The sequence below is a fragment of the Singulisphaera sp. GP187 genome (assembly GCF_900129635.1).
In the GTDB taxonomy this organism is placed as follows: Bacteria; Planctomycetota; Planctomycetia; order Isosphaerales; family Isosphaeraceae; genus Singulisphaera.
The window spans coordinates 1,462,184-1,577,526 of the sequence record NZ_FSRB01000001.1 but is presented as its reverse complement, the minus strand read 5'-3'; the positions used below and the strand labels follow the sequence as shown (position 1 = coordinate 1,577,526).

The following is a 115,343-nucleotide window of genomic DNA, read 5'->3' as shown; positions in this document are numbered from 1 at the left end:
GATCGACACGGTCGTCAGCCGCACCGGTTATACGGGTGAGGACGGCTTCGAGCTGATCGTGCCGGCCAGTGACGCCGAGGCGGTCTGGACAGCCTTGATGGAGGCTGGAAAATCTTTTGACATCAAGCCTTGTGGCCTGGGCGCTCGCGATACGCTCCGGTTTGAGGCGGGCATGCCCCTCTATGGGCACGAGTTGTCCGACGTGACCAACGCTTACGCGTCGGGGGTCGGCTGGGCCGTGAAGCTGGACAAGGGCGAGTTCGTCGGCCGCGATGCCCTTCGCGGCTTCAAAGCGAAACCAGGGCTGGCTCGCGTCGGGCTCCGACTCGACGGAAAACGGATCGCCCGTCAAGGGAGCCTGGTCCGCCACGAAGGCGGCGATCTCGGGGTCGTTACGTCCGGTACGTTCGCCCCAACTCTCGAACAGAGCCTGGCAATGGCCCTGATCGACCAAGCCGCCGCCGCAATCGGGACTCGGCTCATCGTCGACATCCGCGGGCGCGACGAAGCGGCCGAGGTCATCAAGCTCCCCTTCTACAAACGACCGGAGGCCGTTCCGGCCCCCAAGTGAACCGGTCGATCCCCTGCCCTTTTTTTTGAGGACTTCGCCGCCATGGATCCAAAAAGTCTGCGCTATTCTCCCAGCCATGAATGGGTGAGTCTCGACGGTGAGATCGCGACGATCGGGATCTCGCGCTTCGCCGTCGATCAGTTGACCGACCTGATCGTCATCGAGCTGCCCGCGGTCGGTACCAAGCTGACGGCCGGCAAAAGCTTCGGCGAAGTGGAAAGCGTGAAGGCGGTGAGCGACCTGTATGCGCCCGTCAGCGGCGAAGTCGTCGAGGTCAATTCCCCCGTCGTCAGCGACGTCCAGCTCCTCGCCCAAGACCCGTATACGGTCGGCTGGCTGATCAAGGTTCGCGTCGACGACCCAACCGCCGTCGCGAGCCTCATGGACCATGCGGCCTACGAGAAAAAAGTGGCCGAAGACGTCCACTGACGTCATTGTCGCTCCCTTGAGACGCGACGGCACTGGAAGTGGTCGATCGACGAGTGACGATCTCGTCGAAACAGAAAATATCAATTCGTTGCGGTCCTACCGATCGAACCTGGGGTGACGGTCTCGCTCTCGTCCCCCTCTTTTTTTTATTCTTTTTTTTTGCGGATCCTCCCGGGCCAATCACTGGGAGCTATTGGATTGAAACGGGAGTGGATTGAATCATGGCCTTTATCGCGAACACGCCCGACGACGTGCGCGTCATGCTCGCCGCCATCGGTCTCGACTCGCTTGACCAGCTCTTCGACATGATTCCGCCGGAATACCGGCTTCAGCGCCCGCTGGAGATCCCCCCGGCCCTCTGCGAGTTGGAGTTGACCAGCCACCTGGGGAGCCTGGTCGATCAGAACATGGGAGCTGACAAACGCGTCTGCTTCCTCGGCGGCGGGAGCTACGACCACTTCATACCGGCGGTGGTCGACAACCTCTCCGCCCGTGGCGAGTTCTACACGGCCTACACCCCCTACCAGCCCGAAGCCAGCCAGGGAACTCTCCAGGCCACCTTCGAGTATCAGACCCTGGTCACCCAACTGACCGGCATGGATGTCTCGAACGCGAGCCTCTACGACGGTGGCTCGGCCGTCACCGAGGCCGTCTTGATGGCCTTGACCGTCAGCCAGCGCCATGGCCGGGTCGTGATCGCCGGGTCGGTCCATCCCGAATATCGCCAGATCCTCTCCACCTACCTGGCCAACCTCGCGCCCGAACTCATCACGGTGCCCACCCCGGAAGGACGCCTGCGGGTCGAGGACCTCGATGAGGCGGTGAACGACCAGACCGCCGCCGTCGTGATCCAGTATCCCAATTTCTTCGGGCAACTGGAGGAGATCGAAGCGATCGTGGAGCGGGTGCACGCCAAGGGGGCGCTTGCGATCGTCAGCGTGGATCCGATCAGCCTCGGGTTGCTCCGTCGTCCCGACACTTATGGCGCCGATATCGTGGTGGCCGAGGGACAGGGGCTCGGCAATCCGATGGCCTACGGCGGCCCGTACCTGGGCATGATGGCCTGTCGCGAAGCGTATGTGCGGAAGATGCCGGGCCGGATCGTCGGCCAGACGACCGACCGCAACGGAAAACGCTGCTGGGTCCTCACCTTGCAGACCCGCGAACAGCACATCCGCCGCGAGAAGGCCACCTCGAACATCTGCACCAATCAAGGATTGCTGGCCCTTCGATCGAGCATCTACCTGGCGGCCGTCGGCCCCGCCGGCCTGCGCCAGGCGGCGGAACTGTCGACGCGCAAGGCCCACTACGCCGCGGAGCAACTGGCTCAAATTCCCGGCCTCTCGCTCGCGTTCGACGGACCGTTCTTCAAGGAGTTCGTCATCCGGTCGGCGAAAGATCCGAGCCGCGTCCTCGAGCAGGTTGGTCGCCTCGGATATCACGGCGGGATCGCGTTGGGTCGGTGGGATGCCAACTTGCAGGACAAGATCCTGATCGCCGTGACCGAGAAACGGACCAAGGCCGAGATCGACGGGCTGGTGCAAGCCTACGCCAAGGCGTTGGAAGCCGTCTGAGCGAGGCGTCAGAGTGCGGTTTGCCAGCGGGCCACCGGTTGCTCAATCACTCGGAAACTGGACAAATTTGAAATCACCATGTACAAGCTTGATCCTCCTTCGCTGCTGTTCGAGACCAGTCGTCCCGGTCGCGCCACGGCCTTCCTACCGTCGTCGGATGTACCGGATGCGCCGCTCGAGGCGTTGATCCCGACACGTCATCTGGCCGAGTCGACCCCGCCGCTCCCTGAGCTGAGCGAGCTCGACGTCGTTCGCCACTATACGAACCTGTCGACATTGAATATGTCGATCGACTCCAACTTCTATCCGCTCGGCTCGTGTACGATGAAGTACAACCCGAAGCGGAACGAACGGCTCGCGGCCTTGCCCGGCCTGTTTGCGCAGCATCCGTACCAGTCGGAAGACACTCTGCAAGGCTTGCTCGCGATCCTCTTCGACCTCCAACAGATCCTCGCGGAGATCGCGGGCCTCGACACCGTCAGCCTTCAGCCGGCGGCCGGCGCCCAGGGCGAGCTGGCGGCGCTCCTGGTTGCGGCCGCCTTCTACCGCGACCGCGGCGAGGCCCGGTCGAAGGTCCTGATTCCAGACAGCGCGCACGGAACCAATCCCGCGTCGGCGAATCTGGCCGGTTTTGAGGCCGTGACAATCAAGAGCGACGGCCGAGGACTGGTCGACCTGGCCGATTTCCAGGCCAAGCTCGATGACCAGGCCGCCGTGTTCATGATGACCAACCCCAACACGGTCGGTCTGTTCGACCCGCAAGTCGGCGAGATCGCCCGGTTGCTCCACGATCGAGGGGCCCTGCTCTACCTCGACGGCGCTAACATGAACGCGATTCTCGGGGCGGTCAGGCCGGGGGACATGGGGGCGGACCTCATGCACTACAACCCCCACAAGACCTTCTCCGGCCCGCACGGCGGCGGTGGCCCAGGCGCGGGGCCGATCGCGGTCCGAAGCGACCTCGCCCCCTATCTGCCGGCTCCCTTGGTGGCTCGAAACGACGACGGAACGTTCCGCCTCGATTACGATCGCCCCAAGTCGATCGGCCGGGTTCGGAGCTTCTTCGGCAATACCGGGGTCCTGTTCCGCGCTTACTGCTACATCCGGAGCCAAGGCCCGGAGGGTTTGAAGCGGGTCTCGCAACACGCCGTCCTCAACGCGAATTACCTGATGGCGCTGGTTCGCGACCTCTACCCCGTGCCGTTCGGCGACCGATGCATGCACGAGTTTGTCGCCTCCGCGCGCGGGATGGCCCGCGATCGCGGAGTCCGGGCGATGGATATCGGCAAACGCTTGATCGATTCCAACATCCACGCGCCAACCGTTTACTTTCCTTTGATCGTCTCGGAAGCCTTGATGATCGAGCCGACAGAGACGGAAAGCCGCGAGACTCTGGAACACTTCGCCAAGACCTTGCGCGACATCGCCGCCGAAGACCCGGCACTGCTCCACGACGCGCCGGTGAGCACGCCGATCTGCCGGCCGGACGAGGTGAAAGCGGCCAAGTCCCCGATCTTGCGGTGGGTTCCCGGGCGTGACACGGCAAACTGAGGATGCCAAGGCCCGCCGCGCTCGAGACCGCGGAATCGGCGACAGCGAGGTTTACAGTCGAGTGGATCAGAGGCCAGCAATCGGAGTGGCTGGGGTTGCGAAACGCAACAACGCAACCCCAGCGCCAACTTACCGGCTGCTCCTATCTCTTGTCGGTTCGCTCCCCACCGCCCTGGTCGGGACGGCGGTTTTCAGGCATGGCAGGGCCCACCCACTGGCGACATCCGCCAAAATCTTAGTTGCCATTCCATTTTTTCGCGGGTGGCGCCACGGCTCGGACGATCCAACGCGACCGTCACCCCACTCGCTTTCGATCGCCGTCGCTCGCCCTGTCACGCTTTAAACAACATCATCGACGACGTCCTACCGACTCACCGGAACGCGTCACTCCACAGCCGCCGAAACAACAGATAACACCCTCTTGTTCATGCTCACAAATTCTTCATTTTTCGTTTCATCGATGATCGGCCTCGACTCCCGCTCGATCTTGATCTCGATCACATTGAGGACTTGAAGTCGCTCCTACTTCGACCTCTGCGGTTGTTGTTCGCTCAGATCCTGACTCCTAAACGACAATCCTTGTCGCGGCGGCGTGGTTGGATCTGGGGCTGAACGGTACCTGGGTCGAGAGCCACCCGACAGACGGGGTCACGGTCATCGCGCTGATCGCGCCCTTGAACCTCAGGAAAGTGGCGATCGAGAACCTTGGCTGCCTCGTCGACTCAACCTGGGTGTCAGTCCGTCCGGTTCTCGATTTCCCGACGCTGAGACGGCGGAACCTGCTAAGTTTGGCCACGCAACCTTTGGCCGACATGTTCACCGGATTGGCCACGGCCATCGACCTGGCGGAGTTTTGGAGCACTGGCGAAAGCTAGACGAGCGCTCTAGGATTAAGATGAATTACGGTGTCGAGACGTGCCCTGAGCCTGGTCCCCTCGCTGGCGCGGGTCTTCACCAAATTCAGCCCTGTCTCGCGACCTTCCGGCCTGAGCAACGATTCATGCTTATTTGTCGAGTTTTGCCACACGAACGAGCTGATGGACCGGAGAACATGGCGCTCGACGAGGCTTTGCTGAACGCCGCGGCGGAGTCGCCGGAGCTTGCGTTCTTCCGCACCTACGAATGGACCGCGCCGACGTTGAGTCTCGGTTATTTCCAGAGCATTCGCCAAGCGGAGGCGGACCCGCGTTGGAGCGGCGTTGCGATCGTGCGGCGACCGACCGGCGGCGGGGCGATCTGGCATCACCATGAGGTGACTTACGCCCTTGTGCTTCCCGTGAGCCATCCCAGCGCCCAGCGCGGTGGCACCCTCTATCACGAAGTTCACGCAGCGATCGCCCAGACTTTTCTCACGCAAGGCATCGCGCTGATGAGGCGTGGCGAGGCCGCTGCCCCCGAAGAGCGCACTCGCCCTTTTCTGTGCTTCCAAGATCGTGACGCCGAAGACCTCGTGCTCACCGGCTCGAAGGTCGTCGGCAGCGCGCAGCGCCGCCGTGCCGGGGCGGTGCTCCAACACGGCTCGATCCTCCTCGCCCATTCGCCAACGACCCCCGAGCTTCCCGGCGCCGGCGACCTCGCCGATGCGTCCACCGAGAAAAAGGGCTGGTCTGACCGGCTTCGCGACCGCCTGCCGACCGCCCTCGGCCTCCAGCCCGAAAGCCACGCCGTCCGTGCCGTCGATCGCCAACATGCTCGAGAACTCGAGGAGCAGGTGTACCGCACCGCAGCCTGGAACCGTCGCCGTTGATGGGTCAGCATCCGTCCCCTCCGTCCCGGAAAAGACTGATCTAAGCGCTCGATCCAACCGATGGAGAAATTGATGTGAGCCAGTCTTCGAATCTCCTGGTCGTCGAGCATCGCTCGCTCGAATTCGCCGTGTCTCAGTCTCAATGCCTGCCAAGATCCTTGCAATCATCCATCATTAAAATCGGGTGCGGTGGAGGCTTGAACTCCACATTCGTCGACGTTTTACACTCGGTCGTTGTTCGTGATCCGTCGTTGTGGCTATGATGAAAAAATCATCCGCACGACCTCTACAGCCGGTTCAATATCTCGGTTCTGCTTAGTTTTCCTCATCATTTTATCGGTTTTTCCGTCCATGCTTGGGAGTCCGATAGTCTCTCCCCGATGCGATTCGCCCCGGAACCAGTCGCTTTGGAATTCAAAAGGTAGGGACGGTATCCATGAAAGTGCAGCTCATCGTGGTGCAGGGCAAACCTGAGGGGAAGGTCATTCCCCTGGCGGGTCCGACCTTCAAGATCGGCCGCGGCGAGACGTGCCATCTGCGACCCAACAGCGAGCAGGTCAGCCGTGAGCATGCGGAATTCACGGTGACGGCGGACAAGGTGCTGTTGAGGGACCTGGGGAGCCGCAACGGTACGTTGGTCAATGGAAAAGCCTTGACCGAGTCGTACACGTTGAAGGATCGTGACCTCGTCCAAATCGGGCAGCTCACCTTTGCGATCTCGATTGAGGATGTGCCCACGGCGGCAGCCGCCGCTCCGATCGCGGCCGCGCCTGTCAAGGCACGCCCCAAGTCGGCTTCTCCCGACGACGTGTCTCATGACGAGATCGAGTCGTGGTTGGTCGCCGACAACAACAATCCTCCCCCCGAGCGTCCTTCCGGCGTCTACGGTGGTGAGACGATCACGATCGCGGCGTTCAAGGATGGGTCATCCCCCAAGCCCGCGCCCGCGAAGCCGGCTCCCCCCGTTGTCGCCGCCACGCCACCCCCGGCGCCCGCGAAGCCGGCTCCCCCGGTTGTCGCCGCCACGCCGCCCCCGGCACCCGCCGCAGCAAAGCCAGCTCCCCCCGTCGTTGCCGCCACGCCGCCTGCCGCGACTCCTCGCCCCGCTCCCGCCCCGGCCCCGCCGCCAGACGACCTCGATGACGTGGAGTATGAGCGGCTTCCCGAGGGTCTTGGAGATGTTGATGAGTTCGCGGATTCCGAGGACGCGTCGGACGCCGACTCGGAAGGGTCGGAGGAAGAGACGACCGACGAGTACATCGATGAATCGAATCCGTTCTATGTGAAAAAGTCGAAAGAACCCGAAGGGCCGGCCAAGCAGTCGTACAAGGACACGAGCGATGCGGCTTCGGACATTCTCAAAAGGCTGATGGACAAGCGACGTAGCTCCAAGTGACCCCGTGCGTCACCCTACGCCCACGTGTTATCCTGGTCGAACCCGGCGCGCCTTGCTTGCGATAAGTCGCGCTTCTCCTTTGAACTTAGAGCTCATTCGGGGATCACTGCTTCATGCCCGTTGATGATCCCCTCTCCCTCGCCGATGCCGAGCGCGGGCTGTCCGACCTTATCGAACGATTGGAAGCCGTCGTGGTCGGACAGCGTACGCTGCTCGAGCGGCTGGTTATCGCCTTGCTCATCGGAGGGCATGTCCTCATCGAGGGCGTGCCCGGCCTGGCAAAAACCCGCGCGGTGCGAGCGCTGGCTCGTGCCCTTGATCTTCCGTTTCGGCGGATTCAGTTCACACCTGACTTGCTCCCCGCCGACTTGACCGGAACTCAGATCTATCGGCCGGCGACGGGGAACTTCGACGTTCGACCGGGACCGATCGTCACCAGCGTCTTGCTCGCCGACGAAATCAACCGCGCTCCGGCCAAGGTCCAGAGCGCTCTCCTCGAAGCGATGCAGGAAGGCCAAGTCACCGTCGGGGACGAGACCGTCGTCCTCCCCGAGACCTTCTGGGTGCTCGCGACCCAGAACCCGATCGAGCACGAGGGAACCTATCCACTCCCGGAAGCGCAGCTCGACCGATTCCTGATGAAGCTGACGGTGGGCTACCCCGATCGCGCGGCGGAATTGGCGATGCTCGACCTCCCGAGCGTCACGGAACGTCCTCGTCCCGAGTCCGGCACGGACGACCCGCTTCCCCTGTTCGGGCCGCGGGATGTGCTGCGATTCCGGGCGCTGGCAACGTCGATCCGGGTGGCCCCCGCGATCAAGGAATACGTGGTCGACCTGGTCCGAGCGACCCGGGAGCCAGCTCGGTACGGGCTCGACCTCGAGCCTCTCCTCGAGCTTGGGGCGAGTCCCCGCGCAACGATCGCCTTGGTTCGCGCGGCGAAAGGGCATGCGCTCTTGTCAGGGCGCGACTATGTGACCCCACACGACGTGAAAAGCCTGACGCGCGACGTGCTCCGGCACCGGATCATCGCGAGCTACGAGGCCGATGCCGAAGGGCTCTCACCCGACGATCTCCTCGGTCGGATCCTCGACCACCTCCCCGTCCCCTGAGCCGCTCGCTCTGTCATCGCATCAAGTGTGCCTGCGAGATATATCGATTTTGAATCTTGCGGGTGGGGGACTTTCTCACCGCCGATGCCAGGACCAGTGAACAGAGCGGACACTTTGGGCGGCCAAGGCAGCCCGAGGAGCCGAAGCAAGGCTCTGCCGGAGAAGGACTTCCGCGCCACCTACTGCCTACGCGACCACTGCTGAAACTGTCCGCGCTTGTCCACCCTCGCTGAGAAAGTCCCTGCGGGTGGGCACGGCCCATCATCTTAAGCTCCTTATTGACAAGGAGATCGGGATGGTAGGCCGTGCCCACCCTACGGGAGGGATTCAATTCTCACCACAAATCAATCGTGTAGGGATGATAACTTCATCACGGGTTCAGCGGAACTATTGCGCCACCAGGGCCGGTTCGACCTGCTGATCGGCATAGCGCCCTGGAGGCAGTCTTCGCAGGAAGCTCCAGTAAATCAGACCACAGACGAATAGCACGATACTGATGTTCTGTGAGATCGTCAGGCCCGCGAAAACGGCCCCTTCGTCGTTTCGCAGGTGTTCGATCAGAAACCGGCTGATCGGATAAGTCACCATGAGGAGAGCCATGACCTCGCCGTCTCGGCGTCGGAGCGGGTAATAGGCCGAGAGGAGCAGCAACAGGATTAGGCCATCGAGCGAGGAGTAGAGTTGGGTCGGGTGGACCGGCAGCGACCAGGGCGCTTTCGCATTAATGAGATGATTGACCACCTGAGCGTTCCACGGCGGCGAATGCATCGGGAACGCCACTCCGACCGGCAAATCGCAATAATCACCATAACAGCAGCCGTTGAGAAAGCAGCCAAACCTCCCCAAGGCAATCCCGAGCGCCAGCGAGGGAGCAACGACATCGAGCAGCGGGCGAAGCGGAAAGGGGCGGAGGAATCGATAGGCGAAGAACGCGGCGGTTCCTCCCATGATGCTTCCGTAGAGAACGATCCCCCCTTCCCAGATCCGGAAAATGTCGCTGAAGCTGCGAATCCGATCGCCCCAGTATTGGATCACATAGAAGAGGCGGGCGCCCACAAGTCCGCCGAGGAAGACCCAGAGGGCCAGGTCATAGAGCAATTCCGGGTCGAGCTTCTCACGCTTGGCACGCCAGGCCCCAAGCTGGGTCGAGCCGACGAAGGCAAGCACCAGCATGGTCCCGTAGCCGAAGATCGGGAGGCCACCAAACACAGGGATCGTGAAGAGGATTTGCCGCAATGCGTCCTCCCGGAAACGGGGCAAGGCGATCGATCAGGCGCGACCGTTGTACCGGATCGGCGGGTAATCAATATGCTCGAGGACCCGGTTGGCGCCATCGAGCGACACAACCCGGGGTTGATGCCCGTCGATCTCGCCCGGCTCGAGATCAACAAACGCCATGATAATGATCTGATCGCCCACGGCGCCCAGGCGAGCCATCGCGCCGTTGAGTTCGATCTGCCCCCGACCTGGGGTTCCGGGCAAAACGTAAGTCTCGGCGCGCAGCCCGGTGGACACGTTACTGACCAGGATCGCCTCGTAGGGAAGGAGCCCGACCGCCTTGAGCAAGTCGGGATCGATCGTCAGGCTCCCATGGTAGTGGAGATCGTTCCGCGTGACTGTGGCGAGATGAAGTTTGCACTTGAGGACTTTGATCCGCATCCGACGTCATTCCGGCAAGAAGGCATTGTCGATCAGTCGAGTCGCACCGAACCTGACCGCCAGCAAGGCGACCGCGGTTCGGCCCGCTTCCAACCCAGTCAAGACACCGAGCGTCTCGGCGTCGACAACCTCGGCGTAGTCAAGCTGCGCCATCGGTTCTGAGTTTATCGTATCGTGGAGAATCTGTCGAACCCGCTCGGCGTCACGAACGCCCCCGGCCACCGCCGCTTGAGCCTTCTTGAGCGCCCGCGGGAGCACCACCGCACCGCGACGCTGATCGGAATCGAGATAGCGGTTGCGGCTGCTGAGGGCTAAACCGTCCGGCTCGCGAACCGTCTCCACGATCTGGATCGAGAGTCGCAGATTGAGGTCCTCGGCCATCCGCCGGATGACGCACTGCTGCTGAAAGTCCTTCTGCCCAAAACAGGCGAGGTCCGGCTCGACGATCGAAAAGAGCTTCAGCACAACGGTCGCCACACCCCGGAAGTGGCCGGGGCGAATCGCCCCCTCAAAGATTCCCGCAAACGGCACGACTTCAACGCAAGTCGAGTTCGGACCGTGGGGATACATTTCTTCAGCCGTCGGCCCAAAAATCAGGTCGGCGCCACCGCTCGCGGCGCGGTCGCGATCGAGTTCGGGCGTCCGAGGATAGCGCGTAAAATCCTCGGACGGTCCAAACTGAGTGGGATTGACGAAAATCGAAACCACGACGAAATCCGCGGCAGCGCGACAGCGTTCGATCAGGTGGACGTGCCCGTCGTGCAACGCCCCCATCGTCGGTACCAAGCCGATCCTCAATCCTCGCGCTCGTGCTTCGCCGACCGCTTGACGCACCTCAGCGATGCTCTTGACCCAGGGAATCACGTCGCGCCTATCCTTTGTTCTCGGGCCGTCGATGGGGACATTCGGGGTTATTCAGACAGGAGTCCGCGATCAAGAGGTCGTTGAGAATCTCGCCGCCGATCAACGTCTTGGTGACGATCCGCGGCACGTCGTCGACCGTGACGTGACCGTACCAGATCCCTTGGGGATAGATCACGACCGTGGGACCATGCTCGCACTGTTCCAGGCAGCCCGCCTGATTGGCGCGTGCCAAGGTGCCGAAGCCCCCTTTTTTGAGCTCTTTCTTGAACGCGTCGCGCAGGGCCTGTGTCCCGTCAGGATCGCAGCACCCACGTTTGTGGCCGGGTGCGCGGACGTTGCCGCAAACGAAAACGTGGTGAGTGAACGCGGGCATAGGTCCAGTCCCGGCTCCCGATCCAGTGGTTTCAGCCCGGCCACCCGGCCCGACCGTGTCTCTCCTGCCTTGTATCCTGGAGTGGAGTGTAGGGATCGGTCAAGACCTCCTCAACGGGGCAAGCGGCGGCCGGTCGCGCGATCGAATTGGAAAAAAAGCGATGAAAGGCGTGGACGGCCGGGCAAGCTGACGGGCTATACTCAAAGGACCGAGCACGATCGAGATTATGTCGCAAGGGACTCTGCTCCGTGGACTCCTCTCCCAAGGTCCCCGCCGTGACGGGCTCGTCCAATGCCCAAGGTGCCGCCGCCGCCACGGCCGGCGTCGATTCCGCCCCTGCGCCTCCACGGTTCTCGGAGGAGATCGACAAGTTCCCGCGGAGCCTGGGGACTTGGCTCGCTCGGACCTCGCAGCCGTTTGCAGCCGTCGATTTCGGGGGGCGCTTGGTTTGCGTGAACCGCGCGTTCATCGAATTGACCGGCTATAGCGCCGCGGAACTCCAGACGATGACGCTCACGGACCTCACTCCCGAGCGTTGGCATGCGTCGATGATCGAGACGCTGACCGGCGTCCGGGCGACCGGCAAGTCGGCACGCTATGAAAAGGAATATCGCCGCAAAGATGGCCGACTCGTGCCGATCGAGGCGTTAGTGGACCTGGATCGAGACGAGGCTGAGGTCGCGCTCGGCTTCTATGCGTTCGTCACCGACATCAGCGAACGGAAACAGGTCGAGGTCGCGCTTCGGGAATCCGAGGAGCGGTTCCGCCGGCTCTACGACGAAGCCCCGGTCGGCTACCACGAGGTGGACGTCGAGGGGCGGATCATCAGCATCAACCGGACCGAGTGCGAGATGCTCGGCGTGGTGCGTGAGGAGGTCGTCGAGACGTCCGTCTTTGACTTCGTCGCTCCCGATTCCCGCGAGCAGGCCCGCCAGGGTTTTCCCAAAAAAGTTCGCGGCGACCACCCGCTCAAGCCGATCGAACGGACTTTCGAGACGCGCGACGGACGACGCCTGACCGTCTCGATTGAAGAGCGATTCAAGCGTGATGAGCAGGGACGAGTGACGGGAATTCGCAGCACGGTCCAGGACATTACCGAGCGGAAGCGAACCGAGGCGGCCTTGGTGGCCTCGGAGCGACGGGCCCGCGCGCTCTTCGAGGGAATCGAGGACGCCATCTGGGTCCATGCGCTCGATGGACGACTTCTCGACGTCAATCCGGCCGCCAGCCGGATGCTCGGTTACTCGCGTGAGGAACTCCTCCGCCTGACGACGAACGACGTCGATGCCCCCGAATTCGCCGCCGGCTTCCAGGAACGGCTCAAGCAGCAAATGGAGCAAGGCCATCTCTCGTGCGAGGGCCGGCATCGCACCAAGGATGGTCGGATCATCCCGGTCGACATCAATACGTCGACGATCCTGTTCGACGACCAACGCGCGGTTCTGGCCGTGATCCGCGATATCACCGAACGCAAGGCGCTCGAAGAAACACGCCGCGAATTCGCCGAATCGCAGATGCGCAACGCACGCGAAATGCAGGAGAAAAACCTCGCTCTGACCGCCTCGGAAGCACGCTATCGCCAGCTCACCGAGGGCTGTCTCGACGCCGTCGTGGTGGCCGACCGGCAGGGGCGAATCACGCTGTTCAACCCCGCCGCCGAGAAAATCTTCGGCCACTCGACGGACGAGGTCCTGGGCCGGCCGATTACCCTCTTGATGCCCGACTCGTTCAAGGACCTGGACGATCGTGGGTTCGAGGCCGCCCTCGAGGCGCGCCAGCCGAGCATCGTGGGGAGGACGGTGGAGCTCAAGGGGCGGCGGAAGAACCAGGAGGACTTCCCCCTCGAGCTCTCGCTCAACGCGATCGAACTGGCCGGAGAATTGCAGTTTATCGGCTCGATCCGCGATCAGACCGAACGTCAACGGATGAGGGCCATGCTCGCCCAATCCGAAAAGTTGGCATCGATCGGCTTGCTGAGCGCGGGGGTGGCCCACGAGATCAATAATCCGCTCGCCTACGTGGCCAACAACCTGGCGGTGCTCGAGCGCGACATGAAGAGCGTTCTGGAGATGATCGCGATCTACGAGCGCGCCCTCGGCCCTATGAGCTTGGCGTCCCCCGACGTGGTCAAGGAGGTCGAAGCGGTCGCCGAGGAACTCGACTGGCCCTATGTCCGGGACAACCTGGGACGGATGTTGAGCCGAACTCGTGAGGGCGTACAGCGGGTCGCCAATATCGTTCAGAACCTGCGCGGGCTGGCGAGGACCTCCCCTCCCAAGATGGAGGCGGCGGCCATCCCCGACATGTTGGAATCGGCACTCGAGATGATCCGGGGACGGCTCCGACGGCATAACATCGAAATCAGCGTCGAGCACGGCGACGTTCCTCGGATCGCCTGCGTCCCGTCCCAGATTAGCCAGGTGATCTTGAACCTGCTGATCAATGCAACCCAGGCGGTTGAGGCCACCGGGCGAACCGAGGGGGGGCACATCCGCTTTTGCACCGCTCGGGATGGAGACATGGTCTGTCTTTCCTTGTCTGACAACGGCGGAGGGATCCCCGCGGAGAGTCTGCCCCAGTTGTTCGATCCGTTCTTCACCACGAAATCAGTGGGTGAGGGGACCGGCCTCGGCCTCTCCATCAGCCACGGTATCGTGACCGGTCACGGCGGCCGGATCGAGGTCACGAGTCCTCCCGGCGAGGACACCTGTTTCCGGATCTACCTTCCCTTAAATCCATCCTAAAGCCGGATTGGCCAGCCCCCTTTTTTTTATCTGTTTTAATGGTTCTGAGTCGTGGGGCCAGGCTCGCGGAGTTCATTGCCATGAAACCAGTCGCCAAACATTGCCTGCTGATCGTCGACGACGAGCCGAACGTGTGCGACTCCGTCCACGACCTGCTGCGCCGCGAGTTTCGCGTCCTGAAGGCGAATAGCGCCCAGGAAGGCTACCGGATCATGCAGGAAGAGGAGGTCCACATCGTGATGTCGGACCAGCGAATGTCTCAGATCACCGGAGTCGAGCTCCTCGCCAAGGTCAAATCGAAGTATCCCCAAGCCGTCCGGATGCTCTTCACCGGCTTCGCCGACCTCGAGTCCATTATCGCCGCGATCAACCAAGGCCATATCTTCGGCTTCCTCAAGAAACCATGGCAACCCGAGGAACTCGAGGGGGCCGTCCGACTCGCCGCCGAGGAGTACGACCGCTTGACCGAGGCAGCGCGCGAGCGTGAGGAACTCCTGAACGTGATCGGTAGCCTCCAACAGCGCGTCACCGCCTTGGAGTCTCAGGTCCAAAGGCTAGGCGGACCCGAGACGACCCACTGAGCTTTGCGCACCAACCCCTGTCAACTCGTGGAGCGTTGTTCCGAGTCGGAGAGATGTGGATGGATCAGAGGCGACACACCCTACTCGTGGTGGATGACGAAATCGATGTGTTGGAAAGTCTGCGCCATCTGTTCCATCGTACGTATCGCGTGCTGATCGCGAGCAGCGGGGCTCAGGCGATTTCGCTCCTCGAACAGAACGAAGTCCACCTGATCCTCTCCGATCAACGCATGCCCGGCATGTCCGGCGATGTGCTCCTGAGCCACGCCCGCCGAATCCAGCCCGATGCGATCCGGATGCTCTTCACCGGCTACGCCGACATCCAGGCGGTGATCAACGCCGTCAACGAAGGCAATATTTTCCGCTATATCCTCAAGCCGTGGGATGCCACCGAGCTCGAGGGGATTCTCCGCCAGGCGATCGATCATTACGAGCTCCTCGCCGAACGAAAACGGCTGATCGCCGAACTCCAGACCGCCAACCAACGACTCACCCGTGCCAACGAGGAACTCGCCGAGGCGGGGCAACTCAAAAGCGCGTTCATCGAGGTCGCCAGTCACGAGTTCAACACGCCGATCACCCTGGTCCTGGGCCTCAGTGAATTGCTTCGGCTCACCAATCCCGATCGGAGCGAGCAAGAACGTACGCTGATCGAACGGATCTCCACCAGTGCTCGACAATTGGCCAAGCTGGTCACCAATACACTGACCATGATGCGTGCCGACGACTTTCGGCGAACCCTCCAACGCGAACCGGCCGACCTGGCCTCCCTCCTGCGCGACGGAGTCGAACAGGTTGCGCCGTTCCTGCGGGTGCGAAATCTCCTCCTCAATCTTGATCTGGCCAGCGACCTCGGGACCTTCGAGGTCGACCGAGACAAACTAAGCGCGTCCATCGTCAATTTACTCACTAACGCGATTAAATTCACTCCTGATGGCGGAAAAATTTCCTTGGCCGCCCGACTCGTTACGCCCGATCAGGCGGAAATTGTGATTGCCGACCAGGGGATTGGCCTCCAACCTCGCGCGCTCGCCTACCTGTTTCAGCCCTTCTTCACCCAGTTCGACTCGAGCCGCCACTCCTCGGGTGACTTTGGATTCAACAAACGCGGGCTCGGGCTGGGGTTGAGCATCGTCAAGCAATTCGTTGAACTGCATGGGGGAAGCGTTTCCGCGGAGAGCGTCGTCGACGAGGGAACCCGAGTGACGATTCGACTACCGAGGCACCAGCCGGACGAATCCGCGCCGGATGGCAGGCCGGCCACGGCCGGCGATTGAACGGTGGCCTGCCTTCTCGAGGGGAAGTGGCTGACGAGTGGCGCGTGCCGCGGGCCGGACACCAAGTTCGCGAGAGTCTTTTTTCGATGCCAACCGCCCTGATTGTCGAAGACGAGCCCGAGGCGAACCATCTCCTCGCCATGCTCGTCCAGCTTCGCGGCTACCGGACCGACTCGGCCTACACCGGGGGCGAGGCACTGGAGAAAGTCCGTAGCCAGCCCCCCGATATTGTCTTTCTGGACCTGATGCTCCCGGACATCAACGGCTATGAGGTCTGCAAGTCGATCAAGGCGCGGAGAACGACCAGCCTGATCCCCGTCGTCATGGTCACCGCGCGGATCGCCTCGGAGAACCGGCTCCAGAGCTTTCGCGTCGGCGCGAACGACTACATCCCGAAGCCCTACACCCCCGATCAGATCTTCCAGGCCATGGCCGACGCCGACGCCTGGCGACGCGACATCGAAAACCACGAATCCGAAGGGGAAGTCCCCCTTGAAACCCACGGCGACGGCGAAACCTTGCGCCAACTGGCCCTGATGCGCAGCCTGCTCGTGGCACGCTCATCCCTCGATCCGGACTCGATCGCCCGAATCGGCGCGGCCTTCGCCGAGATCGCGGCCGACGCGGACAACTGGGGTCTGGTTCACAAAATCGCGAACGTGGGAACTCTGGCCTACGTCATCGAATCGAACCACTTAACCGTCACCCTCCGGGACACCTCCGGATGGCTCAGGCAAGATCCAGTCCCCGCCGACTTGCGCTGGCCAAAGGCCGTACCCGCAGCCAAATTCGACGAAATTGCCAGTCACGGTTCGGGCGAGCTCCTCACGTTTCGCAAGCGCTTCGACAAGGCCGAGGGTTCAGGGGTGGACTGAGCCGCGCCGAGTCCCGGCGCTCGGTCCGCTTCTTCTCAAGGGGAGGTCTGGTTTGACGTCAACAGCAGCTCCGCTCGCCATCGCCGACCGAGCCTTGCTCGCGGCCCTGCGCGGGTGGTCGGAGGAGGTCGACGCCCGGTTCTGGAACGGTTTCGAACCCGGTTGGCGGCAGCTCCTCCAAAGCGGCTGGAACGAGGTGAGGAAGCTCGACCCCGAGGAGGCCCGAGACCAGGTCCGCCGCGAGCAAGCGGCGCAACGACATCCCGACTGGAGCCGGATTCATCCCAGTTGGTGGCTCCGCGCCTTGAAAAATGAGTCCCCCGCCGTTCAGCGCGCCGTGGTTGCCCATGCTCCCCCGTCGATCCGAGGACCGCTCCAAACTGGCCTCGGTCTCTCCGACGATGACTTGCGCTCTCTCGGGACACCCCTGCCCGAGGCCCTGAACGCGGCCTTGGCACTCTGGGCCGAACGCCTCGTGGGAGACTGGCCCGACCGCGCCGACCTCCCGGTCATCGTCGCTCTGAGCCAACTCGACTTGCCCGAGATCACCCGGCTGATCGCGGCGGTCGGACTGGCCAAATGGACTCTCTCCGGGGCCGATATCTCCGCGTCCCATCCTCATTCCCACGCGCGGACGCTCCATCGCGCGGTCCAGACCGCATTCTCCGCGCTCGATCCCCAACTCAAGACGCAAGCCGAGCTCGACGTGGCCCAGTTTGGTCAGGTGGAGCGCGACACGCTCGGGTCGATCGGGCTGATCACCTTCGCCAGGCTTCTCGGAGCCGGCGAGCCGTACCGGGTTCGTTGGGCGCTCCAACATTTGCCCTACTCCGTCGCCAGGCTGTTGCGCACCCAGATGACCCGCGCGAAGTCGAGCGTTCCCGCCGTCCTCGGCTGGGAATCCGCGCTCTTGCAGTTCGTCTGGGATCAACTGCGCGACGAAGGTCGGGTCAAAGATCCGAGAGGAGCAATGCCCTGATGGCCTCGGCCTCGGATCATGACGAAGCGGAAGTCAGGCGGCCGATGGTGGAGTCCGGGCCGCTCGGGCGGCTCCCCCTGCTCTCGCATCGCCAGGTTCATCTGGAATATCGGCTCGGTCGGATCACGCCCGACGGACGATTGCCTACGACGTCGCCTGGGCTCGTGGAGTTGTTCGGGCCGGTTCGCTCGAGCAGCCGCGCCGAGGTGCTCTGGAGAGCGTCGGGACTCGGCCGGCCGGGGCTCGTGGCCCAGTTCTCCTGGCCCCGGCTCTCAACACGCCTGGCGATCGGGATCGAAACGCCGATCGCCCACGCCTTGGTCGATCGCCTCCTTGGCGACGACCGGCCACCGACCGAGGGACGGCTCCAGCTCACCCCCGTGGAGTGGGGAGTGTTGACGTTCCTGATTGCGCGGGGGCTCTCGAACGCCGCGGACCAGTCGGGCCCCCTCGGCCCCTGGGACTTGCTCATGGACCGCGCCGGTCCCGACCCGTTCGACGTCCGGCAGCTCGGGACGATCGTCACCCTGCGTTGGGGAATCCGCGTCGGGGACGTTGACGGATCGGTGCGGCTCTGGCTGCCCGAGTCGCTCGTCGCCCTCTGGCTGGCCACCGAGCCGACTCCAAGCACCGAGCCGGGACCGGCGGAGTCGCGGCGGTTTCGTGAGCTCTCCAGCCTCTGGCGAGCCGAGGCGGGAACCATCAGCCTGCCTCGAGGCGTCGGTACCCTTCGGGTCGGCGGCGTGCTCCCGTTGTTGGGAGGCTCTCGACTCCGGGGGACGCCGCAGAGTCCATCCGGCCCTGTCGAACTCACAGCGCGGCTCAGTGGCACGCACCATCGTCTCTGGTTTTCCAGCGAACCGGTCGCCGGCTCCGGCGGCCTCCTCCTGAACCTCAAGAGCGGGGTCCGGAGCAATCCAGTCTTTCGGGAGGGCCTCGCCTTGAGTCATCCTGCTTCAACCGACCCCAACGCCGGCTCCAGCCAAGGCCCGGGGGCCGTGTCACCGACCGACATCCCGATCACTCTGACGGTCGAGCTTGGCCGGGTCAACTTCACCTTGAGCCGGCTCGCCGACCTGAAACCAGGCGACGTGGTCGAGCTTGGCCGCCACTCCCGCGAGCCCGTCGAGCTGACCTCCGGCGGCCGACTCGTCGCACGCGGCGAACTCGTCTTGATCGACACGGAACTCGGCGTCCGGGTCACCAACATCTTCCTCTGACACCAGTATCAGCCTTATTGATTTGTTTTTAATTCCCCCGGGACCGCGAGCAACCCGCCCGCAATTCCATGGGTTTTGATTTAATCAATTCAAGACAAGAGCGGGCGGGACCCCCGCGGTCCCAGGGGGGGAGAGAGGCGTCGGGATGCGAGCTTAGGTGGGATAGACGACCTGAATCGTCGCTTGGAGGATCAAGGTCTGTATCCCGATCCCACCGACGGTGATTCCCAGTGAGGCCGCTCCCCCACCTAGCCGGGTCAGACCGGCACCGGCGGCGACCAGCAGCGCGGGCATCATCGGCAGCCAGAGCCGGGCCACCTCGCTCAGACTCCGGCCGCCGAGAGTCAGAACGGCGAGCAAGGCGAAGGTCGCCAGCGAAACGCGAGGCGCCTGGCGTAGCCGACCGATTCCGACCAGCACCCAAACGGCCGCGGGCAAACCGATCGCCACCGCGAGCTCGAGCGGGTTGGCGATGATCCAGGCGAGGTACGAACGCGGATATTCCACATAGAACCGCGCATGATTGCGTTGATTCCACCACCAGGTCAAAAACGGATTCGAGCGGGTGACAGCCCAACCCAGTAAGGTGGGAATCAGGAAGCCGAGCCCAACCACCACGATGGCCCCCCCCTTCTGCCTCAGCGATCGACCTGGCCCGATCCCGATCCCGATCAGGATCGCCACGATCAGCCCGATCGGGAGGAACGCCAGGGTGAAGCCCATTCCAACCGCCAGGACCACGCCCGAGCCGGCCGCGGCGATCAGACTGGCACGCGGCTTGTTGGCCCGACTTGAATAGGCGGCGAACGCCAGGGCCGTGGTCGAAAGGAAGGGGAAGGCGGTGTCGGCCGCGGGCTGAAACAGGATCGCCGAGGGGACCAGTGGCCAGAGTGTCGCGGCGGCCCAGGCGGCGTTCGCGGGGAGTGACGAGCGGGCCAGGAGGTAAAGCGGAACCACCGTCAACGAGCAGAGCAGCATCGTCAGGGCGCCAGTCAACGCCAGGGTCGCGCGATCGGCTCGCGTCAAGTGGGCATATTGTTCGACAACCAGGCACGCCGACGAGACCGATTGCGGGAGATGCTCGACGACGAACCGAGCGACCGCGGGCTGGGCTTCCATCGCGTTGAGCAGGCCGCGCTGGAGGAGGAAGAGGCCGGGCGGGTGGGTGCCGACGTGAAGCGCATCCTGGCGCTGAATCCAGTTTGGATAGTCCGCCAGAAACGGGGCCAGATCACCCATCTGTTTTTTCGCGACGGTGTAATACCCATTCGATCCTGGGTTGTGTAGCGCCAAGATCCACTTGGCTAGGCCGTAGCCCTCGGGCGCGGCGATGGCGACGAGCACCTGCGTCACAAGCGAGGCGACGACCAGGCCGAGGACGGCCATGACTTCATTCCACCGATGGGGCGTCGTCCCGAGCACCCGCATTCCCCATCCGGCAAACAGGGCGTAGCCGAGAACCCCCGACACTCCGATGGCCCATTGCAACGCCATGGGCGCAACGCCGTGCGGGAGCCGAAGCCACTCCCATTCCCCGGGAATCCCCAGCGGAAAGCGTCCCGACCGGAGCGTGAGCAGAAAAGCGAGGGTGAGAGCAACCTGCACGCTGAGCACCGCAACGACAGCTTTTCGCATTGCGCTCTTTCCGGTGTTGAAAAACTCGGAGTCTCGATTGCGGCGTCAAGGCGACCATCATGTTATCTTCAAGCCGTTCGTTCCTCGGAAGCCCAGAATCCCGCAATGTTTGGGAGTGAGCAAAGACGGATCGTTTGATCGCCTGTCTGTTGTCACTTCGGAGACCCTCTTACATGCATTTCGATGATTCGCCCATCTCCTCGGCTCCGGCCGACGGAGATTCCCGCCCTTGGTACAAGCTCCTCAACCGTTATCACTGGTTCGTCTTCATCGTCGCGGCTCTTGGCTGGCTCTTCGATACGATGGACCAGCAACTCTTCAACCTGGCCAGAAAACCGGCCATCACCGAGTTGATCGGCGCCACGCCGGGTGATCTGGACATCGACAAATACGCGGGCTATGCCACGTCCATCTTTATCATCGGCTGGGCGATCGGCGGGTTGGTCTTCGGGATTCTGGGTGATCGTATCGGCCGCGCCAAGACGATGATCCTGACCATCTTGCTCTATTCGGCCTTCACGGGTCTCAGCGCGTTCGCCACGGGCTTCTGGGATTTTGCACTCTACCGATTTCTGACCGGGCTTGGGGTCGGGGGTGAGTTCGCCGTGGGCGTCTCGTTGGTAGCAGAGGTCATGCCCGAACGGGCCAGGACCGCCGCACTCGGCTGGCTCCAGGCGCTGTCGGCGGTGGGCAACATGATGGCCGCACTGATCAGCATTGCCATGGGCGAGTTGGAAACGCGAGGAGCAATCGCAAGTTCCTGGCGCGGCATGTTCGTGATCGGCGTGCTCCCCGCCCTGCTCTCCGTTTTCATCATGAAGCGTCTGAAGGAGCCGGATCGCTGGAAGGAAGCGGCGGCGAAGCGTGCCGCCGACAAGGCGGCCGGGATTGTCGGGGACGGCCCCAAGCTCGGTTCGATTACGGAGCTGTTCACCGATCCACGCTGGCGGCGCAACACGATCGTGGGCATGTTGCTGGCGTTCTCGGGCGTGGTCGGCCTCTGGGGCATCGGCTTCTTCAGCTTCGACCTGGTCCGCACCGTGTTCCGCGCTCACTACGGGGAGCTTGCCGAGCAAGCGGGATTGACCGGTGGTGCCGCGAAAAGCTACATCGATGGAAAGCTTACGTATTTGAGTGGGATCACTTCCCTCCTCTTGAATTTTGGTGCCTTCTTCGGAATTTACGCGTTTAGTAAAGTCACCCAGGTCATTGGTCGCAAGAAGGCGTTCGCCATCTCGTTCCTGCTCGCAATGGGCTCGACGGCGTTCACTTTCTGGTTTCTCGATAGCTTCTACGACGTGTTCTGGATGATCCCGCTCATGGGATTCTGCCAGCTCACCCTGTTCGGCGGCTACGCCATCTACTTCCCGGAACTCTTCCCAACCCGCCTGCGAAGCACGGGAACTTCGTTCTGCTACAACGTGGGACGGTTGGTCGCGGCGGCCGGTCCTTCGGCCCTCGGCCTGCTCACGAGCGAAGTTTATGGTCATTACAAAGCGGTCGATGCCGCTCTGCCGTTGCGCTACGCGGGCGTGACGATGTGCCTGGTCTTCGTCATCGGTCTCGTCGCGCTACCGTTCGCCCCCGAGACCCAAGGGAAGCCGTTGCCGGAGTGATCGCTCCCCGTACGAATCGGCGACACGCCCCTCGCTCCCGAGGGGCGTGTCCCAACTCCCATCCTCGGTGGCTCATCGAGACAGCGACCAGCTCCCCGCTCGCCTGAATCCCAAATCTGCTCGCCTCAAAGAGGAATCTCACACGTCCTGCTCAAAGCACGTAGCGGGCCGATTCGCGATCGAGGTGGAGGATGGCCCCAGGGTGGCGTCTCAATGCCGAGGCGGGGCAGGCTTCACCGATCGGCCGCGGAGGGTTGCCAGCACGGCCTCGGCTTTGCGGGGGCCGGGCACGACCACCGAGACGACAGACGCGGCCAACAGCGCGGGCACGGTCAGCGTGTAGGTGTAGGTGTGAGTCGGCTCGCCTCCGCCATTGGCTCCGGCCACATCGCGACGCGTGCCCGCCGAACGGCACAACGCAGCGCGGGCACTTCTGCGCTGGCGGAGGGGACGGTTTCCGATCAGGTCATGCTACGTCTTCTCGCATTTGCTGTATGCTAGCTTGAGGAAGGCATCAATGGTTCCGCGACGAGGCATCCGATCTGGAGATTAGGGATGTCCCACACTCACTGGTCTGTGACTTATGCGGCGTTGCTTGCAATCACGTCGGGGTGCTCCGGAGGTTCGAGCGGTTCACGCGCAAAGGTCGCACTCTATCCGGTGGTGGACGAACGCGGTCTGGTCACGTACGTGACCAGAAACCCTTACGACCCGGGGGCCGAGGAGGAACGCCAGGGCGTGCTGGAGCGAGAGCGGGAGGCTGCGGAGGCGAGGCGGCGTCAGGAGGAACGGAATTATCAGGACCTGGCGGACCTTCGCGAGGCACAGAAGTACGACGTCGACCGGAGGATTCAGCAACTGAGGCAGCAGTCGGAGGTATCGGCTCACCAGGTCCCGAGCCGACGGCAGCAGCCTGGGTGGCAGGGGAATTCCGACTTCCTCCGTAGCGGCGAGATCGAATCGATGCGGCTGCAACAACAGTCGCAGGAGGTCGACCGATCGTTGCAAGGACTCCGGGAAGGCCGAGTGGTCGATAGGTTAGGCCCGTAGGCCTCCCGCGACGCGGAAGAGGGCCCGAGAGACGGACGATTCGATAGGCTGGAGGTTTCCGGGCTCAGTCGGCGTGGGTTTGGATTCCGTTGCAATTGCCCTGGGGCCGTCGGAAGCGTTCGATACTCCTCGCCGGGCACGATTCGCTGGCGGATTCGACCCGATCCAGAAGGTTCGGTCCGCGATGAAGATTACGCGGTCTCGTGAGGTAAGGAATCGGTATCAATGCCTCTTCGTGAGGAGTGATCGTCCGGATTCGAGACGTGTGAGAACGGCTTGAGAAACGCCTCGAGTTCTTCTTCCGAAGGATCGCTCCGAACGCGAGGCGCGACTTTCTTTGAATGACGATTCCATCACAACGCGGCAAATTGCCGTCATCGCGTGGCGTCTTCGCCTGAATGGAGGCACGAAAACGGGGAGCTGATCGCTCCCCGCTCGCCTGAATCCAAAATGCGCTCGCCTCGAACGGGAATCTTACTCGTCCCGATCAAAGCACGTAGCGGGCCGATTCGCGATCGAGGTGGAGGATGGCCCCAGGGTGGCGTCTCAGAGCCGAGGCGGGGCAGGCTTCGCCGATCGGGCCGCGGAGGGTCGCCAGCACGGCCTCGGCTTTGCGGGGGCCGGGCACGACCACCGAGACGACAGGCGCGGCCAACAGCGCGGGCACGGTCAGCGTGTAGGCGTGGGTCGGCACGTCTTCGATTCGGTCGAAGCAACCGTCGTTGAGCTGCTGGGTTCGGCAGGCCGCGTCCAGGCGGACGACTTTGATCAGCACCGGATCGAGCAGGTCGGCGACCGGAGGGTCGTTGAACGCGAGATGGCCGTTCTCACCAATCCCGGCGCAGACGATGTCGGTCGGCTCGGCCTTCAAGAGCGATTCGTAGGCCAGGCAAGTCTGCAACGGCGACTCGGTCTGTTCGCCCGGGATCAAGCGAAGGCGATCACCGGAAATGCCGACGAGCCGGAACAGGTGCTCTTGCAAGTAGCGGCGGAACGAGGCGGGATGATCCGGGCCAAGGCCCAGATATTCATCCATGTGGAAGCCAAAAACCTTCGACCAATTGATCTCGGGACTGGCCACCAGGCTGGCGAGAAACTCATTCTGACTGGGCGCCGCGGCGAAGACGACGTTCGCGCGATCGTGGGTGCTCAGGCGCTCGGTAATCGTCCGCGCGACAAGCTGGGCGGCCGCGCGCCCCATTTGGGCACGGTCTTCGTGGACGACCACGCGGAGGGAATCGACGGTGAACTGGGTCACGGGTGTTGGCTCGGGTAGGCTCATCGCCCAGATCCTCGGGGGACTTCGGTCAGCGATTCGGGTCCAAACCAGTGTAGCGTAGCGTGTCTCGCTCAGACCGGCCACCGTCTTTGAGGAAAGAACCGACGTCAGACCGAAACGGCGAGCAGAGGAGTCGCCTGACCCTTGCCCCTCAGTTCCTCGCAGAGCCGCTTGCACTCGACCAGGTCCACCATCATCGACTCGGTCAAGAACGATTCGGACGGGCCATCCGCGGCCCACAAGAGCTGCTCGTGGCACTGGTTCATGTGCTCGATCAAGTCCTTCATCCACAGCAGCGTGCTTCGGCGATTTTTCATCGGAGTGATCGTCCTTGAATAAGAAAAATGAAGAGCAACCGTGCGAGTCGACTGTCGTTATCGTTTTCGGCGGGCAGCCAGCCGATGTTAACGACTGAGGTTTAAAGCAAAGGTCGTGCCAGGCGACCGAGATGGCGAGCGCCGATTGCCCCAAACTGGTGTGGAGCGAAAACTTGAGTAAAAATCAGAGAATTTCCGCGGTTGCTTTCCGGGTCAGGACCGTTGTAAGGATTACATCGTGGGACTGTCCCCGGCGGCGACTTTCCTTTCGCCAACCAACGCTCTAGACTGGGGTTTGTAAGAATTGACCGCGGGAGGACGAGGGATGGCCACGTCGGAGGCATTCGCCGAGAGCGAACCGGAAGATCCAGGCGGATTTCGAGCCTGGCCAGGCTCGCTCGCGCGCTGGCTCTTTGGCCGGAGGGTCGACCGCCGCACGGAGCAGTCCTCGCGGGCCTCAGCCGCTCGGTTCCGCAATATCTGTATCAGTCGAGAGGCGGGGGCCGGCGGAGGAACGATCGGCCGAATCGTCGCCAGACGCCTGAGCTGGAAGGTCTACGACCACGAGATCCTCGAAGCCATCGCCCAACGGATGGAGCTCTCCGCCGACGAGGTGCGGGTCTTCGACGAGCTCGCCCCCAGCGTCGTGCAGGACTGGATCCTGCCGCTCCGCGAAGAGCACTACGCGCCCCAGGAGGCCTACCTCGACCACCTGGCCAAATTGCTCGAAGCGATCGGCCGGGGAGGCCAATCCGTGATCGTCGGCCGTGGCGCGAACTTTTTGCTCCCGCGAGAGGAGACGCTCTCGGTCCGGATTATCGCGCCCTTGAAGGCCCGGGCGCTGCGGCTGTCCGAGCGGATGGGGGTTTCCGTCCGCACCGCGCGCCGAGCGGCGAGTGAATTGGACCGTCGCCGGCTTCATTTCGACCGCACGATGCACCGGGTCGATTCAACCGATCCCCACAACTACGACCTGGTCCTGGACTCCAACAGCCTCGGGCTCCAAATCGCCGCCGAGGTCATCGTCCGAGCGATCGAAGCGGGCCAGTCGACCCGAGACCTGGGAACGGCGATCACAACGGTCGCCAGTCCGGCGATCGAACTGGCACCCACCGATTCGGGTCCGACGGACCCGGCCGCGTAGGATCGCCTCGGGTCGCCCAGCTCGGGGACAATGCGAAGGGACGCGAGGCGGCGGCCGCGGTGCTTGGGAATTGCCCTGTCACCCGGGGTCCGGGAACCAAAGGCTCCCACGGTCCCAGGGTCGGCGGTCACGCCCGGGAGAAAGCTCAGCGAGGGAGACTTCCATCCGGGATCGCGACGATCGTCAGGCCGTACCGATTGGCAAGCTCGACGACCTCGGGCTGGTCGATGACGATGGTCTTGCCGGCTTCGATCGCCAGGACGCGGGCTCGCGCCTGGTGGAGGTTTTCGATCGTCGCCGTCCCGATCGTCGGGACGTCGAACCGCATGTCTTGTTGCGGCTTGGCGACCTTGACCAGGGTCCAGCCACCGGCCCGGCACAGGTGCCCGGCGCGCTCGATGCACCGGTCGGTCCCCTCGATCGCTTCGATGGCCAGTGTGGCCTGCTCCTTGACCGCGACCGATTGCCCGACATCGAGCCGGCCCATCTCCTTGGCCAGGCCCCAGCCAAACTCAATGTCCTTGAGCTCCGCGGCGCTCGGGCCGCGTCGAGTGAGAATTCCTTCCTTCACGAGTAACTCCGGGCAATAGTCCAGGGCCGAAGCGAACGACATCCCGTCGCGCTCGAACTCGGCAATGACGCCGAGCAAGATCGAATCGTCGCGTTTGTCGGCCCTGCACGTGCGATACCACATGTGGATCATGCGGTAGTCGGGCCAAAGTTGCACGAAGCGCCAAGGCGTGTACATCACGTTCTTCGTGACCTTACCTGCCATGACGATCTGCCGCGCCCCCTGCCGGCGGAACGATCGGATCATCCCACCGAGCTTCGACACGCCAATCGACTCGTAGCTCGCGCAGAGGTCCCGGAGCTCGTCAGACGCTTCATAACGAATCCCGACGCAAGCCACCTGCAAGCCTTGCCTACGCGCGGCCTCGGCGAACAGGATCGGAAATCGGCCGCTCCCGGCGAGAAGGCCGATGGTCGTCGAATTCGACTCAGGTCGCGTGTTGGCTCGAACACGCTGTTGTCTCGAAGACAGGACAAGCAACGCAGATCTCTCCCGAGCTTGACGGGAACCGGTTCACCCGAGTTCCAAAACCCCTCGATCGTCGATCCCTCTCGCGCTTTGCGGAAAGCTCGAGAACGGCCTTGCCCTGGGTTCGGTCTGATCCGAATCGAATCAGAATCCGGTGGGATCCTGCTCCGAGTCGGACTCCGGCGCCAGGCCGGCGGTCAGCATCGCAACTTGCGCGGTGAGTTCGCGAAGCTGTCGATTCATCTCCGGGAGCCGGGCAATCATCTGGAACACCCGGCGCTGTTCTCGCAACGGGATCGCGGGCGAACCGAGCACCTGCTGCTCCGCGGGCACGCTGCGATGGACCCCCGCCTGCGCCCCCACGACGGCTCGGTCACCGATCTCGGTGCCGTCCTTGATACCGGCCTGACCGGCCATGACGACGTAGTCGCCCGTCTTGCAGCTTCCGGCGATCCCGACCTGGCCACAAAGCAGGTTATGACGCCCGATTTGGTTGTTGTGACCGATCATCACGAGGTTGTCGATCTTCGACCCCTCGCCAATCCGGGTCGCCTCGAACGTCGCGCGGTCGACCGTGCAGTTGGCGCCGATCTCGACGTCATCGCCGACCTCGACACGACCGGTCTGGGGAATTTTGACGTGACGGCCATCGACCATACGATATCCAAAGCCATCGCCACCGAGGACGGTGCCGGCATGAACCTCGACGCGATCGCCCAGGCTGACTTCGCGGTAGAGGACGGCGTTCGGATGAATCACCGTGTCTTTACCGACATGGCAGCGATCGCCGACCACCACCCCGGGATAGAGGGTGGCCCCATCGCAGATGACCGCCTCATCACCGACGTAAGCGAACGGATAGATCGCCACGTCCTTACCGATGACAGCCGTCGGCGCAACCCAGGCCTGGGGATGAACCCCCGACCAGCGCGGTTTCTCGGCCAGGCCGAGATGGCTGCGGACCGCGAGAAAGGCAGCCATCGGATCCTCAACCTCAATCACAGGGAGGTTCGGTTCCCGGGCTGGAGTTTTAAAGTGGGGCCCGACGATGGCCGCCGAGGCGGGCGACGTGCGGAGCATCTTGGCGTACCGCTCGTTCTCAATGAACGTGATATCCCCTGGACCCGCCTCGCCGACAGGTCGCGCGGAGCGGATCGAAACGCTGCCATCACCTACAAGGCGGCCCCGTACCAAGGCCGCGAGTTGTTCCACTGTTGCGACCACGTGCGACTTCCTTTCTTCCTTGAAAGGAATAGACGGGAACCGGAAAGACAGGAGCGTTGCCCCGCGCCCGGCGAGTCAACCGAGCGACTGGCGATCGGTCAGGCGGTCCCTGGGGATCGTAATCCAAGTCGCCGACTCGGGCAAGCCGAGTCATCTGCCACCGCAGTTCATCGGCTTTCACCCACCTCTTTCCTCAACTTGAACGGCAAACTTAACCAATCAGGCACCGCGGAGGGAGACCAGTGCGGCGAGATGATTCACCCCCAGCACGTCCTGCCGATCGCCCCGGCCCCGACGATCCAACCAGACGCCACGCAGGCCCGCGCGACACGCTCCCAGGACATCGTTCTCCGGATCGTCGCCAATCATCAAGAGTGCCTCGGGCACCTGTCCCAGACAATCGCAGACCGCCTGGTAAAATGCCGGATGAGGTTTTCTGTAACCGACTTCTGACGAAATAACCAGCCGCGGACCAAGCGCCGCCAGCGCGGGGAGACCGGCAAGGACCGGTCGGAGCCGACTGTCAAAATTCGAGGCGATCGCGATTGGCATTCCCGTTGCACTGAGTGCGGTCAATGCCGGTCCGACGTCGGCAAAGCAACGCCACGAGTCCGGTCGCCCGAAGTGATCCCAAAGTTCTTCGAAAGCGCGATCGGGTTCGGGAAGATTGGGGAGGACCGACGTCACGATGCGCTTCCAGCGACTCAATTCGGTGGGCTCGTCCGTCACCAGCGCCTCGAGATTTTCTTCGAATTCGTCGTCGCGAAACGATTGCACGAACCGGTTCCGTACCAGTTCGCGATCGAGTTCGACTCCTTGCCGACGGGCCGCCGCGGCATACACATCGGCCACGGCGGGAAACGGTTCGATTAAGGTTCCCACCGCGTCGAGGACGATAGCTTCGATACCGTCCCATACCGCGTCGATGCGCATCGTCATCGTTTTCTCGGATGGATCGTTGGGGACCGGCGGTCCCTCGGAATGATTGATCACGATACGGTGTGTCGAAAAAAACAATAATAATCGGACAAGTCGTGGTCCGGGACGGACCTGAAGCTCGTATTCAGGAAAAGAGAGCGAGGAAAGGAACCTCATCCTTCACGCATGATGCGACTACTCAACGGGGGAACCTTCCCATGATGGATATCAGACGGCACCCTGCGGGTCTCGAACGAACCAAGTCAGGCGCGGTGATTCCCGACTCGCAGACTCGGGCGCTCGATCGCAGGCAACAGCTCGATGAGCAACAACGAGCGTTCCGGGGCGGGTCATCCTCCCTGCCCTCAATGAGAACCCGGCCCCCCGGTTGATCGGCAACCCGATCGTCTCCATCGACTGAACCGCTCTCTCGAACGAACGTAGATCGACGGCCCCGGCTTCGTCCCCGAAGCCGGGGCTCTTTTGTTCCTCGATCACGCGCGAAAAATGGCGGCGTCACTTCTTGTTTTTGGGCCGGACCAAGCCCGCCGTCACATCGATATCGAGGTCGGCCACTTGCCCCGCGGCCAGTTTGGCCAGGGCTATCCCCCCCATCGCGGCGTTGTCGGTACACATCGAAAGCGGTGGGATGAACAGGTCGATCCGCTGCTCGGCCGCCATCGCTTCGATCCGTTCGCGAAACCGGGCATTGGCCGCGACGCCCCCTCCAATTCCAAGCCGCCGCAAGCCCGTCCGTTTCAGCGCTTGGCGCGTCTTGGCGACCAAGATGTCGACCACCGCCTCCTGGAAACTGGCGGCGATGTCGGCCACCTGCTGAGGATTTTCGAGGCTGATGCCCGCGCGTGCGTCCTGACCGCGAATGGCATAGAGCACGGCCGTCTTCAATCCGGAGAAGCTGAACGCCAGCCGCTCGTCGTGCAGAAACGACCGCGGAAAGGCATACGCAGCGCGATTTCCCGTCACCGCCGCACGTTCCACGACCGGTCCACCGGGATAGCCCAGACCGAGCAGGTTGGCCACCTTATCAAACGCCTCCCCCGCCGCGTCGTCGATCGTTCCGCCGAGCAGCTCAGCCTCGATGGGGCCGCGACAGGCGAAGAGGCTCGTGTGCCCCCCCGAAACGACCAGCCCCAGGCAGGGATAGACATTTTTCTCGGGGTAGGCAAGCTGGCAAGCGTAGAGGTGGGCTTCCAGATGATCGAACGCCACGAGCGGGATGTCGAGCGCCATCGCCAGCGACTTGGCTGCGGTGAGCCCGACGACCAGCGAGCCGACCAACCCGGGTCGCGTGGAGACAGCAATCGCCTCCAAGTCGCCGAGCGTGACCCCGGCGCGGTGAAGCGCCTCGTCAATCGTCGGCAAAATCTGCCGGACGTGGGCGCGTGAGGCAATTTCAGGCACGACCCCTTGGTAGCGTTCGTGAAGGTCGATCTGGGATGCGACCACGCTGGAACGAACGATCGGGACGCCGGGTTCCGGGGGCCTTGGACCCTCGAGCACGGCCGCCCCGGTTTCGTCGCACGTCGTTTCGATCGCAAGGAAGAGAAAACGTCCCGCGGCCATCGAACCCCCGGCCCTAAAGCAGCAGGAACCCGGCTCCACGAGGGATCCGGGTTCCTCTGTCTTTGTTTTGTCTTGAATCACGGAAACGAACTTGGCCGATGATCGTGGGTCACTTCTTGGCGACCGGGGCCTCGAGCTTCTCCTTGACGACTTCCAACGCTTTCTCGAGTTGCAAGTCGGTGAAGCCCTTTTCGGTCTTGTCCGACTTCTTCTCCTCGGTCTTCGGCTTCTCAGCGTCCGCTTTCGGCTTCTCGGCATCCGCCTTCGGCTTCTCGACGTCGGCCTTCGGCTTTCGCTTGCCGAACGTCACCAGGTCGCGATTGCGTCGTTCGGTGGCCCAAGCGATGTACTGCCGCGGTGTCAGCTCCACCTTGAGGCCCGCGTTGGGCGAAACGCCCCACTCGTCCTTTTCTTTGGCGTCTTTGAAGCGATGGATGTTTTTCCCGGAGGGACGCAGGTACGAGGCGACCGTGAGCTTCAAGACACTGTTGCCATCTTCCAGGTCGATGATGTTCTGGACCGACCCCTTGCCGTAGGAGCGATCTCCGACGATGAAGGCTCGATCGTGATCCTGGAGACAGGCCGAGACGATCTCAGCGGCCGACGCCGAGTTGCGGTTGATCAGGATGGCGATCGGGAACCCTTCGTAGGTCCCTTCCTTGTGCGCCTCGTAGGTCTTGCCGATCGTGTTCCGGCCCTTGGTGCTGACGATCAGGCCCTCGTCCACGAAGAGGTCGGAGATCTCGACCGCCGAGCCCAGCAGGCCCCCGGGGTTGTCGCGGAGGTCAAGGACCAACGCCTTCATCCCCTCGGACTTGAGTTCCGCAAGCGCTTTCTTGAGCTCTTCCGTCGTATTCTGGATGAAGCTCGTGATCCGGATGTAGCCGATCTTATTGTCTTTATCGAGCATGAAGTCCCAAGTGTCATCGGGCTTCCGCTTGTCGCCCAGAACACTCGCAACGTCGATGATCGCCCGGTTCATCGTCAGCGTCTCGCCCTTCTCTTCACCTTCGTGAAGGACGTTGAGCTTCACGCTGGTGCCCGGTCGGCCGGTCAGAACCTCGACCGCCTTGTCCGTATTCATGCCCTCGGTCGAGTGATCGTCGATTTCCATGATCAAATCGCCCGCCAAAACCCCCGCCTCGTAGGCAGGAGTCCCGACCATCGGCGCGATGACCTTGAGGCGATTCGCATCCGGATCCATCCCGACCTGGATACCGATCCCACCGAACCGGCCTTCGATCTGCCGGCGGAACTGCTTCCATTCGGACGTATTGATATACGAAGAGTGCGGATCGAGGTTTTGCAGCATCCCCTTCAGGGCACTCTCGAGTAGCTCCTTGCGACTCACGGGTCGGACGTAACTGGCTTCAACGTGCTCCACGGCGTCAACAAAGACACCATAGAGTTCCATCATCTCATCCTTCGGCTTGGCACCTTGCGTGGCCTGCCAGCAAACCAGTGAGACGGCGCCGACCATGACGATCGAATAGAAATTCCGGCGTGGCATGGGTGGATGCGCTCCTCCGGGCATGATCTCTGTGACACGATGCCTTATGGTATGGCGCGAGGGTTCCGCGGGGGTCGGAGACATCGGCGCCGATTCTCTTCAAGATTACTGTAGTCGATCGCTTCACTCGGTGGCAAGAACCGATCTCTCACCCGGAGCGCCCCCCCTCTTCGGCGTCGCCCGAGATCGGACTGAGCGCTGGCTTCATGCCCGCCGATTTGAACCGAGCAACGAGCGAAATCCGGATGCCACCGATTCCGGAACGGAAACCGATGGCATCCGGGAGACGTTCCTCATTGCCGACGCGCGGCGCGAGTCGATTCCTCCACCGCACCGCGGCGATCAGGCGAGTGCGGTGCGGACGCCCTCAACGCCGAACACGGGGGCCTGGCACGTAAATCGCTCGCAGATATAGGTCGTCGTGCGATCGTCTTGAGCCGGTCGATTGGCGAGGAGCGGCAAGGTTTCGGTCAGTGCCGACGCGTTCTCGGCCAATGCGGGCGCGACCACTTTGTGCGGCAGGAAAGGCGCATAGATCGCCTCCATTACGCCGCGAAATTCGACCGCGTCGGGGCCGGCGATCACGGCGAATTCCCGGGGTGAGGCAAGCTCGAAATCGAGCGCGACGAGACTCTGCCCCATGGCCATGGGCGCCCGGTCGAGATAGACCTGCACCGTTTCCAAGGTCGATCGGCCAACTGTCTGGAACCGCTCGCGACCCGTCAGCGCCCCCAGGCGAAGCAGGGCCGTCGCGGCCATCGCATTGCCCGACGGGGTGGCGTTGTCCTGGAAATCCTTCTGCCGGGCGATCAAGACCTCGTGGCCGCGCCCCGTATAGAAGAAACCTCCCCCGTCGGCGTCGTGGAACTCGTCGATCATGACCGTGGCGAGCTCCAGGGCCGCCTCGAGCCACCGCGGCACGCCGGAAACCTCGAAGAGCCGCGTCAGGCCATCAATGAGGTTCGCATAGTCGTCGAGATATCCGTTGAACCGAGCGCGACCGTCCTTGTACGCGTGGAGCAACCGCCCGTCGGCCGCCCGCATCCGGTCGAGCAGGAACGCGGCCGCCCTGCTGGCCGCGTCCAGGTAGCGCTCGTCCTTCAAGATTCTCGAGCCCTCAGCCAAAGCGGCGAGCATCAGCCCGTTCCACGAGGTGAGCACCTTCGTGTCCTTGCCGGGAGGGACCCGGCGATCGCGGGCTTCGAGCAGGCGAGCCCGGTCGCAATCGAGGTCGGCTTGAAGCTCCCGTTCGTCCCGGCCCAGCCGCGTGGCAGCCTGATCGATCGACACGGGAAGGTTGAGAATATTCTGATGTTCCCAGTTTCCCGACTCGGACACGTCGTAGACGGCCGCGAACTCCTTGGCGCGCTCGAGCCCGAGAATCTCGGTGACCTCGGCCAACGACCAGACATAGAACTTTCCTTCCTCGCCTTCGCTGTCGGCATCCTCGGTCGAGTAGATTTCTCCGTCGGGGCCGGTCATCCGCGCGAGGATGTAATCCATCGTCTCACGGGCGACCCGGGCGTATTCGGGGTCGGCGGTCACCTGATAGGCCTCGAGATAGACGCTCGACAGCAAGGCGTTGTCGTAAAGCATCTTCTCGAAATGCGGGGCCAGCCAGCGCTCGTCGGTCGAGTAACGCGCAAACCCACCCAACAACTGATCATAAATGCCACCACGGGCCATCTTGTCCAACGTGTGGCGGACGATCTGGAGCGGGTGCGCATCGCCGGAGCGGGCGTGCTGGCGGAGCAGGACCCGGAGGTCCATCGGATGGGGGAACTTGGGCGCGCTCCCGAACCCGCCGTGAATCGTGTCGAACGCGCGGGCCAGTCCGCGCGCCGCTTGATCGAGGAGGGTCGACTCGAGCGCTCCCGATGCGGGGGGGATCGTCCCCATCTTGCGGATCCGATCGGTCAGCTCGCCGGCCGAGTTCAGAATATCGTCGCGGCGCTCCGCCCAGGCTCGATGAACGCTGTAGAGCACGCGAGAGAACCCGGGCATGCCCCGACTGTCGACCGGCGGGAAATAGGTGCCGCCGTAGAAGGGCTTCAACTCGGGCGTGAGGAAGACCGACATCGGCCAACCCCCATGTTCGCTCATCGCTTGAACGGCGGCCATGTAGATCTGGTCGACGTCGGGCCGCTCCTCCCGATCCACCTTCACGTTAATGAAGTGTTCATTCATCAGGGCGGCGATATCGGCGTTCTCGAAACTCTCGTGCTCCATCACGTGGCACCAGTGACAGGCGGAGTAGCCGACCGAAAGGAAGATCGGCTTGTCCTCGGCCCGGGCGCGATCGAACGCCTCGGATCCCCAGGGATACCAGTCCACCGGGTTCAAGGCGTGCTGGAGCAGGTAGGGGCTCGTCTCCCCGGCCAGACGGTTCGTGGGGCGATCAGCAGCGGGAGCAGTCATTAATGGGGATCCGGCCAGTGGGAGGGACATTGCGCCCCTGTCGTACCTGTTCGTTGCGAGCGGCTTTCGGAGTCTGGTGACTCAATCACCAAGACCGTTTTCCCAAGAGGCGGGCAGGTCGCCCGCGGTCCCAGGTCATGGCCCCATTCCAGAAACCGCTCTCGCTCTGATTATGGCACGGCCCCCCTCGACCTGTCATCCTCCGTCTCGCGGCGGGCGGCTATCGCGACGCATGGCCGCGATGGATCCGCTTCGTCCCGTGGGTCCCCCGGATTGCGTTGGCGTCTTGAGGACGTGCGGCGTCGAGAGCGTGGACGATGCGATCGGCCGCCCGGTCCGACGCTCCCGGCACGGCAACGCGGTCGCGCAAGGCCTCAAGGGCCGAGACCGCCTGCTCGCGTTTGGCCGGGTCACTCAGCCACGACTCGGCCCATTTTGCCAGATCGCCCGAAACATCCTGCGCCGTCAGATACTCGGGCATGACCTCGGCGTCGGCCAGTAGGTTCACCAGGCTGATGAACTTCGACTTGATGAACTTGCGGGCGACCCAGAGGTCGAACGGTCGGATCTTGTAGAGGACGACCGACGGCAAGGCCTCGACCATCAGCTCGAGGCCCACCGAACCCGAGACCGCCCAGGCGACGTCGGCCAGGCGAATCAATTCGGGGGTCCGCGCCGCATGGATCACCAGCGGGAGTTCGAGCTTTTCCTGGGCCAAGATCTCCCGGGCCAGCTCTTGGTGCTTCTCGTGCAGGCAGGCCACCGCAAACCGAGCGTCGGGGCGGACAGCCGCCAGTTTTGCCGCAGCGCGTAGCATGATCGGCAAGTTCCGAACCAGTTCCTGGGTCCGGGAGCCGGGCAAGATCGCCACCAGCGGAGTCGCCTTCGCTTCCTCGTCCTGGATGAAGGCGGGGTCGAGGGTCCGCTCGGTGAGTTCGTCGAAGTAAGGGTGGCCGATATAAACCGCGTCCGGGACGCCGCGCGCCTGATACCAGGCTGGCTCGAACGGCAGACTGCAGAGGACGTGATCGACGAACTTGCGGACCTTCTTCACACGCCAGCCGGCCCAGGCCCAGAGCTGGGGTGGAACGTAATAAAAGACCGGAATCCCTCGAGCCTTGGCGCGTCGAGCGACCCACCAGTGAAACCCCGGGTAGTCGATCAAGATGACCGCGTCAGGCTTCTCCTTGAGGAAGTACTGGTCGGCCACGTACAGGAGGCGGAAGAACTTGTGGATATTGAGCAACACCCGGCCGAACCACATCACCGCCAGGGTCACGAGGGGATAGAGAAGCGTCGCACCCGCCTTCTCCATCCGGTCCCCTCCAAAGCCGACGAACTCGGCCTGGGGGAGACGCCGCCTGAGCGAATGGATCAGATTAGCGGCGTGCAGATCTCCGCTCGGTTCACCGGCAGAAAGGAAAATCCGCATTGGTGGGGCTCACGTCCATGAAGTTGAGAGAAACCTGGATCCTTCCCGGTTCTGTGGAAAGTTACCAGATTCTCAAGAACGCGCGAAGGCGAGCGGGAAACCGACGCCCCCCTTGTCCTTGAGTGACTGCGCACGGGACTCGACCAAACGCCTCGCTCGCCTCAAGAAAACCAGGCTCTCAACCCTCGTCCCGGGAACGAGTCCCATTCAAGAGCGGAGCCTCGTCGACGATCTCGGGAACGTCGGGCAGCCCCAACTCCTTGATGCGACGATAGAGCCGCGGGCGCGAGATTCCTAAAAGCTCAGCGGCACGCGACTTGTTCTGGCGAGCGCGTTGCAGCGTACTCTCGATCAGGCGGCGCTCCACCTGGGTCAACAACTCATCCAACGGAATCGTCGGGGGGGGCAGCGGCGGCGGGTTATAGGCCGCCCCCAGATGCCCGCGGATGGCGGCCGGCAAGTCGTCGGGCTCGATCAGATCGCCGGTCGCCTGTTCGTGAACCTCGTCGATGACTCGAGCCAGCTCGCGCAGATTGCCGGGCCAGTCGTAGGCGAGTAACGCCGAAACGGCCGGTTCGCTGAACCCACCGCGCTGGCGACCGCCGCGTGAGTTGGCCCGTTCCAGGAGGTGTTGCGCCAGGAGCGGGATCTCCTCAAGGCGCTCGCGGAGCGGACGCAAGCGGATGACGAGGGTGGTCAACGCATAGTAAAGGTCGGAACGAAGCCGCTCGGATTGAAGCGCGGCTTCAGGATCACCGGACGTCATGGCCAATAACCGGACATGCGGGTCAAGCGAGGCCACGAGCCGGCTTTGCAGGTCGCGGGGCAAGTCAAGGATGTCGCCGATCATGAGCGACGAACCTTCGGGCAGACTCAACCGTGCGGTCATTTCGCCCCCGAACAGTTCCCGCTCGAGGACCTCAGCGGGCAACGAGGCACAGTCGATCGGCAAGATCGGGGCCTGTCGGCGAGCGCTCTGATGATGGATCGTCCGAGCGACGGTCCGCTTTCCGGTTCCGGGCTCGCCCACGACCAGCACGGGCACGGACGTCGCGGCGGCGGTCGCGATCTGGTCGAGGAGTCGGCGATGAACCGGCCCCGCGCCGATCAGACTATCAAAGCCGTGCCGCTGCTGGAGCCGCTCGCGGATCTGCAACAGGTCGGTCCGAAGGCGTTGCGACTCAGCGTCGGAATTGCCGGACGGCGCGTCGGACGAACCGACCAGACCGAACAGTCCGACCAACGTTCCGCGCTCGTCATGGAACGGCCGAAATTCGATTCGCCTCCATCGTCGCTCGCCGCTCGAATGGATGATCAAGGTCCGCACCGACGCAGGCTGTCCGCCAAGTGCCTCGGGAGGGGGGAAGAAACTGCCCACCAGCCCGGGAAGATCGCCCGCCCGCGTCGGACCGTGAGCCCGGCAGGTGAGCCCGGCGACCTCCTCAGCCGAGGAGCCGGTCAACTCCTCCCAGGCCCGATTGACCCAGGCCAACCGTAGGTCGGCGGTCAGCCAGAAGAGGGGTTCTTGAACATGCAGCCAGAGGCTTTCGAGCCGAGTACTCGGGTTGCGCAGAGACGCCATGAGGTCGATTGATTACCCTGGAACCAGGATGACGAGTGACCTAACGAAATCCAAGATGGACCTCCCTCGGACCGAAGGCAAGAGAAAACCATGTTCCCCGGAAAGTTCCGCTTGGCCATCGCGCTTGACGGTGGAACGACCAACACCCGAGCCCGGCTCCTCCGTGACGGCCAGGTCGTGGCCACCAGCCGTCGCTCGGTAGGCGTGCGTGACTCGGTACTCTCCGCGGGTCGAACCGGCCTGGCGATGGCGGTCCGGGACGCCCTGGCCGAAGTCGTTCGCGCCGCGGACGGCCACGCGCCGGAGGTGATCGTCGCGGCGGGCATGCTCTCCTCCGAGGTGGGCTTGGCCGCCGTACCTCATGTCCTTGCCCCCGCCGGGCCCCGAGAACTCGCTCGAGCCGCGGTCGTTCGCCACCTCCCCGAGGTTGCCGACCAGCCGATCCTGTTCATTCCCGGAGTGCGGACACCCCCCTCCGAGGGACGGGACGGCTGGGCGGATGCCGATTTGATGCGCGGTGAGGAATGCGAAACGCTCGGCGCTTGGTCGCTCTTCTCCGAATCGGATCGGCAAGCCGGACGCGGCGAATCCATCCCCGTGACCGCCAACACGTCGCGCACCGTCTTCCTCTGGCCAGGGTCGCACACCAAGGCCGTTGAGGTGGACGCGGAGGGGCGGATCCTCCGCAGTTACACCTCGCTTGCGGGCGAGTTAACCGGCGCTCTGGCCGGCCATACCCTGCTCGCGGCCAGCCTCCCGGAGCACTTGCCCGACGACCCTGACCTCGACGCCGTCGCGGCGGGAGCGCGGCTGGTGACACGCTCCGGGCTCGGCCGCGCGGCGTTCCTCGTTCGGATTGCCGCACTCGGCGGGGCGCTCGACGCTCACGAGCGCGCCTCCTTCTTGGTGGGCGCGGTCATCGCCGACGATGTGGCTAACCTGGTGAGGCAGCCAATCCTCGACGCACCGGCCCGAATCTGGGTCGGTGGCCGCCAGCCCCAGCGCTCGCTCTACGCCCGCTGGCTTCGCGAACAGCTCGAGGCGCCGGTCCTCGAGCTCGACGACGATGTCGCGAACCGGGCGTCGGCCATGGGTGCGCTGGCCGTCGCCGCCCATCATCGTGACGAAGAGTTGAGATGAGGCCGTCGTGCACATGACGGCCGGAAGGGATCCGATCCCACCTTTTAATGATTGAACCGGCTCCAGGACCAGACGACCTGACCGAGGATGACGCCGCTGGCCAAGCTGTGGACCTCTACCGGAACCAACGGGTGTTCACGACTCAACTGGTTCGGGCGGAGAAGCAGGTGCCGCCCGCTCAGGTCGAGCCAGCGGATCATCGGCACATCTTCCGGGCAGGCGGCGACGATCTTGCCTTGGAGCAGGAGCGGGTCGGTCACCGACCGGTCGATTGCCACGAGTGAGCCGCTCGGCAAAACAGGGGCCATCGCGTCATCATCGAGCTGGACCGCCACCGTATCGGCCGGATTGGGAATCCAGTGGCGAAAGGCCATGATGTACCCATCAGCACGCGAGAAATCCACGCTCTTTTTCGCCAGCTCCTTGAGCGGGATGCGGTTGACCGCGGCGTAGTCGGAAAGAACGTCGCCGGGAATGTTCTCGGGGGCGACCACACGGATCTCGCTCGGCTCTTGTTCGAGCCGTTCCAACCCCCGGCGGATCAACTCGATGGGGGCCAGGTCGGAGAGATCCACACTATCGAATCCACGCTGATATTTTGAACCCTCACCTGCCAGGAGCCAGGTTGGGTTGGTGCCCGTCTGCTCGATGAACCCGAGCAGCACTTCGGCCGGAACCGTCACTCCGGTCTCATAGTTGTACCAGGTCCGCGCGGGCAGCCCGAGTCGGCGAGCCAACTCCGGGCCACCGTGCTCACCGAACAATTCCTGGCGAACTTCGCGGAGCCGGCGCGACAGCGAGGCTTTGACGTTGACACGTATTTTCGGTGTTTTTTTGCGAGCCACAACGCTCAATCCCGCGAACGGAACCCCCCCGGTGCCGCTTCACATGGTGATGGACACGAAGACGTTGCGTCAAGCAAATCCGCCAGAATTGAACCGTCGGCCCGGTGGCTCAGAGCGCCCCTGCCGTCCGCTTCGTTTCTTTGGCCAGATTCATCTTAATCGATTCACGCCTAAGGAGAGTCAAACTAGCAAACAAAACGGCCGAGGTCACTCCGGGGAGGTGACTCGGCCATCTAATGCGTCTTGATGTAGTCGACGCGCATCAATACGCTATAATCGTGTTTCGATTTCTCACCATCCGTTGATTAAGCACAACGAACGCCAAGAAACACCGAAACTCGCTTAAAAAATACCGAGGGTATCGCGGGCATCGTCGGACATCCGGTCGGGCGACCAGGGGGGGGACATGACGAGCTTCACGTTCGCCTTGGTGACGCCCTCCAGGAGTTCGATCGCGGTCACGGCATTGCGAAGGATCTCGGGGCCGGCCGGGCAGGCGGGGGAAGTCAGCGTCATTTCGACGTCGATGACGTCTTCTTTGGTCTGGACGGTGTAGACCAGTCCCAGGTCGACGATGTTGACGTTGAGTTCGGGGTCCTTGACGGTGCGCAGCGCGGTCAGGATCGCTTCTTGGTCGAGCATTATGGAGTCATCTCCCATGGATTTGGATCGGGCGCGGACCGGGTTCAATCAATCCTCAATCGCAACGAGGATCTCGTCGCCCCGGACTTCGACCTGATGAGCCGTGACCGGCTCGATGGCCGGGAAGCAGAGGGCCTGACCGGTCCGGACGTCGAAACGGGCGCCATGCCGGGGGCAGCGAATCTCGCACCCTTCAAAATCCCCTTCGGCCAGGGGGCCACCATCGTGGGTGCAGACGTCGTCGATGGCGTAATAGGTGCCTTCATAGTTGAAAACGGCAATCGCACGTCCATCGATCTCGGCGAGCAGCTTGCCGCCGGGAGGGATCTCGGAGCGTGTAGCCACCCTGACGAACTCCGCCATCGGTCGCAGACCTTTCATTCGGGAGCGTTTGGTTTCGAGTCGATTTCTGCCCCGGCTTCGGGGGCAAGGGTCAAGGACCGCGCCATCGCGGCGCGGGTGACTTCCGCTTTCAAGCGTCTGAGGACGCCGCTCAGGCCGCGGACCCGGAGCATCCCCAGGATCTCGGGCAAGCCGATCTGCTCGATCAGGCTGTCGCGAACCTGGAGGATCTCTTCGATGGTGGCGCCGTTGAGGCCCTCCACCAGGATCGCGACGAAGCCACGGACCGTCGGCGCTTCGATCGGCGCATCGGCATGGATCGCCACCCGGTCCTGCTCGAGCTCGACGAACAGGAAGACCGGCGATTGACATTCCTCCACCCGATGCGCCGCGTCCTTATGCTCGGCGAGACGATCGGGCAGAGCGGGTAGGTTTCTGGCGAAATCAATCAGGAGCTCGATCCGCTCCTGGCGGTCGGCCTCGCTCAGTTCCGAGACGATCGCGTCGAGTGTGGCGGGCATAGGACGACCTCAGGCCCCCTTGGCGATCGGTGCGCGAACGAGGTTGCCCCACTCGCACCACGATCCGTCATAGTTGCGAACCTTGGCATATCCGAGTAAGTAGGTGAGCACGAACCAGGTCAAGCTCGACCGCTCGCCGATCCGGCAGTAGGCGACGATGTCGTCGGTCGACTTCAGGCTGACCTCGCCCTCGTAAATCGCCCTCAGCTCGTCGGCCGTTTTGAACGTGCCGTCGTCGTTGACCGCGCGGTTCCAGGGGACGCTCACCGCCCCTGGGATGTGGCCGCCACGGAGCGACCCTTCCTGGGGATAGTCCTCCATGTGCGTCTTCTCGCCGGTGAACTCCTTGGGACTCCGGACGTCGAGCAACGGCTTCCCCGACCTGACATGGTCCATCACGGCGTCGCGAAACACCCGGATCTGCTCCTCATTGCCCGGCTGCAACTTGTAGTCGGTGGGCGGATACTGAGGCACTTCGGTCGTGACCGGTCGGTTCTGGTCGGACCAGAGCTTGCGGCCGCCGTTCATGATCCGGCAGTCCTGATGACCGAAAAGCTTGAACGCCCAGAAGGCGTAACAGGCCCACCAGTTCGACTTGTCGCCGTAGAAGACGACCGTCGTGTCATTGGCGATGCCCGACCGCGCGCAGATCGCGGCGAACTTCTCGGGGTTGATGTAGTCGCGAATGATCTGGTCCTGGAGATCCCCCTGCCAGTCGATCTTGACCGCGCCCGGGACGTGGCCCATGTCATAGAGCAGGACGTCCTCGTCGCTCTCGACGATCCGTACCTTGGGATCGTTGCGGTGCGCCTCGACCCAGTCGGCCGAGACAAGAACTTCGGGATGGACGTACGGTTCTCCCATGGCGGGACGGGCTCCAAATGAAAAAGTGGGGATCAAGTAGATTTGCAATCGTGATTGCAACCGACGGCCCGAGCCGGCCGTCAGGTCAAGCCGACTCGCCGCCGCCACCGAGTTGCAACTTCTCGGCAACCGCCTTCGTCAACGTCTCGCGGACCGGTTCCAGGGTGATCCGATCGTACACGTTGGCGAAGAAGCCCTCGACGATCAGTCGGATCGCCGTCTCCCGGTCGATGCCGCGTGCCTGGGCATAGAAGATCATGTCTTCATCAACCCGGCCCGCCGTGGCACCATGGGTACAGCGCACGTCGTTGGCCTCGATCTCCAGTCCAGGAATCGAGTCGGCGCGGGCGCCGTCGGAGAGCACCAGATTGTCGTTCTTCTGGTACGCGTTGGTCTGCTGGGCGTCCTTCTCGACCCGAATCATCCCCTTCCAGACGATCCGCGACTTTTCACGGAGCCCCCCCTTGTACAGGAGGTCGCTCGTGGTGTTCGGAGCCTGGTGGTCCTGACGCGTGAAATAAGCGAGATGCTGACGTCCCGTCGTGAACATAACGCCATTGACCTGGGCCTTCGACCCTCGGCCGGCGAGCGCCACTTCCTGGTTGACCTTCGCCAACCGCGATCCGAGTCCGCCCACCGTCCACTGCAGGCCGGCGTCGACTCCGACCAAGGCGCGTTCCCGGCTGAAGTGCCAGGTGCCGGCATCCCAGTTCTGGATATTGACGAACCGGAGCTTGGCTTCGCGACCCACGACCAGCTCGACTGCGCCCACGTGCAAACCAGGGGCGTCGGATCGCTCTCGTCCCGTGGATTCGCGAACGAACGAGGCTTCGGCCCCGTCTTCGAGCACGATCAGGGTGTGGTCGAAGTCGACCCGCCCTTCCTTGGCGAGACCGATCAGGCTGAACAAGGGGGCTTCAACCTTCACTCCCTTGGGCACATAAAGCAGTGTGCCACCGGTCCAGAAGGCCGCGTGCAACGCGGAAAAGGCGTCTTCGCGGGGTGAGACGACGTCCGTCAGGAGCCAGCGTTTGAGCACTTCCGGATGGTCTTTAACCGCCTGAGCCAGATCCATCAGGATCGCCCCGCCCAGCTTCGCGGGATCGGGCCGGCGGGTGACGGTCGCGTTGACCTGCTCGATGCCGGTCGCGTAGTGGGTGCTCAGCGTCTGCCAGACGGGATCGATCGCAGCGCGGGCCTCGGCACTCGGCGTTTGGAGCGGGGGCGGACCGAACGCATCGAGCTTGAGCGCTCGAATATCGGTGCGTCGCCATTCCTCGTCGCGCGAGGTGGGGAGCGGGGTCGAGCGGAAGCACTCGAACGCTTCGCGGCGGCGATCCTGAAGCCATTTCGGCTCGTCGCGTTGTTTCAGGAACGCCTCAAAGGCGGCTTCGGTGAATCCGCCCGTGGCGAGGGATGGGCTGGTTGCGGATGCGCTGCTCATCGTAAGGGTGGATCTCGGACGAAGGTTCGAGGCAGGGCGCAGCGTGCCCCGGCAAGCTACGGCTACTGAGTCCAGGGCATGCTGCGTTTGCCCCGGTCACCCGACGACAGCCGGACCGCGCGATGAAACCATGTCATCGAGCGGTCCTTGGGTCGTCGAGAGCCCGACACTCACACGGTGATTAACCGACCGACCCTTCCATTTGAAGCTGGATCAGCTTGTTCATCTCGACGGCGTACTCCATCGGCAGCTCTTTGACGAGCGGCTCGATGAACCCGCTGACGATCAGGGTGGACGCTTCGGCTTCGCTGAGGCCTCGGCTCTTGAGGTAGAAGAGCTGCTCCTCGCCGATCTTGGAGACGCTGGCCTCGTGGCCGATCTTGACGTCGTCCTCGTCGATCTCGATGTAGGGGTAGGTGTCGGACCGGCTCTGGGGATCGAGGATCAGGGCGTCGCAAACGACGTTCGACTTCGAGCCTTTGGCGCCGTTGATCACCTTGAGGAGACCACGGTAGCTGGCTCGTCCGCCGTTCTTACTGATGCTCTTGGAGATGATCCGCGAGCTCGTGTAAGGTGCGCCATGGACGACCTTGCCACCGGCGTCCTGATGCTGCCCCTTGCCGGCGAACGCGATCGAGAGGATCTCACCACGCGCCCCCTTGCCCATCATGTAGACGGCCGGGTACTTCATCGTCAGGCGGCTGCCGAGGTTGCCGTCGACCCACTCCATCAGGGCGTCCTCGTGGGCGACCGCACGCTTGGTCACGAGGTTGTAGATGTTGCTCGCCCAGTTCTGGATCGTCGTGTAGCGGCAGCGCCCGCCCTTCTTGACGATGATCTCGACGACGGCCGAGTGCAGGCTCTCGGTCGTGTACATCGGGGCGGTACACCCTTCGACGTAGTGGACCTGCGCCCCTTCTTCGACCACGATCAAGGTGCGCTCGAACTGACCCATGTTCTCGGCATTGATCCGGAAATAGGCCTGGAGCGGGATGTCGACCTTGACGCCGGCCGGGATGTAGACGAACGAGCCGCCCGACCAGACCGCCGAGTTCAAGGCGGCGAACTTGTTGTCGTGGATCGGGATGACCGTGCCCAAGTACTGCTTGACCAGGTCGGGATACTCGCGGAGCGCCGTGTCGGTATCGACGAAGATGACCCCCTTCTTCTGGAGGTCTTCGCGGAGGCTGTGATAAACAACCTCCGACTCGTACTGGGCACCGACGCCGGCCAGGAACTTCCGTTCCGCTTCGGGAATCCCCAGCTTCTCGAACGTGTTTTTGATGTCGGACGGCACGTCGTCCCAGGTCTTCCCCTGGCGATCGGCCGCCTTCATGTAGTAATGAATATCGTCGAAATTGAGGCTGGCAAGGTCGCCGCCCCAGGTCGGCGTCGGCTTCGACCAGAAGACCTCGAGGGCCTTGAGGCGGAAGTCGCGCATCCACTGGGGTTCGCTCTTCATCTCGGAGATCTGGTGAACGACCTCGCGATTGAGCCCCTTACCGCTCTTGAACGAGTAATTATCATCCGAGTCGCGAAACCCGAACTTGTACTCGTCCTTGATTCCTTGCACCTGCCCGCTCAGATCAGTCGCCATCGCGTCACTTCCTTCCTCAGGAGGTCGGGTCGGGCTCAGAAGGTCAGTTGACCGGACGGTGAGGCGTGTTGCTCCATCTCGTCCTCGTCCTTGGCCGCCTCGGGATACTTGGCGCGGACCCAGTCGTAGCCTTCACGCTCGAGGAGATCCACCAATTCCGGACCGCCGTTTTCCACGATCCGACCGCCGAAGAGGATATGGACGAAGCCAGGTTTGATGTAATTCAAGATCCGTTGATAGTGGGTGATGACCAGGATGCCGGTCGAAACCTTCGCCGCGACCTTGTTGACCCCTTCGGAGACAACCCGCACCGCGTCGATGTCGAGTCCGCTATCGGTCTCGTCGAGAATGGCGAAGGCGGGGCGGAGCATGGCGAGCTGAAGCACTTCGGCCCGCTTCTTTTCGCCGCCGGAGAACCCTTCGTTGAGGTAGCGGCGGGCGAACTCGGGGTCCATGCCCAGTTCGTCCATCTGCTCGCGGAGCTCCTTGCGGAACTCACGCATCGAGATCAGCTCCTCCCCTTCCTTGCGGTCGGGATTGCGAACGTTGCTGACCGCGTGACGGAGGAAGTTGGCCACCGTGACGCCAGGGATCGACGTCGGGTACTGGAAAGCGAGGAAGAGGCCCGCCTTGGCGCGCTCGTCCGCCTCCATCTCGAGGATGTCCTGGCCGTCGAGCGTTGCCGTGCCCTCCGTCACCTCGTAATTCGGGTGACCCATCAGGGCGTAGCTCAAGGTGCTCTTACCCGAACCGTTCGGTCCCATCAAGGCATGAACTTCGCCTTGGCGGATCGTGAGGTCGACCCCCTTGAGGATCTCCTTGCCGTCGATCGCGACGTGAAGGTTGCTGATCTGAAGAACCTTGCTCATTACGCTCCTGCCCTGTTGGGACCGGCTCGAGGTGCCCCTCCCGCTGGTCCGGTCATCTCGTCTCGTTCGCTGAAAACCGGTTGATTCGATAAAAGGTCTCAGACGGCCTGGGCCGCCGCCGCGAGTATCTCGGGCTTTGCCTCGAAGTCGCACGAGCGATGGCCGTCGAGCCGGCATTGGCTCAGACGAAGCCCTCGACCCACGACCTTCTCGAACATCTTGCGCTCCATGGCGCAAACCGCCCGATCCACCGCGGCCAATTCAAAGTAGGGGCATGAGTGCTGTTTCAGCACCGAATTCCGCCCCCCTCCCGACAACGTCACTTCGGTTTCGACCCCGCGGTCGTGGAGAATGGTGCCGAGCTGCACGAGCCGCCCCTCCCACTCATCCCCGGTAACCTGGGATCGATAGAGCTCGGCCAGCCGCTCGGTGATTCGGCCAAAGAGGAAGCGACGAAGCTTTCGGTCCTCGACCGTCCGCATCATTTCATCCCAGAGCACCACGGCCAGGTCGGCATAATTCTGCCCGAGCCGCTTGTGGGCCTCGACACTCGCCTCGTAAACGTGGCGAGGGCGACCACGCCCCCCATGCTCGAGGCGCCGCTCGACCATCCCGGAGCCGATCAGCCGCGTGAGGCGGTTCCGAATCGCCGTCGGCGTCACTCCCTGACGGGCCGCCATCTCGGCGATCGTCAGGGGACCGTGCCTGCGAATCGAATCCAGGAGCGAGCGATCCGCAGCTTCGATCATCGCCACCCCCCTCTCGTCTGGATAAAGCCTGAGCGCCCCGCTGAGTTGACCGGACGCGCCGGACACCTCCTCAACGGCAGATTCACTTGGATTGTAAGGGGCGACCCTCACAACGTCCATCAGAGAGCCCTATTTTTCGCAAATTTTCTTGCGAAAAGCCTCGGGCAATGCGAAGCGAGAGGCCGACTCAGTTCAGGCGGGGAGTGGTCGCTTTGATGCGTGACCACGAGAATCAGGCGGAAACGGAAATGCACAATGGACCGCCCGATCCCTAGCCACTTCCGAGCGGGAAGTGGGGAAGGCGGGAGGTCCAATGTCGTCAACAGGGGAAAAAGGCGAGGCGAGCCGGCTCGGCCTTAAAGGCCGACGCCACCCAGGTGCTTCTGCTTCCTGGGGTTGCGGACGCCGTGCCGCTTCGGCCGCCGCCCCTTGGCGATGGGCGAGCTATCGGCTTTTTTTCGCCACTTATAGCTTTTGCGATGCTTGGTCTTGGCTTTCATAACGCCGAACAACTCCCAAACGGATCAAGGCGATTTCTTCAGATGGAGCGTATTATTGCGGTTAAGTCGGTCAGAATTCAAGCGGAGTTCGCCGAGTCCGCGAGAATTGCACGAAGCCGGCCGGGGTGAGCGCAACGGCTCGAGGCGGTTTTCTTGCCGGTTTTCGGGCCAGTTCGGCTCGGAAGCGACGTCCAAATCAACGGCGAGATTACGTTCTCAAAGCAGGGGTAATTCCCCGCTGCGGGAGAACGAACGGCTCACTCTCTCGCCGGCGCTGGCCGTCGACATCGTGAACGAGAACTCGCTTTGACGATCAAAGTGCCATGGGATCACGAGCATGACTCGAGGCGATCTCTCCCTGAAAAGAATCGTGGTGCGTAACCCGATCGCGGCCCGATCGCTTGGAGTGGTAAAGCGCCCGGTCGGCCGCCTCCAGTAACGCTGGGCCCGTGGCCAGGTCGGCCCCCGTGGTTGCGACCCCTGCGCTCACCGTCACGGCCCGTTGGGACCAGGGATGATTCCTGACGGTCATCCGGAGGCGATCGGCCAACTGGGACGCCTCCTCGGCGACCGTGGCCGGCAACAGGACGGTAAACTCTTCGCCCCCGTACCGGGCCACGACGTCATGGTCGCGCGTCTCGCTCCTGAGAATCTCGGCGAGCGTTGCCAGCACGGAATCACCGGCCGGGTGGCCGAATGAGTCGTTGAGCGTCTTGAAGTGGTCGACGTCGAACATCATTAACGAGAGCGGATACCCACAGCGCACGGCGAACGAGCAGGCGGTTGTCAGGGCTTCATCGAAGCAGCGACGGTTCTTCAAACCAGTGAGCCCATCGGTCGTCGCCAACTCCGCGAGTTGGACATTCTTCCGTTCCAACTCCTCCTGCATCGCCACGATCCGCCCGGCAATCCCGACGCGCGCCGCCAGCTCGGCCGGATCCATCGGCTTGGACAGAAAATCGTCGGCCCCGGCGGTCAGGCCGGCGAGCCTGTCTTGCAACCCTTCACGGGCGGTCAAGAGGATGATGTAGATGTACGAGGAATCACCGCGGCCACGGATTCTTCGGCAGAGGTCCAGTCCGTCCAGGCCCGGCATCATCCAGTCGGTGATCACCAGTCGAAACGCGTCGGCTTGCAGTCGCTCCCAGGCTTCCAGGCCGTTCGATGCCACCACGACCTCATGGCCCAATCGCTCCAAGGTTCGACGCAGAAAGAGCGCGGGGGTCGACTCATCATCGGCCACCAAGATTTTCATGAAATTCCCTGGTTCAAGTGATGTTCCAACTGCGAGAGCAACTGCTCCCAGTCGCGGCATGCGAGGACGAGTTCCTCGCGAATGCCTGCCATTTCGCCTTGCTCCCCCAAGGACTCGAGCCGGCTCCAGGATTCGCTGAGACGTTCGGCTCCGACGGTCGAAAAGGTCCCCTTCAAACCATGGGCGGAGCGCGCGACGCTCGCTCCATCCTCGATTCTCGCCGCATCAACCAGTCGTTCGATCGCCGCGGGGACGGTCCGTACGAAGTCCTCAAGCACTTCCCGAGCGAAGTCCGGGTCATCATCACATCGCTCCACGAGGCGATCGAAGCTGAAACCCGCCGAACTCTGAGCGCTTTCGGCTTCGGCTCCCAGCTCATGGAGCACCGGCAAGGCGACGGTTTGCGCACAGACCCGGTGCAGTTCCTCGCGCATCGTCGGGATCGTGACCGGTTTGGACAGGTAGCCGTCGAACCCCACCTCCAAGCAGCGTTCGCGATCCCCTTTCATGGCGTGCGCGGTGAGTGCGATGATCGGGATCTGACGGTCCGCCCCGGGACGTGCTCGAATCGCCGCCAGTGCCGCGAACCCGTCCATCACGGTCATCTGAAGGTCCATGAGGATCACGTCAAACGTATTCTGGTCCAGCGCCTCCACCGCGGCTTGCCCGTTGTCCACCACCGTCACCTGATGCCCCAAGCTTCGCACCATCGCGGACGCGACCTTTTGGTTGACGAGATGATCCTCGGCCAGCAGCACCTCGAGCCGCCGGCCGTCCTGCATTCCGGAGTCACTCGCGGGATCGGCCCCCTTGTCCTCAGCGCCATCGCCAGCGGGCGTACCGGAAATCCCTGAGCGTTGGAGCAAATCCATCAAGGAATTATATAAATCCGACTGTCTGACAGGCTTGGTCAGGCAAGCACTGATGCCAAAATCCTGATAAGTGAGACCGGACTCGTTCCGCGGATCGCCGGAGGTCAGCATCAACATTTCGGGCTGTCCAAACCTTGGGTCGCGCTGCAGCCGTTCGGCAAGCTGGAAACCGTCCATTCCGGGCATCATCTGGTCGAGCAGGACGACCTCGAACGGCAAACCGCGTTCGACCGCTTCCGCCAGGGCGGTCATGGCCGTGAAGCCGTCATCGACCGTCACCGGCAGTGCACCCCAGTGTTTAAGGACTTCCTCAAGGATGAGCCGGTTGGTCCGATTGTCATCGACAACCAGCATCCGCACACCGTTGAGCCAGACCGGATCGGGCGAAGAACGTCCGGGAAGCGCGCCGGCGTGCGCGGGGAATCGGGCGGTGAATCGAAAGATGCTGCCGCCTTCGGGGTTGCCATCAATCCAGATCTGGCCCCCCATCAGCGCCACTAACCGGGAGGAAATGGTCAGACCGAGTCCCGTGCCTCCATATTTCCTGGTGGTTGAGCCGTCCGCCTGCTCGAACGGATCGAAGATGGATCGTCGCTTCTCGACGGGCACACCGATCCCGGTGTCGGCCACGGAAAATTGCAAGGTGATTTCCTGGTCGGTTCGGGAGCGAGCCGCGACGTCGAGCACGACCTCGCCCGCTTCCGTGAACTTGACAGCGTTCCCCACGAGGTTGACGAGCACTTGTCGCAGACGACCTGCGTCGCCCAAGACGACCTGGGGGACGTCGGGAGCAATCCGACAGGCGAGCTCCAGTCCCTTGATGTGGGCACGCAAGGCGAGGCTGCGTGCCGTGTCGGTCACCTCATCCCGAAGGTCGAACGGCGTGGGGTCGAGGTGAAGCTTACCGGCCTCGATCTTCGAAAAATCAAGGATGTCATTAATGACCGAGAGCAGCGAGTCTGCCGACGACTTGACGAGTCCGAGATATTCACGTTGCTTGGTCGTCAGCGACGTCTCGAGCGTTAACTCCGTCATGCCGACGATCCCGTTCATGGGGGTTCGGATCTCGTGGCTCATATTGGCCAGAAACTCACTCTTGACCCGATTGGCGGTATCCGCCTCCTTGTGGGCCTGAACCAGATCCGCCTCGGTCTGACGCCGGCGTTTCATCTCACGAGCGACCAACTGATGGGACGCGAACAGCAGCCAGAGGCTGACCAGCAGCCCGATCACCAGAGCCGTGACCGCCAAACGAGCGCTGAACTCTGCCTGATCGGACTCGAGTTCCAGCCGCTTTTCCTGTTCGGACCGAAGCGAGGCGGCCTCGGCACGGATCTGCCTCATCATGGTACGTCCACGGTCGGTCAGGACGACTCGTAACGCTTCGTCCAGGCCCTGCTCTCGGCGGATATCAATCGTCGCCTGCAACTCGGCAAGCTTTTCGGCCGCCATCGCTTGCAACCGACGAATGCCTTGCTCGGAGCTCGGCTTCGGGCCAAGGAGCTGGTCGATTCGGGCGAACTCGCGGCCCAGCTTCTCCGACGCGTCATGATAGGGATCAAGATAGTAGGGTCGGCCGGTGAGCAGAAACCCGCGCTGGCCGGTCTCGGCGTCCTTGAGCAAGGAGAAGACTTGTTCGAGACTCAGGAGGACCTGATAAGCCCGGTCGACGCGTCGGGCGGTTTTGATCGATCCCGAAAGGGCAAGGTAAGCGCCAAGGCTGATCGCGATCAAGACGCCCAAGGCCAGAATGAACTGCCAGGCAAGTTTGTTTTCTAAGCGCCGACTCATCACCATACCCCGAGATCGTAAGACTTCGCCGACTCAATCTTCCGGACGAGAATCCACACAAAGGTCAATCCATCACGAACCCCAACGCCAAAGGGAATGACGCGAGACGGTGAGCCACCGGGATGAGGGCAGACAAACGGTTTCCTCAGACGTTTGACCGGGTCGAACAGTTCACCGGTACGGCTTAACATCTTTTAACAATGCCGGAGTCTGGCGATCCTCACGGAGTCACTAGTACTCTAGATCACGTTTTAGAAAGCTCGACAAATGCCCTGCCCTGGGCGGCATGCGCGGTGGCGGCCGGTCGCCACCAGAAACGCGTTCCCTGGTTCTCCGTTGAGGGGCGCAGTCCGAGGCCGCGCAGACAAACCGATCGACCAAGCTGAGCGGACGGACCTGCCACGGCCAAGAATCCGTGCTCGGGTCGAAGGCGGGATCGAGGAGTGAGTCGCTCGTGAGTGCGAAGACGGCTTGGAGAGATCCGGCCCGGCCGTACCTTCACTGAGAGCGTGTGTGTGAGGAGGTGTCTTGTGGGGTGGGTACAAGCTCGGAGGCCTGGGACACAGTCGGTCTGACGACGCCGGAAAGCGGACGAGGCGTCCGCATTCCGGGACTTCAGAGCAAGGCAGCCGAGGTGGTTATCCGCGGTTATTTCCTGGCCGCGAGGGGCCCCTTGGGTGTCGCCATGCTGGTGGTGACATTCTCCCCCGGTCGGCTCATGACCTTGAGTAGGTAAACCTGACTCGGCGGGCTCTCGTGGCCCTGAGCATCCACGGCTCGAGCGTGGAAGCGGTACACCCCATTGGCCAGAGGCGTCCCGATCGTGACGCGGTAGTTGCCCGTGGTGGGGTCGACGACCGACTGGCCGTATACGGTGCCTTGATCGTCAATGATCTGGACCCGCACGCCGTTACTATTGAAACCACCGCCGGTGTTGCCGGCGAAATCTCCCACCGTCGAGCCAGCGCCGTAGGTCCCGACAAATTGCGGTTGGCGGAGGGTGGTCTTACCGATCCCGTTCGACACGCGCGTGCCGTCCTGCAAGGCGAGTTCAGGAGCGGGCGGGCGCTGGATCGGTCGCCCCACGCCAAGAATCGTCTGAAGTACGAGCGAATAGTCGTTTGTCGTCAGGAAGACCGGCTGCGGACTCTGCGAGGAGGCGCGGGCAAGGTCGTTCATGTCCTGGGTGAGGTTAGCGACCTGCTGGGCGGTCGCCCCCGTGCTCCCCACAACCCGCTGGAACGCATGACTCAAAGTCTTGGCGTCGGGGACGCTCAGGCTGGCGTTCGGGATAATGTCCTGGAGCGTCGAGTTGAACGCTTCGAGCGTCGCCGGGTTCGGCCTGTGCAGCCGGCCCGCGATGGACAGGAGGTCGTCCTGAAGCTGTCGGACCGTCGCGTCCGGCAGAAAACGGTTGGGTTGCAACTGTCTGAGATAGAACGGGAGGTGCTCGATCCGCAGTTCCTTCTGTTGGAACGTAACCGGGACCTCCTGCGCCACGTTGGCCTGAGCGGTATTGGCCGTGCCGAAAACGCTCAGCATGGCGCGCCCTTCCAGCCCTTCGGGAGAGGGAACGAATCGGCGGCGGTCCATCGCGCGGATCTCCTTCGGGCACCGAGAGAAGGGAACATCAGACGAGGCTCGGCGAGACGCCTGTCTGGAGCCAACGGCCGTCGAATGTCGGCAGTTCAGCTTGGAGGAGAACTCAAGAGATTTGAAGTCCGGGGTCGTTGTCCCCCTCGACCGGCCCACGTCTTACCAGATCGTCTCAAGTCTGGCCAGCCGATTTCCGATGCCCGGCGATTGTTTCTTCGCCACGTCGACCGGCAACGAGGATCGGAAGCGCTCCCACCCCGGCGCTCGTTAGCTCCCTCGGCTTTCGGCTTCGAGCAGACGCTCGAACAGAACCGGGTTGATCACGCCTTTGAAGCGAACCTTGCCGTCGACCTCCACCACGGGAACCTCGATGTTGAATCGCTCCCTCAAGGCCGGATCGCCGTCGATGTCGACCGCCTCCAGGGCAAATTGAAGGCGACGCTGATAGTCCTTCAACAAGTCGAGCGCCTTGTGACAACAGCCACATTGGTCGCGCGTATAGAGCCTGATCCGGAGATGGGCCACGTTGGGTCTGAACCGCGGTCGCCGCCAGCGTGCGAGAAGAGAAAGCATCGGAACAGGACCTCACTTGTGGAATATCAAGCCGTTCGGAATCACGCAACGGGAGCCGAAAGCGCCTCCGTACTTCCCTCAACCCACGGGCGAATGGCGACCAGGTTATCGAAGAAGGTCGCTCCCCCGCCCATGTCGGCCAGGGCGCTGGAGGTCGTGCTGTTGACGTTGGTCCGACCAGGACTGAGCTTGTTCCAGTGGATTCCGGTGGCAACGGCCACCCCCGGACGGACCTTCCCCGTCAGCGCCACGCGCGAGCGGAACCGGCCCCGGTCGTTATAGACCTCAACCCACTGCCCCTCGACCAGGCCCAGGCGGTCGGCGTCGGCCGCTGACAGCTCGATGGTCGGCTCGGCCGCCAACGCGCGATGACGTGGGTCGTTCACGAAGGTCGAGTTCAAGAACTGCGGTCGAGGCGGACTCAGGAGTTGAAACGGATAGCGCGCCGCGAGTTCAGGGCGCGTTTGTGGATCTTCGTGGGGCGGGAGATAGGTGGGGAGTGGGTCGAGTCCTTCGCGTTCCATGCGCGCGGAAAAGAACTCGCACTTGCCCGACGGGGTCGGAAACCGTCCTTCAGCAAAGGGAACGTGCTGTTCAGGCAGGTTGAGCCGGATCGAACCTTCAGCCTTGAGCCGTTCGAGTGTAATCCCATGAACCGTGGGCCCCCCGTCGAGCGCTTGCCGAATCAACGCCTCATCGTCAGGAAACAACTCAGGCGGAAATTCCAGCCGCGCCGCGAGCTCCCGGAAGACGTCGTTATTGGATCGACATTCTCCGACGGGAGCAATTGCGGGTGGATTATACATCACGAAATGATGACCGTAGGACCCATGGAGATCGATATGCTCGAGTTGGGTCGTCGCAGGCAGAACGATATCGGCATAGTCAACCGTGTCGGTCGGGAACTGTTCATGGACCACGGTAAAGAGGTCGTCGCGGAGCAAGCCTTCCGCCACTTTCGCCTGGTTCGGCGCAACCGCCGCGGGGTTGCAATTATAAACATAGAGAGCCTGAATCGGGGGCCCCGGGAGTTCGCCGGCCAGGGCCTCGGCCAACTGATTCATATTGATGGTTCGCGTCCCCGGCGGGGAGAGATCGGGGCAAGTCAACCGGTTCGCGTTAAAATCGTAGGCGCCGCTGGTGGAAAGTAAGGCGCCGCCCCCGGGATGCCGCCACGAGCCGATCAAGGCGGGCAGACAGGCGATCGTCCGCACGGCCATCCCCCCTCCCCCGTGGCGCTGGAGGCCGTAATTCAGGCGGATCAACGACGGTTGCTCCCGTGCGAGGCGATGAGCCAGGCTCTCGAGCGTCGGACGATCGACCCCGGTGATCGCCACCACGCGCTCGGGGGATACTCGGTCAGAACCCGAGTCCGGAGTTCATCCGCGCCCACGGTTCCGCGTTCGAGAAAGTCGTCGTCCTGAAGCCCGTCGCGCCAGATCACGTGCATGAGCCCCAGCGCCAGCGCGGCATCCGTCCCTGGCCGCGGCTGAATGTGCCAGTCGGACCGCTCCGCGGTCGGACTGCGATAGGGGTCGATCGTCACGATCGTCGCCCCGTTCCGCCGCGCCTGGATCATCAGGCTCCAGAGGTGACTGTTGGTATTGGCCGTATTCGAGCCCCAGTTGACGATGAAACGGCAGCCGGGCACGGCCATGGGATCGGCGCCCAACCGCCCTTGGCCCAGCGTATATTCATACCCCTTGGTGCCGGCCGTCGCGCAGATTGTACGATCGAGAATCGTGGCCCCAAGCCTGTGGAAGAACCGGCGGTCGAGGCTACTCGCCTGAAGCTTTCCCAATGTGCCGTAATAACTGTAGGGCAAAATCGCCTGCGGTCCGGCGGCCGAGCCTGCAATCTCCGCGAAACGGCGGGCGACCTCGCCGAGGGCTTCCTCCCAACTGATCCGCTCGAATCGTCCTGCCCCTTTCGGCCCAACTCGATGCAATGGGGAGAGCAGTCGATCCGGGCTATACACCCGATCGAGATACCGAGCCATTTTCTGACAGAGAAAGCCGCGAGTGAACGGGTGTTCGGGATCCCCGCGAAGATCAACGGCCACTCCCTCTTCCACCGTGACAAGCATGCTGCACGTGTCGGGGCAGTCGAGATGGCAGACACTTTTGGTCAGGGAACCGGCCGCGGTTGTCATTGGCGAAGCACTCCGGCGGATCAATCGTCGAATGCGAGGATCGTCCTCAATCAGTGTACGAAACCGGTCGCAAAGTCGGGAAGAAGTGCCAGTGCCAGCGTATCGGTGACCGCTTCCAGGCGAATCCGCAAGCCGCTTGACAAAGCCGCGGGGGCATGCGACTTTCGAAAGTGCTAACACCTGCCACGCCGCGGACGACCCGCCTTCTGGGGACACACCCAGGCCCGCCCGAGTTCCCCGGTTTGCGTCCGGATCGAAGGAGACCCTCCCCAATGGTTCGCAAACCCATCGGCCTTGCCGCCTTCATTGGTCTGACCCTGAGCGTGCCAACCTGGGCCGCGCCTCCTGAGATCAAAGGGACAAGCCCCTTTGGCGTTCAAAAGGGCGTCGTTTCCGAGGTCACGATCACGGGAGGAAACCTCGCGGGCCATCCCGAGTTGATCGCCCCGTTCCCGTTCGTGCTGACTCCGTCTGAAACACCGGGTTCGGATGCGGCCAACTGGAAGCTCAAAGTCACGGTGGCTCCCGAGACTCCCATCGGCACTTATCCGATCCGGGTGCGCACCGATGATGGTCTCTCGAACTCATTTCTCTTCTCGGTCGGCCAGCTTCCGCAGGTTGCCGAGAAAGAAGACAATAGCACGTTGGCCACCGCGCAGGCGATCGTGGCTCCCGTGGTCATCGAAGGCCAGGTGGCGGGCAATGACGTTGACTTCTACCGCTTCCCCGGCAAGAAGGGGCAGCACATTGTGGTCGACGCCCAGTGCTCACGGATCGGGTCGAGCGTCGATCCGTCGATCCGTCTGACGACGGCCGCCGGGAAGTACGTGGCCTCGGCCGATGACTCGGCCGGCCTGGTCACCGATGCCCGGATGGCCGTCCTCCTTCCCGAAGACACCGATTATCTCGTCGAGATCTCTGACTCCCGCTATCAAGGGGGAGGACGGCCCGTCTATCGACTCGTCCTCGGCGCCGTGCCAATGGCCGAGGAGATCTACCCAATCGGAGGGAGGAACGGAGAGACCGTCGGCTTTGAGCTCCGCGGTGGAACCTTGCCCGGCATCGGCGTCGTTGCTGCCACGGTGAATCGACAGCCTGACGGCGAGGTCTACCAGATCCGGGCGAGCGGGGGCGCCGCTCCCGGCGCGGCTCCGCTCGAGGTGGAGTCGCTCCCCCCCATGGACGTGAGCCTGTTTCCGGAGCTCCGCGAGCCGACCGATGCGACCTCTGCGTCAACCCCGCTTCGCGCGACGGCCCCGGTCGTCCTCAATGGCCGGATCGACCCGGCGGGCGACGAAGATCGCTTCAGCCTGGCCGTCACCCCCGGACAGGTGCTCAAGATCGAGGTGGACGCGGCCGAAAACGGCTCGGCTCTTGACGGTGTGCTCCAAGTCCTCGGCGCCAAAGACGCGGTCCTGGCCACCGCGGACGACACGACGATCCCGCCCCAAGGGGGGAAGAAAGGGAAGGCGGCCGGGATCATCTCACCCGATCCCTCGCTGAACTTCACCGTCCCAGCGAACACGACCGAGATCACCCTGGCGCTCCGAGACCTGGAGTCTCGAGGGGGCGTCGGATTCCCCTATCGCATCACGGTGGAGCCGGTCACTCCGACCTTCGAGATCGCGTTGAACGATTCTCAGATCAGCATCCCCAAGGGAAGCTCGGCGCTGGTCGGCGTGACCGTGAAACGGGTGGGCTTCAACGGGCCGATCACCCTAAGTATCGCCAATCCCCCCGCGGGCCTGACCGTCCGACCCGGGACTGTGGCCGACGGCCAAGCCGTCGGCGCCTTCTCGGTCCTGGCCAGCGCGGACGTCAGCTTCGGCGCGGTCTCGCTCAACGTGGTCGGGCAAGGACAAGGACCGACCGGCCCGATCGTCGTCGCGGCCAAGAAAGACCTCATGTTCGCCCAGCAAGGGACCTTGCCCACCTACGTCGTCGCCCAGGTCGGGCTGGCCGCGGCCCCGGCGTTGCCGAAAGTTCTGACGCTCGATGCGCCGGCCGAACCGATCGAGGTGGTTCACGGATTCGGAGCGGCGGCACCGCTCAAGTTGACGCGAACGACTGGGGCCGACGCGGAATTGGCGGTTACCCCCCTCCCCTTGCCTCCTGGCCTCGCCGTTCCGGCCGCGAAGGTCGCCGCCAAGGCCAACGAAGCGAGCGTGCCGGTCAATGCGGCCGTGGAAACACCGCTGGGCGCGATGACGATCGGCTTGATCGCCAAAGGGACGTTCGACAAGGTCGAGCACACCTTCGCGATCCCGGCGATTACGCTGAATGTGGTCCGACCCGCTGCCTTGGAACTGGCCGCCCCGGCGCTCGAAGCCAAGGCCGGATCGACGATCGAGCTGAAGGGAAAGGTCGTTCGCAAGGGTCCGTTCAAGGAACCGGTGACGGTCAAGGTCAACGGTCTCCCCGCCGGCTTGAAGGCTGATCCGGTGACACTCACGCCCGACCAGTCGGACTTCACCATCCCGGTGATTGCCGACGAGAAGGCGGCCGTAGCTCAGGCAACGGCCAACGTCACGATCGCGTTTCAGATCAACAAGAAAGACTATCCCACGCCGGCCGTTCCGCTCGCCGTGAAAGTGATCGCGAAGTAAAAAAAGACCGCTCGTGCCTGGATTTGATCCCGCCCTCCTCCCTTTGATTCGTGCTGCCAATAGGAGCCTCGCGATGCCTCGACTTCGCCCGATCGGTCTCTCCTTCGCCTTGGGGCTCGCGCTGAGCATTCCGGCTTTTGGGGACGACGCTCCGAAAGCGGCCACGGCACCGACACCGGCTGCGCCCGCAACCGGAGCGGCACCGGTCAGCTTCATGAAGGACGTTGCACCGATCTTCGTCCAGAATTGCATCGCCTGCCACAATCCGAAAAAGTCGGAGAGCAAGTACAACATGACCACGTTCGCCCAGTTGGCCAAAGGGGGCCAGCAGGGGGACGGGATCACCCTCGAACCCGGCGATCCGGACGCGAGTTTCCTGGTCGAGCTGATTCGCCCCGACGGCTCGCCGCGGATGCCCTACAAACAAGAACCGTTGGCCGCGGAGAAGGTGACGCTCATCGAACGATGGGTCAAGGAGGGGGGCAAGTACGACGGCGGAGCGCCCACGGAAGATTGGACCGCCGTGCTTCGCAAGAACACACCCATCGTGATCCCGGAAGCGTATCCCATCCCGGTCGCGATCACGGCGCTCGCGTTCAGCCCCGACAGCCAGGTGATCGCAGCGTCAGGTTATCATGAGATCACGCTCTGGAAGACCGGGGACGGGGCCCTCGACCGCCGTCTCACCGGGTTGGCCGAACGCGTCTACGAAGTCGCGTTCAGCCCCGACGGCAAGTGGATGGCAACGGCCAGCGGCGACCCCGGTCAGTTCGGGGCGGTCAAGCTTTGGCTCGCGGAACCGAATGGAGGAGGGAAGCCCGTTCGCGACCTCCTCGAAAGCATCGATTGCGTCTTCGCGGTCGCCTTCAGCCCCGATAGCAAGCTCCTCGCCGCCGCCGGCGCGGATCGCGCCATCCGGATCTGGGAGGTGGAGTCGGGCAAGGAACTCGCGGTGATCGAAGACCATGCCGACTGGATTCTCGACATCGCCTTCAGCCCCGACGGCAAGCGACTCGTGAGCGCGAGCCGTGATAAGACCAGCAAGGTCTTCGACGTCGTCAAGAAGGAGTCGATCGTCACCTTCCCCGGCCATGCCCAGACCGTCTACACCGTCGCGTTTCATCCCGACGGCAAGCACGTCTACAGCGGCGGAGAAGACAACCTCATCCGATTCTGGGCCCCTGACGAGGACGGCAAGCAAATCGGCCAAATCGGTGGATTCGGCGGCCCGGTGTTCCGGCTTCAGTTTACACCCGACGGTAAGCAAATCCTTGCCTGCGGCTCCGACAAGACCGTTCGCGTCTTCAACACCGAGAACAAGGCGGCCGTACGCTCACTCGCCGGGCATACCGACTGGATCTATACCTTCGCCATCTCGCCCGACGGCAAGACCGTCGCGTCGGGAAGCTGGGATGGCGAAGTCCGCCTCTGGAACTTGGCGGACGGCAAGCTCGAGAAGACGATCATTGCCGCGCCAGGTTACAAGCCGGCCGCCAATGTCCAGGCAGCCGCCAAGTAAAACTTCTCACAGGAAAATTCGGCGGTCGAAGGCAAAAGCGACAGGGCCAGGGTGGCGGTTTTCCGCCACCCTGGCCCTCGTTGGTTCCGGGACGCTTCGTGGGTTGATTCATTCCGGGGCCGAGAGCCTCAAGCGAACGCCTCCGCGATCGGTTCCGCTCCCTCGACCAATGCCAAGGACTCCCCTTGCCCCAGGTCGAGAGACCGCCGGGAGTCGATCCCAAGGCTCCGGTACATGGTCGCGACCAACTCGCCTGGCTGTACCGGCCGATCGGACGGGGTGGAGGCAATCTTATCGCTTGCCCCAATCACCTGGCCGCCTTGGGTGCCTCCGCCCGCGAGGACTGCACTCCAGACGCTCGGCCAATGGTCGCGACCTCCGGCGGCATTGAGCCGTGGGGTCCGGCCGAACTCGCCGGTCGCGACCACCAGCGTCGTCTCGAGAAGTCCGCGCTGCTGGAGGTCGTCGAGCAATGCCGAGAACGCCTGGTCGAGCGTCGGCAAGACCTCAGCCGCGTAGTCGTCAAGCGTGCTGAATGGCCTCGACCCGTGGCAATCCCAACTGATTCGGTTAAACACGGTTTCGAACATGTTCACCGCAACGACCCGGACGCCCGACTCCACCAGACGCCTGGCAAGCAAACAGCCTTGCCCAAATCGAGTCGGACCGTACGACTCGCGCACCGAAGCGCGCTCTCCACTCAAGTCGAACGCTCCGAGTTCGGTCGACGAACGCTCTGACCGAAGGTGGATCGGTTCAAAGCCACGCCCGAGGGCGCCGGCCGTCTGGCCGTGCGACACGTTGACCCCCGTATGGCCGATCGGACCGGGCACGACCACAAACGGCGGCACGCCGCTCTTGGGCTTGGTCACCCTCGCCACGACCGAGCCGAAGTGCGGATGCTCCTCCCCATGGCGGCAGAGCCGGCCGGTCTGGAGCAACTGGTGGCCGGTCTCGTGGATCGGCGCAGCGTCGTGATGCATCGAGCGAATCAGCGTCAGTCGATCCAACCGTTGTGCCAACCGGGGCAAATGTTCATTGATCCGTACGCCTGGCACGGCGGTGGCGATCGAACCGAACGGCCCACGAACCTCGGCCGGCGCATCGGGCTTGGGATCCCAGGTCTCGAGCTGGCTCGGCCCACCGACCAGCATCAAGAGGATCACCGCCCGCTCGCCTCCTGCCCCGGCAGCCATCGCCCGACGCAGATCGGGACAGGAAAACGCCAACGCTCCGCCCCCCCCTGCCCGAAGCAGCGCGCGGCGCGTCAGACCTGAATCTGCCCTGATTAGCCCATTTCCAAACGTGAGCATAGAATCCGCCCTTATTGCCCTGGAAAACCGAACCGGCGGTGGATCGTCTCGCGACGCGTCCTAAGATACACCCACGGTTGGGTCCGCAACAGCCATGACAACCGATCGCTCGCCACTGGCCGTGGTCGGATTATCAGGATTATCGGGGTCCTGACGAATTTACGATGCTTGGGCAATTCCGGCAATCTAGAGTAGATCGTCTTTCCAAAAGCGTCGATATGTAGGAAGGATCGAACGCAGCGGAGCCTGCGATCCCCCCGCGCTGGGACTGATTGCCCGGCGAATGCAACGGGTCAGAGCCAAGGAGGGTAACCGGGATCATGAGACATCACGTCCTGCGTTGGAGTCTACTTCTCGGAGTTGTCTGTGGGGGGGCGTTCGCGAGTCGCGAGCCCAGGGCCCGACGATCGATGGGGGGATGCCGGCCCAGCCGGGTTCGCGAGAGTCGATGCTCCCCGACGCCCCGGGGTCGGGAGGCGGCGGCCTGGGCGGCAACAGTCCCGGCGATCAAGGACAGATTCTCGGAGGACGTCCCGGGGCGTCCACGCCTCGAATCCCGACTTCCGCCACCGATCCAACGCAATCGCCTTCGCCAACGTCGCTTCAGATGGGAATCAGCGCCCCCAGGCCGAAGCCCACTCCCGAAGCGCCGTTCTATGGGTCGCTGTCGCTTCCCGAGGTGTTGGAAGACGAAGGCCCCCCCGACGGAATGACCCTTGATGCCGCCATCGACCGGGCGTTGCGGGAGAACCTCGACCTTCGCGCCAAGTTTTTCGAGATTCCCCAAGCGCAGGCCGACATCCTCCAGGCCGGCCTCCGCGCCAATCCGATCTTCTACGCCGACAGCCAGTTGGTCCCTTACGGACAGTTCACCCGGTCCCGTCCAGGGGGACAGACGCAATACGACGTCAACGTCACCTACCCGCTCGACGTCTCTCGGAAACGAAGGGCGCGGGTCGTGGTCGCAACGCGAGCCAAGCGGGTGCTCGAAGCGCTCTATCAAGACGCGGTCCGAATGCGGATCGACGAACTCTACCAGGCGTTCCTCGACGTCCTCGCCTCGCGACAGACGATTCGTTATGCCAGCAAGAGTGTCGAGGGACTCGACCGGCTCCTCGAAGTTGAGCAAAAGAAATTTCAGAAGGAAGTCACGACCCGGGCCGAGGTCAAGCGGGTGGAGATCCAGCGCGATTCCGCGAAGATCGGCCTGCTCGACGCGGAGGAGCAATATCGCAAGACCAAGCGGACCCTGGGGACGATTCTGAATCTTTCCCCCGCCGAGGTCGAATCGCTTGAGATCCACGGTACGATCTTCGACAAGTTCTCCCCCCCTCCCCCGCTGGAAGAACTCAATCGGCTCGCGCTGAATGTCCGCCCCGACATCGTGTCGTACCGCCTGGGAATCCACCGCGCCGAGGCCGACGTGAAGCTCGCCCTGGCGAATCGCTATTCCGACATCTACGTGCTCTACCAGCCCTATACGCTTCAGAACAACGCGCCGAACGGCCTGAAAAGCCCAACCTCCTGGGCGTTGGGGGTCACCGCTCCCCTGACGATCTTTAACCGCAACCAGGGGGGCATCCAGCGGGCGAAGCTCAACGTGATCCAGACCCAGGTTCAACTGGCAACCGTTGAACGTCAGACGCTGACCGAAGTCGCTCAGGCCTACCAGGAGTATCAAACCTCGCTCGAGATGGTGCGGAAGATCGAGAAAGACGTCCTCCCCGACGCCGAGATGGTGCTCAGCGACTCGCGTCGCCTCTTCCTCGGTGGCGAAAAGGATGTGACCTACTACCTGAGTGCCCAGCGCGACTACAACGACCTGGTGAAACAATACCTCGATACCATGGTCCGACACCGTCGCAGCATGCTGGCGCTGAATACCGCGATCGGTCATCGGGTCTTGCCGTGAGCCCGAGCCACCCCGGAAGCACGCTCGGACCGGGAAAACCGCGTGGCGAATCGAAGTGGTCCGCCCCGCAGTTCCCAGTGACTTCACTCAAAACAAACGCCCCGCTCACGCATCAGGCCATCAAGTTCTTGACGACCTTGGCCAGGGCAGCCCCGGTGTCGGTCAAGCTGTAGAAATTGTTCTTGCCTTGGCGACGGGGGGCGATGATCCCACCGTGCCGAAGCAGGGCCAAGTGATGACTGACGGCGGGCTGGCTCTGGTTCAACTGTTCGCACAACGCCCCCACGTGTCGCTCGCCATCGGCAAGGATCAGGATGACCTGAAGTCGCGTGGGATCGCTCACATGCTTCAGCAAAATCGAGGCTCGACGAGCCTGCTGGAACCGCTGGTCCACCGTCTTGACCGGTTTCGCCTTGGTCGCAGCAGTCTTGGTCGCGGCGGTCTTGGTGGGTGCGAGCTTGGGATTGGTCTTGGTCGCCATGAGAGTGAACTCCTGCCCTGGGTATGCGGATGTGAAAACGAGGAATCGGTGGATTATCCCACCCGAGGCGTTCGGAAAAACCGAGAGAACAGCGAAACGTACGCGTCCCAGAGGAACGGTGTTTCAAAAAAACCGAGAGGGGGGGAAGAAGTGAAACACCAACGACCGAACCGGGAGAACAACGTCGTTCTCAATTCTTATCGTAGACTATCTAATGTCAGTGCCTAGGTAAAATTTATGACAACTTTGGTGATTGAGGACATTTAACTTCATTTTTTACTTAGCCGACCGAAATTTGCAATCGTTATGAATTTTGATTCGTCGTTTTCAGCGAAAATGACAGCGACGAAGCATTACGGACATTCCGCCATGATCGCGCGTGCGAATAAGAGAATGCGATAAGTGTAACGCGAGCCAGCGATTCCGCAAGTGGTCTCTCCAACGAGTCCGGCCTCGGCTCCGATTCATAAGGCAGTCATACGCTCATGCACTCAGTGAGGGTGAGCCGCCTGGCATCGCGGCGAACGCAGATTTGGCGAAGGCGTTGGGCGCGATGACGGAGCATACCCGCATCTGTGCCTTTGCCGCGATGACATGAGGTCTCAATTCCATTCGCAACCGGCGACCGGCCGGAGCTTCAAAGGAGGGAGATGATGATGCGTCGCAACCGGGTTGGCTTCCGGCCCGCCGTCGAAGGGATCGAAGCGCGTCTGCTGCTGTCGGCGGCCGGCCTGGTGACCCGTTCCCGACCGCACCACGCCGCAGTCGTGGCCCAGGCCGGAATCGACCCCTCGACAATTCCGCCGAACCCGTTGTTTTTCCCCACCGGTCAGCCCACCCCCCATGAAGCCGCCCGCCAACGGTTCGTCGCCAAGTTCGTGGGGCCGTTCACGGTCGGCCCCGGTCGATTCAGCAGCGAAACGCAGCAACTCTACATCCGAGGGAATGGCGGATCGAACCAGTTCCTGCATGGAAACACCCAATTGGCAGTCATCACGCCTGCCGATCCCACGCAGCCGCTCGGTGGCTCGATGACCATGTTCGATCGCAATACCAGCACCAACAGCTCGCTCGGTCTCCAATTCGTCGCCGATCGCGCGACCGACCTGGACTCGGCCGGTCGGCCCATCCACCTCACGATTTACGATATCAAGTCAGAAGAGAGCGGTGGTTCTTACGCTTCCGCCCTCGCCGTGGGAACCGTCAACATCCGCTACTCGCCGAGCGGCCGTCGCTCGCCCGGGGTTCTGAGCCAAGGAACGGCAACCGTCACGGTCCGCGCGCTCATCTACACGAGCGGGACCAATGGCATCCTCAAGAACGCCGACCTCAATACGACGGGGCACTAACCGGGAGGTCCCAATCCAAAAGCGGCGCTGGTCGCCCCGCCGGTCATGACTTCGGAGTCGACTCGGTCGCGGCCGGGACCAAGGGGGCGATGAACTTCAGGAGCTCCGAGACCTGCAGGTTCTTCACCGCGTTCCCCACCTCGATCCGCGCCAGCCGCCCTTCCGAGTCAATCACAGCGGTACAGAGGTTGTGAATGATCTCGGTCGAGGTCGGGCCGTACGTCAAGCCGAGCGGCCCGGCCACCTTGGCGAGTTCGTCATGCGAAGCGACCGCAAACGTCCAGAGCGGCGGTTTTGCCCCCTGGATCTCCGCATGCTTGCGAAGCACCTCCGGGGTATCGTGCTCGGGATCGAAGCTGATCGAGAGTAGGCGAACACGACTCGAACGCTCAGGTGACGCGGCGAGCTTGCCGGCGAGCTCGGCGAACTTCCGATCCATCAACGGACAAAAGTCCGGGAGTGGACAACGCGTGTAAATAAATGTCAGCGCCACGATATTACCGCGCAATTCCGAGAGCTTCAGGGGACGCCCATCCTGGGTCGTCACCACGAAGTCAGGGACCAGATCCCCCGGTTCCAAACGCTTCGGCGCCTCGCGAATCGTCAGATTCTTCATGGACAGGGTCAGCGTCTTCGGCGTCGCCAAGGCGGGCCGGCTGACCACCAACCCGGTCAACTCGTAGTCCTTCACGACCTCCCCCTCCTTCTCGACTTGCAGGTCCCCCTCGACCTCATCGCCCGGCTGGAGATCGTCAAGCAGCGCATGATCTTTCAAGGTGAATGGCATCGTCATTGCATTCATGAAACCTGGAATGGATTCATGTGCAATGACCACCTGACCGGACTTGGGCGTGACCCGCTTCACGACGCCCGTCAACTTGTAATGGGTGAGGGTCGGGGAGGGAGACTTGACCGGCTCGGTCGCACGGGGCGGTTCCGTGCTCGAGGGCGTTCGCGACGTACAACCGGCCGACATCCCGAGCGCGGCGACGAGGGTGAGGCGGAGAATCAGAAATCGGTTCATGACGATAAACTCACGAGGAGACGGGACCGCGCGTCGGTGTGGTGCGGAATGGGAACGTTTCGTCGACGGGGCTCTTGGCGATTTCCTCGAGCGCGACCGCGAGGCGCTCGACGACGAGCTCGGTCAACTCTTGCCCCTTGGCCGCGGTGGCCGGCCGAGGGTCGCCCGCCCCTGAGTTCGTGGTCAGCAGGTGCCAGGCGCGGGTGATCTCCATCCAGCCCTGATTGACCGACTCGAACCGAGACGGCTGCATCGTTCCCGGATCGGCCTGATCCATGGCCACGAGATCGGGATGGTGGGCGAGGATCATGCTCGTCTCCATCTCGCCCGCGTGGTCCCCCGCGTCTTCGAAGATCAGCTTGTACCGGTCCGCCGCAACCTTGTACCAATGGCACAGGAAGAGATGAACCGGTGTGGTCCGATGGAGTTCCCGGAGCACCCACTTCAGGTCGTTCCCACCATGGCCGTTGAGCAAGAGACACTTACGGATCCCGTGGGCCGCCAGCGACTCCACCAGGTCGGTGATCACCCGCGCGACCGTGGACGGGTTCAGGTTCATCGCCATCGGGAACCGCATCTGATTCGTCTCGGTGCCATACGGAATCGCTGGCAAGAGGACGACGCGAGCCCCCTGTTGGTGGGCACGTTCGCACGCGCGTTCACCAATCAGGTTGACTTGGAGGGTGTCGGTCCCGTACGGCAGGTGGAGGTTGTGCGGTTCGGTCGCTCCCAGGGGGAGGACGGCAAGATCGAAGGGGGGTTGCGCTTTGATGATTCCGTAGTTCAGGTCAGCGAGTACCCAGGGACGTATCATGATTTCCGCTTCGGGATCGGGTCGGAAGCCGGATCGCTCGCCGACGCGCAGCGCCAGGCGATCGGCCTTCGGACCTTCTCCTCGGTCGTCTCCAGTGCCATTGCGGACCCCACGGCCAGTCCGGTACGATCGGTGCTGGTCGTTGCCACCGCTATAGTTCCAATAAACCGTGGGTTGGCCGTCCGATGCAAGCCTTCGAAGCCACGAACCTCTATTTTGACCAGGCCGCGTCGGTACTGGACCTGACTGACAATATGCGCACCTTGATGATCACCCCGGACCGCGAACTCCGCGTCGAGGTGACCATCGAGATGGATTCAGGTCAGATCGGCAACTTCATCGGCTACCGGGTCCAGCACGACAATGCGCGCGGACCGTTCAAAGGGGGACTGCGCTATCATCCCCACGTCGATCAGGACGAGGCCCGATCGCTGGCCAGCCTGATGACCTGGAAGACCGCGGTCGTCGACCTCCCGTTCGGAGGCGGCAAAGGGGGAATCAACTGCGACCCGAACAAGCTCTCCCGCGGCGAGCTTGAACGACTCACCCGCAAATTTGTTCAGCAGATCCACGACTTTATCGGCCCCGATAAAGACATCCCAGCCCCCGACGTCGGCACCGACGCGCAGGTTATGGCCTGGATCATGAACGAATATGCGAAGTATCATGGTTTCCATCCCGCCTGCGTGACCGGCAAGCCGGTCGAATTTCACGGCTCGGCCGGACGCGAGGCTGCCACCGGCTATGGCGTCGCCATCGTCACCCGCGAAATGCTGAGCCGCTTGAAGCAGACGATCGCCGGGACCACGTTCGCCATCCAAGGGTACGGCAATGTCGGCAGTCACACGGCGAACTTCCTCCACGAGCAAGGGGGAAAGATCGTCTCCGTCTCCGACGCCTACGGCGCGATCGTCAACGTCGAAGGCATCGACATCGACGCCCTCAACAAGCACGTCGCCCTCCATCGTAAGGTTGTTGGGTTCAAGGGCGGAGATCCGAGCACCAACGAACATCTGCTCACGATGCCGGTCGACGTCCTGATCCCGGCCGCCCTCGGTGGCGTTTTTGACGCCAAGATGGCCCAGGCGGTGCAGGCCAAGCTGATCATCGAGGCGGCCAACGGCCCCACCTGGCCTGATGCCGATGCCATTTTCCACGATCGCGGGATTATCGTGGTCCCCGATATTCTCGCCAATGCCGGCGGCGTCATCGTCAGCTACTTTGAGTGGGTGCAGAACCTTCAGCACTTCCGCTGGTCGCTCGATCAGGTACGCCGCGAGGAGGAGAGCCGCCTCGTCGAAAGTTTCACCAAGATCTACGAGCTCGCCCACCGCAAGTCGGTCTCGTTGCGCACCGCCGCGTTCATGCTGGCCATCTCCCGGGTCGGCCGGGCGCGCGTCCTCGGCGGCATTTGAGCCCGAACCCCAAAACGATCGAACTCCAGCAGCTCAGGCGCACCCGGGTGGACTACCACTACGTCCCCACTCGTGTTTTTTTTTCAGATTTGCTGACCCTCGAACTCGACTCTCGAAGCGACTCCATTCCCCAAAAAGCGCCATGAACGATCATCACGTTTATCAGAATCCCCTGATCACACGCTACGCAAGCCGGGAGATGGCCGAACTCTGGTCGTCACAACGCAAGTTCTCGACCTGGCGCCGGCTCTGGGTCGCCCTGGCCGAAGCCGAGCGCGCACTCGGCCTGAACGTGTCCGAGGCTCAGATCGCCGAGCTTCGGGCGAACGTCGACCAGATTGATTTCGAGGCCGCCCGTAAGCACGAGAAACGCCTCAGGCACGACGTCATGGCGCACGTCCACACCCTGGGCGATGCCGCGCCCTCGGCACGGGCGATCATCCATCTGGGCGCAACCAGCTGTTTTGTCACCGACAATACGGACCTGATCCTGATCCGCGAGGGCCTGAGCCTGATCCGCGATCAACTCGTGGGCGCGATCGACGGCCTGGCCGAATTTGCGGTGCGCTGGAAGGATCTCCCCTGCCTCGGTTACACCCACTTCCAGCCCGCCCAGCTCGTGACCGTGGGCAAGCGCGCCACGCTCTGGTGCTATGAGCTGATTCTCGACTACCACGAAATCGAACGGCGGATCGCGGCCTTGAGGTTCTTGGGAGTGAAGGGAACGACCGGCACCCAGGCCAGTTTCCTCGCGCTCTTCGACGGCGATCACGCGAAGGTCGAGGAGTTGGATCGAAGAGTCGCCGCGGCGTTCGGGTTCGACGGTTCGGTCCCGGTCTCGGGGCAGACGTACACCCGAAAGGTCGACTCCCAAGCGACCGCCGCGCTCGCCGGCATCGCCGAGACCGCGCATCGGTTCGGGTCGGACCTTCGGCTCCTTGCCCACGAGCGCGAACTGGACGAGCCGTTCGAGGCCGAGCAGATCGGTTCCTCGGCCATGGCCTACAAGCGAAATCCGATGCGGGCCGAGCGGATGTGCTCGATCGCTCGATTCGCGATGGGCCTGGCTCCCATCGCCGGGCAAACGGCCGCCACCCAGTGGCTGGAACGCACCCTCGACGATAGCGCGGTGCGACGGTTGGTCCTGCCGCAGGCCTTCCTCGCCGTCGACGCCGTTCTGAACCTCTACCTCAACGTGGTTCCCGGGTTCGTGGTCCATCCCGCCATCATCGGCCGACACGTCCGCGATGAGCTGCCGTTCATGGCCACCGAGAACCTCCTCATGGCCGGGGTCCAGGCAGGGGGCGACCGCCAGGAGCTCCACGAACGAGTCCGGATCCACTCCCTGGCCGCCGCCGCTCGGCTCAAGGAAGGGGCCGGTGACAACGATCTCATCGACCGCCTGCGCAACGACCCGGCGTTCGCCAAACTCGACTTCGAGACCCTGCTCGACCCGCTCCGATTCGTCGGCCGCGCCCCCGAGCAGGTGGTGGATTTCGTGACCAACGAAGTCGAACCGATCCGCCGCGCCCATCCGAATCTGCTCGGCCAGAAGCGCGACGTCGACGTCTAAATTCGCCCCGTCCCCTTTGATTTTTCCCCGGGCCTCCCTTGAGGCCCTGGCCGGTGGCACGGCCCCCGATGGGACGGCCCGGGGCAACGCGCCGCTGACGGCCGTTGAGTAAGAGGCGTTGCTTCAGAGCGTACGCCGTGGCCGACCGTACGAGTCGGCGGCCTGGCAGTCGGAGCCGGCGTCTCGTTCAGGCTTGGTGTCGGCGTTCCGTCCCCTGGGGAGGCCGAAGAGCGGGAACAACGGTTCCTGACACCTTTTCGTCTCCCACGCTGGGCCGCGAGCCAGTCCCCTTTTTCCTTCGCTGTGTGCATCGTGGAGGTAATCCGCGGCAGGAATACGGCCGGAACACCGGAACTTGGTTTCCCCTTCTCACCACGAACGGGTCCGTCTCTGCAGGAGGCAAGGATCGTAGCCTTGCGCGCGTAGATAAATTCAATGGTATCATCTAAGCTATCATGATCTCTCGCCTTGAGCTTGCCGCGGGCGACCATTAGCACATCAGACTCATGAGGCTCCCTGCCATGCGACGCGTGCTGGTCATCGGCCTGACTCTCCTGGTCGCTTTCGCTGTGATGGTAGGCGTTCGTGCCCGGTACCAGCGGAGGCAGTTCCAGCAAGCCGCGGTGCTCGCAGCGGCTACGGTGGACGAGGCCGAGGCCAAGCCGAGCACACCGATTCCTCAGGATGCCACGGCGTTAGAAAAGCAACGGCACGATCTGCTGGCATGGAACCGCCGGACGCTCCAGGAGGCGTATGATCGGGTCGGCAAGAAAGACCCGCGCTGGGACGAGCTGGCCCGCAAGACGTTGGATCTGGCCGCGCGGACGTTCAGCGGTGAGGTCGACCCTCAGGTCACCTTCGACGACGTGTACCCGGCGGCCAGGGCCGCCGTGGAGGCCGGTTGCGACGACCCGATGGTGGCGTATCTCTATGCCCGGACGTCGGTCGGGGCGAATGATCCCGGCCCGGAGGAGGGACTTCGCCGTGCCCGGGCTGCCGCCCAGGGGCTCGCGGCCAGCCGTTATCCGGCCATGCGTCGCGCGGTGGCCCTGCGCTTCAGTGGAGGCATGGCTCTGTCCGGTGAGAACCCGGGCGACTCGAATCGCAAAGAGGCCCAGCGCGACTTCGACGCCGCGCTGGCCCTGCTCGAGGAAAGTGTAGCCAGCGATGAGCACAACGAGATCTGGGAAGCGAACTGGCTCAACACACTGATCGAGTTGACCAGGGGCTACCGCACGCTCGACGTCCCCGCGGAGGCTGCCTACGAGCGAGTGGATGCCGGACTGGCCCGGGTGGCTGGCGCGAAGGTCCTCCGACTCATCTACCGCGGCAATTTCTGGTTCAATTATGGCTGGGAAGCCCGCACCCAATCGTTCGCTCCAAGGGTTCCCGCGGGGGGCTTTGATACGCTGGAGAAGCGGCTTGCGGTCGCCCAGGAGGCCTACCAGGACGCCTGGAAACTTCAGCCCACTTCGGGCGAGGTGGCGCGAAGGCTTCTGGAAATCGACAAGTCGGTCAGCGGCGATCGTGCCACGATGGAACTCTGGTTCGAGCGTGCCATGAAGCTGAACGGCGACGACCGCACGACCTGCTGGTCCAAGCTCGACTGGCTCGATCCCAAGTGGCACGGCTCGGCCGAGGACATGCTCGCCTTCGGACGCGCCTGCCGCGACACAAAGAACTCGCGGACCGGAATCACTCTCCTGGTCGCCGACGCGCACTGGCGGATCGCTTCCAAGCTCGGCGGCGAGAACCAGCCCAAGTACCTGGCGGTGCCCGCGGTCTGGGCCGATATCCAGTCCGTCTACCATGAATACTTGAAGCATCACCCGGTCGACGACGTCGCCCGGAGCAAGTTCGCGACGTTCTGCTACCTGAGCGGCCACTTTCGCGAGGCGGAGGTGCAATACGTAGCGCTGGGAGACCATCTCACGCAATGGAGCGAATTCCCCTACGTTCCGCTCAACCAACTGAAACGGAACCGCGCGCACAACGCGACCATCGTCATGAGCAATGACCTCCAGATTGGATTTCCCGGCTGGCACTTCGTGGGAGGTACGAATCAGGACGGCCGCTGGAAGGTCAACATCCCCGTCGGGGCCGAACACAAGAGCAAGCCTGGCATCCTTGGGGCCGACGCAAGCCACGTCTGGAAATGCACCGCCGATGGAATCACCTATGAGATCCGCGTTCTCCTCCTTGCCGATGCCCTCCGAAACGATCGTCCCGAGCGTGTCCTGGACGCGGCTCGCTCCGTCGTCGCTGAGGAGCGCGGCTCCCAGCCTCGCAACCTGCGCGACACCCTGCTCGCGGCTCGCCCCGCGCAAGAGTACGATATCGATGCGCCCGTGCTGAAACCAATGCAACTGCGAGTCAAAACCGCCGTCATCGGAAACTGGCTCTACGAGCTTTCCGTCACGGCCAGCAAGAACGACGTGACCGGCGGTGCTGCCCGCGAGTTCTTTGACTCATTTGCGTTCCAACCGGTGCCAAAGCCATCCACCGATGCGGATGCAGCCCCTGAATGAGCCAGGCAAACGTGTAGCGTTCTCAAGTGGAAGGGATTGGCGAATTCAAAGGGGTCAGGAGCCGATATGGCCATATCGGCTCCTGACCCCTTTGAATTCGCCTCGATGGTAATCGAAGGAACTGGATTGTTAAATTTCGGACGAACACGGTACTATCTAACCTACGTTCCGCACATCTCTGGTTCATTATCTCCGAATTTCCGGCGGCCTGCAATTTCAGCGATCGTAGGCCGTCGCCATGCCAAGCAGGTTCAGAATCTGGCGTTGCAACTTGGAGAGCTCGGTCGTGAATTCCACCGGCGTTTGCCCCTCCACGATCAGCTGATGACGCTGCACCTCCTCGAACAAATCAATCACCCGACGGGCCGTCGGGCGATGGCACGCTCGACCTTCCGGGTACAGAGCCACGCTCTTCACACCATCGCGTTTCATCGCCGCACGCAGTTCCCGCTCCAGCAGCGCCTCGGTCAACAGGGCCAAGAAATAGACGCAAAGCAGCGACTGGATTCGCCCCACGTTCTGCAGGTACACAGGCGCCACATCAAAGTCTGTCTTGAGTTGGGAGAACCGCTTCTCGATTACCGGCTGACGCTTGTATGCTAATAGCAATTCTTCCTCAGTAAGCAATAACTCGTTGGTGACTAGGGGAAAGACACCGTCGACGCACATCTCCGCCGCGAGAGCAACATGGTCGATGCGGTAAGTCAATGCGATGCGAACGGTCTCCTCTTTCACGTAGCGCGTCTGGTCATTGGGACGGCCACGCCGCTCCTGACGGTAAGTTTCCTCCCGTTTTTCCACGACTTCGACCGTGATCCACCGGGCCAAGTCCCGCGCCTCCAGGATGGCCGCGACCGCCTCCTTGACCTTCCCGAGTTGGCGATAGCGGCTACGCGGCGAGCTGAGTTTTAACCGCAGTTCCGACAACGCCAGCAATGCACGCTCCACTTGCTGATGACGTGATGACGCGTCGACTTCCGCCTTCCGTGTGCTGTGACACCAGATCAGACGGTAGCCCTCGGCACTGAGGGTCGCCGTCTCGGCCACGCTGTAGCGTTCCAGGAGAACTCCCTTCTCATCCCGCTTCTCATGGATCGGCTTCCAGGTCACCTGGTCCTGGTACAACAACGCGCGGAATTCGCCATCTTCGGAGCGGGTACGAGGCAGGATGCTCAGGAATCGGCCGCCGTGCTGATGCAGGTAAGCCATGTTCTCGGCGGTAGCGAGCTTGCAGTCGGCCACATACAGAAAGTCCCGTCGCCCGGTCAACTGGCACAGCAGGTCCCAGGTGGCACGATGAGTGCGGTCGTCGGTGGTATTGCCGCTTTCGACGCGGAAGTGAACCGGTACGCCGCCATCGCGAGTGACGGTCAGGACGTAGAGCAGTTGCTTGAGGTCGGGGCGATGATCCTTGTTGTGCCCCCAGGTAATGGCCTGGGTCTTCTGGCCACGCATCAGGTCCTCTTGGGCCGCCTCGCGATAGTCGCCGTGGAAGGTGATTGTGGTCGAGTCGTTATGGAGTTCGTCCAACGCGACGTTGAACTCCGCCACGGCATGGGTGGCGACGGCCAGGGTGAGCGAGGGGACATTGGCGTCGAAGAGTCGGTCGAGACAACGTCCGACGCGGTCGTCGTTCCAGTGGGGCAGTTGGGCCGGGGTCAGAGCGAACCATTCGGCGGGGTGTCGACTCGCCCATTGGCCGACGCCATACATGGGTTCACGGGAGACGAGGAGGTTCTTGAGCAAGAGAAGTAGGCCGGTGGAGGTGGCGATCTTTTGGCGGGCATCCTCGGGAGGAAGGTATTCGCGGAGGAATTCATCAAGTCGGAGTCGGCGGATGATCCGATCGAGGATGGGAAGGGCGCCGAGCCGGAAGGACTTGAGGGACTGACCGCCGGTGTGGGCCGCCTCGCCGGGACTGAGCTCGGGAGCGGGATTCGGCTGGCGCGGTCGTTTTTGTTCTGGCATGGACCATGGCCTCGGGAGGGATCAAATCGTCCTCGACGTGCCCTCGATTGGCGACGGACGTCGGGTCGTGATTCCCGTCGGCATGATTGTCCGAGAGTCGAGCGGGTCAAGGTGGAAAATTTTGCAGAATTCCAGAAATAATTACGCCTTTACGTAAGTCTAGGCCCGCAAGACTTACGTCAAAAGCGAATCCTCAAGTTTGACACCGAAAGGAGGCAGGGAACGGTTGGGACATTGCCTTGCATGGGAAACAAGCGAAGAATCGATGGGGAACGATCCCGATGGGTTGGCGGGACGAGGAGGCGTGATGTGAGCAAGTCAGTGGCGGAGATCATGGCAGGAGCGGGTCGCGGGAGCCAACACGTCAACGCATGCTAGAAATTACAGGATGTAGAAATTCCGAGAAATTGCAGGCGAGATGTGCGGAACGTAGGATCTAAGATTTGGACTCGTTTAAAAACCACAGCTATCAGTACTCAATTTGCACTCACCTCTAGAAGTGCAAAAACGGGGACGCAGCTAGACCGACTTTTCGTTTTTGAAGGCTAATGAAGAGGCCAACATCCCGGGGCCTCCCATCTTCTCTGTTTTTACGCCGCTGACTTCATCAGCGGACGACCCGTGTAGGTCCAGCGAAACGGCTTCGCGAATACCTTGTTGAAATAGGTAAGGAAGTTCAACAGCTTTGATTGCAGATCATTCACCGACGTGAACGAACCGCGACGAATCACCTTTCGCATGATCACTCCGAAGATCACCTCGATCTGGTTCAGCCACGAGCTGTGCTTCGGAAGATATACAAATCGAATCCGATGACTTGTGTCCGACAAGAACGCTTGCCGGCTCGCCACCGACTTCAGCACCCCACGTTTACCTTTTTTGCCCAATTCCAGGGGGATTTCACACGCCACGGCAATCTGATTCACCAGGCTTTCCGTGCAATGAATGTTCAAGTTGTCCGCTATAAATACCCACGATCCCTCCGGGTCCAGAGTCAACGTCTGCTCGATGTGACGGACGAAGTCCGCCTCGGTTCGCGTCGGGCCAATCGTTTGAGTGAGCATCTTTCCGGTCGTTACTTCGAAGTTGCCGATCAGGCATAACGTCCCGTGTCGGATATACTCAAACTCGATCCGTTCGCACTTCTCTGCGATCATCCCCTTGGTGGGAGCGATCCGCTCCAGCGCCTGGAGACCGGTCATCTCATCAATGCAAACGGTGTGGGTCGCATCGTTCCGCTCCCGCTCCGACGCCATGAGGTACGTGTCACAGACCGTCTTGACTTGCTCCTCAAAACGTTGAGGATCCTTCTCCGTGGTGTTGAGCCAATACCGGCTCTTGTGGGGCTGCAAGGCGGCCTCATCCAGGTAACGGCTCACCTGGGACGATGAGATCGATACCACAATGCCGCGTTTGACGACCTCATCGGCCAGTTCCCGAGCGGTCCAGTGGGTGATCGGTCGGCCCGACTTCTCAGGCGGCTCACAAGCGATCGCCAAGATCTGGGTGACCTGCTCTGGGGTGAACTTGCTGGGGGCGCCGGGGCGTGGTTCGTCGGTGAGGACGGCTTCAATCGCATGGCGCAGTTTGGCGCGAGTCTCGCAGCATTCGATGTTGATCAGTTTCTCCCAAGCGTTGGCCCAGCGTCGTCGCCAGCGTCCGACCTGGCGGTGGACCAGACCGACCGCCTCGGCGATCTCTTGATTGCGAAGGCCGTCGAAGCCCATCAGGATGATCGAGGCGCGTTGCCGGAGTCGCGAGGGTGCCGTGGTGGCACGGGACAAAGTCCGAAGGATTTCCTGCTGGCACTCGGTAATGGTGATCTTGGCCGCCTGGCCCGGCATGACGTGTGAACTCCTGGTGGCTGGTAAGTTAGTCCATCCAGGTAATTTTGGGGTGTTCGTCAACCCCTTGGGCTATCGAATACGAAAAGTCGGTCTAGTATTGACGTCCCGTCCGGAGTGGCGGCTCGGCAGATTCAGCGCGGCGACAATGGCCAGGCACCTAAGGCGGGTACGTTCCACCGACGTCGGACTAGGATCCCGGGGCCTTCCTCACAGCGCCTTTACATCGGCAAATCGATCTTCTCTGAACTTCCCAGGCCTCCTCACTGAAGTGCCTGGGTAGTGAGTTGCGAAACTTTGTTCGGCCTGTCCTCGGACAAAGTGAAGCGACTTGCCTGAACCTCAGCAGAAGTTTGACAGGGTATAGGGAGCGCTCGTCGGGCGTGGCGGATCGCGGCGGCCGGTTCACGCTCCCCGAGTTGGTCGCACCTCAGAACTACTTGCCCTTGGCGGCCGCGCCCGCGGCCATGTCGCCGTCGCCGGCCAGCTTGGCGGCCTTGAATTCCTCTGCCGTCATCTGGCGGATAGTTCGGTTGTGCATCAGAACGGGGCCGCCGGATGTGGGGACCTCCTTGGCGTAGGCGATCACCTCGTCGGGCGAGTCCTTCGTCGCGGGGCCTTCGTCGACGTCCTGGATGACCACGCCGCTGCGTGCGATGACGTCGCCGTCCTGGAGAGCCTTCAGGCCGATCGGATTGACGGCCTCCAGCGGGGCGAAATCCACGACCTTCGTCGGCGGCTTGTGATGGTTAAAGGTGTATTGGCGGAACATCTGGCCGACGTCGCTGAGGGCGACCTCGGCTTGGTTGGCTTGGGTGACGGGGACGCCGGCCGGCTCGCTGCTGCAGCCGGCGACGAGCCCGATGGGGAGGAGGAGTGTCGCGAGGAGAAAGGAGCGCATGTCGCCTGTCAGTCCGAGGATTAGGTGCTAAAAAAGAATGGGAGGGGGCGATCAGGCCGCCTCCCAACGAGCATCGAGACGAGGCGTCGGGCTCGCGGGAGCCCTCACCTCAGTATGAGTCGGCACTGACGACCTCGCCGGCGGCCCGGGTGCCCAGGGCGAGCCACGTCGGCAGGCTGATCGCATCCTTGATGAAGCGGACCGAGCCGTCGGCGAAGCCCACGTTCACGCCGCCGGAGTGGTAGCTCCTGGCCGCCATATGGCCGTTGTTGAAAGCCGTACCGAAGACGCCGCAATCGAACCACTTCGAGTTCGGGGTCAGGGTGTGGCTGTAGTAACCGCAGATCGGCAGGTTGCGGTAGTACTGCTGGCCGCGGTAGGTGAGCCGGCCGGCGTACCCCGACCCGCCGTAGGAGCAATTGGGGGCCACGCCGAGATCACCGTTGCTGATGTAGAGGAAGTTCACCGGGTCGGTCGGCAGGATGCCGGAGGTCCACCCGGCGGCGTCGGCGGTGGTATTGGCCGCCTTGCTGCGCTTGGTCTCGGAGAAGAGGCTCGTGTTGCTGGTACCGTCCGTCACCGAGGCGATCGTGACCGGCAGGGCCCGATTCTTGTTGGGATAGGTGGTAGCCGTGGTGTCCAGGCCGATGACGTTGAAGACACCCGCACGAGCGCTGTTGGATTCGAAGGAGGCCGCCGTCGTGCCGATCCGCTGGGCCGCGGTCGCCCCGAGACTGCCGCAGTAATTGGCGTAACCCAGGTCGAAGAGCTTGACGGCGTTGGGATCCGACGGGCAATTGAACGCCGAGACGATCTGCATCTGAGCCGTCCCGTTGGCCGTGCTCAGGCCATAGCCGCTGAGGCACCACTCAAAGTTGAACGCGTTGTAAGTACTGGACAACTCAAGATACGGCAAGAGCTGGGCCAACACGTTGGGGCGGGAGCCGCACGTTCCCCCGATGACCGCGGCGTTGAAGTCGGGGCCGAAGCCGGGGATGAAAGCCCCGGTCGTCGACTCGGCGTTCGTCGAAGCTAGCCCCAGTTGTTTCACGTTGTTGGTGCACTGCGCGCGGCGCGCGGCTTCGCGAGCCGCCTGGACTGCGGGAAGGAGCAAGGCGATCAACACGGCAATGATTGCGATGACGACAAGAAGCTCGATCAGGGTGAAGCCCGACCTCGGTTTGTAGGTCAACATCTCAGCCTTTTCAACCTTGTATAAGCGTTGTAGGATCGTACCCCCGGTTAGCGGATACGATTCTACGGACCAATTATTAAGATTGAGCCAGGTTGAGTGGAGGTTTGGTTGAAATATGGGCAATCCACGTCCTCCGTTCATGAATGCCATTGAACGCACTGTTGTGGCATGATCTGAGGCCGGATCCAATGAACAGGGCGATTGCACCATAAGTCATGTTCCAAACAGCACTTGTTCGAGATAGTCGTCATTCCAGGCGGCAGTGAGTCGTTTCGACTTCACCCCCAACTTCTTGCTCTTCTCGTTCTTGAGCAGGCTCAATGCCATGCGGCGGACGATGGAAAAATTGGCGTCGGCGTGATCTTTACGAATCCGACTTTGATCCTCACCGAACGTTATGTCTAACTGCCAATGCAAGGAATTCTCAATTCCCCAGTGACCTCGCACCGTCGCCCCGAACTGCCTGGCGCTCATCTCCTTGCTCAAGATATAGTAGCGGACCTCATCGCACGGCTTGCCACCTCGAATCGTCTCGCTGATCGCCACGCCGATCTGCTTCAAACCCTTCCAGCGGGCCCGATCGGCCAGGTCATCGGGCACGTCGCAGACGTAGTAACTCCGGTGCTCCTTGCGACCATGCCCCTTCTCGTTCGATTCATACTGGCTCACCTTCACTCGGGCAAAGTCGTCGTCCATGTGGTCCACAAAGAAATCCATGATGCCCTCGAACAGGAGGGGCTGATTCCCCTTCACCGCCAGCACATAGGAATAGGCCGGGGATAACTTCCGTGGTTGGCATCGGTTAGGATGTCAGACCAGATTTTTGGAGGGAGTATACGGGAGGGTCACATGGAAGCCTACACACCGACAGTCCAACGGATGATGAAACGGCTCTTCGGCTCGTTGAAAGAGAACGACCGGCGGCGGTATGCGGCGATCGAGGCCGCGAAGTTGGGGCACGGCGGGGTCGAATACATCGCGGGTGTCCTGGAGTGCGACCCGAAGACGATCCGGTTAGAGCGCCTCACAGTTGCATAGCATACGCCGCACGGTCCTGGAACCATCCGGCGATGTTTTCGGGGGTGACGTCATGCAAGGCCGAACCGAACGCCGCATAGACCGTCTCCTTCGTTCGCGCCGCCGCCGACCTCATCGCACCCTTGACCTTCGAAAACATCTCCTCAATCGGTGTCAGGTCCGGACTCCACGGCGGCAACGGCACCACCTCCGCTCCGGCCGTCTCGACGGCCTCGATCGCATCTTCCGACTGGTGCGGCTTGAGATTGTCCCAGATCACCACGTCCCCCGACTTCAACTCCGGGACCAACACCTGTTCCACGTAGGCCTCGAACACGTCGGTGTTGGTGGCGCCCGGGAAGGCCAACGTCGCCGTCACCCCGGAGAGGCCCATCCCGCTGGTCAGCGTGATCGAATCCCAGTGCCCGGGCGTCGTGGAGTAGACGCGTTCTCCCACCGGGGCGCGGCCGTAAGTCCGGGTCATCGCCGTGTTGGCCCCGCATTCGTCCACGAAAACCAGGCGTTTCGGGTCCACGCCAGCGAGTCGCTCGCAGAATTCGCGCCGCTGCTCCTGGACGTCCGGGCGGTCCTGCTCCTGGGCACGGGGCACCTTCTTCTTGCGCGGCAGCCCCAATTGGCTCAAGGCGCGCGAGATGGTCATCAGGCAGCACGAGAGGCCGAGTCGTTGGCGGCATTCCTCGAGTGTGGCATCGGGTTGCTGGCGGATCAATTCTCGAAGCCGTTCCAAGTCCTCGGACCCGAGCACGGCGGGGTTGCCACCGCCGTGCGGTCTGGGTTCGACCGAGCCGGTCGTGCGATGGAGTTGGAGCAAGCGTGTGACGAAGGAGATACTGACCAGGAACCGTTTCGCGATCTGGCGTACCGACCCGTCACCGCGCTGGATCGTCTCGAGGACCCGCAGTCGGAGATCTTGAGAATAGGGTGTCATCGGCCACCTCCTAACTCAGATCTCCTTTCAAATGGCGTGCCATCCAACTGTTAGGCGCTCTAGAACTTCGATCCATCCCGACTCGGCGTGGGATCGATAACGGCGGCATCCCGCAGCCCAGGACAACCCGAGAGCAAAGGCGATGATCATGTTCGTCTGAGCGACCTGCGGGACCAACGCGGCCAGGACCATGCAGAGGAACGCGAGTCCGATCAGGAGAACTAACAAGAGCATACCTGGCTGACGAATCAGGTCCGGCCAGGGTAGGCGGGGCGGGATCAAACGTATCCAGACGTAAGCCACGGCGAGGTTCAAGAGGACGATAGTCAAGCTACTCTGGGCCATCCTGACATAGGCTTGCCAGGTAGGAACCCTGTTGATGCCGGCCCAGAACATCCGAAACTGGTTCCACCCAGGACGCAACTCCGCCATCCCGAGGGCCGAGGTGGCAACCAGGATCATGGCATCGACGAGCTTGAACGGCCTGCAACGAGGCATGAAGGTCCTCGCTCTGGGTATCGTCCCTCCAGTATACGGGCCGCAGTGGTCGTTCTAAACCCGAGTTCGTGGATGGGGCCTCCGGTGGTCAACGGTCAGGCCGCATTCAGCGAGCGGGCGGTAGTGATAGGAGACAGTCATGGCCAGACACTTCAAAGGGAAGACTTGGTCAAGCACGCTTGTTCCTGAGTGCGATCACCAATGTGGTCGCGCCCTCTCCCTGTACGAAGCGTCGGTAAGCGTCCGACTCCATGGGATAGAGCGCGATACGCCCCTGCCCATCGTAATGAATCCCCCAGCCGTACTTTTTGGGGAGGAGCGACGCCCGAAGGCAGGGGTGCGGCTTCGCGAGCAACTCCGCGCGGATCGCCTGGGCGCGGACCTTCTGCTCTTCGGCCGGAACTGACTTGTGCCTGACGTGGACCTCGTAGAGAAGGTCATCGTGGGTGTAGCGGTAAGGGTGAGTGGAGAGCAGCTCATACTGGAGGACGGGGATCGATTTGTGCTCGCCCTTCGCAATCGGAATGACCCCGCATTTCACGGCACAGTCACTCGCCACCTGGATGAATGTATCCGTCGCACCCATGCTTTTCATGGCGGTCCTCTTCACCCTCGAGGATTTCGGGAGTCTCAACAGCTCTCGAAAAAGACGAAGCGGTCGAGAGGGAAGCCAGAACAGCAATACGCTGTTGTGGCAGCCGTCTCGACCGCTTGGTGATTGGTCGAAGAATCGCGTCGGTCAGAGGATTCGGGCCGATTCGAATCAGGCCCGGATCGTGGCGATCAAACGCGGGCAGCTTGGCGAGCCTTGCGAAGACGCTTCAGTTCCTCACGGCGGCGGCGCTCACTGGGCTTCTCATAATAGGCCTTGCGCCGCATTTCCTTCCGGAGACCGCTGCGCTCGCAGAGTTTGCGGAAGCGACGAACCGCTTCCTGGATCGACTCGCCGGACCGTACCCGTAACTTCACCACAGGCAAAACCCCCGACTTCCAGGCTCCCACCGGTTCGAGCGGCGGGAAATGACACGAAAGAGGCAGACCGGCACCAACCGGGCCTCTCTTTCGTAAACGATCGCGATTACGGAGTATAGTCGAGGCGGCGGCTCTTGTCCAAGCCCCGATCTCCGCTAAATCCCGGATTCGTCGCGGAAAAAGCGACCGTCAGTAACCTCCAGCCCCCTCGTTGCTTCCATAGGATCCCCTGTAGCCCCCGCCGCCTCCGCCGCCGTAACCACCCCGACCACTGCCGGTACTACGTGCTTCGCGCGGTCGGGCCTCGTTGACGGTGAGCGGGCGCCCGCCGTAGTCGGTTCCATTCAACGCGTCGATCGCGGCTTGCGCCTCGTGGTCGTGGTCCATCTCCACGAAGCCGAAGCCACGGCTGCGTCCACTGAACTTGTCGATGATGACCTGGCCGTTCGAGACCGCTCCGTAGGCCTCGAAGAGCTGCTTCAGGTCATCACCCGTGGTGTCATAGGGGAGGTTGCCGACGTAGATGTTTTTGCCCATGGGTCGCTAGCCTTGTTCAGAAACCATCCGGGTTCGCACTGTTGCGAACGTCGGAGCGTCATCGCCGAGGCTTCGTGGTGAAGCGTCCGGTGAATCGCCCGTCAAGAGCGGACGAGGTCCCTATCGCTTCGCGCCACTGGGTAATATGTCGATCCCCCCTCGCAAACTCAAGCGAAATCCCCCGATCGCACCGAGAATCACTTGTGCATCGCGCGCAAATGCTGACGGCCCGGAAGGTTCCGGGCCGTCAGGTCGCATCAGGGGAACAGAACCAGATTGCTAAGATCAGGCCAGGTTACGGTCGATCCGGGGGAGCAGTGCGCTGAAATCGAGTCGGTTCGGACAGGCACGCTGGGCGGCGTCGAGGTCGGCTCCCGCCCAATTGCGGTCGCGTTCCGCCATCAGGCCATAGAGTCGCTTGGCTTCGCCTCGGTAGCCGTACTGATCGTGGTAGGTGAGCAGTCGGGTCAGATCACCCAGCGCCGCGTCGGTTCCGGCGGCACGCGCACAGCGGCCATCACAGTCGGCACAGAACGTCGGGCCGGCGGCCAAGCAAGCGTCGCGGAGTTGTTCGATCTCCGCGCGGTTCATGGCCGTGAATTTGGTGGCCGCCAGGCTGTCCTCGGTAATCTGATCGGTATTCCGCATCGACACGCAGGCGGAGCTGATCCGTTCGTCGGACCAGATCGCGTGCAGCAGGCCCTGGTAAGGCGTGAGCCCCTTCTCTTTGAGGGAGGGCACCCGCTTGACCACGTCCTCGAGCTCACCGTGGCCGGCGACCTGTTTCATGGAGACCAGGCCGATGCCTCGCTTGTGGCAGGCGTCGAGCGCCCGGTTCAGCGGAGCATCCTTTTCAAGCCAGGGGGTGAACTGGAGCATCACCACGTCCACGAATCCGCCGTCGGCGGCCGCCTGGATGTACTCGGCCCGTTTCGCGTCATGACACGAGATCCCGACGAATCGTGCTTTGCCCGACTTCTTGATCGTCTCGATCGTCTCTTTCAGTTCCTTGCTCTTGGGCCAGTCCATCGATTGCGGGCCGTAGTCGCTGCCGATGCCATGGATAAACAAGAGATCCAGGTAATCGGTCTGAAGCGCGGCGAGCCGGCTGTCGAGCTGCGGGATCAGGTCCCGGGGCGAGACGGGATGGTCCTTGGTCGCGAGGAAAATCTCTTTGCGGACTTCAGGCATCGCTTGGAGCCAGCGCGCGATGGCCGGTTCGGAGCCGTAGCTCTTGGCCGTGTCGAAGTAGCGCACGCCGTTGGCGTAGGCGAAACGAAGGAGGCGGTCGGTCCCCGGACTGCGCCAGGTTCCCAGGTTGAGGATGGTCACGTCGGCGCCGGTTTTGCCCAGCGGACGCAATGGCAGGATTGTCTTCTTCTCCGCGGCCGGTGCCGCCAAACTTCCCGATGCTGAGGCCACGGTCATGGCCGAGGCGGTAGCGAGGGCGCCGGTTTGCAGAAAACCGCGGCGATTGACTTCGGAACCGGAGACATCGTCTGCGTGCATGAGCGTTTCTCCGCGACCCTGGCCTCGAGATTCAATGAGCGGTCCGTCATTTGACGAATGTTAAACTAGTCGACGGCTCGAGGATTGTCGAGGAGATTGTGGGCTCAGCCCCTCAAGAACAGACCGCGAGCGCTTCCCGATCCCTGGCCTGGCGGGCGTGGGGGAGAATCTCTTCGCGGTAGACCGGAATATGCTCAGGTGCCTCGATCCCCAGGCGAACCTGATGACCATCGACCTTGACGACCGTGATGACGATCCCACCAGCGATCACGATCTTCTCGTTCAGCTTGCGGCTCAGGACCAGCATGTCAGCCTCCGTGAGTGCTTTTCAGAAAAAAAGGCGATGGGTTTCGATGCCGAACCGGATGTTCGCCGAATCGCTCAGGAGCAGACGGCGAGTGCCTCTTGTTCCTTGGCCAGCAGGGCGAGCGGGAGAATCTCTTCGCGGTAGACCGGAATGTGGCCCGGTGCCTCGATCCCCAGACGAACCTGGTTGCGGTCGATCTTGACGACCGTGATGACGATTCCACCATCGATCACGATCTTCTCGTTCAGCTTGCGGCTCAGGACCAGCATGTCATCGCTCCTTGATTCAGGCTTCCCAAAGTCTTGCGATTCCGTCGCTTCCGAGTTGCCGGCACCAGGTTTGGCGAGCCCTCGTGGCGAACGAGATTAAAGATAAGCACGGGGTGTGCCGACATCGTCCCGGTCGCCATACAGAGAGTCGGAAAGGCATCGCCAGACGCGACTTAAAAATTTCTCAAGTTTTCCAGGTCGGCGTGAATCTACGGAGGTTTTGTCCAGTTCTACAACCCTTTCTTCCCAATTCTACAGGCCGACCCGGAAAAAATGGGAATGGCCGCGACCGACCATGTTGAAACTTCATTCCCAGTGCGGCGCGGCCGCAACGGCGCCCCGACCGTGCTCGGTCGATTTCGCCGCGATCGGCGGGGCGTGCGATACCGGGGATGGCAAAGGAAGGCCGAAGCGGATACGATTTCCACGATCGGCCGCGCGATTGGGCGGAATGACTTGACTTCGAGGGTGTTCAGGATCTTCACGTGCGTGTAGGGATCGGTCACGACACACATCGTCTGGTGGAAGGACGCCCCTTGATCCTGGCCGGGGTCCGGATCGAGCATCCGCTCGGCCTGTTCGGGCATTCCGATGCCGACGTCGTCATGCACGCCGTGGCGGACGCGCTGTTGGGAGCCTCCGGGCTCGGCGATATCGGCGAGCACTACCCCGATACCGACCCCCACTGGGCCGGTCTCGACGGCAGCGTCTTGCTCGGGGATGTCGTTAGCCGGGTCGCCCGCGAAGGGTGGCGGCCGGTGAACTGCGACGTCATCATTCACGCGCAACAGCCCAAGCTCTCGTCGTTCAAGCCGGAGATGCGCACCAACCTGGCGAACCTCTTGGGGCTCGCCGCGCAAGACGTCAACATCAAGGCCAAGACCGGTGAGCACGTCGGACCGATCGGCCGGGCCGAAGCCATCTCGTGCGAGGCGGTGGTGCTGCTCAATGCGGCCGAACCCGCCTGATCGCCACGGTAATCGCTCGCCCAAGGCCGCCGACGTTCTTCCTTCCACAAACTGTCACGAAACCGAGCCCGACCGCTATGTCGCTTCGCGTCTACAACACGCTGACTCAGACCAAAGAAGCTTTCCAGACGGTTCGCCCGGGCGCGGTGGGCATGTACGTCTGTGGCCCCACCGTTTACTCCCGCAGCCACGTCGGCCACATGGTCGGGCCCGTCATCTTTGACACCATCAAGCGTTACCTGGTCTATCTGGGCTACGAGGCCACCTGGGTCGTTAATATCACCGACGTCGATGACAAGTTGATCGTGCAGGCCCAGAAGGAAGGGACCACGGTCAAGGAACTCGCCGAGCGAGTCACCGAAGACTACCTCGCCTGCCTCCGTTCGCTGGGGGTCGACGGCATCGACCACATGCCCCGCGCGACGGACCACATCGGCGAAATCATCGAGATGACCCAAGGGCTGATCGACAAGGGGTTCGCCTACCCGTCCTCGGGCGACGTTTACTTCGACGTGTCGAAAGCGCCCGACTACGGCAAGTTGAGCCATCGCGACCCCGAGGAACTCCAAGCGGGTGCACGGATCGAACCGACAGTCGTGAAACGGCACCCGGGCGACTTCGCACTCTGGAAGGGGTCGAAACCGGGCGAGCCGTTCTGGGAGAGCCCGTGGGGACCGGGCCGCCCCGGCTGGCATATCGAATGCTCCGCCATGAGCATGAAGATCCTCGGCGCTCACTTCGACATCCACGGTGGCGGGCTCGACCTGGTCTTCCCCCACCACGAAAACGAGGTCGTCCAGTCCGAGTCGTACTCGGGTCAGCCGTTCGCCACCTACTGGCTGCACAATGGCCTGTTGACCAAGGACGGCAAGAAGATCTCCAAGTCTGATCCCGGCACGATCGTCTTGATGGCCGACCTGCTCGAGGCCCATTCGCCCGACACGATCCGCGCCCTCCTCCTGACCAGCCACTACCGGCGGCCGATCGACTACGGACCCTCGCGGCTCGACGAACTCGCGCGCGGCCTGCAAGCCTTCTTCAAGGGGTTCGAGCGATTCGAACGCATCACCGGGGAGAGCTTCTATCAACTCTCCGCGCCGACCCGACGGGGCGAGTTCGACCCGGGAGCGTCGGCCCTCCTGGGCGAGATCGCCGCCCACCGCCAGCGCTTTCTCGACGCCATGGACGATGATTTCAACACCGGTGGCGCGATCGGTGAACTCTACGAGACGATTCACGCCCTGAACCGGTTCGCCAACGACCTGACTCCGCAGTCAGGCCCCGCGCTCGTGGAATACAAGGCGGGCATGGTCGTTCTCAAGGAGCTGACCCAGCTTCTCGGCCTCTTCCGCGTGCCGTTGGCCAAGCCCGAGACCAACCAGGATCGGCTCACCGCCCCTCTGCTCGACCTGCTGGTGAATCTTCGTGCACAAGTTCGGAAGGAGAAAAACTTCGCGTTGGCCGATGAGATTCGTAACAAGCTGTCGAGCCTCGGCGTCACTCTCGAAGACCGAGCCGACGGCACTTCATGGCGAATCGATTGACCGGCGTTGGGATCTCGCGAACGCATGTTTCCACAAGACAGTCGACCGGGTGGGCCACGCCCACCCTTGGGGAATCGTCCCAAGGAAGGGCCTAGCACGATGATGACGACGAGTACGGTTCCGACCTCCGAACCCGGTCAGCGACCCTTTTTCCGGGTCGTCGGAATCGATCCCGGCCTCATCGTCACCGGTTACGCGGTGGTGGAAACCTCGCCCCGGGGCCCGTTCGTGATCGAGGCCGGAGTGATTCGACCGCGTGCCGACAAGGCGCCGATGGGACGGCGGCTCGACCTGATCCATCAGGGTGTGTCCGAAGTCCTCGACGCCTTTCCCCCCTCCTCGGTCGCGCTCGAGCAGGTCCACAGCCACCTGAAACATCCTCGGACCGCTATCCTGATGGCCCATGCGCGAGGAGTGATCGTCCTGGCGGCGGCCCAGCGGGGGATCCCGGTGGTCGGCTACGCCGCCTCCCGGATCAAGAAGACGCTGACCGGGAGCGGCAAGGCGCCGAAACTCCAGATGCAACACGCGATTCAGACCGAGCTCGGTCTCGATCAACTGCCCGAGCCTCACGACGTGGCCGACGCCTGCGCCGTGGCGCTCTGCCACTACCAGATCGAACGGAGCCAGCGCGGCCTGCTCGGCCGCTGACGGCCGCCTTTGAGGTTTGGCCGCCCGCCCCAGGCAAACGGCGCGTTGGCTTGACCTCGGACGAGCCGCCTCTTTACGATGGACAGGTGTCAACAACGAGGGAACGCGATTCTTCCGCTCCCACGCTCAAACCTCCGGCTTGAGCGAGTGGAAGTCGCGGTAAAAAAGGGGACGACGGGATCTCCAGTGATTATCACCTTGAACGGCGAGCAGCGCGAGGTGCCCGCGCCATTGACCGTGGCCGACTTGTTGCGCGAACTTAAGCTCCGGCCCGAGCATGTGGCGGTCGAGGTCAATTCCGGCCTGGTCACCCGCGCACGTCACGACGTAACCCCGATCATCCCCGGGGACATTCTGGAAGTGGTGACCCTGGTCGGCGGCGGCGGTGGCCCCCCCGCGGTCCTCGATCCCGGCACCTTGACGATCGGCTCGCACACCTTTCAGAGCCGCTTGCTCGTGGGAACGGGCAAGTACACCACCCTCGAGTTGATGCGCGACTGCCTCGACGCCAGCGGCGCCGAGGTCGTGACGGTCGCCGTGCGCCGGGAACGACTTTTCGATCGTGACGGCCGCAGCTTGCTCGATTTCCTCGACCCCAAGCGCTACACCATCCTGCCCAATACGGCCGGATGCTTCACCGCGGAGGACGCCCTGCGGACCGCGCGTCTGGGCCGCGAACTCCTCCTTGGCCTGGAGAATCCCGGAGCCGACTGGGTCAAGCTCGAAGTCCTGGCCGACACCAAGACGCTTCTCCCCGACCCGGTCGCGACCCTGGAGGCGACGCAAGTCTTGGTGAACGAAGGGTTCCAGGTCCTCTGCTACACCAGCGACGACCCGATCATGGCCCGTCGGCTCAAGGCGGCGGGCGCCGCGAGCGTGATGCCGGCCGGCAGCCCGATCGGCAGCGGCCAGGGGATCCTCAACCCCAACAACCTGCGGATCATCCTCGAGGATCTCAAGGGGAGCGACCCGAATTATCCGGTCATCGTCGACGCCGGGGTCGGAACCGCCAGCGACGTGGCGCTGGCGATGGAGCTTGGCTGCGACGGTGTGCTGCTCAACACGGGAATCGCGGGGGCCAAGGACCCGCTCCGGATGGCCCACGCCATGCGATTGGCGATCGAGGCCGGTCGGCTCGCGGCCGGGGCCGGCCGGATTCCCAAGAAACTGTACGCGACCGCATCGAGCCCGACCGAAGGAACGATCAACTGACGGTCCGCTTGGGGCCGCGCCTCGCGCCTTGGGAACGCGGCCTCTCCTCATTGAATTTGACCTGATAAGTCCCTCTTGCTTCAGCTTCAGGACGGTCCGCCGTCGTCTACACGGAATGGAGCGTCTCATGTCGGCTCTCGACCCCGTCCCTATCCTCGGTCCGGACGGGGCCATCGCACGGCGGCTGCCGAGCTACGAGTCACGCGTCGAACAGCTCGAAATGGCCAAAGCGGTCGCCCGCGCCATCGAGAACAAGACGCACCTCATGGTCGAAGCCGGAACGGGGGTCGGCAAAAGCTTCGCCTACCTCGTCCCCGCGATCCTCGCGGCGGCCGAGTCCGGCCAGAAGAAGGTGGTCGTCTCCACCCACACGATCAGCCTCCAGGAGCAACTGCTTCAGAAGGACCTCCCGTTCCTTCGCTCCGTGATGCCCCAAGAGTTCTCGGCGGTGCTGGTCAAAGGACGCTCCAACTACATCAGCCTGCGGCGGCTCGACGCGACCGTCGCCCGCGCCGACGCGTCGTTCGCTCGTCCCGAAGATCACGACCAGCTCTCCGAGATCCGGCTCTGGTCGGGAAAAACGACCGACGGCAGCCGCGCTGACCTCGATTTCCGCCCGGCACCCCACGTCTGGGACGCAATCGCGAGCGAGAACGGCAACTGCCTCGGTCGCTCCTGCCCTCGCAACAAAGATTGCTTTTATTACAAAGCACGCCGGCGAATGTGGACGGCCAACATCCTAGTCGTGAACCACGCGCTCTTCATGAGCGACCTCGCACTCCGAAACGCGGGGGCCAGCCTGCTTCCCGACTATGACGTCGCGATCTTCGACGAGGCGCACACACTCGAGGCAGTAGCGGGCGAGCACCTCGGGCTAAAGATCACCAGCGGCCAGTTCGACTACACCCTCGGCAAGCTCTACAACGAGCGAACGCGCAAGGGATTGCTGGCCTATCACAAGCTCGACGACGCGATCATTCAGCTCCAACGGGTCCGGACCGAGGCGCTCAACTTTTTCGACGATGTCACCGAGTGGCAGACGTCGCAAGGGTCGACGAATGGCCGGCTCCGCAAACCGATCGCCTGGCCCGATACCGTTTGCGAGGAGCTGCGAAAGCTCGCGTCAGCGCTCCGGCACGGGGCCGAGTCGGTCGCGGCCGAAGAGCAGCGGATCGAGCTCTCGGCCATCGAAGAGCGTTGCCTCGCGATGGCCAACTCCCTCTCCTCCTGGCTCGGCCAGAAAGAACCGGATAGCGTCCACTGGGTCGAGCTCACCGCCGGTGCGCGGAGGCGGGTGACACTCGCCTCCGCGCCGTTGGACGTCGGAGCGACGCTCCGTCGCTCGCTGTTCGATCGCGTCCCCACCTGCATCCTGGCGTCGGCCACGCTGAGTGTCGGTTCTCCACCGCGCTTTGACTTTTGCAAGACGCGGCTCGGGCTCACGCAAGGCGAGAGCCTCCAACTCGGCAGCCCGTTTGATTTTCCGAACCAGGTGACGATCCACCTGCGAAGGAACCTTCCCGATCCCTCCGAGCAGAGCGCCGAGTTCGAGCGCCAGGCGATCCAGGCGATTCCGCACTACCTGGAGAAGACCCAGGGGAAGGCGTTCGTTCTCTTCACCTCGTACAAGATGCTCGACGCGGCGGTCCGAGCGCTCACCCCCTGGTTCGCGAAGCGGAACATCACCCTGATCGCCCAGAGCGAAGGCATGCCGCGCACCAAAATGGTCGAGGCCTTCAAGGCCGACGTGGATAGCGTAATCTTCGGCGCCGATAGCTTCTGGCAAGGGGTCGACGTGCCCGGCGAGGCGCTCTCGAACGTGATCATCGTTCGGCTCCCGTTCAGCGTGCCAAGCCACCCGTTGCTCGAAGCCCGCCTGGAGTCGATTCGCCGGACCGGCGGCAACCCGTTCACCGACTATCAGATTCCCGAGGCAGTGATCAAGCTCAAGCAGGGGTTCGGCCGGCTGATCCGTTCAAAAACCGACCGGGGAATCGTCGTGATTCTCGACCCCCGCGTACTCACCAAGCCGTACGGCCGAACGTTCTTGAATTCGCTGCCAGCCTGCCCTCGGATTCTCGACTGACCCGGAATCAGTCCGGAGCCGGAAGGCCCGAAGGAACCCGGTGCGGCCCGGGGCTTCGCCCGAATCTGCCTCGGAGGTGGGACTCGGCGATGTCGTCGTGTCTTGACTGGGGACTGGCCCGAAATCGCATTCGGCTCCCATAACCTCAAAGACTTGTTCTCATATCGTTCCCCGAACTTTCGCCAACCAGCATTTGGTAGCTCGAACCATGGGCGAAGCAAGCCGTTCTGGATTACCACGCCACCCATCCCCTGGAAGGCTACCGGCGGCTCGCCTCCATGATGCTCGACACCGATGTCGTCGCCGTGAGTCCCTCGAGCGTCTACCGAGTCCTTTGCAACGCCGGGCTGATGAAGCTTCATAACGGCAAACCTTTATTCAAAGGAAACGGCTTCCAGCAACCGCTCCGAGTGCGTGAACACTGGCACATCGACATCTCGTACATCAACGTCGCCGGGACCTTCTTCTACCTCTGTAGCTTCCTGGACGGCTGCAGTCGATTCATCGTCCACTGGGAGATTCGCGAGAGCATGACGGAGGCAGAAGTCGAGACGATCGTCCAGCGGGGACGCTCTCGCTTTTCCGGCGAGCGGCCACGGATCATCTCGGACAACGGCCCCCAGTTCATTGGCAAGGACTTCAAGGAATTCATCCGGATTTGTTGAGTTACTCACGTGATGACATCTCTGCATTATCATCAAATCAATGAAAAGATCGAGCGATGGCACAAGCCCCTGAAGGGCGAGTGCATCCGCGTCAAGCCCCTCCCTGAGCCTGGAGGAGGCGAGGAGGCTCGTCACTGAGTTCGTGGCCCACTACAACGAGGTCCGTTTGCACAGTGCGATCGGCTACGTCACGCCAGCGGACAAATTGGCCGGTCGCGATCGGGCGATCTTCGAAGAGCGGGATCGCAAGTTGGATGCGGCGAGAGAAAGGAGGAGAGCCGCCCGCTCGAAAGTTCAGCCCACCGTCTGATCGCCGGAAAGTCGTTGCTCGAACGGTTTGACGGCGCTACGATGGAAGATGGCCTGGGCCGGAGGATAGGGCTCCGTGGCGATACGCCCCGAGCGCCACCCAGGGCCAAGACCGAAGGAGGGGCGGCACCATACCGCCCTGTCTTCCCTTCGGGATTCGCACGAAAGCGGCAAATCCTAACCCTTTGGTCAAACATTCACTACCTTATCTCCCAACCCCGGTTTCTCCATTTCACGCTGAACCATTACACGTTCATCGCCCACGAAATCCGCAGCTAATCCCCGCCGGACGATGACTTGGCCTTACCCATAATCGACCTCAATTCGCTTAGATTGGCATCCTCTGGGTGATTCTACGCGATCATTTGAAAAAAGACATCAAGCCTTCCCTATGTCCGCGGCAAGAAAAAAGGCCCGTCAGGGCAGCCTATACTGAGCCTTGATGCCCCCCGAAACAGCGCTAGGCCAGTCGAATCGCCCAGTCAGCAGCGTCGATGCCCAAGGCGGCCGAGGAGCAAAGAGGCGACGACTTTCCGCGTAGTCAAAAATTCTGCGTTTGCTCCCTTGAAGATGCTCCCGGATTCTGCGACTATACTTTTGTGGATTATGGAGCAGGAAGTATGGGAAGCATGGGCAAAAAACCGCGGTCGGACAAGAACGGCATAGGCCGCCCCCGCTCCGATCATCCGCGACAAACCGTGATCGCCATCAGGGGTAACCCGGCCTGGCGGGCGTGGATTCACCGTTTAGCGGGGCACATGCGGCTTAAGTCTACGGACTTGATTGATCGTGCATTGGTGGAATTAGCCCAGCGAAACGATTTCCCGGAACCAGCTCCGAAGCGATGACGTCGTAAGAAAAATGGACCAAGGACAACAGGACCTTTTCAAACCGGATAGCGTCATTCTCAAGGAAGCATACCCAATGATTAATCCGGACAAGTCACGCTGATGCTACTTGACGATGCCCATAGAACGTTTGGCTGGCCCAGCCGAGATCAAATCCTCCATCCAGCTGGCTCCGGGGCTCGCGTGTTCGCAGATTTCGCCGAACGTAAGATTCGTGCCGAATTAGAACGCAAATATCCTCGAAGCAGTGTCCATGTGGGCGTGCTTGCGGTGGATCCAAACTCAGAGAGCACCGAGCCACCGATCGCGGTCGTTTGCGAATTTCCCACCGGTGCCAGCAATGACGAGCTTGAGGAAGCCCATCGTCTAGCTTGGAATTTTTCACGCACTGCCCTGCTCATCACGCTTGAACCGCATCGATTGATCGTCTGGTCATGCTATCAGCATCCTAAGAAATCATTGGCTCAACGCAAAGTCCACGAGCTGGATTCAAAACAGTTCGCAACTTCCCCATCGTCACAGCAACCGAGTTTGTTGGCCCTGCTTCATTGGGTCAGCTTAATCACCGGTAGCGTGCTTAGACAGACCCCAAGCAAATTCCCGATGGAAGGCCGTGCTGACAAACTCCTGCTGAAAAACCTCCGATTCATCCGAAGGCAATTGCTGAATTCCAATCCATCTCTTCCACGGCACTATTGCCATGATCTGCTCGCGCGAATGATTTTCACGCAATTTCTCTTCGACCGGAAGGACAGTGACGGTCGTCCGTTTATCGATAGGAAGCTTCTTGAAGGGCGTTTTGAGGGCAAACTAACACAGGTTCATACCGGCCTCGAAACCATCCTCCGAGACAAAGAGGAAACCTACGCCCTGTTTGGATGGCTGGACGATAAATTCAACGGAGACCTTTTCCCAGGTAAGGACGGCCAGTCCACTGATGACCGCGAAAAAGCATGGCAGGACGAGAAAGACGCCGTCACACCTGATCACCTCAAGCTGTTAGCGGACTTCGTCTCGGGCAAACTTGACCAACGCAATCAGCAATTGCTTCTTTGGCGTTACTATTCTTTTGATACGATTCCACTTGAATTCATCAGCAGCGTTTATGAAGAATTCCTAAACGAGGACCGCGAACGCGGCAAAGCTTATTATACCCCAACGCATTTGGTTGACTTCGTACTTGACGGCGTTCTCCCGTGGAACGGAACGGAATGGAACCTCAAAATTCTCGACCCTGCTTGTGGATCGGGGATCTTTTTGGTCAAGGCATTTCAACGTCTCATCTATCGTTGGAAGCAAGCCCACCCGGATAAAGAGCCTCACGTCAGCGATCTAAAGCCACTCTTGGCCCAGAATCTGTGTGGGGTGGATATCAACGGCGAAGCGGTTCGCGTTGCCTGCTTCAGCCTCTATCTGGCGATGGCGGATGCTATCGAACCCAAATACTACCTCAAGCGAGGGAAAGTCTTTCCGCATATCCGTGGCACACGGCTGATTGCGAAAGACTTCTTCGATGATGCAATTACCGGTATTCGTTCCGTTGAGGACGCCTCTGTCTACGATTTGGTGGTCGGCAATGCCCCTTGGGGCGATGGTTCGATAAAGCAAACGTCCGACCAGATCCCGCCGGAAGAAATCGATCCAGCTACGGCCGAGGAAAAAGCACCTTTCACTAGAGCCGAAGAATGGGCAGGGACACATCACTGGCCGGTCTCAAACTTCGATATCGGTCCTTTATTTCTGGCCAAGGCTGCGCTCCTGGTCAAGGCAGATGGCCATGTGGCCATGATCCAGCCCGCGTCCCCGCTCCTATACCTGCGATCTGGCTCCGCTGCCAAGTTACGAGCTAAACTGTTCACTGATTTTACCGTCGATGAAGTTATCAATCTTTCCGGCATTCGCAGAGAACTGTTCCCCGATGTCGTCGGCCCTGCATGCGTAATTATCATGGGCAGCCAGAAGCCGACGCCCGCGACAACGCTTCACTACATTTACCCCAAGCCTTCTGGCGATAGGCAGGGCCGGACCCGGATTACTATTGCATCCCACGACGTGAACCAGCTAACACATCACGAAGCCGCCAACGAACCTGATGTCTGGCCTGCACTTGCTTTCGGTGGCCGGCGAGATTTGGATCTGATACGTCGTCTGCGTTCCGCACCGACGTTGAAGAAGTATAAAAAGAAAGGGCTGGTCGACACGCGCGAGGGGGTAATTCGCGGTAACAAAGCTCGTTTCGAGCCAGACATCGTCGGAAAGCGAGTGATGGACGGAGGAGACTTTCCGGTAGGCATGTTTCTCCAGATCGACGCCTCACAACTACCTAAAGAAACATCTGGCATGGTTCATGACCGTGACAGCACCAACTTTGATGCATTTAAGCTGCCTCAGCTTATCATCAAGCAAACTTTACAGGTCGAGCACCAGCGGTTTCAGGCCGCACTCGTGAAGGGTGACGAACCTGAATGGGGGATTATCTGCTCTCAAAGCTTCATTTCTGTACATGAAGCTGGCAATGGCAATATTCTGAAGTCCGCGTGGTTAAGCCTAACGAGTCAGTTGTCAGTCTATTATATTTCAATTACAAGCAGCCGATTGGGGCACTACCGGCCGGAGCCTTTGGTAAAGGAGCTATTGAGCGTACCTTTGGTTGACCCTCAACCGCGAATGCTTGATGGCATCAAGTCCGCCATTGATGTGGACCGGCGAGTCCGCGAGCTTTTCCATTTATATGAAGCCGATTGGGTGCTTATAGAAGATTTGCTGAGGTTTGGCCTCCCCAATCAACAGACCGAAGGATCGGAATCCTACTCGCCGACTTCGCGAACATGGGCAAAGGCCAGCAGGCAATTCAATATCGAGCAGTACGCAGCGTATTTTTGCCGCGTGGTCAAGGCCACCTTCGGCAACGATAAAGCGGTGTGCGCTACGGTTTTTGAAGAATCGGACGATCAACCGCTACTTCCTGTTCGCATGATCGCGATTCATCTCGACTGGCCAGGACACGAAACGGTGAAGGTTGAGAAGTTTGAGGCGGATGGCCTGGTGAAAACGCTCGACGGTTTTTATGGGACGTGCCTCAAGCCGCAAAAAGATGGTAGCGGAATCGATGGACTTTTTTTCCAGCGTGTAGCCTTCCTGTTTCATAACCACGAAGAATCGGACCGGCGAGTCCATAGCCTCTACATTATCAAACCCGATGAATGCCGCTACTGGACGCGTTCACTTGCCATGCGCGATGCCGACCAACTCTCCTCTTCCATCCTACAAGCTGCGTCACAGAGATCTACCGAACTATGACAAAACGCCGTTGTTTAAGTCAGTTGATCTGGCCCAGCAACCCGGCCGATGCTCAATTACCAGTTGATTGGGCCAGCAGTGTCGCCATTCACTTGATGGATTGTCTCTGGCGTTCTTATGATCAACTCAGGCAAAAACACCTAGCGAGGATCGACCTCACCCAAGATCCTATTCAATTGGAGCGGGGCCTTACTGAAATACATTTTCTGGAAATCCAGTTGATTTGGAGAAAAGATACAGGTGGTTTTGCGTCTGTCATCCCCTCACACGAAGCTGACGAATTTGAAACAGTGCAAGGCCCAAGCGCAAAACCAATAGCATATGATTTATGTTTTGTGCATTTTATGAATGCCAGGTGGAAACTGCCGATCGAGGCCAAAGTGCTTCAAACCGATGGCGCCATTGCCGAGTACCTTATCGACGTGAGAAACAAGTTTGTTGCCGGACGAGGCGCACCCCTTGTTGGCGTGGCCGGGATGATCGGCTATCTTCTCCATGGAACGCCGGCTACCGTATTTGCCAATCTCGAAGCGGAACTTAAGCAATCGCTTCAGGAAGTCGCGGAGTTTCCCACCCGCCCCCATCGGATAAGCCAGCACGCTCGTGCAACAACGCCAGAATTAAAATTACACCATATGATTATGCAATTAGAGTCGGCCTAACTCGAAATTCGCTCTACGATGTTCCGCGTCACACGCTTTTGCCGTCGAACGTAGAGTGCGGTGGTTCGCGGCTCCGAATGCCCAGCCAGGTATTGCACATCCTCCAGCGGCACCCTTTGCGTTAGTAGGTTCGTTACCGCCGCCACCCGGAAGGAATGTGGCGACAACCGCGACGGCAATCCCGCGACTTTCAGCCTCCGCTTAACCAACTCGCAGATCGATTTGCTGGTCATCGGATTGTCAGTCAGTTTCATCGTCCGCGTAAGCGCTCGAGATTCCCAGGGGGGAGGCCGCGATTGGCACTCCCGTCACTCCGCGCATCGGACCGCCCTTGGATCACTTCCGCTTGCGACGATCCGCTCGTTTTGCGTCGCGACGCCGTGCCCGCTCACGTGATTCCTCCAGGCGATGCGTCAGCACGTGTCCCGGATGGTTCCGAGCCCACCGATCGGGCAAGAGGTCCTCGACTCGTTCCGGGGCCACGCTCAGCGTCATCAGCACGTCCTTGACGTAGGCCCACGGCTCCAGACGATGACGCTTCGCCCCTGCCACTATCGTGCTCAACACCGCCGCTCGCGGTCCCGCATCCACATTCCCCAGGAACAACCAATTCTTCCGGCCGATGGCTTGGTCGCGGAGGCGACGCTCCGCCACGTTGTTGTCGATCGTCAGCCGGCCGTCCTCGGTGTAGCGGCACAACGCCTTCCACTGATTCCGCGCATAGGTCAGAGCCTGGCCCAACGCCGATTTCGGCAGCGACTGGTCCGCAAGCCGATCGAGGTCCCCTCGAAGCCGTTCCAGGATCGGCACCGCTTCTTGCGCACGCAGGGCCTGTCTCGCCTCAACGGACAACCCTCGGGCGCGATCCTCCACGTCGTATAACCGGCGGATCGCTTCCAGGATCAAACCCGCGTTCCCCGGCGACGACGACCGCGCATCGTAGAACTTGCGGCGGGCGTGCGCCCAGCAAGCGACTTCAAGGATCGCCGAAGGCGACCCGAGATAGAGTCCGTCATATCCGGCATATGCGTCAGCCTGAAGATAACCCGCGAAGCCGGCGAGGAACGTCGCCGGCCCGTCGCGTTTGCGACTCGCCGTATGGTCGTACACGTCGTAGGAATGATCCTCGTCCCCATGATAGAGCCAGAACCGTGTCGTCAGGCTCCCGGGAGCCTCGCCGCCCAGCGCCTTGACGGGGGTGTCATCGGTCCAGATCACCGGAGATTGGAGCACGAGCTGCTTCTGGAGGTCGTAGAGCGGCCCCATCAACTCGGCGGCCTTGCGGACCCAATCGCACAGCGTCGCACGCGGCAGGTGCAAACCGTAGCGAACCGAGATGTCCTCGAAGCGGTACAGGGTCAAGTGATCGATAAACTTGGAAATCAGCAATTGCGAAAGCAGACCCGCTCCCGCGATGCACCCCGGGAGCGGCCGCTCCGGTCCGTCGGGGCTTTTCACACCGTCGTGGCAGTGCGAGCACGCGTACTTGGGAAGGACGTGGACCCGGACCTCCAGGCGAGCCGGGATGAATTCGAGCTCACGCCGCTCATCCTCGCCGATGCGTGCCTTGGACCGGCCGCAGCATGAGCAAGTCTTGTCCGCCTCGGGCACGTCATGTTCGATGCGGACCTGGGGCAGGCGGCTGAAATCCAGCGTCCGCGATGGCCGGGACTTCCTCGGAGCGGCCGGCGTCGGGGCCTCCGGTTCGGCCTCGGGAGTCACCTCGAGGTCCTCGCCGAACGCGAAGAGATGACCTTGTCCGGGATCGTCGCATCGTTCGCTACGTCGCCCGTAGACATAGCGGCGGTACCGCTCCAACTCCTGGCGCAGGCGGTCGTTCTCTTGCGCCAACTCCTCATTGGCCCTGGTGGCTTGATCGAGTGCGGCGAGCAGGTCCTGGATCCGTTGCTGCATCGCATCGACGGGAGGGGCCGCGTCGCCAGAGACTGGCGGCGACGCGGGCGATTCGGGGCCGGATTGGGCATTTCGACCGAGAGGAATAGTCATCACTTGAATTATCGCATGCTCACCTCTGATTTCAAGTGGTTTTCCCGGGATTCTCCCTGTTTTTCTCAGGCCTCCGGTATCGTTTTCGTTGCTGGGCGTTCCCCAGGTCGATGCCGCCCAGGAGCATGGCGAGTTGGGCGGACCGGAGTTCGATCGGGGCGTCGGAGGAGGGCCGGAGGGGGACCTGGAACGAGCCGGCTTCGAGGCGATAGTACCAGATCGCCAGGCCATCGACATTCCAGTAGAGGATCTTGATGCGATCACGTCGGCGATTCAGGAAGAGGAAGAGATGGCCGGAGAGGAGCTCCTCCTGAGGGAAGGCTTGGCTGACGATTCCCGAGAGCCCGTCAAAGCTTTTTCTGAGGTCGACGGAGTCGGCGTGAAGGAGGATCCGCACGGTGTGTGGGACGCTCAACATGAGGTGTCCTCCATCCTCGCCGCGACGCGGGCGACGGTCTCGACGACCCGGCAGACGAGTTCGTCGCCCGCGGCGATGGGCAGGAGGATTCGTCCGCCGTCGGGGAGTCGGATGGTGAGGAATTCAGCGGAATCGCCGGATCGCGACTCGGGGGCGGCGGCGAGGATGACCGGCACGAATGCCGGTTCGCGAGCCGGAGAGGGGACAGGGCCAGGCGAATCCGAGGCGAGGCGTCGCTTCCAAGCGTGGAAAGACGCGGTCGAGATCCCTTGGCCGTGGCAGAACTGGCCGATGGTGAGACCGCTGTCGGACTGCTGTTGCAGTCGCCGACGCCAGAGGACTGGGAGGGCAGGATTGGCGGCACGTGGCATCTTCTGACTCCGGAGGACGAACAAAATGGTCCGTCTTCCAGGCTATCAGGCGGCACAAGACTGGCTATTTCGAGCGCTTACTCGTCCGCCGCATCGTCGAGCGGAGGAGCGGCCTGTCCCTGACTTCTGCCGAGCGGTTTCACCTGCCGGTCCAGACCGCGTTCCAGACAGCCGGCTTTGAGGTCCGGATAGTCCATCCCTTCGCCACCAAGCAATTTCGCCAGCCCGCCGATCCCGGCAACAAAACCGATGACACCGACTTCTCCGCCATCCATCGCGCGGTGGTCAACGGGTTTGGGCTCCTCGAGCACGAACCCGACCCCCACTTCAGCCACCTCCAACTCCTGGCTCGTCATCGCCGCGATCTGGTCTCCAAGAACGGGAGGAGAAAGGGGGCCAGGAGCGAATGGCACGAGGATAAGGATTTCGTACAGTACTTTTTCAGGCTCCTGTACACTGTTTCGCGACGAAAACCAGTGTACGCCCGCTCTTAACCTCGTGCCATTCACTCCTGCCCCCTTCGGAGCTCCAAGCAAGGGTTCGGCCGGCTGATCCGTTCAAAAACCGACCGGGGATCGTCGTGATTCTCGACCCCCGCGTGCTCACCAAGCCGTACGGCCGAACGTACTTGAATTCGCTGCCGGCCTGCCCTCGGATTCTCGACTGACTCGCGGTTTCGATTCCTCCCGCACCAGTTCAATCGAATGGTTCCGAGGACGCTCGGCGGGCTTCTCGAAAATCCGAGTGATCCTCCCCCCTAGGATCGCCACTTTCTCTGGGATACAATACAGACTTGAAACTCTTTGGGATGGAGTGAGAGCGAGTTGGCGAGAACAGATTCGGCCGGTTGACTCAACGCATTGGAAGCCGGCCACCGCCGTCTTCCCTACTGCAACGAGAAACGGGTGGGCAACGCCTACTCACTAAAATCGACAAAATTTCTGATTGCGACACTCGATATCTTCCACTCTCCAACCTCAACGATCGCCCTCGAGACCGGACCTGCGCATGCTGGCCAAGCGGATTATTCCCTGCCTCGACGTCAATGAAGGCCGCGTGGTCAAAGGCACGAACTTCGTCAACTTGCGCGACGCCGGCGACCCGGTCGAGGTCGCAAGTCGTTATGAGTTGGAGGGAGCCGACGAGTTGGTCTTCCTCGACATCACGGCGAGCCACCAAGGGCGGGAAATCATCTGGGACGTCGTCAGCCGGACCGCCGAGGTCTGCTTCATGCCCGTGACCGTGGGCGGCGGAATCCGCAACCTCGAAGATATCCGCGCGTTACTCAAGGCGGGGGCCGATAAGGTCTCGATCAACTCGGCGGCGGTTCGCGACCCCGAGTTCGTCCGCGCGGCCGCTCGACGGTTCGGTAGCCAGTGCATCGTCGTCAACATCGACCCGAAGCGCGTTCAGCGGGACGGTCGTGAAGTCTGGGAAGTGCATATCAACGGCGGTCGCATCTCGACCGGTCTGGAGGCGGTCGCCTGGGCCCGTGAGGTCGAGCGCCTCGGCGCCGGGGAAATCGTCTTGACGAGCATGGATGCCGATGGAACCAAGAACGGCTACGACCTGCCGATGACCCGGGCGGTGAGCGAGGCGGTCGAGATTCCGGTGGTCGCCTCGGGAGGCGCAGGGAGTCCCGAGCACTTGCGTGCGGCCCTCGTCGAAGGGGGTGCCAGCGCCGCCTTGGCGGCCAGCATCTTCCACTATCACGAGTACACGATCACGGAGACGAAAGAATATCTGGCCCGGCACGGCGTGCCTGTCCGGCTGGTCGCGGGGTCCGGGGTCTCCTGAATCGTCAACGGGCGTTCACCCTCGGCAGTCCTCGATTCCCTCGATCAATCCTGAACCCAAACCAGACTAGACGCGGAATCAGCAGGTTTCTCCGGGCGGCGATCGCGACGCATCTCGTCCTCCCGGTTTCTTTCTGATCGATGAAGTCTCACAACGAGTCAAGACAAGTCAGCTAGGACCCGACCGGCGTGTTCGACACGCCCCCAGGTGCATTCCTTTGCAGGAGAATTCGCACATGGCGACTGACGTGGAAGTGAACGTTGAGGCGGCCCCGAACGAACCCGAATGCAACAAGCTATTTCGGATGGTGATGAAGTACAAGGGGTCCGACCTTCACCTCAAGGTGGGGCTTTCCCCGAGTATGCGGTTGGGGGGCGTGCTGCGGCAGATGCAGATGCCGTTGCTGACGAAGGAGGACATGGAACGGTTGATGTTCCCGATCCTGACCCCTCGCCAGAAGCACATTCTCGACGATGAAGGGGGAGTCGACTTCGCCCACATCATCTTTGACGGCGAGCTCGAAACCCGGTTCCGCGTCAGCCTGTTCCGGGCCCGAGGCCGGTTGAGCCTGGTTGCCCGCCGGGTCAACAACTCGATCCCGAACTTCGAGAAGCTCGGCTTGCCCCCCGTCATGGCCGAGATCACCCAGTACGAGCAGGGGATCATCATCCTCGCTGGCGTGACGGGGTCGGGCAAAAGCACCACGATCGCATCGATGCTCCAGTACATCAACGAGCGTGAGCGGATGCATATCCTGACGCTCGAAGATCCGATCGAGTTCACCTTCAGCGACTCCAAGTCGATCATCAATCAGCGCGAGATCGGCATCGACGTCAAAGACTGGCACAAAGCGCTCAAGGACGCGGTGCGGCAAGATCCCGACATCATCCTGGTGGGTGAAATGCGTGACCAGGAGACCTTCGGCGCCGCCATGCACGCCGCCGAGACCGGTCACCTGGTCTTCGGCACGATCCATGCTTCCAGCGCCCCGTCGACGATCAGCCGTATTCTCGACCTCTTCCCTCGGGAAATGCACGCGCCGCTGCGGCAGAACCTGGCCTTCAACCTCAAAGCCATCGTCGCCCAGAAACTCCTGATCACCACCAAGGAGCTGCAAGCCCAGGGGATCACCCGGGTACCGACCAATGAGATCATGCGGACGAACCCCACCGTCCGAAAGCTGATTCTCAACGAGGAAGATACGAAGCTCGGCGACGCGATCCGGATCGGCAAGGAAGAAGGGATGCAGGACTTCACCGAGAGCCTGAGACAGCTCGTCGTCAATGAGCGAATCGAACGCGCCACGGCATTCGAAGTGGCGCCGAGCGTGGAAACTTTGAAAATGGCGCTCAAAGGTATTAACATCGCACAGCCGGGTATTCTCTAAGATTCGGTCTCCGACCGTCTTGGACCCGCGACTGCGTCGTGTCGAGTTCTCCGTGGGAGGAAAGGGAAGCGATGATCCGTCCGCGCCTCGCACTCGCGACGTTCACCTTGATGACCCTGGGCGCGACGGCCGGGGCTTACGCCGCCGAGTCGGCCGGGGTCTTGCTCGCCCAAGCGCCGGGCATCCTGCGCGGGCCCGGCATGTATCTCAACCTGTTCAAGTTCCTGCCCGTACTGGCCGTCTTCGTGCTCTGGGCATGGACCTCATACTGGATCGACGACGACGCCAAGGAACTGGTCAACCCGAAGTTCGAGATCTGGAACAGCGTCGTCTTCTTCTCGGGGATCCTCGGCTTCGCCATGGTCTGGGCGATTCCGATTTACCCGATCAGCCTGACCTTGTTGCTGCTCTCGTACTTCGTTCCCCTTCTGTCGTACATCTATACGCGCAACCAGACCGTTCCCGATGACTCCAAGGTGTTGACCTTCTACCATCTCGGCGAAGTCATGAATGACCTCATGAACAAGGCCGGCATGAAGGGGATTTTCAACAAGGGGGATTCGGGAGGGAACCAGGGCGGACCGCCAATCGAGTTCGTCGGCAAGAGCCAGGGGGCCAGCAAGGCCGACCCCACACGGGTCGCCCAAGCCGAGGAGTCGCGGTCCTACACCTCGGCCAAGGAACTCGTCTACGACGCCGTCCTCCGCCGCGCGACCGACATCCACTTCGAGCCGACCACCGAACAACTGTCGATCCGCTACCGAATCGACGGCATCCTCCACGCCGCTGAGCCGTTCGACCGGCCCACCGGCGACGCCGTGATCAACGTCTTCAAAGTCCTCGGGGCGCTCGACATTTCGGAGAAGCGCAAACCTCAGGACGGTTCCTTCGGCGCCAAGCTCGAAGGCCGCGAACTCGAGTTCCGCGTCGCGACCTCCGGCTCCAAGTCGGGCGAGAAGATGGTGATGCGTATCCTTGATAGCGGAATGGGGGTCTCCGCGCTCGACGAGGCGGGTCTTCGGCCCAAGCTGGCCACCGAAATCCGCGGCCTCGTCACCCAACCCCACGGCATGTTCCTTTGCTGTGGGCCGACCGGGTCGGGCAAGACCACCACGCTCTACGCCTGCCTCCGCGAGATCGACCGGTTCCAGAAGAACATCATCACCGTCGAGGATCCAATCGAATATCACCTCGACAACATCACCCAGATGGAGATCAATTCCAAGAGCGGACAGACCTTCTCAGGCAGCCTCCGATCGATCCTTCGACAAGACCCTGACGTGATCATGATCGGCGAAATTCGCGACCAAGAGACCGCAACCATCGCCTGCCAGGCGGCGACCACCGGTCACATGGTCTTCTCCACCGTCCACGCCAACGACACCGTGACAGCGCTCTTCCGGCTCCTCGACCTGGGCGTGGAACCGTTCATGATCGCCTCGGCCCTCACCGCCGTGCTCGGCCAGCGCTTGGTCCGCATGCTCTGCGAGAACTGCAAGGAACCGTACAAGCCCAAGCCCGAGTTCCTCAAAAAGGCCAACCTGCCGGCCGACAAGGTGGACGTGTTCTACCGAAGACCGGCGGAACCCCAAGAGGTCTGCCCGCAGTGCGGCGGCACCGGCTATCTGGGCCGGACCGGGATCTTTGAGTTGCTGATCATCACCGAGCCGATGCGCGACATGATCCGCGAGAATCCCTCGCTCAACGCGATCAAGGCCGAGGCCCGAAAGAACGGCATGATCTACCTCCAGGAAGACGGCCTCCGCCAGGTTATCCAAGGGAAAACTTCGATCGACGAACTCCTCCGAGTCGTGAAATAACGCGTGGACGACGCCCACTCTCGATCTACACTTTTTTTGAATTTACGCTGAGGGATTTGTCCATGGAGATCGTCGTCAACCTGGTGATCGTCGCCCTCATCGCAGGCCTGACCTGGGCCTTGACGAGCGAAGGACTCTGGGGCGCTGTCCTGATGTTCTTCAACGTCCTGTTCGGCGGCATCATCGCCTTCAACTTCTATGAGCCGTTGGCGAAGCTGCTGGATGGGACCGGAATCGGCTGGGGGTTCTCGGATACCCTCTGCCTGCTGGCCCTGTTCATCATCGTGACGTTCTTGCTTCGATTGATCACCGAATCAATGGCGCCCGCCATGGTCCGGTTCCCCTCGATCGTCTATCAGCTCGGGCGGCTCGTCTTCGGATTCGCAGGCGCCGTCGTCACCGTGGCGATCCTGCTTGTGGCACTCGAGACCGCGCCGGTGCACAAGAAGATTTTAGGGGTGATCGACTACAAGACCCAGCCGCCGTTTGGCATGGGCCTCGACCGCAAATGGCTCGCCTTCTTCCAGTACACCACGGGCTTGGTCTTCGCCGAGCACGTCCCCGGCTCGCGCGACCCGTTCCGTGAGTACGGCGATTCCAAGGTCTTCGATCCCAAGGCGGAATGGCTCCTGAACCATCAGGAAGCACGCCCTTACGGCACCGAATCGATTCTCGAGGACGCGGCCGGCGCGGGAGGAGGAGCCGCGGCGCCCGCGGCAGGCGCCCCTGGAGCCGCGGCACCAGGGGCTCCCGGAGCCGCGGCACCAGGCGGCGGGAAACCGGGGGATATCCAAGTCATCGGGCCGGCGGTCGGTGGCGGAGTGGTGCTTCCCCAATAACCCAATCCAATCTCGCCGCCCCTCGAGCGGGGCGGCGAGCGGGTGAGCAAGCCCTGGCCCATTTCGATGGCGCCAGGGCGGGCTCAACGTGGTTCCGGAGGAGGAGTCGACGCTGGCAGGGCGTGAAGCTCCATCAGTTCAAACTTGGGCGTCGTTTTCGCCCCAACCATTTGCTGTTCGACTTTGTAGACGGCGACCTGGCTCGTCGTCGTCTCAAACACAAAGAGCGGGGCCCAGCCTTCGCTGTAAGTTCCCAACGAGCCGGTCGTCATCAGGAATTGGGGCCGGGGACCGGAGTCGAGGTTGAGTTTGAAGTCGGCGACAAGGTCGCGCTCGCCGAACGTATCGATCAGTTTGGCGGAGCCCACCGATTGCCGGAACGAGGGAATGGTTGCCAGGAGCCGTCCCCCCTTATAGTCGAGGTAATAGATGGCCTCGAGCGGGATCTGGACCCGATTCTTATCGTTATAGCCGACCATGACTGGCCCACTCGCCAGGATCGACTCCCCCGACCGATCACCGCCACTGGCCAGGACGACCGACCCGGAGCGCGGGAGATGATCCAAGCCCCAGCCAATCACCAGGCCGATCACCAGAATCACTGCGCGGGGTATTTTTCTCGGCATCGGGCGGACTCCGTTTCACCTCGCGGAAATCGACTTCGAGGTCATCCCAACCTCACCTTGGCGCGCATTGTGCGCCAGTTGACCTGACCCGTCCAGAGGAACCGAACAAGCCCGGCGTGCGGAACGTCCCCGTTCTCAAGACCACGGTCGTCCCGCTCTCCCCTTATGACTCTTGGGTTTGCGAGGGAATCGCGAATGTTGGTCCTTTCTTGCAGCCTCGGACTCCTTCTGACCCTTCAGGTCCCCCCACCCGACCTGGCGGATCAGCCCGCCGCAAACCTCCGCCAAGCCGTTCAGACGATCCGCGCGCAGGAGACGGCGGAGCTTGATCGCTTGGCCACTCGGCTGACTCAACAAGGGCAGCCCAGCGCAGCCAAGGCGGTCCGGTCCAAGATCGAACCGATTCCCCCGGCCGATGGGGCCACTCGGTTTGTGCTGCTGTCCAAGGTCGAATCCACCACGGTGAACGGGCTGGCCAATGTCGCGGCAAAGCCAAACGACGCCAACGCCTGGAACGGCGAGCTCCGCGCGATCCAGGAGAAGACGGCCTCGGCGCTCTTCGAACTCGCGGAGCGTGCGGTCAGCTCGAACCCAACGCACTACGCGCTGGCGGATGCCTGCCTGCGCGGCGTTCTCAGCCGACAGCCCAACCACCCCGAAGCACGTCGGCTCCTCGGCTACATCCCGCATGAGAAGGGCTGGGCCACCCCGTTCGCAAGCAGTCAGCTCCGCAAAGGCATGGTCGATCACCCGACCTTCGGGTGGGTCCAATCATCGTGGGTTCCCCACCTCGAAAAGGGAGAGCTCCCCGCCCCACCGACCCGGGGCCAAGCGAATGTTCGATGGCTCCCCGCCGAGCAGGCCGACCAGCTCCATAGCCCTTGGAAGAGCGGCTGGAGGATCTCCACCGAGCATTTCAGGATCCAGACCAACGTCCCGTTCTCCCAGGCGATCGCCTTCGGTCGGCAGCTCGAAGCGTTCCACGACCTCTTTTTCTCGTTGCTCGCCGACGTGATTGAGACCGACTCGCGGCTTCCGCTGGCTCAACGGTTCCGCGACAAGAAATTGGTCGGCGAAAAAAACTCCAACAACGACCCGCACCAGGTCTACTATTTCAAGACCAAGCAGGAGTACGTCGACTACCTCATCCCTTATGAGCCCAAAATTGAGGGCAGCCTGGGGATTTACATTCCCCCGAAGTCCGGCAAGGGAAAACGCGCTCCCGCCTATTTCTTTCACGATCCGGAAGCCGAGATCAACGCGACCGCCACCCTGTTTCACGAGGTTTCCCACCAACTCTTGTTCGAGACGGCGGGGCGAAACGGCTACAACAAGAACGTGGGCAACTACTGGGTGTTCGAGGGCCTCGGCACCTATTTCGAAACGGTGGTCGCGGGGTCCGATGGGGTCTTGATGGTCGGGGGTGTTGCCGGCCCGAGAATCGACGCCGCGCGAGCGCAGATGGAGCGAGGCGCATTCCTACCGATCGAGCAGCTCTTGCAACTCGATCAAGCGGCCTTCAACGCCGAGGCTTCGATTCATCTCCACTACGCCGAGTCGATGGCGCTCGCCGTCTTCCTGATGCAAGGGCGAGAGCAGGCGTATCGCGAGCCGTTTCTCGACTACGCCAAGGACGCTTACCGCGGCATTCTCCGCCGCGACACTGGGCGCTCGCTCCAGGAACGACTGGGCGTTTCCTACGAAGATCTAAACCAAGAGTTCCTGGAATTCCTGAAACGAGGTTGAGAAACCCTGGGAATCCAGCCGCTTGATCGCTCAAGGAGAGGGAAAAAGGAAAACGGGGCGGAGGCGGGAAGAAAAAAAAAGGAGGGACGCAAGACAGCCTTGGTCTCACGCCCCGTTGAATCGCATTACTCGCCCACGTAGGGGATGAGCGCCATGAAGCGAGCCCGCTTCACTGCATCGCTCGACGCGCGCTGGAATGCCGCACAATTCCCGCTCCGCTTACGCGAGAACATCTTGCTCTGGTTGGTGCAGAGCTTCTTCAGCAGGCCAACGTCCTTGTAATCGACATACGCCGGACGCGGGCAGCCTTCAGGAGTGCAGAACCGGCAGCGGTTCTTCCGGTTTCGACCAAATTTTTTCCGCGGCATAGACCAGGTGTCCTCGGACGAACTCAAAACCCTTGCGTGGACGGAGCGAGTCGCTTGGCGGTGTGGCCAACCTCATCGGGAAACCATAACGATAGGGAATTTTCGGGCATGGGTCAAGCCCCCCACACGCCCGGAATCCGCCTCGGCCCGATTTGGGTCAGTTAACCACCGCAACCCCTTCGGTCGCGGTCAACTCCCGAAACAGGGTCCCCAGCCGAACGGTCACGGGTCCAACGCTCCCGTTGCCGATGGTCCGGCCATCGATCGTCGTCACCGGGGCAAGCTCTCCCATCGTGCCGGTACAGAAGACCTCCTCCGCGCGATAAACCTCGGTAAGCGAGAGGTCACGCTCGGCGTGGGGGATCGCGTGACGCTCGCAGAGTTCGAGGACCACGGTTCGGGTAATGCCCTCGGGACAGGCCAGGGTTCGACTGGTGGCCACCTCTCCCTTGAAGACCACAAAGACATGCGTGGCATTGGTTTCGGCGATGAACCCACGAGGATCGAGCATCAAGGCATCGTCGGCGCCGCCGGCATTGGCCTGGATCTTGGCGAGGATCGACGGAATCAGGTTGCAGTGGTGAATCTTGGGATCCAGGCTATCGGGCGGGGGGCGACGAATCGTGCTGGTCAGCAGCGTGATCCCGGCCTTGTCGTAGACAGGCGGCTTGTACTCGGCCAGGACAATCAAGGTCGGCCCCGCGCGATTGAGCCGGGGATCCATCCCCGACGTCACCTTGACCCCGCGCGTCAGGGTCAGGCGAATATGCACGCCATCGCGCATCCGATTCGCTTCCAGAGTGCGGCGAATCTGCTCGATCAGAGCTTCGTGCGTGGGAATCTCGGCGAAGGCAAGCGCAAGGGCCGAGCTCCGGAGTCGGTCGAGATGCTCGACCAACCGAAAAATCCGACCGTCATAGAGCCTCAGCCCTTCCCAGACCGCATCCCCTCCCTGAACGGCCGAGTCGAACGGACTAATCCCCGCCTGATCCCGATGCCGCAGGTCGCCATTGATGTTGACGATCAGGTCGCGGTTGCGTTCATCGTATTGCTGCAGCATTAGCGTTCCTCGGCCTCGCCAGGTCGGCGCAATCGATGCTCATAGAGCGTCTCGTAGTAGGGGACGCACTCCTGGAGCAGTCCTTCGAGCTGGGCGGGAAACGGTTCCCTCGAAACAGTCGGTCGCTGGAACGAGGTGCTCTTCTCAACGTTCGCGTACCAGTACTTCGCCCAGACGCCGTCGCTGGAGCGTCGTCCCGCGGGCCAGGAGAGCATCGCGTCCAGAAATGGGACTCCCAACGCGTCGCACAACATCGCGAGCGTGGTGCGCGGATCCTCGAGGACATCACGAGCGTCCACCACCGGAGGGATGGTGTCGCCGCGTCGCCTGACCCACTCGAAGATCTCGACCTGCTGGGGAAGACCCGTATCCTGGACGGTCGGGTGAGGAAGAACCTTGACGAGCGACGCGAGCATTTCGCGCGGGTCGCGGATCAGGAACGCGTTGGAGACCAGGCCGAGCCAGGCGCGGTCGATCCGGGGCAAGAGATGATGCGCCATCTGCTTCTGAAAGAAGACCGGCTTACCGTCGGGGATCGGGCCGGTCAGCCAGGCGACCACCTTGTTCCAGTCAGGCTCATGCCCCGCGATCACCTCGGCGGCACCAGGGTGATCGATGCCCGTCTGTTGAAGATAATGGGCGTAAAGTGGTTCGTCGGAAACGAACGTGTCGGGACGGTTACCCCACGAACGCATGAGCGCCGTCGAGATATTTCGCGGGCCCGACCACATGGCGATGCGGAGTGGTACAGACATGGCGGTTCAAGTGCCGTTGGGCCTGGACGGGGCGGATTCAAGGACGCGGCCGCCTTGATTTCATCCGGCCCAGCCCGGTCTCACTGACGGACACTCATTATCGCTCAACGACGCCGAATTGGAACCCACCGTCGGCCGGAACCCGACGGTGGGGCACCCCGTCTCCGCCTAGCGAATGACCGAGGGACTCGGCAGTTTCGCGAGGCCCGGCCCCTTCGGTCTGATGACCGCCATGATCAGCGTTTCACTGCGTCCTTTGTCCAGGTTGTAACCGCGGATGGTCTCTTGGACCTCGACGTCCAGCCGAGCCTGGCGTTGGAGGACGGGAACTTCATGGGGGCGGAGAGGGACAATCACCTTCTGGTCCCGGTCAACCTGGGCGATCAGCTTGTCGAGCCGGCGGACGATCGGCGCCGGGTGGCCGAGGGCGTAGACCACTCCCGGCAGGTCGAACGTGCAAAGGATCGCCTTCGCATTCTCGCGCGATTCGAGCACGGCGAGCCGCCGGCCGATCACGCCCGAGATTCGGAACGGTTCGAGGGCCGGCAAAACCCAGGCACCGAGCAACAACGTCATGAACGCGCTCGAGGCGATCAGAACCGGAGTCGCTCGCTCGATCCCCCCCATCTTGTAGTGGACGTGGAACAAAAGGGTGCCGACGAGCATGACGGCCGAGAGGACGAGACAGGCCAGGCGGAGCCCAGGAGGAGCAAACCAGGCGGCGGCCCAGAGGCCAGCGATCGCCCCCGTCGCGATCACCTGCAGGAACCGAACCGCGAGACGCCCCATCTTCCAGGCGTCGAGCACGACATCCGACTCGGTCACGGCGACGATCAGCCAGGCGATCAGCAAAGCCCAGGCAGGGAACGCCGGCAGATAGTAGTGGATCAACTTCGTCCGAACACATTCCAGCAAGATCAGAGGCCCGACGATCCAGCCCAGCAGGAACCCGAAGACGGGCGACTCTCTCCGCCGGGTCCACCCTGCGTAAAGCGCCGCCGGGAGCAGCGCTGACCAGGGAAAACAGGTCAGGAAGCTCAGGACGACGTAATAGCCGGGAAACCCACCGTGCTCTTCCAGCCCGGACGTCGCCCGGCGGATAATGTGATAGCCAACAGCGACGTTGTAGTACTCGCCGTGCGACCTCATCAGGATCGCCACGTTCCAGGGAAGCACGATCGCCGCGCAGAGCAAGGGGCCCCAACGCCAGTGGAGCCGCTTCAAAAAGGAGGTGGGCCCACCCCACCACCACGAAACGGCTCCAGAGGCCACGAGGAGCACCGGGCCGGCGGGGGACTTGGTCAGGATGGCCAGCCCGAGCAAGCTCCAAAATAGCGCCGCGAGCTTCCAGGAACTGCGCTGAGACAGTTCCCAGAGGCAGAACTGACAGCCCACAACCCAGAGCATCAGGGTCGCGTCCGTGGTCGCCATTTTCGATTCGGCCACAACGATCGGCGCCGTGGCCAGGATCAGGCCGGCGAGCAGGCCCGCCCGCTCGCCAAGCATGCGACGGCCCCAGAACCAGACGAGAAGACAGGTGGAGGCTCCCGCCAACGAGGAAATCAGACGCACGCCGAACGGGTTGTCTCCCCCCAGCGCCGTACCGGCCATCATCAGCCAATAAATGAGCACTGGCTTGTGATAGCGTGGCTCGGCATTGAAGGTCGGATGCACCCAATCGCCGCTGGCCCGCATTTCACGCGTGGCCCCCGCGTAGCGCGGCTCGTCGCGGTCGAACAGGCTGATGCGACCATTGCCCGCCAGGTTCAAGATCAAAGCCAGCAGGCCCACCAGCATCGCCTGGCGGACCGGCCAGGTTCGTCGCGCAGGGTCGTCGTTCGTGGCGAGAAGTGTCGGGGCGATCGCGGCCACGTTTCCTCCATGAGCTAAGGCTGATCCGCCGCGAGAGGCTGGGCGAATGGGGGGGGACATCTCCGCCGCATTGGCGTGAACCCACCGACGTTCCATCGTATTGGTGGGGTGAGCACGGCCTTTCTTAACCAGCTTCGGCCGGATCTCCGCCTATTGGCGGAGATCCATCCTGTTCATCGACCTGACCGCTTCAACGGTTGAACGAAATTGGGGATTTTTCCAATTTTTCGGATTTTTCACCCGTTTTGTCCACCCGAGCTTGGCCACCTCCCAGCGCACGAGCATATCTGGACCGCAAAACGACGCGTGCGTTCACTTCAGCTCGCCATGCGGCGAGCTCGTGACCGCGCCCCGATCGTCCTTGACCGTAAGAAAGAACACGAGCGGTCGGTTCTCGGGTAACTTGACCGACGCCTTCCCTGGGGAGAGGGTGGCCTCAATCGTCTTCCACTCTCGCTTCGGCCACTCGCACTGATCCGTGGTGTAGGCGAGCTCAGCCTTGACCAGAGGAGTCTGGCTCTCGATCTCCGTCACGGCGAGGCCGTTGGCAACCACCGGCTCGCCGAGCCGGGCCAAGGGTTTACCCCCCTCGAGAATGCTATCGACGAAGAGGCCGATCTCCCGAGGCGTCCAGCCCTGGGAGTGACCATGCGGCATCCGCACGGTGACGCACAGGTCGACCGGTCCCGGCACCTGGCGGTAGGACTTCTGATAGCTATCCAACGGGTAGGCAAAGTCGTTGGTGCCATTCACAAAGAGAATCGGACAGTGCACCCCGCCAAGGTATTTCGAAGGGTCGAAGTGGGCCAGCCAGCGGTCACGGTGCGTGGGCGTCATCGCTTTGAAATGACCGAGCCAGGCGCTATTGTCGCTCAAGGAGCCGCACCCGTAGACCGGGACAGCGACCTTGAGTCGGTCATCCAGTCCGGCGACGATGCAGGTCAGGTAGCCTCCCCAACTGATTCCCGTGATCCCGATCCGCTTCGCGTCGACCTCGGGCCGGGCCGCCAGGAGCGAGTGCCCGCGAATCACGGCGGCCACCGCGTGATAGGTCCACATCTGACCCACCTCCGAGTCGGCGAAGTCCTGGAACTTGCCCTGGTCATCTTGCTCGGGCCCACCGTCGTCGAGCCGGGGGCCCTCAGGCCCATGTCCCGCCAGGTCCATCGCCAGCGCCGCATAGCCCCGTTCGGCCCAGAGCTGCGCCCACTCCCGAAACGCTTTACCGCCCCCGCCATGGACCAGGACCATCGCGGGAAAGGGCCCTTCCCCCTTCGGTTTTCCATAGTAGGCGAAGACCCGGGTCGGCTTCCCCCGCAACGATTCTCCCTCGTAATAGACCTCACGGACCAGGCCCGACTCCGCTCCCCACGTCGCTTGGGGTGCCTGTTTGAGCGTCTCGAGATTCCAGGGGCCGGTGAATCGCCGCTCGGCCGGATCGGCCTTGGCCGGTTCTCCGGTGAAGACTGTCGTGAGCACGACCACGAGTAGCGCAGAGGCGTGAGGATAACTCATCAGGGACCATCTCCCGGGGCGAGCATCGGTGGCAGGACGTCAGCGAGTTATGGTAGTGTCGCCAACGTGGCCCGAACAAGGTTCCACCCGGCGGTTCTCGCTCCGCGACCGACCCGGGACCACTTCTTTTTGCGGGTCCTTCATCCATGAGCTTTGAGGTCGAGATCAAGTTCCGGACCAACGGCCATTCCGAACTCGTCCGCCGTTTGGCCAAGCTGGACGCCAAGGTCGAACCCGAAGTCACGCACGAGGACGTTTACCTCGGACACCCCTCGCGCGACTTCGCTCAGACCCATGAGGCGTTCCGAATTCGCCGGATCGGCTCCGCCAACCGAATCACCTATAAAGGGCCGCGCTTGAGCGGCCCGACCAAGACACGGGAGGAGATCGAACTCCCGTTCGCGGAAGGCGAACAGTCGTTCGAGCAATTGTTCCGGCTGTTCAACCAGCTTGGGTTCTGGCAAGTCGCCGCCGTCCGAAAGACGAGGCGGCCGTTCCATCTCGAGTACCAGGGGCTTCCGATCGAGGTCGTGCTCGACACCGCCGAGGGACTCGGTGAGTTCGTCGAAGTCGAGGCATTCGCAGCCACCGAGGCCGACCTCCCGACCGCCCAGGCCGCCGTGCTCAACCTGGCTCGGGAACTCGAGCTGACCGAGGTCGAACCGCGATCCTACCTACGCATGCACCTCGACGCGGCAGCAGCCCGGCAATAAGTGCGTTGCAGAAGATGCGCTCGCCTTCAATCGTTCAAGTAAGAGTCTGTCTCGGAAGCTCGGGATGAACCGGAACACATAAGGACATTTGGATGCAACGGGCTCCGTAGTCGAAGGGATGCAGTCATCGCCAGGCATTTCAGTGGGGAAACTTGAGAGGTTCAGGGGAAACAGTCATCAGTCTGCCGACCACAATTAACTACCCAGAACCCCTGTCATGCCCAACCTGGGTGTATGGCCGTCGATCGCCCGTCAAGCGGGTCAGGTTCGGATGCCACTACCGGTTGGGATATCACACCGTCACCGACGACGGCCTGATGCAACTCGGGCACAGCAAGGATCACCGCCTGACCTGCCGCAGTTCAAGCTCATGGCCGCCGTCGCCGAACCGACCGGATTCTACTTGGCGGGCGACGTCCATCCCGGCAACGCCGCCGACGATCCACTCTACCTCCCGTTGTATCGCCGCGTACGGCCCCTGCTCGGTCAGACCGCGCTGCCCTATTCCGGCGATTGCTGGGGAATCACGATTGGCCAGGCACCCGAACTGAACAAAGTTAGGACGCCTAGACAATTTGTTTGGCCGCATGACTAGACTACCCTACTGTCTCAACTGCCCAAATCTCCCCGCTGAGGTGCCTGGCGAATTTGGCTACCTTTCATGTCACGGGACAATCGACACAGCTTTATCCCCCAGCTTCGGAGCATAACGTACAACAGGCATGCGAAGTCGCTCTTGCAACTTAGATGAAGTTACCACTTCAATTACGCCGTCAATAACCCCAGGAGCATCTGCATCCAATGACACCGTGAGTTCCCGTAGGCCGCTGATATGCGCTTTGACTCCTATCGGCGTCGATCCAATCCTCAGCAACTCGACCGCCTGATCATCGCACCGCAGAAATACACGCACCGGTGACTTGCCTAAAACCACACGACCAGGAATTCCAGACAGGAACGGGAACCTCTCCCAAACTACTGGCAGATTTGTGCGATGCGAATCATCTGATCCCGCTGCAATGACAGCTTTGTGTAACCCTAACGACTGGTCCACTATTGTCACCGCGTATGTCATATCTCTAAATACATACTCAGGGGAATGTGCAATTCGGCCCTCATTAACGCTGACAATCTTGCCACGTAGACTGGCTGGAAAGCTAATGCGTGAAGTCGGCCCAAATGGCTTTTGCAAATCGCGAACCTCACGATGTACGAACTCGAACGCTGCCACCTCTTTATCGGTCAAGGCACTTAGCGTAACAGCAGAAGGGCTAATCTGCTGATCTGGAAACGCCAACAATGACACACGGACACCCAACGCACCGTGGTCCGTCAAAAATTTGATTTCATAGTTATCGGAGTCAAAGCTTCCTTTATTTTGCAACACCATTGGCAATCTTATGATATTGCCTGGCTGAATAACAGCAGGAAGATGTGATTGATCGACTGTTCGGCATGAACACCCCGCATTAACGCTCATTACTCGGATTGGCACACTCCCATCATTGTTCACTAATAGAACTATTGGCAGCTCCGGCAAGCTTGCATCATAAATGAATTTATTGCGGGAAAATTCTGCTTTTAGGTGAACAAAGGGCAAACTCCTACCAGTGCACCCAGGCATCACCATCAGCACTCCCAGAAGCATCAACATTCTCGCTCGAATCCGGAACCCAATGAAAGCGACAAGTATAGTAATTCCTACCCCAATTAGGGCCCCAACAACCCAATTCCGTCGTCCATGACCTTCAAACTCATGAAGTTCGGCGGTATCAATGCTAAGCAAAGCCGCTTTTGGTTTCGATGTCATTTTTGCTCCAACGATTGCTTTAATCTGCTCAAGCGAGAGCGA

Annotated in this window: 103 protein-coding genes and 1 pseudogene (2 of these 104 running past the window's edge); 43 read left to right on the top strand and 61 right to left on the bottom strand. The window is 62.1% G+C overall.

Annotated features, from left to right (window positions below; all coding sequences use genetic code 11):
- The 8 genes from gcvT to BUS42_RS06170 form a co-directional block, all read left to right on the top strand.
- Positions 1-571, top strand: the 3' portion of a protein-coding gene (gene gcvT, locus BUS42_RS06205; protein WP_254053336.1) for a glycine cleavage system aminomethyltransferase GcvT. Its footprint begins 551 nt before the window's first position; the window shows 571 of its 1,122 coding nt (coding positions 552-1,122); its start codon lies off the left edge, out of view; it ends in the stop codon at positions 569-571.
- A gap of 42 nt (positions 572-613) precedes the next feature.
- A complete protein-coding gene (gene gcvH, locus BUS42_RS06200) occupies positions 614-1,000 on the top strand; it encodes a glycine cleavage system protein GcvH (RefSeq protein WP_074306175.1) in 387 nt (128 codons plus the stop codon).
- Positions 1,001-1,221: 221 nt separating this feature from the next.
- Positions 1,222-2,574: an aminomethyl-transferring glycine dehydrogenase subunit GcvPA gene (gene gcvPA / locus BUS42_RS06195; RefSeq protein ID WP_074306174.1), complete on the top strand. Its 1,353-nt coding sequence runs from the start codon at positions 1,222-1,224 to the stop codon at positions 2,572-2,574.
- Positions 2,575-2,652: 78 nt separating this feature from the next.
- Entirely contained in the window at positions 2,653-4,125 is a 1,473-nt protein-coding gene (gcvPB, locus tag BUS42_RS06190) for an aminomethyl-transferring glycine dehydrogenase subunit GcvPB (protein WP_074306173.1), read from the top strand.
- A gap of 596 nt (positions 4,126-4,721) precedes the next feature.
- Entirely contained in the window at positions 4,722-5,000 is a 279-nt protein-coding gene (locus BUS42_RS06185) for a hypothetical protein (RefSeq protein ID WP_074306172.1), read from the top strand.
- 176 nt (positions 5,001-5,176) lie between these two features.
- Positions 5,177-5,872 (top strand): lipoate--protein ligase family protein, encoded by a 696-nt coding sequence (locus tag BUS42_RS06180; RefSeq protein ID WP_074306171.1) that lies wholly within the window; start codon positions 5,177-5,179, stop codon positions 5,870-5,872.
- A 436-nt stretch (positions 5,873-6,308) separates the two neighbouring features.
- The gene (locus tag BUS42_RS06175) at positions 6,309-7,268 is read left to right on the top strand and encodes an FHA domain-containing protein (protein WP_074306170.1); all 960 of its coding nucleotides are present in this window, start codon (positions 6,309-6,311) and stop codon (positions 7,266-7,268) included.
- Positions 7,269-7,381: 113 nt separating this feature from the next.
- A complete protein-coding gene (locus tag BUS42_RS06170) occupies positions 7,382-8,380 on the top strand; it encodes an AAA family ATPase (protein ID WP_074306169.1) in 999 nt (332 codons plus the stop codon).
- A gap of 387 nt (positions 8,381-8,767) precedes the next feature.
- Here the strand turns inward: BUS42_RS06170 and lgt are convergent, their stop codons facing one another.
- The 4 genes from lgt to BUS42_RS06150 are packed head-to-tail and all read right to left on the bottom strand — an operon-like array spanning position 8,768 to position 11,276.
- Complete coding sequence (lgt, locus tag BUS42_RS06165) at positions 8,768-9,616, bottom strand: prolipoprotein diacylglyceryl transferase (RefSeq protein WP_074306168.1); 849 nt, start codon at positions 9,614-9,616, stop codon at positions 8,768-8,770.
- A 33-nt stretch (positions 9,617-9,649) separates the two neighbouring features.
- Positions 9,650-10,039 (bottom strand): aspartate 1-decarboxylase, encoded by a 390-nt coding sequence (panD, locus tag BUS42_RS06160; protein ID WP_074306167.1) that lies wholly within the window; start codon positions 10,037-10,039, stop codon positions 9,650-9,652.
- Positions 10,040-10,045: 6 nt separating this feature from the next.
- Entirely contained in the window at positions 10,046-10,903 is an 858-nt protein-coding gene (gene panC / locus BUS42_RS06155; RefSeq protein WP_083670073.1) for a pantoate--beta-alanine ligase, read from the bottom strand.
- Between the two features lie 7 nt (positions 10,904-10,910).
- A complete protein-coding gene (locus BUS42_RS06150) occupies positions 10,911-11,276 on the bottom strand; it encodes a (2Fe-2S) ferredoxin domain-containing protein (protein WP_074306166.1) in 366 nt (121 codons plus the stop codon).
- Positions 11,277-11,524: 248 nt separating this feature from the next.
- On the opposite strand from BUS42_RS06150, the gene BUS42_RS06145 reads away from it, so the two are divergent.
- From BUS42_RS06145 to BUS42_RS06120, 6 genes are all read left to right on the top strand, one after another.
- Positions 11,525-14,020 (top strand): PAS domain S-box protein, encoded by a 2,496-nt coding sequence (locus BUS42_RS06145; protein ID WP_074306165.1) that lies wholly within the window; start codon positions 11,525-11,527, stop codon positions 14,018-14,020.
- A gap of 80 nt (positions 14,021-14,100) precedes the next feature.
- Entirely contained in the window at positions 14,101-14,601 is a 501-nt protein-coding gene (locus BUS42_RS06140) for a response regulator (RefSeq protein WP_074306164.1), read from the top strand.
- A 59-nt stretch (positions 14,602-14,660) separates the two neighbouring features.
- Positions 14,661-15,878, top strand: coding sequence for a hybrid sensor histidine kinase/response regulator (locus tag BUS42_RS06135; RefSeq protein WP_074310749.1), 1,218 nt, complete (start codon positions 14,661-14,663; stop codon positions 15,876-15,878).
- Positions 15,879-15,964: 86 nt separating this feature from the next.
- Positions 15,965-16,753 carry a response regulator transcription factor gene (locus tag BUS42_RS06130; protein ID WP_074306163.1) on the top strand — a complete coding sequence of 263 codons (789 nt, stop codon included), beginning with the start codon at positions 15,965-15,967 and terminating at the stop codon, positions 16,751-16,753.
- 52 nt (positions 16,754-16,805) lie between these two features.
- Positions 16,806-17,732 carry a hypothetical protein gene (locus BUS42_RS06125; RefSeq protein ID WP_074306162.1) on the top strand — a complete coding sequence of 309 codons (927 nt, stop codon included), beginning with the start codon at positions 16,806-16,808 and terminating at the stop codon, positions 17,730-17,732.
- Entirely contained in the window at positions 17,732-18,952 is a 1,221-nt protein-coding gene (locus tag BUS42_RS06120) for a FliM/FliN family flagellar motor switch protein (protein ID WP_074306161.1), read from the top strand. The genes BUS42_RS06125 and BUS42_RS06120 overlap by 1 nt, the downstream gene beginning before the upstream one ends.
- A 153-nt stretch (positions 18,953-19,105) precedes the next feature.
- Here the strand turns inward: BUS42_RS06120 and BUS42_RS06115 are convergent, their stop codons facing one another.
- Positions 19,106-20,587 carry a glycosyltransferase family 39 protein gene (locus BUS42_RS06115; protein ID WP_074306160.1) on the bottom strand — a complete coding sequence of 494 codons (1,482 nt, stop codon included), beginning with the start codon at positions 20,585-20,587 and terminating at the stop codon, positions 19,106-19,108.
- Positions 20,588-20,760: 173 nt separating this feature from the next.
- Between BUS42_RS06115 and BUS42_RS06110 the strand changes: the two genes are divergently transcribed.
- Positions 20,761-22,203, top strand: coding sequence for an MFS transporter (locus tag BUS42_RS06110; protein WP_074306158.1), 1,443 nt, complete (start codon positions 20,761-20,763; stop codon positions 22,201-22,203).
- Positions 22,204-22,413: 210 nt separating this feature from the next.
- Here BUS42_RS06110 and BUS42_RS42565 read toward each other — a convergent pair whose 3' ends face one another.
- Positions 22,414-22,620: a hypothetical protein gene (locus BUS42_RS42565; protein ID WP_254053335.1), complete on the bottom strand. Its 207-nt coding sequence runs from the start codon at positions 22,618-22,620 to the stop codon at positions 22,414-22,416.
- 138 nt (positions 22,621-22,758) lie between these two features.
- On the opposite strand from BUS42_RS42565, the gene BUS42_RS06105 reads away from it, so the two are divergent.
- Entirely contained in the window at positions 22,759-23,253 is a 495-nt protein-coding gene (locus BUS42_RS06105; protein ID WP_074306156.1) for a hypothetical protein, read from the top strand.
- A gap of 487 nt (positions 23,254-23,740) precedes the next feature.
- On the opposite strand, the gene BUS42_RS06100 is transcribed toward BUS42_RS06105, so the two are convergent.
- Positions 23,741-24,535, bottom strand: coding sequence for a glucosamine-6-phosphate deaminase (locus tag BUS42_RS06100; RefSeq protein ID WP_074306153.1), 795 nt, complete (start codon positions 24,533-24,535; stop codon positions 23,741-23,743).
- 104 nt (positions 24,536-24,639) lie between these two features.
- Positions 24,640-24,849: a hypothetical protein gene (locus BUS42_RS06095; protein ID WP_074306151.1), complete on the bottom strand. Its 210-nt coding sequence runs from the start codon at positions 24,847-24,849 to the stop codon at positions 24,640-24,642.
- Positions 24,850-25,174: 325 nt separating this feature from the next.
- Between BUS42_RS06095 and BUS42_RS06090 the strand changes: the two genes are divergently transcribed.
- Positions 25,175-25,993 (top strand): cytidylate kinase-like family protein, encoded by an 819-nt coding sequence (locus BUS42_RS06090; protein ID WP_074306149.1) that lies wholly within the window; start codon positions 25,175-25,177, stop codon positions 25,991-25,993.
- Between the two features lie 145 nt (positions 25,994-26,138).
- On the opposite strand, the gene BUS42_RS06085 is transcribed toward BUS42_RS06090, so the two are convergent.
- From BUS42_RS06085 to BUS42_RS06045, 8 genes are all read right to left on the bottom strand, one after another.
- A complete protein-coding gene (locus tag BUS42_RS06085) occupies positions 26,139-27,044 on the bottom strand; it encodes an LpxI family protein (protein ID WP_074306147.1) in 906 nt (301 codons plus the stop codon).
- 132 nt (positions 27,045-27,176) lie between these two features.
- A complete protein-coding gene (gene lpxD / locus BUS42_RS06080; protein WP_074306145.1) occupies positions 27,177-28,256 on the bottom strand; it encodes a UDP-3-O-(3-hydroxymyristoyl)glucosamine N-acyltransferase in 1,080 nt (359 codons plus the stop codon).
- Between the two features lie 219 nt (positions 28,257-28,475).
- Complete coding sequence (locus BUS42_RS06075) at positions 28,476-29,195, bottom strand: HAD family hydrolase (RefSeq protein ID WP_074310747.1); 720 nt, start codon at positions 29,193-29,195, stop codon at positions 28,476-28,478.
- Positions 29,196-29,690: 495 nt separating this feature from the next.
- On the bottom strand, positions 29,691-30,758 hold the full coding sequence (gene tsaD / locus BUS42_RS06070) for a tRNA (adenosine(37)-N6)-threonylcarbamoyltransferase complex transferase subunit TsaD (RefSeq protein ID WP_074306143.1): 1,068 nt from the start codon (positions 30,756-30,758) through the stop codon (positions 29,691-29,693).
- Between the two features lie 109 nt (positions 30,759-30,867).
- The gene (locus BUS42_RS06065; RefSeq protein WP_074306141.1) at positions 30,868-32,268 is read right to left on the bottom strand and encodes a S41 family peptidase; all 1,401 of its coding nucleotides are present in this window, start codon (positions 32,266-32,268) and stop codon (positions 30,868-30,870) included.
- 342 nt (positions 32,269-32,610) lie between these two features.
- Entirely contained in the window at positions 32,611-34,686 is a 2,076-nt protein-coding gene (locus BUS42_RS06055; protein WP_074306137.1) for a thioredoxin domain-containing protein, read from the bottom strand.
- 220 nt (positions 34,687-34,906) lie between these two features.
- Positions 34,907-36,118, bottom strand: coding sequence for a lipid-A-disaccharide synthase (lpxB, locus tag BUS42_RS06050; RefSeq protein ID WP_074306135.1), 1,212 nt, complete (start codon positions 36,116-36,118; stop codon positions 34,907-34,909).
- A 178-nt stretch (positions 36,119-36,296) separates the two neighbouring features.
- Positions 36,297-37,700 carry a sigma 54-interacting transcriptional regulator gene (locus tag BUS42_RS06045; protein ID WP_074306133.1) on the bottom strand — a complete coding sequence of 468 codons (1,404 nt, stop codon included), beginning with the start codon at positions 37,698-37,700 and terminating at the stop codon, positions 36,297-36,299.
- A 90-nt stretch (positions 37,701-37,790) separates the two neighbouring features.
- Here BUS42_RS06045 and BUS42_RS06040 point away from each other — a divergent pair, with 90 nt between their 5' ends.
- Entirely contained in the window at positions 37,791-38,840 is a 1,050-nt protein-coding gene (locus BUS42_RS06040) for a 2-dehydro-3-deoxygalactonokinase (RefSeq protein ID WP_074306130.1), read from the top strand.
- 44 nt (positions 38,841-38,884) lie between these two features.
- On the opposite strand, the gene BUS42_RS06035 is transcribed toward BUS42_RS06040, so the two are convergent.
- The 16 genes from BUS42_RS06035 to BUS42_RS44785 form a co-directional block, all read right to left on the bottom strand.
- Complete coding sequence (locus BUS42_RS06035) at positions 38,885-39,685, bottom strand: XRE family transcriptional regulator (RefSeq protein WP_074306128.1); 801 nt, start codon at positions 39,683-39,685, stop codon at positions 38,885-38,887.
- A gap of 342 nt (positions 39,686-40,027) precedes the next feature.
- Positions 40,028-40,327 (bottom strand): metal-sulfur cluster assembly factor, encoded by a 300-nt coding sequence (locus BUS42_RS06030; RefSeq protein WP_074306126.1) that lies wholly within the window; start codon positions 40,325-40,327, stop codon positions 40,028-40,030.
- Positions 40,328-40,375: 48 nt separating this feature from the next.
- On the bottom strand, positions 40,376-40,690 hold the full coding sequence (locus BUS42_RS06025; RefSeq protein WP_074310745.1) for a non-heme iron oxygenase ferredoxin subunit: 315 nt from the start codon (positions 40,688-40,690) through the stop codon (positions 40,376-40,378).
- 14 nt (positions 40,691-40,704) lie between these two features.
- On the bottom strand, positions 40,705-41,190 hold the full coding sequence (locus BUS42_RS06020; protein ID WP_074306124.1) for a SufE family protein: 486 nt from the start codon (positions 41,188-41,190) through the stop codon (positions 40,705-40,707).
- Between the two features lie 9 nt (positions 41,191-41,199).
- Complete coding sequence (locus BUS42_RS06015; protein WP_074310743.1) at positions 41,200-42,054, bottom strand: sulfurtransferase; 855 nt, start codon at positions 42,052-42,054, stop codon at positions 41,200-41,202.
- Positions 42,055-42,139: 85 nt separating this feature from the next.
- Complete coding sequence (gene sufD / locus BUS42_RS06010; protein ID WP_074306121.1) at positions 42,140-43,498, bottom strand: Fe-S cluster assembly protein SufD; 1,359 nt, start codon at positions 43,496-43,498, stop codon at positions 42,140-42,142.
- A 181-nt stretch (positions 43,499-43,679) separates the two neighbouring features.
- Positions 43,680-45,095, bottom strand: a complete 1,416-nt coding sequence (gene sufB / locus BUS42_RS06005; RefSeq protein WP_074306119.1) for a Fe-S cluster assembly protein SufB — start codon at positions 45,093-45,095, stop codon at positions 43,680-43,682.
- A 35-nt stretch (positions 45,096-45,130) separates the two neighbouring features.
- Positions 45,131-45,964, bottom strand: coding sequence for a Fe-S cluster assembly ATPase SufC (gene sufC / locus BUS42_RS06000; RefSeq protein ID WP_074306117.1), 834 nt, complete (start codon positions 45,962-45,964; stop codon positions 45,131-45,133).
- 98 nt (positions 45,965-46,062) lie between these two features.
- The gene (locus tag BUS42_RS05995) at positions 46,063-46,713 is read right to left on the bottom strand and encodes a helix-turn-helix transcriptional regulator (protein WP_074306115.1); all 651 of its coding nucleotides are present in this window, start codon (positions 46,711-46,713) and stop codon (positions 46,063-46,065) included.
- Between the two features lie 356 nt (positions 46,714-47,069).
- Positions 47,070-47,213, bottom strand: coding sequence for a hypothetical protein (locus BUS42_RS44075; protein WP_173878237.1), 144 nt, complete (start codon positions 47,211-47,213; stop codon positions 47,070-47,072).
- Positions 47,214-47,526: 313 nt separating this feature from the next.
- Positions 47,527-48,468, bottom strand: coding sequence for a diguanylate cyclase (locus tag BUS42_RS05990; protein WP_074306113.1), 942 nt, complete (start codon positions 48,466-48,468; stop codon positions 47,527-47,529).
- A complete protein-coding gene (locus BUS42_RS05985; protein ID WP_074310741.1) occupies positions 48,465-51,131 on the bottom strand; it encodes a response regulator in 2,667 nt (888 codons plus the stop codon). Before BUS42_RS05985 ends, BUS42_RS05990 begins: the two co-directional genes overlap by 4 nt.
- A gap of 648 nt (positions 51,132-51,779) precedes the next feature.
- Entirely contained in the window at positions 51,780-52,724 is a 945-nt protein-coding gene (locus BUS42_RS05980; RefSeq protein WP_074306111.1) for an Ig-like domain-containing protein, read from the bottom strand.
- Positions 52,725-52,994: 270 nt separating this feature from the next.
- Positions 52,995-53,300, bottom strand: a complete 306-nt coding sequence (locus tag BUS42_RS05975) for a glutaredoxin family protein (RefSeq protein ID WP_074306109.1) — start codon at positions 53,298-53,300, stop codon at positions 52,995-52,997.
- A 41-nt stretch (positions 53,301-53,341) separates the two neighbouring features.
- Positions 53,342-54,565: a molybdopterin-containing oxidoreductase family protein gene (locus tag BUS42_RS44790; protein ID WP_410001676.1), complete on the bottom strand. Its 1,224-nt coding sequence runs from the start codon at positions 54,563-54,565 to the stop codon at positions 53,342-53,344.
- Positions 54,562-55,452, bottom strand: a complete 891-nt coding sequence (locus BUS42_RS44785; RefSeq protein WP_254053332.1) for a molybdopterin-dependent oxidoreductase — start codon at positions 55,450-55,452, stop codon at positions 54,562-54,564. The genes BUS42_RS44790 and BUS42_RS44785 overlap by 4 nt, the downstream gene beginning before the upstream one ends.
- Positions 55,453-55,724: 272 nt before the next feature.
- Here BUS42_RS44785 and BUS42_RS05965 point away from each other — a divergent pair, with 272 nt between their 5' ends.
- Together BUS42_RS05965 and BUS42_RS05960 are read left to right on the top strand one after the other, a co-directional pair.
- On the top strand, positions 55,725-58,058 hold the full coding sequence (locus tag BUS42_RS05965) for a hypothetical protein (RefSeq protein ID WP_074306107.1): 2,334 nt from the start codon (positions 55,725-55,727) through the stop codon (positions 58,056-58,058).
- A gap of 73 nt (positions 58,059-58,131) precedes the next feature.
- The gene (locus tag BUS42_RS05960; protein WP_074306105.1) at positions 58,132-59,577 is read left to right on the top strand and encodes a c-type cytochrome domain-containing protein; all 1,446 of its coding nucleotides are present in this window, start codon (positions 58,132-58,134) and stop codon (positions 59,575-59,577) included.
- A gap of 128 nt (positions 59,578-59,705) precedes the next feature.
- Here BUS42_RS05960 and BUS42_RS05955 read toward each other — a convergent pair whose 3' ends face one another.
- Positions 59,706-60,773, bottom strand: coding sequence for a DUF1501 domain-containing protein (locus BUS42_RS05955; RefSeq protein ID WP_083670070.1), 1,068 nt, complete (start codon positions 60,771-60,773; stop codon positions 59,706-59,708).
- 535 nt (positions 60,774-61,308) lie between these two features.
- Here BUS42_RS05955 and BUS42_RS05950 point away from each other — a divergent pair.
- Positions 61,309-62,802, top strand: coding sequence for a TolC family protein (locus BUS42_RS05950; protein WP_254053331.1), 1,494 nt, complete (start codon positions 61,309-61,311; stop codon positions 62,800-62,802).
- Between the two features lie 112 nt (positions 62,803-62,914).
- Here the strand turns inward: BUS42_RS05950 and BUS42_RS05945 are convergent, their stop codons facing one another.
- Entirely contained in the window at positions 62,915-63,283 is a 369-nt protein-coding gene (locus BUS42_RS05945; RefSeq protein ID WP_074306101.1) for an ArsR/SmtB family transcription factor, read from the bottom strand.
- Between the two features lie 650 nt (positions 63,284-63,933).
- Between BUS42_RS05945 and BUS42_RS05940 the strand changes: the two genes are divergently transcribed.
- Positions 63,934-64,632: a hypothetical protein gene (locus BUS42_RS05940; RefSeq protein WP_254053330.1), complete on the top strand. Its 699-nt coding sequence runs from the start codon at positions 63,934-63,936 to the stop codon at positions 64,630-64,632.
- Between the two features lie 43 nt (positions 64,633-64,675).
- Here BUS42_RS05940 and BUS42_RS05935 read toward each other — a convergent pair whose 3' ends face one another.
- The 3 genes from BUS42_RS05935 to BUS42_RS43510 are packed head-to-tail and all read right to left on the bottom strand — an operon-like array spanning position 64,676 to position 66,619.
- Complete coding sequence (locus BUS42_RS05935) at positions 64,676-65,656, bottom strand: copper-binding protein (RefSeq protein ID WP_074306098.1); 981 nt, start codon at positions 65,654-65,656, stop codon at positions 64,676-64,678.
- Positions 65,657-65,666: 10 nt separating this feature from the next.
- Positions 65,667-66,470, bottom strand: a complete 804-nt coding sequence (locus tag BUS42_RS05930; RefSeq protein WP_074306096.1) for a creatininase family protein — start codon at positions 66,468-66,470, stop codon at positions 65,667-65,669.
- Positions 66,467-66,619, bottom strand: coding sequence for a hypothetical protein (locus BUS42_RS43510; RefSeq protein ID WP_159452173.1), 153 nt, complete (start codon positions 66,617-66,619; stop codon positions 66,467-66,469). The genes BUS42_RS05930 and BUS42_RS43510 overlap by 4 nt, the downstream gene beginning before the upstream one ends.
- A gap of 36 nt (positions 66,620-66,655) precedes the next feature.
- Between BUS42_RS43510 and BUS42_RS05925 the strand changes: the two genes are divergently transcribed.
- From BUS42_RS05925 to BUS42_RS05915, 3 genes are all read left to right on the top strand, one after another.
- Complete coding sequence (locus BUS42_RS05925) at positions 66,656-67,885, top strand: Glu/Leu/Phe/Val family dehydrogenase (protein WP_074306094.1); 1,230 nt, start codon at positions 66,656-66,658, stop codon at positions 67,883-67,885.
- Between the two features lie 142 nt (positions 67,886-68,027).
- Complete coding sequence (gene purB / locus BUS42_RS05920; RefSeq protein WP_074306092.1) at positions 68,028-69,458, top strand: adenylosuccinate lyase; 1,431 nt, start codon at positions 68,028-68,030, stop codon at positions 69,456-69,458.
- Positions 69,459-69,979: 521 nt separating this feature from the next.
- Positions 69,980-71,986, top strand: coding sequence for a hypothetical protein (locus BUS42_RS05915; protein ID WP_074306090.1), 2,007 nt, complete (start codon positions 69,980-69,982; stop codon positions 71,984-71,986).
- Positions 71,987-72,202: 216 nt separating this feature from the next.
- On the opposite strand, the gene BUS42_RS05910 is transcribed toward BUS42_RS05915, so the two are convergent.
- The 5 genes from BUS42_RS05910 to BUS42_RS05890 form a co-directional block, all read right to left on the bottom strand.
- Positions 72,203-73,954, bottom strand: a complete 1,752-nt coding sequence (locus BUS42_RS05910; RefSeq protein WP_083670069.1) for an IS1634 family transposase — start codon at positions 73,952-73,954, stop codon at positions 72,203-72,205.
- A 590-nt stretch (positions 73,955-74,544) separates the two neighbouring features.
- Complete coding sequence (locus tag BUS42_RS05905; protein ID WP_074306086.1) at positions 74,545-75,798, bottom strand: IS630 family transposase; 1,254 nt, start codon at positions 75,796-75,798, stop codon at positions 74,545-74,547.
- A gap of 436 nt (positions 75,799-76,234) precedes the next feature.
- Entirely contained in the window at positions 76,235-76,699 is a 465-nt protein-coding gene (locus tag BUS42_RS05900) for a hypothetical protein (protein WP_074306084.1), read from the bottom strand.
- A gap of 109 nt (positions 76,700-76,808) precedes the next feature.
- Entirely contained in the window at positions 76,809-77,894 is a 1,086-nt protein-coding gene (locus BUS42_RS05895) for a DUF1559 family PulG-like putative transporter (protein ID WP_074306082.1), read from the bottom strand.
- A 213-nt stretch (positions 77,895-78,107) separates the two neighbouring features.
- The gene (locus BUS42_RS05890; RefSeq protein ID WP_256386125.1) at positions 78,108-78,656 is read right to left on the bottom strand and encodes an ISAs1 family transposase; all 549 of its coding nucleotides are present in this window, start codon (positions 78,654-78,656) and stop codon (positions 78,108-78,110) included.
- 87 nt (positions 78,657-78,743) lie between these two features.
- Here BUS42_RS05890 and BUS42_RS05885 point away from each other — a divergent pair, with 87 nt between their 5' ends.
- Positions 78,744-78,932 (top strand): hypothetical protein, encoded by a 189-nt coding sequence (locus BUS42_RS05885; protein ID WP_074306080.1) that lies wholly within the window; start codon positions 78,744-78,746, stop codon positions 78,930-78,932.
- Here BUS42_RS05885 and BUS42_RS05880 read toward each other — a convergent pair.
- The 8 genes from BUS42_RS05880 to csrA (BUS42_RS05845) all read right to left on the bottom strand — a co-directional run bounded on the left by BUS42_RS05880 (position 78,919) and on the right by csrA (BUS42_RS05845) (position 83,952).
- A complete protein-coding gene (locus tag BUS42_RS05880) occupies positions 78,919-79,860 on the bottom strand; it encodes an IS630 family transposase (RefSeq protein WP_074306078.1) in 942 nt (313 codons plus the stop codon). The genes BUS42_RS05885 and BUS42_RS05880 overlap by 14 nt on opposite strands.
- Before the next feature lie 27 nt (positions 79,861-79,887).
- Positions 79,888-80,358, bottom strand: coding sequence for a hypothetical protein (locus tag BUS42_RS05875; RefSeq protein WP_074306076.1), 471 nt, complete (start codon positions 80,356-80,358; stop codon positions 79,888-79,890).
- Positions 80,359-80,527: 169 nt separating this feature from the next.
- Positions 80,528-80,953, bottom strand: coding sequence for a DUF6157 family protein (locus BUS42_RS05870; protein WP_074306074.1), 426 nt, complete (start codon positions 80,951-80,953; stop codon positions 80,528-80,530).
- 188 nt (positions 80,954-81,141) lie between these two features.
- Entirely contained in the window at positions 81,142-81,330 is a 189-nt protein-coding gene (gene rpsU / locus BUS42_RS05865; RefSeq protein ID WP_026012078.1) for a 30S ribosomal protein S21, read from the bottom strand.
- Positions 81,331-81,519: 189 nt separating this feature from the next.
- The gene (locus BUS42_RS05860) at positions 81,520-81,867 is read right to left on the bottom strand and encodes an RNA recognition motif domain-containing protein (RefSeq protein ID WP_074306072.1); all 348 of its coding nucleotides are present in this window, start codon (positions 81,865-81,867) and stop codon (positions 81,520-81,522) included.
- Positions 81,868-82,152: 285 nt separating this feature from the next.
- Positions 82,153-83,376 (bottom strand): aldo/keto reductase, encoded by a 1,224-nt coding sequence (locus BUS42_RS05855; protein WP_074306070.1) that lies wholly within the window; start codon positions 83,374-83,376, stop codon positions 82,153-82,155.
- A gap of 112 nt (positions 83,377-83,488) precedes the next feature.
- Entirely contained in the window at positions 83,489-83,683 is a 195-nt protein-coding gene (gene csrA / locus BUS42_RS05850; protein WP_074306068.1) for a carbon storage regulator CsrA, read from the bottom strand.
- A gap of 74 nt (positions 83,684-83,757) precedes the next feature.
- Positions 83,758-83,952, bottom strand: a complete 195-nt coding sequence (csrA, locus tag BUS42_RS05845) for a carbon storage regulator CsrA (protein ID WP_074306066.1) — start codon at positions 83,950-83,952, stop codon at positions 83,758-83,760.
- 485 nt (positions 83,953-84,437) lie between these two features.
- On the opposite strand from csrA (BUS42_RS05845), the gene ispF reads away from it, so the two are divergent.
- The 9 genes from ispF (at position 84,438) to BUS42_RS42550 (ending at position 96,197) form a co-directional block, all read left to right on the top strand.
- On the top strand, positions 84,438-84,920 hold the full coding sequence (gene ispF, locus BUS42_RS05835; RefSeq protein WP_074306062.1) for a 2-C-methyl-D-erythritol 2,4-cyclodiphosphate synthase: 483 nt from the start codon (positions 84,438-84,440) through the stop codon (positions 84,918-84,920).
- Between the two features lie 77 nt (positions 84,921-84,997).
- Positions 84,998-86,464, top strand: coding sequence for a cysteine--tRNA ligase (gene cysS / locus BUS42_RS05830; protein WP_074306060.1), 1,467 nt, complete (start codon positions 84,998-85,000; stop codon positions 86,462-86,464).
- 99 nt (positions 86,465-86,563) lie between these two features.
- Complete coding sequence (gene ruvC, locus BUS42_RS05825; RefSeq protein ID WP_074306058.1) at positions 86,564-87,115, top strand: crossover junction endodeoxyribonuclease RuvC; 552 nt, start codon at positions 86,564-86,566, stop codon at positions 87,113-87,115.
- 186 nt (positions 87,116-87,301) lie between these two features.
- Positions 87,302-88,327, top strand: a complete 1,026-nt coding sequence (gene thiS, locus BUS42_RS05820) for a sulfur carrier protein ThiS (protein ID WP_173878236.1) — start codon at positions 87,302-87,304, stop codon at positions 88,325-88,327.
- A gap of 127 nt (positions 88,328-88,454) precedes the next feature.
- Complete coding sequence (locus tag BUS42_RS05815) at positions 88,455-90,413, top strand: ATP-dependent DNA helicase (protein WP_074306056.1); 1,959 nt, start codon at positions 88,455-88,457, stop codon at positions 90,411-90,413.
- A gap of 278 nt (positions 90,414-90,691) precedes the next feature.
- Positions 90,692-91,078, top strand: coding sequence for an integrase catalytic domain-containing protein (locus tag BUS42_RS42560; protein WP_074306054.1), 387 nt, complete (start codon positions 90,692-90,694; stop codon positions 91,076-91,078).
- A gap of 142 nt (positions 91,079-91,220) precedes the next feature.
- Positions 91,221-91,388, top strand: coding sequence for an integrase core domain-containing protein (locus BUS42_RS46320; protein ID WP_410001675.1), 168 nt, complete (start codon positions 91,221-91,223; stop codon positions 91,386-91,388).
- A gap of 949 nt (positions 91,389-92,337) precedes the next feature.
- Positions 92,338-95,535 (top strand): HsdM family class I SAM-dependent methyltransferase, encoded by a 3,198-nt coding sequence (locus tag BUS42_RS05800; protein ID WP_074306052.1) that lies wholly within the window; start codon positions 92,338-92,340, stop codon positions 95,533-95,535.
- Complete coding sequence (locus BUS42_RS42550; RefSeq protein WP_143206252.1) at positions 95,532-96,197, top strand: hypothetical protein; 666 nt, start codon at positions 95,532-95,534, stop codon at positions 96,195-96,197. Before BUS42_RS05800 ends, BUS42_RS42550 begins: the two co-directional genes overlap by 4 nt.
- Here the strand turns inward: BUS42_RS42550 and BUS42_RS46315 are convergent.
- From BUS42_RS46315 to tnpA, 4 genes are all read right to left on the bottom strand, one after another.
- Positions 96,194-96,430 (bottom strand): tyrosine-type recombinase/integrase, encoded by a 237-nt coding sequence (locus BUS42_RS46315; RefSeq protein WP_074306048.1) that lies wholly within the window; start codon positions 96,428-96,430, stop codon positions 96,194-96,196. The genes BUS42_RS42550 and BUS42_RS46315 overlap by 4 nt on opposite strands.
- 103 nt (positions 96,431-96,533) lie before the next feature.
- Positions 96,534-98,204 carry an IS66 family transposase gene (gene tnpC / locus BUS42_RS05785; RefSeq protein WP_074306046.1) on the bottom strand — a complete coding sequence of 557 codons (1,671 nt, stop codon included), beginning with the start codon at positions 98,202-98,204 and terminating at the stop codon, positions 96,534-96,536.
- A gap of 31 nt (positions 98,205-98,235) precedes the next feature.
- Entirely contained in the window at positions 98,236-98,622 is a 387-nt protein-coding gene (gene tnpB, locus BUS42_RS05780; RefSeq protein WP_074306044.1) for an IS66 family insertion sequence element accessory protein TnpB, read from the bottom strand.
- A complete protein-coding gene (tnpA, locus tag BUS42_RS05775; protein ID WP_074306042.1) occupies positions 98,616-98,993 on the bottom strand; it encodes an IS66 family insertion sequence element accessory protein TnpA in 378 nt (125 codons plus the stop codon). The genes tnpB and tnpA overlap by 7 nt, the downstream gene beginning before the upstream one ends.
- On the opposite strand from tnpA, the gene BUS42_RS46310 reads away from it, so the two are divergent.
- The 6 genes and pseudogenes from BUS42_RS46310 to BUS42_RS05750 all read left to right on the top strand — a co-directional run bounded on the left by BUS42_RS46310 (position 98,987) and on the right by BUS42_RS05750 (position 104,836).
- Positions 98,987-99,487 (top strand): IS110 family transposase, encoded by a 501-nt coding sequence (locus BUS42_RS46310; RefSeq protein ID WP_074306041.1) that lies wholly within the window; start codon positions 98,987-98,989, stop codon positions 99,485-99,487. The two genes, tnpA and BUS42_RS46310, sit on opposite strands and share 7 nt — an antisense overlap.
- A gap of 36 nt (positions 99,488-99,523) precedes the next feature.
- Positions 99,524-99,660 (top strand): annotated as a pseudogene (locus BUS42_RS46305) (helicase C-terminal domain-containing protein); the annotation flags it as partial.
- A gap of 341 nt (positions 99,661-100,001) precedes the next feature.
- Positions 100,002-100,790 carry an imidazole glycerol phosphate synthase subunit HisF gene (hisF, locus tag BUS42_RS05765; protein ID WP_074306040.1) on the top strand — a complete coding sequence of 263 codons (789 nt, stop codon included), beginning with the start codon at positions 100,002-100,004 and terminating at the stop codon, positions 100,788-100,790.
- A gap of 235 nt (positions 100,791-101,025) precedes the next feature.
- Positions 101,026-102,177 carry a type IV pilus twitching motility protein PilT gene (locus tag BUS42_RS05760; protein WP_074306038.1) on the top strand — a complete coding sequence of 384 codons (1,152 nt, stop codon included), beginning with the start codon at positions 101,026-101,028 and terminating at the stop codon, positions 102,175-102,177.
- Between the two features lie 71 nt (positions 102,178-102,248).
- Entirely contained in the window at positions 102,249-103,997 is a 1,749-nt protein-coding gene (locus BUS42_RS05755; RefSeq protein WP_074306036.1) for a GspE/PulE family protein, read from the top strand.
- A gap of 62 nt (positions 103,998-104,059) precedes the next feature.
- Complete coding sequence (locus tag BUS42_RS05750) at positions 104,060-104,836, top strand: CvpA family protein (protein ID WP_074306034.1); 777 nt, start codon at positions 104,060-104,062, stop codon at positions 104,834-104,836.
- An 83-nt stretch (positions 104,837-104,919) separates the two neighbouring features.
- Here the strand turns inward: BUS42_RS05750 and BUS42_RS05745 are convergent, their stop codons facing one another.
- Entirely contained in the window at positions 104,920-105,462 is a 543-nt protein-coding gene (locus BUS42_RS05745; protein ID WP_074306032.1) for a hypothetical protein, read from the bottom strand.
- 195 nt (positions 105,463-105,657) lie between these two features.
- On the opposite strand from BUS42_RS05745, the gene BUS42_RS05740 reads away from it, so the two are divergent.
- The gene (locus BUS42_RS05740) at positions 105,658-107,208 is read left to right on the top strand and encodes a DUF1570 domain-containing protein (protein ID WP_074306030.1); all 1,551 of its coding nucleotides are present in this window, start codon (positions 105,658-105,660) and stop codon (positions 107,206-107,208) included.
- Between the two features lie 125 nt (positions 107,209-107,333).
- On the opposite strand, the gene rpsR is transcribed toward BUS42_RS05740, so the two are convergent.
- The 5 genes from rpsR to BUS42_RS05715 all read right to left on the bottom strand — a co-directional run bounded on the left by rpsR (position 107,334) and on the right by BUS42_RS05715 (position 112,778).
- Entirely contained in the window at positions 107,334-107,576 is a 243-nt protein-coding gene (rpsR, locus tag BUS42_RS05735) for a 30S ribosomal protein S18 (protein WP_015248499.1), read from the bottom strand.
- Between the two features lie 157 nt (positions 107,577-107,733).
- Positions 107,734-108,636, bottom strand: coding sequence for an aminotransferase class IV (locus tag BUS42_RS05730; protein WP_074306028.1), 903 nt, complete (start codon positions 108,634-108,636; stop codon positions 107,734-107,736).
- Positions 108,636-109,367 carry a sulfotransferase-like domain-containing protein gene (locus BUS42_RS05725; RefSeq protein ID WP_256386193.1) on the bottom strand — a complete coding sequence of 244 codons (732 nt, stop codon included), beginning with the start codon at positions 109,365-109,367 and terminating at the stop codon, positions 108,636-108,638. Before BUS42_RS05725 ends, BUS42_RS05730 begins: the two co-directional genes overlap by 1 nt.
- A 192-nt stretch (positions 109,368-109,559) precedes the next feature.
- The gene (locus BUS42_RS05720; protein ID WP_074306024.1) at positions 109,560-111,263 is read right to left on the bottom strand and encodes an ArnT family glycosyltransferase; all 1,704 of its coding nucleotides are present in this window, start codon (positions 111,261-111,263) and stop codon (positions 109,560-109,562) included.
- A 312-nt stretch (positions 111,264-111,575) separates the two neighbouring features.
- Positions 111,576-112,778, bottom strand: coding sequence for an alpha/beta hydrolase family protein (locus BUS42_RS05715; protein ID WP_074306022.1), 1,203 nt, complete (start codon positions 112,776-112,778; stop codon positions 111,576-111,578).
- A gap of 146 nt (positions 112,779-112,924) precedes the next feature.
- On the opposite strand from BUS42_RS05715, the gene cyaB reads away from it, so the two are divergent.
- Positions 112,925-113,491, top strand: a complete 567-nt coding sequence (gene cyaB / locus BUS42_RS05710; RefSeq protein WP_074306020.1) for a class IV adenylate cyclase — start codon at positions 112,925-112,927, stop codon at positions 113,489-113,491.
- 664 nt (positions 113,492-114,155) lie between these two features.
- Here cyaB and BUS42_RS42545 read toward each other — a convergent pair.
- Positions 114,156-115,343: the 3' portion of a hypothetical protein gene (locus BUS42_RS42545; RefSeq protein WP_143206251.1), read on the bottom strand. Its footprint extends 954 nt past the window's final position; 1,188 of the gene's 2,142 nt are visible here — the last part of the coding sequence; its start codon lies beyond the right edge, outside the window — the gene reads right to left on this strand; it ends in the stop codon at positions 114,156-114,158.

Coding starts and splice junctions, on each gene's coding strand:
- gcvH (WP_074306175.1), top strand. CDS start 614: ATGGATCCAAAAAGTCTGCGCTATTCTCCCAGCCATGAATGGGTGAGT.
- gcvPA (WP_074306174.1), top strand. CDS start 1,222: ATGGCCTTTATCGCGAACACGCCCGACGACGTGCGCGTCATGCTCGCC.
- gcvPB (WP_074306173.1), top strand. CDS start 2,653: ATGTACAAGCTTGATCCTCCTTCGCTGCTGTTCGAGACCAGTCGTCCC.
- BUS42_RS06180 (WP_074306171.1), top strand. CDS start 5,177: ATGGCGCTCGACGAGGCTTTGCTGAACGCCGCGGCGGAGTCGCCGGAG.
- BUS42_RS06175 (WP_074306170.1), top strand. CDS start 6,309: ATGAAAGTGCAGCTCATCGTGGTGCAGGGCAAACCTGAGGGGAAGGTC.
- BUS42_RS06170 (WP_074306169.1), top strand. CDS start 7,382: ATGCCCGTTGATGATCCCCTCTCCCTCGCCGATGCCGAGCGCGGGCTG.
- panD (WP_074306167.1), bottom strand. CDS start 10,039: ATGCGGATCAAAGTCCTCAAGTGCAAACTTCATCTCGCCACAGTCACG.
- BUS42_RS06150 (WP_074306166.1), bottom strand. CDS start 11,276: ATGCCCGCGTTCACTCACCACGTTTTCGTTTGCGGCAACGTCCGCGCA.
- BUS42_RS06140 (WP_074306164.1), top strand. CDS start 14,101: ATGAAACCAGTCGCCAAACATTGCCTGCTGATCGTCGACGACGAGCCG.
- BUS42_RS06135 (WP_074310749.1), top strand. CDS start 14,661: ATGGATCAGAGGCGACACACCCTACTCGTGGTGGATGACGAAATCGAT.
- BUS42_RS06130 (WP_074306163.1), top strand. CDS start 15,965: ATGCCAACCGCCCTGATTGTCGAAGACGAGCCCGAGGCGAACCATCTC.
- BUS42_RS06120 (WP_074306161.1), top strand. CDS start 17,732: ATGGCCTCGGCCTCGGATCATGACGAAGCGGAAGTCAGGCGGCCGATG.
- BUS42_RS06115 (WP_074306160.1), bottom strand. CDS start 20,587: ATGCGAAAAGCTGTCGTTGCGGTGCTCAGCGTGCAGGTTGCTCTCACC.
- BUS42_RS06110 (WP_074306158.1), top strand. CDS start 20,761: ATGCATTTCGATGATTCGCCCATCTCCTCGGCTCCGGCCGACGGAGAT.
- BUS42_RS06105 (WP_074306156.1), top strand. CDS start 22,759: ATGTCCCACACTCACTGGTCTGTGACTTATGCGGCGTTGCTTGCAATC.
- BUS42_RS06100 (WP_074306153.1), bottom strand. CDS start 24,535: ATGAGCCTACCCGAGCCAACACCCGTGACCCAGTTCACCGTCGATTCC.
- BUS42_RS06095 (WP_074306151.1), bottom strand. CDS start 24,849: ATGAAAAATCGCCGAAGCACGCTGCTGTGGATGAAGGACTTGATCGAG.
- BUS42_RS06090 (WP_074306149.1), top strand. CDS start 25,175: ATGGCCACGTCGGAGGCATTCGCCGAGAGCGAACCGGAAGATCCAGGC.
- BUS42_RS06075 (WP_074310747.1), bottom strand. CDS start 29,195: ATGACGATGCGCATCGACGCGGTATGGGACGGTATCGAAGCTATCGTC.
- tsaD (WP_074306143.1), bottom strand. CDS start 30,758: ATGGCCGCGGGACGTTTTCTCTTCCTTGCGATCGAAACGACGTGCGAC.
- BUS42_RS06065 (WP_074306141.1), bottom strand. CDS start 32,268: ATGCCACGCCGGAATTTCTATTCGATCGTCATGGTCGGCGCCGTCTCA.
- BUS42_RS06055 (WP_074306137.1), bottom strand. CDS start 34,686: ATGACTGCTCCCGCTGCTGATCGCCCCACGAACCGTCTGGCCGGGGAG.
- lpxB (WP_074306135.1), bottom strand. CDS start 36,118: ATGCGGATTTTCCTTTCTGCCGGTGAACCGAGCGGAGATCTGCACGCC.
- BUS42_RS06045 (WP_074306133.1), bottom strand. CDS start 37,700: ATGGCGTCTCTGCGCAACCCGAGTACTCGGCTCGAAAGCCTCTGGCTG.
- BUS42_RS06040 (WP_074306130.1), top strand. CDS start 37,791: ATGTTCCCCGGAAAGTTCCGCTTGGCCATCGCGCTTGACGGTGGAACG.
- BUS42_RS06030 (WP_074306126.1), bottom strand. CDS start 40,327: ATGCTCGACCAAGAAGCGATCCTGACCGCGCTGCGCACCGTCAAGGAC.
- BUS42_RS06025 (WP_074310745.1), bottom strand. CDS start 40,690: ATGGCGGAGTTCGTCAGGGTGGCTACACGCTCCGAGATCCCTCCCGGC.
- BUS42_RS06020 (WP_074306124.1), bottom strand. CDS start 41,190: ATGCCCGCCACACTCGACGCGATCGTCTCGGAACTGAGCGAGGCCGAC.
- BUS42_RS06015 (WP_074310743.1), bottom strand. CDS start 42,054: ATGGGAGAACCGTACGTCCATCCCGAAGTTCTTGTCTCGGCCGACTGG.
- sufD (WP_074306121.1), bottom strand. CDS start 43,498: ATGAGCAGCGCATCCGCAACCAGCCCATCCCTCGCCACGGGCGGATTC.
- sufB (WP_074306119.1), bottom strand. CDS start 45,095: ATGGCGACTGATCTGAGCGGGCAGGTGCAAGGAATCAAGGACGAGTAC.
- sufC (WP_074306117.1), bottom strand. CDS start 45,964: ATGAGCAAGGTTCTTCAGATCAGCAACCTTCACGTCGCGATCGACGGC.
- BUS42_RS05995 (WP_074306115.1), bottom strand. CDS start 46,713: ATGATCGAAGCTGCGGATCGCTCGCTCCTGGATTCGATTCGCAGGCAC.
- BUS42_RS44075 (WP_173878237.1), bottom strand. CDS start 47,213: ATGAAAGCCAAGACCAAGCATCGCAAAAGCTATAAGTGGCGAAAAAAA.
- BUS42_RS05990 (WP_074306113.1), bottom strand. CDS start 48,468: ATGAAAATCTTGGTGGCCGATGATGAGTCGACCCCCGCGCTCTTTCTG.
- BUS42_RS05985 (WP_074310741.1), bottom strand. CDS start 51,131: ATGAGTCGGCGCTTAGAAAACAAACTTGCCTGGCAGTTCATTCTGGCC.
- BUS42_RS05980 (WP_074306111.1), bottom strand. CDS start 52,724: ATGGACCGCCGCCGATTCGTTCCCTCTCCCGAAGGGCTGGAAGGGCGC.
- BUS42_RS05975 (WP_074306109.1), bottom strand. CDS start 53,300: ATGCTTTCTCTTCTCGCACGCTGGCGGCGACCGCGGTTCAGACCCAAC.
- BUS42_RS44785 (WP_254053332.1), bottom strand. CDS start 55,452: ATGACAACCGCGGCCGGTTCCCTGACCAAAAGTGTCTGCCATCTCGAC.
- BUS42_RS05965 (WP_074306107.1), top strand. CDS start 55,725: ATGGTTCGCAAACCCATCGGCCTTGCCGCCTTCATTGGTCTGACCCTG.
- BUS42_RS05960 (WP_074306105.1), top strand. CDS start 58,132: ATGCCTCGACTTCGCCCGATCGGTCTCTCCTTCGCCTTGGGGCTCGCG.
- BUS42_RS05955 (WP_083670070.1), bottom strand. CDS start 60,773: ATGGCTGCCGGGGCAGGAGGCGAGCGGGCGGTGATCCTCTTGATGCTG.
- BUS42_RS05950 (WP_254053331.1), top strand. CDS start 61,309: ATGCCGGCCCAGCCGGGTTCGCGAGAGTCGATGCTCCCCGACGCCCCG.
- BUS42_RS05945 (WP_074306101.1), bottom strand. CDS start 63,283: ATGGCGACCAAGACCAATCCCAAGCTCGCACCCACCAAGACCGCCGCG.
- BUS42_RS05940 (WP_254053330.1), top strand. CDS start 63,934: ATGATGATGCGTCGCAACCGGGTTGGCTTCCGGCCCGCCGTCGAAGGG.
- BUS42_RS05935 (WP_074306098.1), bottom strand. CDS start 65,656: ATGAACCGATTTCTGATTCTCCGCCTCACCCTCGTCGCCGCGCTCGGG.
- BUS42_RS05930 (WP_074306096.1), bottom strand. CDS start 66,470: ATGATACGTCCCTGGGTACTCGCTGACCTGAACTACGGAATCATCAAA.
- BUS42_RS05925 (WP_074306094.1), top strand. CDS start 66,656: ATGCAAGCCTTCGAAGCCACGAACCTCTATTTTGACCAGGCCGCGTCG.
- purB (WP_074306092.1), top strand. CDS start 68,028: ATGAACGATCATCACGTTTATCAGAATCCCCTGATCACACGCTACGCA.
- BUS42_RS05915 (WP_074306090.1), top strand. CDS start 69,980: ATGCGACGCGTGCTGGTCATCGGCCTGACTCTCCTGGTCGCTTTCGCT.
- BUS42_RS05910 (WP_083670069.1), bottom strand. CDS start 73,954: ATGCCAGAACAAAAACGACCGCGCCAGCCGAATCCCGCTCCCGAGCTC.
- BUS42_RS05905 (WP_074306086.1), bottom strand. CDS start 75,798: ATGCCGGGCCAGGCGGCCAAGATCACCATTACCGAGTGCCAGCAGGAA.
- BUS42_RS05900 (WP_074306084.1), bottom strand. CDS start 76,699: ATGCGCTCCTTTCTCCTCGCGACACTCCTCCTCCCCATCGGGCTCGTC.
- BUS42_RS05895 (WP_074306082.1), bottom strand. CDS start 77,894: ATGTTGACCTACAAACCGAGGTCGGGCTTCACCCTGATCGAGCTTCTT.
- BUS42_RS05885 (WP_074306080.1), top strand. CDS start 78,744: ATGGAAGCCTACACACCGACAGTCCAACGGATGATGAAACGGCTCTTC.
- BUS42_RS05880 (WP_074306078.1), bottom strand. CDS start 79,860: ATGACACCCTATTCTCAAGATCTCCGACTGCGGGTCCTCGAGACGATC.
- BUS42_RS05875 (WP_074306076.1), bottom strand. CDS start 80,358: ATGCCTCGTTGCAGGCCGTTCAAGCTCGTCGATGCCATGATCCTGGTT.
- BUS42_RS05870 (WP_074306074.1), bottom strand. CDS start 80,953: ATGAAAAGCATGGGTGCGACGGATACATTCATCCAGGTGGCGAGTGAC.
- BUS42_RS05860 (WP_074306072.1), bottom strand. CDS start 81,867: ATGGGCAAAAACATCTACGTCGGCAACCTCCCCTATGACACCACGGGT.
- BUS42_RS05855 (WP_074306070.1), bottom strand. CDS start 83,376: ATGCACGCAGACGATGTCTCCGGTTCCGAAGTCAATCGCCGCGGTTTT.
- csrA (WP_074306068.1), bottom strand. CDS start 83,683: ATGCTGGTCCTGAGCCGCAAGCTGAACGAGAAGATCGTGATCGCTGGT.
- csrA (WP_074306066.1), bottom strand. CDS start 83,952: ATGCTGGTCCTGAGCCGCAAGCTGAACGAGAAGATCGTGATCGATGGT.
- cysS (WP_074306060.1), top strand. CDS start 84,998: ATGTCGCTTCGCGTCTACAACACGCTGACTCAGACCAAAGAAGCTTTC.
- ruvC (WP_074306058.1), top strand. CDS start 86,564: ATGATGACGACGAGTACGGTTCCGACCTCCGAACCCGGTCAGCGACCC.
- BUS42_RS05815 (WP_074306056.1), top strand. CDS start 88,455: ATGTCGGCTCTCGACCCCGTCCCTATCCTCGGTCCGGACGGGGCCATC.
- BUS42_RS42560 (WP_074306054.1), top strand. CDS start 90,692: ATGATGCTCGACACCGATGTCGTCGCCGTGAGTCCCTCGAGCGTCTAC.
- BUS42_RS05800 (WP_074306052.1), top strand. CDS start 92,338: ATGCTACTTGACGATGCCCATAGAACGTTTGGCTGGCCCAGCCGAGAT.
- BUS42_RS42550 (WP_143206252.1), top strand. CDS start 95,532: ATGACAAAACGCCGTTGTTTAAGTCAGTTGATCTGGCCCAGCAACCCG.
- BUS42_RS46315 (WP_074306048.1), bottom strand. CDS start 96,430: ATGACCAGCAAATCGATCTGCGAGTTGGTTAAGCGGAGGCTGAAAGTC.
- tnpC (WP_074306046.1), bottom strand. CDS start 98,204: ATGACTATTCCTCTCGGTCGAAATGCCCAATCCGGCCCCGAATCGCCC.
- tnpB (WP_074306044.1), bottom strand. CDS start 98,622: ATGTTGAGCGTCCCACACACCGTGCGGATCCTCCTTCACGCCGACTCC.
- tnpA (WP_074306042.1), bottom strand. CDS start 98,993: ATGCCACGTGCCGCCAATCCTGCCCTCCCAGTCCTCTGGCGTCGGCGA.
- hisF (WP_074306040.1), top strand. CDS start 100,002: ATGCTGGCCAAGCGGATTATTCCCTGCCTCGACGTCAATGAAGGCCGC.
- BUS42_RS05760 (WP_074306038.1), top strand. CDS start 101,026: ATGGCGACTGACGTGGAAGTGAACGTTGAGGCGGCCCCGAACGAACCC.
- BUS42_RS05755 (WP_074306036.1), top strand. CDS start 102,249: ATGATCCGTCCGCGCCTCGCACTCGCGACGTTCACCTTGATGACCCTG.
- BUS42_RS05750 (WP_074306034.1), top strand. CDS start 104,060: ATGGAGATCGTCGTCAACCTGGTGATCGTCGCCCTCATCGCAGGCCTG.
- BUS42_RS05745 (WP_074306032.1), bottom strand. CDS start 105,462: ATGCCGAGAAAAATACCCCGCGCAGTGATTCTGGTGATCGGCCTGGTG.
- BUS42_RS05740 (WP_074306030.1), top strand. CDS start 105,658: ATGTTGGTCCTTTCTTGCAGCCTCGGACTCCTTCTGACCCTTCAGGTC.
- rpsR (WP_015248499.1), bottom strand. CDS start 107,576: ATGCCGCGGAAAAAATTTGGTCGAAACCGGAAGAACCGCTGCCGGTTC.
- BUS42_RS05730 (WP_074306028.1), bottom strand. CDS start 108,636: ATGCTGCAGCAATACGATGAACGCAACCGCGACCTGATCGTCAACATC.
- BUS42_RS05725 (WP_256386193.1), bottom strand. CDS start 109,367: ATGTGGTCGGGCCCGCGAAATATCTCGACGGCGCTCATGCGTTCGTGG.
- BUS42_RS05715 (WP_074306022.1), bottom strand. CDS start 112,778: ATGAGTTATCCTCACGCCTCTGCGCTACTCGTGGTCGTGCTCACGACA.
- cyaB (WP_074306020.1), top strand. CDS start 112,925: ATGAGCTTTGAGGTCGAGATCAAGTTCCGGACCAACGGCCATTCCGAA.